Annotated in this window: 109 protein-coding genes and 1 pseudogene (1 of these 110 only partly in view); 68 read left to right on the top strand and 42 right to left on the bottom strand. The window is 71.6% G+C overall.

Going from position 1 to position 111,387, the window contains the following annotated elements; all coding sequences use genetic code 11:
- The 4 genes from ACYVIP_RS00005 to ACYVIP_RS00020 all read left to right on the top strand — a co-directional run.
- The coding region (locus ACYVIP_RS00005) for an acetate--CoA ligase family protein (protein WP_460390533.1) at window positions 1-779 on the top strand (779 nt) is incomplete at its 5' end.
- Window positions 776-2,002, top strand: coding sequence for an FAD-dependent oxidoreductase (locus ACYVIP_RS00010; RefSeq protein ID WP_460390535.1), 1,227 nt, complete (start codon window positions 776-778; stop codon window positions 2,000-2,002). The genes ACYVIP_RS00005 and ACYVIP_RS00010, both read left to right, overlap by 4 nt.
- 13 nt (window positions 2,003-2,015) lie before the next feature.
- A complete protein-coding gene (locus ACYVIP_RS00015) occupies window positions 2,016-3,638 on the top strand; it encodes a long-chain-fatty-acid--CoA ligase (protein ID WP_460390537.1) in 1,623 nt (540 codons plus the stop codon).
- Window positions 3,635-4,819, top strand: coding sequence for a thiolase family protein (locus ACYVIP_RS00020; RefSeq protein WP_460390539.1), 1,185 nt, complete (start codon window positions 3,635-3,637; stop codon window positions 4,817-4,819). Before ACYVIP_RS00015 ends, ACYVIP_RS00020 begins: the two co-directional genes overlap by 4 nt.
- A gap of 7 nt (window positions 4,820-4,826) precedes the next feature.
- Here the strand turns inward: ACYVIP_RS00020 and ACYVIP_RS00025 are convergent, their stop codons facing one another.
- From ACYVIP_RS00025 to ACYVIP_RS00040, 4 genes are all read right to left on the bottom strand, one after another.
- The gene (locus tag ACYVIP_RS00025; RefSeq protein WP_460390541.1) at window positions 4,827-6,002 is read right to left on the bottom strand and encodes an ABC transporter ATP-binding protein; all 1,176 of its coding nucleotides are present in this window, start codon (window positions 6,000-6,002) and stop codon (window positions 4,827-4,829) included.
- Entirely contained in the window at window positions 5,999-7,750 is a 1,752-nt protein-coding gene (locus ACYVIP_RS00030) for an ABC transporter permease (RefSeq protein ID WP_460390543.1), read from the bottom strand. Before ACYVIP_RS00030 ends, ACYVIP_RS00025 begins: the two co-directional genes overlap by 4 nt.
- Complete coding sequence (locus ACYVIP_RS00035; protein ID WP_460390545.1) at window positions 7,731-8,780, bottom strand: ABC transporter substrate-binding protein; 1,050 nt, start codon at window positions 8,778-8,780, stop codon at window positions 7,731-7,733. The genes ACYVIP_RS00030 and ACYVIP_RS00035 overlap by 20 nt, the downstream gene beginning before the upstream one ends.
- Window positions 8,781-8,891: 111 nt before the next feature.
- Window positions 8,892-10,079, bottom strand: a complete 1,188-nt coding sequence (locus ACYVIP_RS00040) for a cytochrome P450 (RefSeq protein WP_460390547.1) — start codon at window positions 10,077-10,079, stop codon at window positions 8,892-8,894.
- Between the two features lie 80 nt (window positions 10,080-10,159).
- Between ACYVIP_RS00040 and ACYVIP_RS00045 the strand changes: the two genes are divergently transcribed.
- The 3 genes from ACYVIP_RS00045 to ACYVIP_RS00055 are packed head-to-tail and all read left to right on the top strand — an operon-like array spanning window position 10,160 to window position 12,802.
- Window positions 10,160-11,350, top strand: coding sequence for a cytochrome P450 (locus tag ACYVIP_RS00045; RefSeq protein ID WP_460390549.1), 1,191 nt, complete (start codon window positions 10,160-10,162; stop codon window positions 11,348-11,350).
- A gap of 20 nt (window positions 11,351-11,370) precedes the next feature.
- The gene (locus tag ACYVIP_RS00050; protein ID WP_460390551.1) at window positions 11,371-12,294 is read left to right on the top strand and encodes an SDR family oxidoreductase; all 924 of its coding nucleotides are present in this window, start codon (window positions 11,371-11,373) and stop codon (window positions 12,292-12,294) included.
- A 25-nt stretch (window positions 12,295-12,319) separates the two neighbouring features.
- Window positions 12,320-12,802, top strand: a complete 483-nt coding sequence (locus ACYVIP_RS00055) for a MaoC family dehydratase (RefSeq protein WP_460390553.1) — start codon at window positions 12,320-12,322, stop codon at window positions 12,800-12,802.
- A gap of 2 nt (window positions 12,803-12,804) precedes the next feature.
- On the opposite strand, the gene ACYVIP_RS00060 is transcribed toward ACYVIP_RS00055, so the two are convergent.
- A complete protein-coding gene (locus tag ACYVIP_RS00060) occupies window positions 12,805-13,725 on the bottom strand; it encodes a PaaX family transcriptional regulator (RefSeq protein ID WP_460390555.1) in 921 nt (306 codons plus the stop codon).
- Between the two features lie 69 nt (window positions 13,726-13,794).
- Between ACYVIP_RS00060 and ACYVIP_RS00065 the strand changes: the two genes are divergently transcribed.
- The 7 genes from ACYVIP_RS00065 (at window position 13,795) to ACYVIP_RS00095 (ending at window position 20,691) form a co-directional block, all read left to right on the top strand.
- The gene (locus tag ACYVIP_RS00065; RefSeq protein ID WP_460390557.1) at window positions 13,795-15,024 is read left to right on the top strand and encodes a CaiB/BaiF CoA transferase family protein; all 1,230 of its coding nucleotides are present in this window, start codon (window positions 13,795-13,797) and stop codon (window positions 15,022-15,024) included.
- 2 nt (window positions 15,025-15,026) lie between these two features.
- On the top strand, window positions 15,027-16,115 hold the full coding sequence (locus tag ACYVIP_RS00070; protein ID WP_460390559.1) for a 2-hydroxyacyl-CoA dehydratase: 1,089 nt from the start codon (window positions 15,027-15,029) through the stop codon (window positions 16,113-16,115).
- Window positions 16,105-17,352 carry a 2-hydroxyacyl-CoA dehydratase gene (locus ACYVIP_RS00075; RefSeq protein WP_460390561.1) on the top strand — a complete coding sequence of 416 codons (1,248 nt, stop codon included), beginning with the start codon at window positions 16,105-16,107 and terminating at the stop codon, window positions 17,350-17,352. The genes ACYVIP_RS00070 and ACYVIP_RS00075 overlap by 11 nt, the downstream gene beginning before the upstream one ends.
- 71 nt (window positions 17,353-17,423) lie before the next feature.
- Window positions 17,424-18,467 carry a cupin domain-containing protein gene (locus ACYVIP_RS00080; RefSeq protein WP_460390563.1) on the top strand — a complete coding sequence of 348 codons (1,044 nt, stop codon included), beginning with the start codon at window positions 17,424-17,426 and terminating at the stop codon, window positions 18,465-18,467.
- Window positions 18,467-19,279 carry a fumarylacetoacetate hydrolase family protein gene (locus ACYVIP_RS00085; RefSeq protein ID WP_460390565.1) on the top strand — a complete coding sequence of 271 codons (813 nt, stop codon included), beginning with the start codon at window positions 18,467-18,469 and terminating at the stop codon, window positions 19,277-19,279. Before ACYVIP_RS00080 ends, ACYVIP_RS00085 begins: the two co-directional genes overlap by 1 nt.
- The gene (locus ACYVIP_RS00090) at window positions 19,261-19,938 is read left to right on the top strand and encodes a maleylpyruvate isomerase family mycothiol-dependent enzyme (RefSeq protein WP_460390567.1); all 678 of its coding nucleotides are present in this window, start codon (window positions 19,261-19,263) and stop codon (window positions 19,936-19,938) included. The genes ACYVIP_RS00085 and ACYVIP_RS00090 overlap by 19 nt, the downstream gene beginning before the upstream one ends.
- Before the next feature lie 36 nt (window positions 19,939-19,974).
- Entirely contained in the window at window positions 19,975-20,691 is a 717-nt protein-coding gene (locus tag ACYVIP_RS00095) for an IclR family transcriptional regulator (protein WP_460390569.1), read from the top strand.
- A 41-nt stretch (window positions 20,692-20,732) separates the two neighbouring features.
- Here ACYVIP_RS00095 and ACYVIP_RS00100 read toward each other — a convergent pair whose 3' ends face one another.
- The 10 genes from ACYVIP_RS00100 to ACYVIP_RS00145 all read right to left on the bottom strand — a co-directional run bounded on the left by ACYVIP_RS00100 (window position 20,733) and on the right by ACYVIP_RS00145 (window position 32,627).
- Window positions 20,733-21,959: a cellulose binding domain-containing protein gene (locus ACYVIP_RS00100; protein ID WP_460390571.1), complete on the bottom strand. Its 1,227-nt coding sequence runs from the start codon at window positions 21,957-21,959 to the stop codon at window positions 20,733-20,735.
- A gap of 285 nt (window positions 21,960-22,244) precedes the next feature.
- Entirely contained in the window at window positions 22,245-23,408 is a 1,164-nt protein-coding gene (locus ACYVIP_RS00105; protein ID WP_460390573.1) for a mandelate racemase/muconate lactonizing enzyme family protein, read from the bottom strand.
- Between the two features lie 2 nt (window positions 23,409-23,410).
- A complete protein-coding gene (locus tag ACYVIP_RS00110; RefSeq protein WP_460390575.1) occupies window positions 23,411-24,232 on the bottom strand; it encodes a carbohydrate ABC transporter permease in 822 nt (273 codons plus the stop codon).
- The gene (locus ACYVIP_RS00115) at window positions 24,232-25,122 is read right to left on the bottom strand and encodes a carbohydrate ABC transporter permease (RefSeq protein WP_460390577.1); all 891 of its coding nucleotides are present in this window, start codon (window positions 25,120-25,122) and stop codon (window positions 24,232-24,234) included. The genes ACYVIP_RS00110 and ACYVIP_RS00115 overlap by 1 nt, the downstream gene beginning before the upstream one ends.
- Entirely contained in the window at window positions 25,119-26,390 is a 1,272-nt protein-coding gene (locus ACYVIP_RS00120) for an ABC transporter substrate-binding protein (protein WP_460390579.1), read from the bottom strand. Before ACYVIP_RS00120 ends, ACYVIP_RS00115 begins: the two co-directional genes overlap by 4 nt.
- A 22-nt stretch (window positions 26,391-26,412) precedes the next feature.
- A complete protein-coding gene (locus tag ACYVIP_RS00125; protein ID WP_460390581.1) occupies window positions 26,413-28,809 on the bottom strand; it encodes a ricin-type beta-trefoil lectin domain protein in 2,397 nt (798 codons plus the stop codon).
- 122 nt (window positions 28,810-28,931) lie between these two features.
- Window positions 28,932-29,693 (bottom strand): FadR/GntR family transcriptional regulator, encoded by a 762-nt coding sequence (locus tag ACYVIP_RS00130; RefSeq protein WP_460390583.1) that lies wholly within the window; start codon window positions 29,691-29,693, stop codon window positions 28,932-28,934.
- 92 nt (window positions 29,694-29,785) lie between these two features.
- Window positions 29,786-31,066: an extracellular catalytic domain type 1 short-chain-length polyhydroxyalkanoate depolymerase gene (locus ACYVIP_RS00135; RefSeq protein ID WP_460390585.1), complete on the bottom strand. Its 1,281-nt coding sequence runs from the start codon at window positions 31,064-31,066 to the stop codon at window positions 29,786-29,788.
- A 146-nt stretch (window positions 31,067-31,212) separates the two neighbouring features.
- Window positions 31,213-32,253: a hypothetical protein gene (locus ACYVIP_RS00140; RefSeq protein ID WP_460390587.1), complete on the bottom strand. Its 1,041-nt coding sequence runs from the start codon at window positions 32,251-32,253 to the stop codon at window positions 31,213-31,215.
- Entirely contained in the window at window positions 32,250-32,627 is a 378-nt protein-coding gene (locus ACYVIP_RS00145) for a hypothetical protein (protein WP_460390589.1), read from the bottom strand. Before ACYVIP_RS00145 ends, ACYVIP_RS00140 begins: the two co-directional genes overlap by 4 nt.
- Before the next feature lie 137 nt (window positions 32,628-32,764).
- Here ACYVIP_RS00145 and ACYVIP_RS00150 point away from each other — a divergent pair, with 137 nt between their 5' ends.
- On the top strand, window positions 32,765-35,587 hold the full coding sequence (locus ACYVIP_RS00150; RefSeq protein WP_460390592.1) for an AfsR/SARP family transcriptional regulator: 2,823 nt from the start codon (window positions 32,765-32,767) through the stop codon (window positions 35,585-35,587).
- Here ACYVIP_RS00150 and ACYVIP_RS00155 read toward each other — a convergent pair.
- The 3 genes from ACYVIP_RS00155 to ACYVIP_RS00165 form a co-directional block, all read right to left on the bottom strand.
- Window positions 35,584-36,159, bottom strand: coding sequence for a dihydrofolate reductase family protein (locus ACYVIP_RS00155; RefSeq protein ID WP_460390594.1), 576 nt, complete (start codon window positions 36,157-36,159; stop codon window positions 35,584-35,586). The two genes, ACYVIP_RS00150 and ACYVIP_RS00155, sit on opposite strands and share 4 nt — an antisense overlap.
- 68 nt (window positions 36,160-36,227) lie before the next feature.
- On the bottom strand, window positions 36,228-36,629 hold the full coding sequence (locus ACYVIP_RS00160) for a TIGR03618 family F420-dependent PPOX class oxidoreductase (RefSeq protein WP_460390596.1): 402 nt from the start codon (window positions 36,627-36,629) through the stop codon (window positions 36,228-36,230).
- 76 nt (window positions 36,630-36,705) lie between these two features.
- The gene (locus ACYVIP_RS00165; RefSeq protein ID WP_460390598.1) at window positions 36,706-37,428 is read right to left on the bottom strand and encodes a LysR substrate-binding domain-containing protein; all 723 of its coding nucleotides are present in this window, start codon (window positions 37,426-37,428) and stop codon (window positions 36,706-36,708) included.
- 44 nt (window positions 37,429-37,472) lie between these two features.
- On the opposite strand from ACYVIP_RS00165, the gene ACYVIP_RS00170 reads away from it, so the two are divergent.
- Window positions 37,473-37,856, top strand: a complete 384-nt coding sequence (locus ACYVIP_RS00170; RefSeq protein WP_460390600.1) for a DUF5997 family protein — start codon at window positions 37,473-37,475, stop codon at window positions 37,854-37,856.
- A 265-nt stretch (window positions 37,857-38,121) separates the two neighbouring features.
- Window positions 38,122-38,601 (top strand): hypothetical protein, encoded by a 480-nt coding sequence (locus tag ACYVIP_RS00175; protein ID WP_460390602.1) that lies wholly within the window; start codon window positions 38,122-38,124, stop codon window positions 38,599-38,601.
- 47 nt (window positions 38,602-38,648) lie between these two features.
- On the opposite strand, the gene ACYVIP_RS00180 is transcribed toward ACYVIP_RS00175, so the two are convergent.
- Window positions 38,649-39,482, bottom strand: a complete 834-nt coding sequence (locus ACYVIP_RS00180; RefSeq protein ID WP_460390604.1) for a helix-turn-helix domain-containing GNAT family N-acetyltransferase — start codon at window positions 39,480-39,482, stop codon at window positions 38,649-38,651.
- A 101-nt stretch (window positions 39,483-39,583) separates the two neighbouring features.
- Here ACYVIP_RS00180 and ACYVIP_RS00185 point away from each other — a divergent pair, with 101 nt between their 5' ends.
- The 5 genes from ACYVIP_RS00185 (at window position 39,584) to ACYVIP_RS00205 (ending at window position 44,785) form a co-directional block, all read left to right on the top strand.
- On the top strand, window positions 39,584-40,912 hold the full coding sequence (locus ACYVIP_RS00185) for an FAD-dependent oxidoreductase (protein WP_460390606.1): 1,329 nt from the start codon (window positions 39,584-39,586) through the stop codon (window positions 40,910-40,912).
- 89 nt (window positions 40,913-41,001) lie between these two features.
- Window positions 41,002-42,159 (top strand): acyl-CoA dehydrogenase family protein, encoded by a 1,158-nt coding sequence (locus tag ACYVIP_RS00190; RefSeq protein WP_460390608.1) that lies wholly within the window; start codon window positions 41,002-41,004, stop codon window positions 42,157-42,159.
- On the top strand, window positions 42,156-42,959 hold the full coding sequence (locus ACYVIP_RS00195) for an HTD2 family dehydratase (protein ID WP_460390610.1): 804 nt from the start codon (window positions 42,156-42,158) through the stop codon (window positions 42,957-42,959). Before ACYVIP_RS00190 ends, ACYVIP_RS00195 begins: the two co-directional genes overlap by 4 nt.
- Before the next feature lie 110 nt (window positions 42,960-43,069).
- The gene (locus ACYVIP_RS00200) at window positions 43,070-43,354 is read left to right on the top strand and encodes a hypothetical protein (RefSeq protein ID WP_460390612.1); all 285 of its coding nucleotides are present in this window, start codon (window positions 43,070-43,072) and stop codon (window positions 43,352-43,354) included.
- A 141-nt stretch (window positions 43,355-43,495) separates the two neighbouring features.
- On the top strand, window positions 43,496-44,785 hold the full coding sequence (locus tag ACYVIP_RS00205) for a glycosyltransferase (protein WP_460390614.1): 1,290 nt from the start codon (window positions 43,496-43,498) through the stop codon (window positions 44,783-44,785).
- A gap of 6 nt (window positions 44,786-44,791) precedes the next feature.
- Here the strand turns inward: ACYVIP_RS00205 and ACYVIP_RS00210 are convergent, their stop codons facing one another.
- Window positions 44,792-45,727: an alpha/beta hydrolase family protein gene (locus tag ACYVIP_RS00210; protein ID WP_460390616.1), complete on the bottom strand. Its 936-nt coding sequence runs from the start codon at window positions 45,725-45,727 to the stop codon at window positions 44,792-44,794.
- A gap of 59 nt (window positions 45,728-45,786) precedes the next feature.
- Between ACYVIP_RS00210 and ACYVIP_RS00215 the strand changes: the two genes are divergently transcribed.
- A complete protein-coding gene (locus ACYVIP_RS00215; protein WP_460390618.1) occupies window positions 45,787-46,314 on the top strand; it encodes a helix-turn-helix domain-containing protein in 528 nt (175 codons plus the stop codon).
- A gap of 26 nt (window positions 46,315-46,340) precedes the next feature.
- Window positions 46,341-47,138: an SDR family oxidoreductase gene (locus tag ACYVIP_RS00220; protein WP_460390620.1), complete on the top strand. Its 798-nt coding sequence runs from the start codon at window positions 46,341-46,343 to the stop codon at window positions 47,136-47,138.
- Window positions 47,139-47,153: 15 nt separating this feature from the next.
- Here ACYVIP_RS00220 and ACYVIP_RS00225 read toward each other — a convergent pair whose 3' ends face one another.
- Entirely contained in the window at window positions 47,154-47,525 is a 372-nt protein-coding gene (locus tag ACYVIP_RS00225; protein ID WP_460390622.1) for a MerR family transcriptional regulator, read from the bottom strand.
- A 122-nt stretch (window positions 47,526-47,647) separates the two neighbouring features.
- On the opposite strand from ACYVIP_RS00225, the gene ACYVIP_RS00230 reads away from it, so the two are divergent.
- Window positions 47,648-48,733, top strand: coding sequence for an alkene reductase (locus tag ACYVIP_RS00230; RefSeq protein ID WP_460390624.1), 1,086 nt, complete (start codon window positions 47,648-47,650; stop codon window positions 48,731-48,733).
- A gap of 101 nt (window positions 48,734-48,834) precedes the next feature.
- Complete coding sequence (locus ACYVIP_RS00235; protein ID WP_460390626.1) at window positions 48,835-49,722, top strand: class I SAM-dependent methyltransferase; 888 nt, start codon at window positions 48,835-48,837, stop codon at window positions 49,720-49,722.
- A 157-nt stretch (window positions 49,723-49,879) separates the two neighbouring features.
- Here the strand turns inward: ACYVIP_RS00235 and ACYVIP_RS00240 are convergent, their stop codons facing one another.
- Together ACYVIP_RS00240 and ACYVIP_RS00245 are read right to left on the bottom strand one after the other, a co-directional pair.
- A complete protein-coding gene (locus tag ACYVIP_RS00240) occupies window positions 49,880-50,365 on the bottom strand; it encodes an anthrone oxygenase family protein (protein ID WP_460390628.1) in 486 nt (161 codons plus the stop codon).
- Between the two features lie 92 nt (window positions 50,366-50,457).
- Complete coding sequence (locus ACYVIP_RS00245) at window positions 50,458-51,270, bottom strand: AfsR/SARP family transcriptional regulator (protein WP_460390630.1); 813 nt, start codon at window positions 51,268-51,270, stop codon at window positions 50,458-50,460.
- A 233-nt stretch (window positions 51,271-51,503) separates the two neighbouring features.
- Between ACYVIP_RS00245 and ACYVIP_RS00250 the strand changes: the two genes are divergently transcribed.
- Window positions 51,504-51,986 carry an anthrone oxygenase family protein gene (locus ACYVIP_RS00250; RefSeq protein WP_460390632.1) on the top strand — a complete coding sequence of 161 codons (483 nt, stop codon included), beginning with the start codon at window positions 51,504-51,506 and terminating at the stop codon, window positions 51,984-51,986.
- A gap of 61 nt (window positions 51,987-52,047) precedes the next feature.
- On the opposite strand, the gene ACYVIP_RS00255 is transcribed toward ACYVIP_RS00250, so the two are convergent.
- Complete coding sequence (locus ACYVIP_RS00255; protein WP_460390634.1) at window positions 52,048-52,713, bottom strand: TVP38/TMEM64 family protein; 666 nt, start codon at window positions 52,711-52,713, stop codon at window positions 52,048-52,050.
- 209 nt (window positions 52,714-52,922) lie between these two features.
- Here ACYVIP_RS00255 and valS point away from each other — a divergent pair, with 209 nt between their 5' ends.
- From valS to ACYVIP_RS00270, 3 genes are all read left to right on the top strand, one after another.
- Window positions 52,923-55,466, top strand: coding sequence for a valine--tRNA ligase (gene valS, locus ACYVIP_RS00260; RefSeq protein WP_460390636.1), 2,544 nt, complete (start codon window positions 52,923-52,925; stop codon window positions 55,464-55,466).
- A 93-nt stretch (window positions 55,467-55,559) separates the two neighbouring features.
- Window positions 55,560-56,411 carry an SDR family NAD(P)-dependent oxidoreductase gene (locus tag ACYVIP_RS00265; RefSeq protein ID WP_460390638.1) on the top strand — a complete coding sequence of 284 codons (852 nt, stop codon included), beginning with the start codon at window positions 55,560-55,562 and terminating at the stop codon, window positions 56,409-56,411.
- A 150-nt stretch (window positions 56,412-56,561) separates the two neighbouring features.
- Window positions 56,562-57,812 carry a S1 family peptidase gene (locus ACYVIP_RS00270; RefSeq protein ID WP_460390640.1) on the top strand — a complete coding sequence of 417 codons (1,251 nt, stop codon included), beginning with the start codon at window positions 56,562-56,564 and terminating at the stop codon, window positions 57,810-57,812.
- A gap of 9 nt (window positions 57,813-57,821) precedes the next feature.
- Here ACYVIP_RS00270 and ACYVIP_RS00275 read toward each other — a convergent pair whose 3' ends face one another.
- Complete coding sequence (locus ACYVIP_RS00275; protein ID WP_460390642.1) at window positions 57,822-58,799, bottom strand: aldo/keto reductase; 978 nt, start codon at window positions 58,797-58,799, stop codon at window positions 57,822-57,824.
- A gap of 39 nt (window positions 58,800-58,838) precedes the next feature.
- Here ACYVIP_RS00275 and ACYVIP_RS00280 point away from each other — a divergent pair, with 39 nt between their 5' ends.
- Window positions 58,839-59,582, top strand: a complete 744-nt coding sequence (locus ACYVIP_RS00280) for an SCO6745 family protein (RefSeq protein WP_460390644.1) — start codon at window positions 58,839-58,841, stop codon at window positions 59,580-59,582.
- Here the strand turns inward: ACYVIP_RS00280 and ACYVIP_RS00285 are convergent.
- Window positions 59,554-59,787 (bottom strand): hypothetical protein, encoded by a 234-nt coding sequence (locus ACYVIP_RS00285; RefSeq protein ID WP_460390646.1) that lies wholly within the window; start codon window positions 59,785-59,787, stop codon window positions 59,554-59,556. The genes ACYVIP_RS00280 and ACYVIP_RS00285 overlap by 29 nt on opposite strands.
- Before the next feature lie 473 nt (window positions 59,788-60,260).
- Between ACYVIP_RS00285 and ACYVIP_RS00290 the strand changes: the two genes are divergently transcribed.
- The 8 genes from ACYVIP_RS00290 to ACYVIP_RS00325 all read left to right on the top strand — a co-directional run bounded on the left by ACYVIP_RS00290 (window position 60,261) and on the right by ACYVIP_RS00325 (window position 67,396).
- Complete coding sequence (locus ACYVIP_RS00290) at window positions 60,261-62,462, top strand: helix-turn-helix domain-containing protein (RefSeq protein WP_460390648.1); 2,202 nt, start codon at window positions 60,261-60,263, stop codon at window positions 62,460-62,462.
- Window positions 62,463-62,542: 80 nt separating this feature from the next.
- Window positions 62,543-63,658 (top strand): WXG100 family type VII secretion target, encoded by a 1,116-nt coding sequence (locus ACYVIP_RS00295; protein ID WP_460390650.1) that lies wholly within the window; start codon window positions 62,543-62,545, stop codon window positions 63,656-63,658.
- Window positions 63,648-63,992: a hypothetical protein gene (locus tag ACYVIP_RS00300; protein WP_460390652.1), complete on the top strand. Its 345-nt coding sequence runs from the start codon at window positions 63,648-63,650 to the stop codon at window positions 63,990-63,992. The genes ACYVIP_RS00295 and ACYVIP_RS00300 overlap by 11 nt, the downstream gene beginning before the upstream one ends.
- Window positions 63,989-64,720: an ESX secretion-associated protein EspG gene (locus tag ACYVIP_RS00305; protein ID WP_460390654.1), complete on the top strand. Its 732-nt coding sequence runs from the start codon at window positions 63,989-63,991 to the stop codon at window positions 64,718-64,720. The genes ACYVIP_RS00300 and ACYVIP_RS00305 overlap by 4 nt, the downstream gene beginning before the upstream one ends.
- Complete coding sequence (locus tag ACYVIP_RS00310; protein WP_460390656.1) at window positions 64,707-65,111, top strand: YbaB/EbfC family nucleoid-associated protein; 405 nt, start codon at window positions 64,707-64,709, stop codon at window positions 65,109-65,111. The genes ACYVIP_RS00305 and ACYVIP_RS00310 overlap by 14 nt, the downstream gene beginning before the upstream one ends.
- Window positions 65,108-65,428 (top strand): type VII secretion target, encoded by a 321-nt coding sequence (locus ACYVIP_RS00315; protein ID WP_460390658.1) that lies wholly within the window; start codon window positions 65,108-65,110, stop codon window positions 65,426-65,428. The genes ACYVIP_RS00310 and ACYVIP_RS00315 overlap by 4 nt, the downstream gene beginning before the upstream one ends.
- Window positions 65,425-66,741 (top strand): hypothetical protein, encoded by a 1,317-nt coding sequence (locus ACYVIP_RS00320; RefSeq protein WP_460390660.1) that lies wholly within the window; start codon window positions 65,425-65,427, stop codon window positions 66,739-66,741. The genes ACYVIP_RS00315 and ACYVIP_RS00320 overlap by 4 nt, the downstream gene beginning before the upstream one ends.
- A gap of 106 nt (window positions 66,742-66,847) precedes the next feature.
- Window positions 66,848-67,396 carry a hypothetical protein gene (locus ACYVIP_RS00325; RefSeq protein ID WP_460390662.1) on the top strand — a complete coding sequence of 183 codons (549 nt, stop codon included), beginning with the start codon at window positions 66,848-66,850 and terminating at the stop codon, window positions 67,394-67,396.
- 51 nt (window positions 67,397-67,447) lie between these two features.
- Here the strand turns inward: ACYVIP_RS00325 and ACYVIP_RS00330 are convergent, their stop codons facing one another.
- Window positions 67,448-68,128 carry a TetR/AcrR family transcriptional regulator gene (locus tag ACYVIP_RS00330; protein WP_460390664.1) on the bottom strand — a complete coding sequence of 227 codons (681 nt, stop codon included), beginning with the start codon at window positions 68,126-68,128 and terminating at the stop codon, window positions 67,448-67,450.
- 72 nt (window positions 68,129-68,200) lie between these two features.
- Between ACYVIP_RS00330 and ACYVIP_RS00335 the strand changes: the two genes are divergently transcribed.
- Window positions 68,201-69,310 (top strand): FAD-dependent oxidoreductase, encoded by a 1,110-nt coding sequence (locus tag ACYVIP_RS00335; protein ID WP_460390666.1) that lies wholly within the window; start codon window positions 68,201-68,203, stop codon window positions 69,308-69,310.
- 95 nt (window positions 69,311-69,405) lie between these two features.
- Window positions 69,406-70,413: an RNA polymerase subunit sigma-70 gene (locus ACYVIP_RS00340; RefSeq protein WP_460390668.1), complete on the top strand. Its 1,008-nt coding sequence runs from the start codon at window positions 69,406-69,408 to the stop codon at window positions 70,411-70,413.
- Here the strand turns inward: ACYVIP_RS00340 and ACYVIP_RS00345 are convergent, their stop codons facing one another.
- Both ACYVIP_RS00345 and ACYVIP_RS00350 read right to left on the bottom strand, forming a co-directional pair.
- Window positions 70,414-71,001: a dihydrofolate reductase family protein gene (locus ACYVIP_RS00345; RefSeq protein WP_460390670.1), complete on the bottom strand. Its 588-nt coding sequence runs from the start codon at window positions 70,999-71,001 to the stop codon at window positions 70,414-70,416. It lies immediately after the preceding gene.
- A 29-nt stretch (window positions 71,002-71,030) separates the two neighbouring features.
- A complete protein-coding gene (locus tag ACYVIP_RS00350; RefSeq protein WP_460390672.1) occupies window positions 71,031-71,990 on the bottom strand; it encodes an AraC family transcriptional regulator in 960 nt (319 codons plus the stop codon).
- Window positions 71,991-72,147: 157 nt separating this feature from the next.
- Between ACYVIP_RS00350 and ACYVIP_RS00355 the strand changes: the two genes are divergently transcribed.
- The 3 genes from ACYVIP_RS00355 to ACYVIP_RS00365 are packed head-to-tail and all read left to right on the top strand — an operon-like array spanning window position 72,148 to window position 75,943.
- A complete protein-coding gene (locus tag ACYVIP_RS00355) occupies window positions 72,148-72,651 on the top strand; it encodes a 2Fe-2S iron-sulfur cluster-binding protein (RefSeq protein ID WP_460390674.1) in 504 nt (167 codons plus the stop codon).
- Window positions 72,648-73,634 (top strand): FAD binding domain-containing protein, encoded by a 987-nt coding sequence (locus tag ACYVIP_RS00360; RefSeq protein WP_460390676.1) that lies wholly within the window; start codon window positions 72,648-72,650, stop codon window positions 73,632-73,634. The genes ACYVIP_RS00355 and ACYVIP_RS00360 overlap by 4 nt, the downstream gene beginning before the upstream one ends.
- On the top strand, window positions 73,631-75,943 hold the full coding sequence (locus tag ACYVIP_RS00365) for a xanthine dehydrogenase family protein molybdopterin-binding subunit (RefSeq protein ID WP_460390678.1): 2,313 nt from the start codon (window positions 73,631-73,633) through the stop codon (window positions 75,941-75,943). The genes ACYVIP_RS00360 and ACYVIP_RS00365 overlap by 4 nt, the downstream gene beginning before the upstream one ends.
- Window positions 75,944-76,107: 164 nt before the next feature.
- Here ACYVIP_RS00365 and ACYVIP_RS00370 read toward each other — a convergent pair whose 3' ends face one another.
- From ACYVIP_RS00370 to ACYVIP_RS00380, 3 genes are read right to left on the bottom strand one after another with little or no spacing between them, the layout of a single operon-like run.
- Window positions 76,108-76,932, bottom strand: coding sequence for a helix-turn-helix domain-containing protein (locus ACYVIP_RS00370; RefSeq protein WP_460390680.1), 825 nt, complete (start codon window positions 76,930-76,932; stop codon window positions 76,108-76,110).
- Between the two features lie 54 nt (window positions 76,933-76,986).
- Window positions 76,987-77,217 carry a hypothetical protein gene (locus ACYVIP_RS00375; RefSeq protein WP_460390682.1) on the bottom strand — a complete coding sequence of 77 codons (231 nt, stop codon included), beginning with the start codon at window positions 77,215-77,217 and terminating at the stop codon, window positions 76,987-76,989.
- A 28-nt stretch (window positions 77,218-77,245) separates the two neighbouring features.
- On the bottom strand, window positions 77,246-77,461 hold the full coding sequence (locus tag ACYVIP_RS00380; RefSeq protein ID WP_460390684.1) for a hypothetical protein: 216 nt from the start codon (window positions 77,459-77,461) through the stop codon (window positions 77,246-77,248).
- A 574-nt stretch (window positions 77,462-78,035) separates the two neighbouring features.
- Between ACYVIP_RS00380 and ACYVIP_RS00385 the strand changes: the two genes are divergently transcribed.
- The 5 genes from ACYVIP_RS00385 to ACYVIP_RS00405 all read left to right on the top strand — a co-directional run bounded on the left by ACYVIP_RS00385 (window position 78,036) and on the right by ACYVIP_RS00405 (window position 80,408).
- Window positions 78,036-78,911: a helix-turn-helix domain-containing protein gene (locus tag ACYVIP_RS00385; RefSeq protein WP_460390686.1), complete on the top strand. Its 876-nt coding sequence runs from the start codon at window positions 78,036-78,038 to the stop codon at window positions 78,909-78,911.
- A 41-nt stretch (window positions 78,912-78,952) separates the two neighbouring features.
- Window positions 78,953-79,246, top strand: a complete 294-nt coding sequence (locus ACYVIP_RS00390) for a DUF397 domain-containing protein (RefSeq protein WP_460390688.1) — start codon at window positions 78,953-78,955, stop codon at window positions 79,244-79,246.
- Window positions 79,247-79,317: 71 nt separating this feature from the next.
- Window positions 79,318-79,491, top strand: coding sequence for a hypothetical protein (locus ACYVIP_RS00395; RefSeq protein WP_460390690.1), 174 nt, complete (start codon window positions 79,318-79,320; stop codon window positions 79,489-79,491).
- Window positions 79,488-79,715 carry a DUF397 domain-containing protein gene (locus ACYVIP_RS00400; protein WP_460390692.1) on the top strand — a complete coding sequence of 76 codons (228 nt, stop codon included), beginning with the start codon at window positions 79,488-79,490 and terminating at the stop codon, window positions 79,713-79,715. The genes ACYVIP_RS00395 and ACYVIP_RS00400 overlap by 4 nt, the downstream gene beginning before the upstream one ends.
- Before the next feature lie 225 nt (window positions 79,716-79,940).
- Entirely contained in the window at window positions 79,941-80,408 is a 468-nt protein-coding gene (locus ACYVIP_RS00405; protein WP_460390694.1) for an NUDIX hydrolase, read from the top strand.
- Here ACYVIP_RS00405 and ACYVIP_RS00410 read toward each other — a convergent pair.
- Window positions 80,398-80,895, bottom strand: a complete 498-nt coding sequence (locus ACYVIP_RS00410; RefSeq protein ID WP_460390696.1) for an NUDIX hydrolase — start codon at window positions 80,893-80,895, stop codon at window positions 80,398-80,400. The genes ACYVIP_RS00405 and ACYVIP_RS00410 overlap by 11 nt on opposite strands.
- A gap of 300 nt (window positions 80,896-81,195) precedes the next feature.
- Window positions 81,196-82,101, bottom strand: a complete 906-nt coding sequence (locus tag ACYVIP_RS00415; RefSeq protein ID WP_460390698.1) for a LysR family transcriptional regulator — start codon at window positions 82,099-82,101, stop codon at window positions 81,196-81,198.
- 112 nt (window positions 82,102-82,213) lie between these two features.
- Here ACYVIP_RS00415 and ACYVIP_RS00420 point away from each other — a divergent pair, with 112 nt between their 5' ends.
- Window positions 82,214-82,654: a VOC family protein gene (locus tag ACYVIP_RS00420; protein ID WP_460390700.1), complete on the top strand. Its 441-nt coding sequence runs from the start codon at window positions 82,214-82,216 to the stop codon at window positions 82,652-82,654.
- Window positions 82,655-82,666: 12 nt separating this feature from the next.
- Window positions 82,667-84,952, top strand: a complete 2,286-nt coding sequence (locus ACYVIP_RS00425) for a xanthine dehydrogenase family protein molybdopterin-binding subunit (protein ID WP_460390702.1) — start codon at window positions 82,667-82,669, stop codon at window positions 84,950-84,952.
- Here ACYVIP_RS00425 and ACYVIP_RS00430 read toward each other — a convergent pair.
- Entirely contained in the window at window positions 84,912-85,823 is a 912-nt protein-coding gene (locus ACYVIP_RS00430) for a helix-turn-helix transcriptional regulator (RefSeq protein ID WP_460390704.1), read from the bottom strand. The two genes, ACYVIP_RS00425 and ACYVIP_RS00430, sit on opposite strands and share 41 nt — an antisense overlap.
- Before the next feature lie 190 nt (window positions 85,824-86,013).
- Between ACYVIP_RS00430 and ACYVIP_RS00435 the strand changes: the two genes are divergently transcribed.
- From ACYVIP_RS00435 to ACYVIP_RS00485, 11 genes and pseudogenes are all read left to right on the top strand, one after another.
- Window positions 86,014-87,039 (top strand): zinc-dependent alcohol dehydrogenase family protein, encoded by a 1,026-nt coding sequence (locus tag ACYVIP_RS00435; protein ID WP_460390706.1) that lies wholly within the window; start codon window positions 86,014-86,016, stop codon window positions 87,037-87,039.
- A 45-nt stretch (window positions 87,040-87,084) separates the two neighbouring features.
- Window positions 87,085-87,240, top strand: a pseudogene (locus ACYVIP_RS00440) (class I tRNA ligase family protein); the annotation flags it as partial.
- A gap of 12 nt (window positions 87,241-87,252) precedes the next feature.
- Window positions 87,253-87,687, top strand: a complete 435-nt coding sequence (locus ACYVIP_RS00445; RefSeq protein ID WP_460390805.1) for a hypothetical protein — start codon at window positions 87,253-87,255, stop codon at window positions 87,685-87,687.
- A gap of 256 nt (window positions 87,688-87,943) precedes the next feature.
- Complete coding sequence (locus tag ACYVIP_RS00450; RefSeq protein WP_460390708.1) at window positions 87,944-88,885, top strand: ABC transporter permease; 942 nt, start codon at window positions 87,944-87,946, stop codon at window positions 88,883-88,885.
- Entirely contained in the window at window positions 88,882-90,816 is a 1,935-nt protein-coding gene (locus ACYVIP_RS00455) for a dipeptide/oligopeptide/nickel ABC transporter permease/ATP-binding protein (protein ID WP_460390710.1), read from the top strand. The genes ACYVIP_RS00450 and ACYVIP_RS00455 overlap by 4 nt, the downstream gene beginning before the upstream one ends.
- On the top strand, window positions 90,813-91,865 hold the full coding sequence (locus tag ACYVIP_RS00460) for an oligopeptide/dipeptide ABC transporter ATP-binding protein (protein ID WP_460390712.1): 1,053 nt from the start codon (window positions 90,813-90,815) through the stop codon (window positions 91,863-91,865). Before ACYVIP_RS00455 ends, ACYVIP_RS00460 begins: the two co-directional genes overlap by 4 nt.
- Before the next feature lie 36 nt (window positions 91,866-91,901).
- A complete protein-coding gene (locus tag ACYVIP_RS00465) occupies window positions 91,902-93,515 on the top strand; it encodes an ABC transporter substrate-binding protein (protein ID WP_460390714.1) in 1,614 nt (537 codons plus the stop codon).
- A 36-nt stretch (window positions 93,516-93,551) separates the two neighbouring features.
- Window positions 93,552-95,630 carry an acetate--CoA ligase family protein gene (locus tag ACYVIP_RS00470; protein ID WP_460390716.1) on the top strand — a complete coding sequence of 693 codons (2,079 nt, stop codon included), beginning with the start codon at window positions 93,552-93,554 and terminating at the stop codon, window positions 95,628-95,630.
- On the top strand, window positions 95,627-97,126 hold the full coding sequence (locus tag ACYVIP_RS00475) for a class I adenylate-forming enzyme family protein (protein ID WP_460390718.1): 1,500 nt from the start codon (window positions 95,627-95,629) through the stop codon (window positions 97,124-97,126). Before ACYVIP_RS00470 ends, ACYVIP_RS00475 begins: the two co-directional genes overlap by 4 nt.
- A 3-nt stretch (window positions 97,127-97,129) precedes the next feature.
- On the top strand, window positions 97,130-98,302 hold the full coding sequence (locus tag ACYVIP_RS00480; protein ID WP_460390720.1) for an acyl-CoA dehydrogenase family protein: 1,173 nt from the start codon (window positions 97,130-97,132) through the stop codon (window positions 98,300-98,302).
- An 11-nt stretch (window positions 98,303-98,313) separates the two neighbouring features.
- Complete coding sequence (locus ACYVIP_RS00485) at window positions 98,314-99,249, top strand: acyl-CoA dehydrogenase family protein (RefSeq protein ID WP_460390722.1); 936 nt, start codon at window positions 98,314-98,316, stop codon at window positions 99,247-99,249.
- A 12-nt stretch (window positions 99,250-99,261) separates the two neighbouring features.
- Here the strand turns inward: ACYVIP_RS00485 and ACYVIP_RS00490 are convergent, their stop codons facing one another.
- From ACYVIP_RS00490 to ACYVIP_RS00500, 3 genes are read right to left on the bottom strand one after another with little or no spacing between them, the layout of a single operon-like run.
- On the bottom strand, window positions 99,262-100,038 hold the full coding sequence (locus tag ACYVIP_RS00490) for a crotonase/enoyl-CoA hydratase family protein (RefSeq protein WP_460390724.1): 777 nt from the start codon (window positions 100,036-100,038) through the stop codon (window positions 99,262-99,264).
- Complete coding sequence (locus ACYVIP_RS00495) at window positions 100,035-100,802, bottom strand: SDR family NAD(P)-dependent oxidoreductase (protein WP_460390726.1); 768 nt, start codon at window positions 100,800-100,802, stop codon at window positions 100,035-100,037. The genes ACYVIP_RS00490 and ACYVIP_RS00495 overlap by 4 nt, the downstream gene beginning before the upstream one ends.
- A gap of 30 nt (window positions 100,803-100,832) precedes the next feature.
- Entirely contained in the window at window positions 100,833-101,993 is a 1,161-nt protein-coding gene (locus tag ACYVIP_RS00500) for an acyl-CoA dehydrogenase family protein (protein ID WP_460390728.1), read from the bottom strand.
- Window positions 101,994-102,106: 113 nt separating this feature from the next.
- On the opposite strand from ACYVIP_RS00500, the gene ACYVIP_RS00505 reads away from it, so the two are divergent.
- Window positions 102,107-103,186: a CaiB/BaiF CoA transferase family protein gene (locus ACYVIP_RS00505; RefSeq protein ID WP_460390730.1), complete on the top strand. Its 1,080-nt coding sequence runs from the start codon at window positions 102,107-102,109 to the stop codon at window positions 103,184-103,186.
- A 61-nt stretch (window positions 103,187-103,247) separates the two neighbouring features.
- Here ACYVIP_RS00505 and ACYVIP_RS00510 read toward each other — a convergent pair whose 3' ends face one another.
- Window positions 103,248-103,829, bottom strand: coding sequence for a TetR family transcriptional regulator (locus tag ACYVIP_RS00510; protein WP_460390732.1), 582 nt, complete (start codon window positions 103,827-103,829; stop codon window positions 103,248-103,250).
- A gap of 29 nt (window positions 103,830-103,858) precedes the next feature.
- Window positions 103,859-105,010, bottom strand: a complete 1,152-nt coding sequence (locus ACYVIP_RS00515; RefSeq protein ID WP_460390734.1) for a thiolase family protein — start codon at window positions 105,008-105,010, stop codon at window positions 103,859-103,861.
- A 99-nt stretch (window positions 105,011-105,109) separates the two neighbouring features.
- Between ACYVIP_RS00515 and ACYVIP_RS00520 the strand changes: the two genes are divergently transcribed.
- A complete protein-coding gene (locus ACYVIP_RS00520) occupies window positions 105,110-106,162 on the top strand; it encodes an LLM class F420-dependent oxidoreductase (RefSeq protein ID WP_460390736.1) in 1,053 nt (350 codons plus the stop codon).
- On the opposite strand, the gene ACYVIP_RS00525 is transcribed toward ACYVIP_RS00520, so the two are convergent.
- Window positions 106,143-106,613, bottom strand: coding sequence for a PaaI family thioesterase (locus ACYVIP_RS00525; protein ID WP_460390738.1), 471 nt, complete (start codon window positions 106,611-106,613; stop codon window positions 106,143-106,145). The two genes, ACYVIP_RS00520 and ACYVIP_RS00525, sit on opposite strands and share 20 nt — an antisense overlap.
- Complete coding sequence (locus tag ACYVIP_RS00530) at window positions 106,613-107,422, bottom strand: enoyl-CoA hydratase/isomerase family protein (protein WP_460390740.1); 810 nt, start codon at window positions 107,420-107,422, stop codon at window positions 106,613-106,615. The genes ACYVIP_RS00525 and ACYVIP_RS00530 overlap by 1 nt, the downstream gene beginning before the upstream one ends.
- A 112-nt stretch (window positions 107,423-107,534) precedes the next feature.
- On the opposite strand from ACYVIP_RS00530, the gene ACYVIP_RS00535 reads away from it, so the two are divergent.
- The 4 genes from ACYVIP_RS00535 to ACYVIP_RS00550 all read left to right on the top strand — a co-directional run.
- Window positions 107,535-108,296, top strand: a complete 762-nt coding sequence (locus tag ACYVIP_RS00535; RefSeq protein WP_460390742.1) for an enoyl-CoA hydratase-related protein — start codon at window positions 107,535-107,537, stop codon at window positions 108,294-108,296.
- A gap of 26 nt (window positions 108,297-108,322) precedes the next feature.
- Window positions 108,323-109,270, top strand: a complete 948-nt coding sequence (locus ACYVIP_RS00540; RefSeq protein ID WP_460390744.1) for an NAD(P)H-dependent flavin oxidoreductase — start codon at window positions 108,323-108,325, stop codon at window positions 109,268-109,270.
- Complete coding sequence (locus ACYVIP_RS00545) at window positions 109,267-110,568, top strand: FAS1-like dehydratase domain-containing protein (RefSeq protein WP_460390746.1); 1,302 nt, start codon at window positions 109,267-109,269, stop codon at window positions 110,566-110,568. Before ACYVIP_RS00540 ends, ACYVIP_RS00545 begins: the two co-directional genes overlap by 4 nt.
- A gap of 83 nt (window positions 110,569-110,651) precedes the next feature.
- Window positions 110,652-111,387: the 5' portion of an ATP-grasp domain-containing protein gene (locus ACYVIP_RS00550; RefSeq protein ID WP_460390748.1), read on the top strand. 548 nt of this gene lie beyond the right edge of the window; 736 of the gene's 1,284 nt are visible here — the first part of the coding sequence; its start codon is at window positions 110,652-110,654; its stop codon lies beyond the right edge, outside the window.

A 111,387-nucleotide genomic window follows, 5' to 3' on the forward strand; every position in this document is an offset into this window, starting at 1 on the left:
CACCCGACCGGCTCGCCCGCGCCACGGCCGCGCACCGCGCCGACGCGGCCGCCGCGTTCCGCCTGGCCATGCGCGTCCCCGGCGGCGGCGCCACCGGCCGCCTGCTCGGTCCGGCACCGATCGACGAGCACGGCGCCAAGGCGCTGTTCGCGCGGCGCGGTCTCGCGGTTCCGGATGGCCGCGCGTGCGACACCCGCGCCGGGGCCCACCAGGCCCTCGCCGCCCTCGGCGGGCCGGTCGTGGTCAAGCTCCGCGCCGCGGCACTGACCCACAAGTCCGATGTGGACGGTGTGCGGACCGGAGTGCGTACCGCCGATGGCCTCGACGAGGCGCTCGACGCGATCGACGCGGCCGCCGCGACGCTGGCGCTGCGCCCGCGCTACCTCGTCGAGCGGCAGGCGCCGCCCGGCCCCGAGCTGATCGTCGGCGCCACCCGGGACCCCGCCTTCGGCCCCTCGGTGCTGCTCGGTCTCGGCGGCACCGGCGTCGAACTGGCCGCCGACCCGGACCTGCGGCTGGCGCCACTGTCCGAACTGGACGCACGGGACATGGTGGCGGGATTGCCCGCGCCGCTGCTGGCCGGCTACCGCGGCGCGCCGCCGGTGGACCGCGAGGCCGTGGCGACGGCGATCCGGGCGGTGGCCGGGCTGTTGCTGGACCACGACGACGTGGTGACGGTCGAGGCCAACCCGGTGCGGCTCACCAGACAGGGCGCGATCGCCCTGGACGCGGTGGTCGTGCTCGAGGAACAGGTGCAGGCGAAAGAGGTGCGGGGATGACCGGGGCGGACCAGAACAGGCACGAGGCACTCGTGGTGGGCGCGGGCCCGGTCGGGTTGACCGCCGCGCTGGCACTGCGGGCGCTGGGACGCCCGGTGACCGTGCTCGAGGCGGGCGCGGCCGGCCGGCCGCGGCCGGGCAGCCGGGCGATCTTCGTCCACGGCGTCACCCTCGCCGTGCTCGACCGGTCGTTCCCCGGGCTCGCGACGTCCCTCGCCGCGCACGGCGTGCTCTGGCACACCAAACGCACCTTCTACGAGGGCCGTGAGGTCTTCGCCCGCGGCTACCCGCCGCCGGCGCCGGACAGGCTGCCGCACTTCACCAGCCTGCCCCAGGTGGACACCGAGCGGTACCTGCTGCAGGCCTGCAAGGAGGCCGGCGTCGAGTTCGCCTGGAACCACGCGGTGTCCGGCGTCGAGTCCACAGTGGACGGTGTGCTGGTCACCACGGCCGACGGCACGCGGTGGGCGGCCGACTACGTGATCGCCGCCGACGGCGCGAGCTCGGCGGTGCGCAAGGCGATCGGCACCACAATGGACGGTGACCGGTCCGACGGCTGGTACATCGTCGTGGACACCGAGGAGGACCCGGCCGACCCACTGCCGGTGGAGCGGATCTTCCACTACGGCCACCCGGCCGTCGACGGCCGCAACGTGTTGCTCGTGCCGTTCGCCGGCGGCTGGCGGGTCGACCTGCAACTGTACGACGACGACGACCCGGAGGAGCTGCGCACGGGCGATGGCCTGCGCTCGTGGCTGCGCGCGGTCCTGCCCGCCGCCTACGCCGAGCGCGTCACCTGGGCGTCGGCCTACCAGTTCCTCCAGGTGGTCGCGGACGACTTCGCCGACCGCCACCGGCGGGTGCTGCTCGTCGGCGAGGCGGCGCACCTGTTCGCGCCGTTCGGCGCGCGCGGCATGAACTCGGGCGTGCCCGACGCGGACGCGGCCGCCACCGCCGTGCACCTCGCGCTGTCCACCCCGGTCCGCGCCCGCGCGGTCGCGGCCGTCGAGGACTTCGCCATCTCCCGGCGGCGGGCGGCGCTGTTCAACCGGGACGCCGCCGGGGTGTCCCTCGAACACCTGCGCCCGGACGAGGAGACCCGCGCCCGGCAACGCGCGGCCGCGGCGGGCGCGGCCGACGACGAGACGCTCGGGCACTGGCTGGACATCGCGCCCTACGGACCGCGCGAGGCGCCGCCGGGCAACACGATCTACCGGTACTGAGAGAGGAGCCGCGGTGCTCGGCACGATGGGACGGATGCCGCTGTCGCTGGCGATGGTGCTGCGGCGCGGGGCCTCGTTCGGCACCCACGCGCACGTCGTCGGCGTTGACCAGGGCGTCCGGGTCCGGCGGACCTGGCCGGAGGTGGCGGCCAGGGCCCGCAGGCTCGCCGCCGCACTGCCCGCGCTCGGGGTGGCGCCGGGGGACCGGGTCGGCACGTTCTCCTGGAACCGGCTCGCGCACCTGGAGCTGATGTACGGCGTGCCGCTGTCCGGCGCGGTCCTGCAACCGCTCAACGTCCGGCTGTTCGGCGACCAGCTCGCGTGGATCGCCCGCCACGCCGAGGATCGCGTCATCTTCGTCGACGCCGCGCTCACCCACCGGTTCGCGCGGATCGCCCCCGCACTGTCCGGTGTGGACTACGTGGTCCTGCCGGACGGCACGCCGCCGCACCCCGACTTCGCGGGCGCCACCGACTACGAGGACCTGCTCGCCGCCGCGTCGGACGACGAGCCGGCCGAACCGGACGAGTGGTCCGCGGCCTGTCTCTGCTACACCAGCGGCACCACCGGCAACCCCAAGGGCGTCGTCTACACCCACCGCTCGCTCACCCTGCACGCGATGAGCGCGCTGTTCGCCGACTCGTTCGCGGTCCGGGAGCGCGACGTGCTCCTCCCGCTCACCCCGCTGTTCCACGCCACCGCCTGGGGCCTGCCCTACGCGGCCGCGCTCGCCGGGGCCTCGCTCGTGCTCGCCGGGGCGGACACCAGCCCTGAGGCGATCGTGGACCTGATCGCCACCGAGGGCGTGACGATGGCCGCCGGCGTGCCGACGTTCTGGCTCGCCGTCGACGCGCTCGCCGGCGCCGATCTCGGTGGCCTGGAACGGATCCTGTGCGGTGGCTCGGCCATCCCGCCCGACCTGCTCGAGCGCTACCACCGGCGGGGCGTGCGGATGCAGCAGGGCTGGGGCATGACCGAGATGTCGCCGTCGGGCAACCTCACCAACGTCCGGCGCCGCCACGAGGACCGGCCGGCCACCGAACGGCTGGCCCTGCACGCCACCCAGGGCCTCACCACCGCGGGCGTCGAGCTGCGGGTGGTCGCCGAGGACGGCACCCCACAGCCCAGCGACGGGGCCTCGGCCGGCGAGATCGAGGTGCGCGGCCCGTGGGTGACCGAGTCCTACTACCGGCCCGATGACGGCGATGTCGACACCGATGACAGCAACCACACCCGTTTCCGGGACGGCTGGCTGCGCACCGGCGACATCGGCACCGTCGACGCGGACGGCTACCTGCGCGTCCTGGACCGCACCAAGGACCTGATCAAGTCCGGCGGCGAGTGGATCAGCTCGATCGAGCTGGAGAACCACCTCATGGACCACCCGGCCGTCGACCGGGCCGCGGTCATCGCGGTGCCGCACCCGGAGTGGGTCGAGCGGCCGGCCGCGCTGGTCGTGGCCGCCGGGCCGGTCACCGAGGGGGAGCTGCGCGAGCACCTGCGGTCGCGGGTGGCCAGCTGGTGGGTGCCGGAGCTGGTCGAGTTCGTCCAGGACCTGCCCCTGACCGCCACCGGCAAGTTCGACAAGCGCCGGATCCGGGAGACCTGGCAGCCGACGCGGAGGAGTGACTCATGAAACTGGACAACGTGGCCGTCCCACTCGGACTGTGCTGGTCCTCGCCGTTCACCCGCTGGCAGGGGCCGCTCGCGGAGCTGTCGAGCATCGACCTGGCCGTGGACGTCACCGGGCGGGCGCTGTCGGCACGGGAGTTCGACCCGGGGGAGGTCACGCACGCCGTGCTCGGCACGACCGTGCCCCAGGAGTCCGGTTTCTACGGCGTCACCTCGGTCGCGCCGCGCCTCGGCATGCCGGCGGTGACCGGTCCCGTGATCGCGCAGGCCTGCGCCACCTCCGCCGCGGTGCTCCAGGCGGCGGCGGTCCAGGTGCAGCTCGGCGCGCACCGCACCGTGCTGGCCGTGGCCACCGACCGCACCAGCAACGGCCCGCTCATGGTGTACCCGGCGCCCGCCCGCTCCGGCGGCGCCCCGCGCACCGAGCACTGGGTGCTCGACCCGATGGGCCAGGACCCGACCACCCGCGACTCCATGCTCGCGACAGCGGAGAACGTCGCCGCCGACGAGGGGTTCACCCGACCGGAGCTGGACGAGGTGACGCTGCTGCGCCACGAGCAGTACCAGTCGGCGCTGGCCGACGACCGGGCCGTGCAGCGGCGGTACTTCGTCGAGGCGCACGTCCCCGGCCGCAAGGGACACACGGTCGTCGCGGAGGACGCCGGCGTGCACCCGGCCACCCCGGCTGGCCTCGCGAAGCTCGCGCCCGTCACCCCCGGCGGGGTCGTCACCTACGGCACGCAGACCCATCCCGGCGACGGCACCGCCGGCGTTGTCCTGTCCACAGTGGACGCGGCGAAGGCGCGCGGCGGCGGGCTCGCGTGGCTCCGGGCGATCGCGTTCGCCAGGGTCGAGCCGGCGCGGATGCCCAAGGCGCCGGTGCCCGCCGCGCTCGCCGCGCTCGCCGACGCCGGGCTCACCATCGCCGACATCGACGTAGTCACCACCCACAACCCGTTCGCCGTCAACGACCTGTACTTCCACCGGCAGACCGGGTTCCCGCTGGAGCGGATGAACCCCTACGGCTCCAGCCTGGTCTACGGGCACCCGCAGGCCCCGACCGGACTGCGGGCGATCGTCGAGCTGATCGAGGCACTGTGGGCCCGCGGCGGCGGCCGGGGGCTGTTCACCGGCTGCGCGGCTGGCGACACGGCGGGCGCGGTCGTGATCGAGGTCGACGACTGAGGACCGCTCAGCTCTCGGCGGGCAGGATCAGCACGTCGGCGGCGCGGACGGTCACGGTCGCGGCCGCGCCCTCTGGCAGGTCGTGCTCGCCGAGCAGCCGGAAGGCGTGCTCGCCCGCGGTCGCGACCGTCTCGGTGTGCGCGCCGAGGAACAGCACCGCGGTGACCGTCGCGGCCCAGGAGTTGTCCCCGGTGGTGCCCGCGGGCGCCACCCTGGTCCGCTCCGGCCGGAACAGCGCCACCGCCTCGGCGCCGACCGCGATGTCGGCCAGTGGGCCGGTCACCTCGCCCAGGTCCGTGCCCAGCGTCGTGGTCCGCTCGTCGTGGCGCAGGACCGTGCCGGTCAGCTCGTTGCTGGTGCCGACGAAGTTCGCCACGTAGCGCGACGCCGGGGCGCGGTAGACCGTGGCCGGGTCGGCGAGCTGGCAGACCCGCCCGTGGCCGAGCACCGCGATCCGGTGCGCCAGCTCCATCGCCTCGTTCTGGTCGTGGGTCACGTACACCGCGGCGAAACCCAGCTCGCGCTGCATGGCCAACAGCTCCAGCCGCAGCTGCTCGCGCACCTTCGCGTCCACGTTGGACAGTGGCTCGTCGAACAGCACCAGGTCGTCCCCGCCGACGATCGCGCGGGCGAGCGCGATCCGCTGCTGCTGGCCACCGCTGAGCTGGTTGGGGTACTGCCGCGCCAGCTCCGGGGTGCCGACCTTCGCCAGCGCCGCGCGCACCCGCCGCTCGATCGTCGCCCGGTCAAGGCGGGGGCGGGCGTTGCGCAGCGGGTAGGCGACGTTGTCGAAGGCCGTCAGGTGCGGCCACAGCGCGTACGACTGGAAGATCATCGACAGCCGCCGGCGCTCCGGCGGCAGGTCGATCCCGCGCGCCGAGGAGAACACGTCCTCGCCGCGCAACGTGACCGTGCCCGCGTCCGCCCGTTCGAGGCCGGCGATGATCCGCAGCAGCGTGGTCTTGCCGCACCCGCTCGGCCCGAGCAGCACCAGGAACTCTCCTGGCGCCACCTCGAGCGACACGTCGTCGACCGCGTTCACCGTCGCGCCGTCGGCCCGGCGGAACGCCTTGACCAGCCCGCTGACCCGCACCACGGGCGGCTCGCCGCCGGGGCCGCGCCGGGTGGTCTCCTCCGCTGCCGCGAGGGTCATGTCGCTCCCGTCATCGGTCTGCTCGGTCATCGGCCCACCGGCGCGCTCCACCGCGCGCTGCGCCTGCTCAGCACCATCACCACGAGCACGACCACACAGCTGATCGCCGTCAGCACGGTGGACAGCGCGGCCAGCGTCGCGTACGAGCCGTTCTGGTAGATCTCGAGGATCCGGAAGCCCACCACCGGGTTGCCGGTGCCGGCCAGGATCGAGGACGCGGTGAGGTCGCCGATCATCCGGACGAACAGCAGCGCCCAGCCGGTGATCAGGCCGGGCAGCATCAGCGGCAGGTAGACCCGCCGGAACGTGCGGGCCTCGCCGGCACCCGCGACCCGCGAGGCCTCCGGCAGCTCACCGCCGACCTGGGCCACCGCGGCGTCGGCCGCGACCGCCGCCTGCGGCAGGTACAGCGCGAGGTAGGCGAGCAGCAGGATCGTCAACGTGCCGCCGAGCTCGAACGGCGGCCCGGCCAGCGCGAGCACGAACCCGACCGCGAGCACGATGTGCGACAGCGTGGACGGGAGCTTGATCGCCCCGTCGAGGAACCGGCCGAGCCGGCCGGCCCGGCTGACATACAGCGCGACGACGGCCGCGACCGCGATGCCGATGGTCGCGCCGAGCAGGCCGAGCCCGAGGCTGTTCAGCAACGCCTCCTGGGTGGTCGAGTCGTCGACGATCGCGCGCCGCAGCGCGTCGAACCCGAGCGCCCCCCAGTTGATCTTCGCGGTCCAGAACCCGGTGAGCGACACGATGAGCAGTGCCACGAGCGGCAGCACGGTCGTCACGAGCAGGTAGAGCACCATCAGCGCACGCACCGGCCCGCGCCAGCGGCCGAGCCGGATCCGGCTCACCCGCTGGCCCTTGCCGCCGACCGTCGCGTGCCGGCCGCGGCCGACGACCAGCCGCTGGGCCCACCAGGCGAGCGCCACGAACACGACCACGATGAGGCTCAGCCCGACCGCCACCCCGGTGCGGGGCGGGTACTCGGCGAGCGACTCGACGATCCGCACCGACAGCACGTCGATGTCCGCGCCGGTGCCGATCACCGCCGGGATGGAGAACAGCCCGAAGCCGCTCCACAGCATCAACAGCACCGCGCCCGCGAGGCTGGGCTTGACGCCGGGCACGGTCACCCGCCACAGCGTCCGGAACGGACCGGCGCCGCTGACCCGGCTCTGCTCCTCCAGGCTGGGGTCGAGGTTGCGCAGGCCGGCCGAGGCGAGCAGGAACGCGTAGGGCACCTGGTAGATCGTGTAGACCAGGATCAGGCCGTACCAGGAGTAGATGTCGAACGGGCCGTCGGACAGGTCGATCCCGACCACGCCGAGCAGGTCGCGCAGCCAGGTGTTGAGGTAGCCGGCCTTCGGCGAGAGCAGCAGCACCCAGCCGATCGCGCCGGCCACCGGGGGCAGCAGGAACGGCACCATCGGCAGCGCGTCGGTGAGCACGCCCATCCTGGCGTCGGTGCGTTCGTTGACCCAGGCGAGCGCGGTGCCGATCACCAGCGCGACCGCGGTGGCCGCGACCACGACCACGAGGGTGTTCAGCAGGAGCCCGGCCAGGTCCGGTTCGGCGAGCGTGTCGCGGACCGGACCGAGGTCCAGGCTCCCGTCGGCGAACAGCAGCCGGTACACGACCGCGCCGAGCGGGTACAGCGCGAGTGCGGCGAACAGCACGGCGATCCCGATGCTGACCCGGCCGAACACCGTGGGCCGGCGGCGGGCGGGCCGGGCGCGCGGCGGTGGTTCTGTTCTGGCCTCAGTCCGCGCCGAGGGCACCCAGGATCTCCTTCTCCTTCTTCGCCGCCTCGGCGTGGTCCACCCGCGTGAACTCGGCTGGCATCGTCGCCGTGTCGTAGGGCGAGACCGAGCCTGGCTGGCTGTTGAGGATCTTGTTGCCCTCCTCGGAGAGCACGAAGTGGGTGAACAGCCGCGCCGCGTTCGGGTGCTGGGCCTGTGTCGCGATCCCGGCGACGATCTCCGGGCCGGTGGTGAGCGGCGGGACGTTGATGGCGACCGGCGCGCCCTTGTCCTTGGCCGGCTGCACGGCCGAGGTCACGTTCGGCACGGTGATCGCGCCCTCGCCAGCGGCCATCGCCTCGGTGAGCGGGACCGTGCCGTCGTAGAAGCGCGCCACCTGTGCGCGCAGGTCCTCGAGGTAGTCGATGCCGTACTCCTGCTCGATGAGGTACCAGAAGTCCACATAGGCCGGTGAGGATTTCGGGTTCGCCATCAGGATCTTGCCCCGCCACCGGGGGTCGAGCAGGTCGGGCCAGTCCTTCGGGGCGTCCTGTTCGGACACTTCGTCGGTGTTGTAGCCGAAGCCGGAGGGTTGCACCTGGACCACCGCGGTGCCCCGGTCGGCGAGCACGAACTCGGCCGGCAGACCGGCCGGGTAGTCGGGGATGTTCGCCTCCGGCAGGGGAGTCAGCCACTTCTTGGCGATGCCGTCGGCGTAGAAGGGGGAGTTCGACACCATGATCATGTCCGCCCCCGGCTGGCCGGACTCCGCCTCGGCGGCGAACCGCTGGGCCAGCGGCGCTGCGGTCAGCCGGACGAAGCTCGCGTCGATCCCGTACTTCTCGGTGAACGCGTCCGCGAGCGCCTGCGCCACGTCCTCTGGCGGCACCGAGTAGAAGGTGACGCCGCCTTCCTCGCGCGCGCTCGTGATCAGCTCGGCCAGCGGCTCGTTGCCCGACTTCGCGGCCTCGTCGGCCGCCGTCTCACCACCGTCGCCGCCCCCGCAGGCGGTGAGGCCGAGCAGCGCGGTGGTCGCCAGCACGGCGCCGAATCTGGTGCGAAGAGCCATCGTTGCTCCCTGCGGACGGTCTGGCACGACGTGTCAGGTCACATACACTGACGCTGATGCAAAGAAGTGTCAAGAGCGGTGCACTGCTGGTCGCGGCCGGTGGAGCGGCGATCACGCTCGGCGTGCGGTGATCCGCAGGGGCACCCGCTGGGCGCCCAGTTCGGGCATGCGCGTCGGCTCGACCGGCCCGTCCAGAGTGAAGTCGCTGGTCCGCGTCAGCAACTCGGTCAGCGCGACGCGCAGGGACATCCGGGCCAGTGCCATGCCCGCGCACCGGTGCGGTCCGCGCCCGAAGGCCAGGTGCTGACCGATCTCGGGCCGGTCGAGGCGGAAGGTGTCAGGTTCGGGGAACACCCGCTCGTCGCGGTTGGCGGCGGCGTACACCAGCGTGACCGGCTCGCCGGGCCGGATCCGCCTGCCGTGCAGCTCCACCTCGTTGGCGACGGTCCGCGCGAAACCCCGGTAGGGCGTGTACAGCCGCAGGAACTCCTCGAGCGCGGCGGGCACCAGCGCCGGCTCGGCGCGCAGGCGCGCCTGCAGGGCCCGGTCGCGGGACAGGTGCACGCAGATCCCGCCGAGCAGCAGCGGCGGCGCGACCAACCCGACCACCAGCGACTGCCGCAGCGCGCCAACGACCATGGCGTCGGACAGCGGTTGGCCGTCGTAGGTCTCCGCGAGCAGCGAGCTGGCCGGGTCCCGCTCGGGGTCGCGGGGCGCCCGCCTGCGGTCGGCGACCAGCTCGCGGGCCAGCTCGTACATCCGCTCGCTGGTCGCGGTGACCACGTCGCCCTCCCTGGCCCGCCACGCGGCGACCCAGGTCGCGGCGGTGGTGGCGAGGTGGCGGACCTGTCCGGCGGGCAGGTTGAGCCACTCCGCCGCCACGAACGCCGGGTAGGTGGTGCCGAACTGGGCGGCGATGTCGCCGCCACCCGCGTCGAGCAGCGGCGCCAGCTCCCGCGCCGCGTGCCCGGCGAGCACCGGTTCCAGCTCGGCGAGGCGGCGCCGGTGCAGCGTGCGGTCCAGCGCGCGCCGGAACGGGGTGTGCGCCGGGGCGTCGAAGTTGAGCGGCGGCCGCCGGATCCCCCTCGGGTCGCTCGGCACGACGGCCCGGACCGAGGACAGGTACCGGTGGGGGTCGCTCGCGGCCGCCCGCACGTCCGCGTGCCGGGTCAGCGCCCAGAAGCCGCCGTAGGCCGAGGTGTGTGCGACGGGGCAGTGGTCCCGCAGGTCGCGGTAGACCTCGTAGGGGCTGTCGAACGTCTCGGGCGCCAGCGGGTCGAAGTCGTCACCGGGGGACATGACAGCGACAATACTTGACACTTGTTGTTTCTAGTGGTGATCTATCCGTCGAATAAACGAACTGATCCAGGGGCGGCCGGATGCACGACCACAGGCTCGACCACGACTTCGACCCGCGCGCGCCGGAGACGTTCACCAGCGCGCACGCGCTCTACCGGCGCATGCGCACCGAGTGCCCGGTCGCGCACAGCACCACCTACGACGGCTTCTGGGCGCTTTTCCGCCACGAGGACGTGGTCCGCGTGCTGACCGACACCGACACGTTCACCACCTCGGTGCAGAACGTCGTGCCGAAGTTCGCGTTCACCGGCCGCCGCCCGCCGCTGCACTTCGACCCGCCGGAGCACACCCGCTACCGCCGCGTGATCAACCGGTCGCTCGCCCCGCGCACGGTGGCCGCGCTGGCGCCGAAGGTGCGCGCGCACTGCGTCGCGGTGCTCCAGCCGCTGATCGACGCCGGCCACGGCGACGTCGCCGTTGACTACGCGCAGGTCTTCCCCGCGCACGTGTTCGCCGAGTTCTTCCACGTGCCGCTGCACCTGTCCGCCAGGATCAAGCGGATCAGCGCCGAGTACGTCGCCGCCATCCAGGTCGTCGACGACGAGAACGTCAAGCGGCTGTCGCGCCTGCTCTACGACATCGCGGGCGAGGTCATCGAGGCCCGCCGGTCCGACGACTGGGACGCCGCCGACGACCTCACCACCGCCCTGCTCGCCGACCGCCTCGACGGCGAGCCGCTGCCGCCCGACCTCGTGCACGGCTGCGTGCGGCAGCTGCTGGTGACCGGCATGGTCGCGCCGAGCGTGTTCATCGGCACCATGCTCGCCCACCTCGCCGAGCACAAGGACCTCCAGCGCCTGCTGCGGGCAGAGCCCGACCGGATCGACGCGGCGGTCGAGGAGTACCTGCGGCTGTTCACCCCCTACCGCGGCATGTCCCGCACGGCGCGCCACGACGTCGAGATCGGCGGGCGGCGCATCCGCGCGGGTGAGCCGATCGCGCTGGTCTACACCTCGGCCAACCGGGACGAGACGGTGTTCCCCGACGGGGAGGACTTCGTGCTTGACCGTCCAGAGCTCAGCCGCTCGATCGCCTTCGGCGCGGGCGTGCACGCCTGCCCCGGCGCGCCGCTTGCCCGCCTGATGCTCCGCACGACGGTCGCCGAGCTGCTGGCCAGGACCCGCGACTTCGACGTCACCGGCGAGATCGAGATGGCGCGCTGGGCCGAGTGGGGCACCCACCGCGTGCCGATGACCTTCCATCCCGCGTGAACCGACCGGAGGACAAGCAGATGGACCTGACAGGCAAGGTCGCGGTGGTGACCGGAGCCGGCCGAGGCCTCGGGCGCGCCTACGCCGCGGCGCTGGCCGCGCGGGGCGCGGCCGCTGTGGCGAACGACGCGGACGCGGCGGCGGCACACGCCGCGGCCGAGGAGATCACCTCGGCAGGGGGACGCGCGGTCGGCGAGCCGGGCGCGGTCGGCACGGCCGACGTCGCGGACGCGCTCGTCGACCGCGCGGTCAAGGAGTTCGGGCGGCTCGACGTCCTGGTCACCAACGCCGGCGTGCTGCGCGACCGGGTGCTGTGGAAGATGTCCGACGAGGACTTCGACCTGGTCGTCGGCGTCCACCTGCGGGGCACGTTCACCTGTGTGCGCGCCGCCGTGCGGCGGTTCCGGGACCAGGGCGACGGCGGCCGGGTGGTCGTGGTCGGCTCCCCGGCCGGGCAGCGGGGCAACTTCGGCCAGACCAACTACTCCGCCGCCAAGGCCGGCATCGTCGGCATGGTCCGCACCTGGGCGCTCGAGTGCGCGAAGGCCGGGATCACGGTCAACGCGGTCCTCCCGGTCGCCGCCACCGGCATGACCAGGACGATCCCCGCGTTCGCCGAGCACGTCGCGGCCTGGGAGGACCGCGGCGAGCCGCTGCCCGCCTGGCTGCGGCAGGCGGAGGGCTTCGGCACGCCGGCCGACGCCGCGGGCCTCGTCGCCTTCCTCGCCACCGACGCCGCCGCCGGGGTCACCGGCCAGGCCATCGGCATCGGCGGCGACAAGCTCTCCCTGTGGTCCCACCCCGAGGAGGTGGCGCTCGCCTACCGCGACGGCGGCTGGGACCCCGACGCCATCGCGTCGGTCTGGCCAACCTCGATCGGCCGCACCCCCCAGACCTACGGCATCCCGGCACCCCAGGAGGGACCGCATGACAACCCCTCGTGACGACCTCGAGACAGGAGGGACCCGCATGACACCCGCTCGTGACGAAGTCCGGGGAGGCACCACAGCCAGGGGGTTGGCGGGGTTGCTGGCGTTGTCCGGTACCGATCTCGGGGTCACGGAATGGCGTGTGATCACCCAGGACCAGGTGGACTCGTTCGCCGACGCCACCGGTGACCACCAGTGGATCCACACCGACCCGGAGCGGGCCGCGACCGGGCCGTTCGGCGGCACCATCGCGCACGGCTACCTCACGCTGTCGCTGCTCATCCCGCTGTTCGGCGAGCTGCTGGTGATCGAGGACGTCGCGGTGCGGGTGAACTACGGCCTGGAGAAGGTGCGCTTCCCCGCGCCGGTGCCCGTCGGCGGCCGGGTCCGGATGGCCGGCACGGTGGCCGCGGCCGAGGAGGTGCGTGGCGGCGTGCAGCTGCTGCTGGACTTCACCGTCGAGCTGGCCGACAGCGACAAGCCGGTGTGCGTCGCCCGCGCGGTCTACCGGTACTACGCGTGAGGTCAGGGCGCGCCGCGGGTGGTGTGGTGGCGGACCAGCTCGACGTCGTCGGGGTCCAGCTCGCGCACGATCTGCCGGACCCGGTGCTCGGCGAGCGGCCCGAGGCCGTCGTACACCTCGGCGAACAGCTCGCGGGCGAGGTCGCGCGGCCAGTCGCCGGGCAGCAGCGCGCCGGGCAGGGCCGGGTCCTTCCACCGGAACGTGCGCCACTGGTCCATGACCTCCGTGCGGGCCACGAGCGCCTCGGCCGCGGTGACCGCGCCCTGGCGCACCCGGTCGGCCAGCGGCGACACGGTGGCGACGAACTCGTCGTAGTGGGCGCGCACCTCGTCGAGGTCCCACGCGTCGGTCAGCGGCCGGCCGCCGACGGGCCCGGCGGTGCGCAGCACGACCGCGCTGGTCACGCCAAGCTCGGCCAGCTCGGCCACGGTGTCCTCACCGGCCGCGGTCGGCGAGATCCAGAAGCCGTCGAAGATCGGCGCGAAGCCGAGCCAGCGCAGGCGGGTACGCAGCTGGTGGCGGACCTCGCGCTGCTCCTCGGGGATCGAGAAGGCCACCGTCGTCCACACCCCGTCCCACGGGGTGTGGTCCGCGCCGAAGGCCAGCACCTTGCGCACGGCGTCGCCGAGCGCGGTCGCGGTGGTGCCATCGACGCCGTAGAACGTGCGCCGGCCCGCGCGGTGCAGGGTGATCATCCCCCGCCGGGAGAGCCTGCTCAGCGCCGCCCGGCCGCTGGCCTCGGTGATGCCGAACTCCGCGAGCAGGCGGATCAGCGCGGCCGAGGAGGCCCAGCCCTTCGTGGACTGCCAGTAGTCCGCGTACAGCGTCATCAGCAGGTGCTGGGGCGCGCCGCCGTGCTGTTGGCGGGGCAACAGGTCGGAGCGCCGGGCGCGGGGAGCGGCTGAGCGCGGCGTGGCCGTCACGCCCGGAAGTGTATCGGTGCCCTATCGACCGTCATGCTTTGTGACAGTCGTGGACGAAGGAGGTGTCGCGTGGCCGAGCAGCCACTCGCCGGCAGGACGGTCGTCGACCTCACGACCGCGCTCGCCGGCCCGTACGCCACCCTGCTGCTCGCGGGGCTCGGCGCGCGGGTGATCAAGGTGGAGAACCCGCACACCGGGGGCGACTCGTCCCGGGGCAACGCCCCCTATCTCGGCCGCGACGGCCTGGGGCTCGGTCGCGCCCACGACGACGACATGTCCGTGTCGATGCTGCTGCGCGGCCGGGGCAAGCTCAGCGTGACCCTCGACCTCAAGCACCCCGACGGCGTCGCCGTGCTGGCCGACCTGGTCGGGCGGGCCGACGTGCTGGTGGAGAACTACAGCGCGGGGGTGACCGCCCGCCTTGGCATCGACTACGCCGCGATGCGGGCGGTCAACCCGCGGCTGGTGTACACCTCGGTCAGCGGGTTCGGCGCGCAGGGCGGCCAGGCCAAGGCGATGGACACGATCGTCCAGGCGCTGTCCGGGATCATGGGCACGGCCGGCAACGACGGTGACGACCCGGTCCGCAGCGGCCTGCCGGTCGGCGACCTCGTCGCGCCGCTGTTCGCGGTGATCGGCACGCTGTCGGCGGTCCTCCAGGCCGACCGCACCGGCGCCGGCCAGCACGTGGACGTCTCCATGCTCGGCGCGCTGACCTCGCTGGTCGCGTGTGAGCCGTTCGACGCGTACGCGGCCGTCGGGCTGGCGGCGCGCACCGGCTCGCTGGTGCCCCGGCTGGCGCCCTTCGGGCTGTTCGAGGCCACCGACGGGTGGTTCGCCCTGTGCGGGCCGACCGACCGGTTCGCTGCCGGGGTCTTCCAGGCCATGGGCGAGCCGGCGCTGGCGGCCGACCCGAGGTTCGCCACCCGCGACGGCCGGGTCGCCAACGCGACCGAGCTGCACCGGCTGATCGCGGCGTGGGCCACCGGGCGGCGCCGGGCGGACGCGGTGGCGCTGCTCGCCGACAACGGGGTGCCGGCGGCGGTGGTGCGCGAGCCGGAGGAGGCGGTGCGCGACCCGCTCGTGCGCGCCCGCGGCGAGGTGGTCCCGCTGGCACACCCCCGCTACGGCGCCACCGCGGACATCTCGGCGACCGGGGTGCCGATCGTGTTCTCCGGCGCGCGGGCCGGCTTCGACCTGCCGGCGCCCGGGCTCGGTGAGCACACCGAGCAGGTGCTCGGCGAGCTCGGCTACGACGCCGACCGGGTCGCCGGGCTGCGCGCGGCGGGGGTCGTCTGAGCGTGGGCACCCCCCTCGAACTGCTGGTCGACCACTACGAGCGGCGCTATCCGGTGCCCGCGCACGACGGCGCGGTCGTCGGGTACGTCGGCCAGGACGTGCCGGTGGAGCTGGTGCACGCCGCGGGCGCGCTGCCGGTGCGCCTTGCCGGCCAACCGGGCACGGACGTGGCGGTGGGGGAGGGCTACCTCGGCGCCGGCGTTGACCGGTGGGCCCGGTCGGTGCTGACCCGCCTGCTCGCGGGGGAGTACGGCGGCCTCGACCGGCTGCTGGTCTCGCGTGACTGCGAGGCGTCGCTGCGGTTGTTCTACGCCATCCGCGAGCTGCGCCGGGTGGCGCCGGAGCTGGGGCTGCCGGAGACCTACCTGGTGGATCTGCTGCACCTGCCGCACTGGACCACCACGCGCTACAACAAGGTCCGGGTCACCGAGCTGGTCGCGGTGCTGGAGCGGTGGACCGGCACCCGGCTCACCCCCGGCGCGATCGCCGAGGCGATCGCGCTGCACGACGAGCACCGCCGGGCGCTGCGCACGGTGTCGGCCATGCGCCGCACCGACCCGCCGCGGCTGACCGGCACGCAGGCGCTGGCCGTCTTCGGCGCCGTCGTCCCGGTGGCCGAGCACACCCGGCTGCTGCTGGCGCTGCCGGACTCCGTTGTGGACACTCACCCCGGCCGGCGGGTCTTCCTCACCGGCAGCGCGCACGACACCGCCGAGGTGTACCGCGCCATCGAGGCGGCTGGCTGCGTCGTGGTCGGCGAGGACCACGACTGGGGCGACCTGCTGGCCACCCGGCTGGTCGGGGAGCCGACGCTGGACGCGCTCGTCGAGCGCTACCAGCACAACGGCCCCACCGCCGCCCGTGCGTCCATTCAGGACAGAGCGGCACACACCGCGGCGGCCGCGGCCGAGTGCGGCGCGGACCTCGTGGTCTCCTACGTCCGGGCCAACGACGACGCCCCGCCGTGGGACTTCCCCGCGCAGGCGGAGGCGTTGCGCGCCAACGGGATCCCGGCCGTGCTGGTCGACCGGCAGGAGTACGGCGAGATCGACCTCGCGCCGGTGCTGGCGGCGGTGAACCGTGTCCGCTGAGAAGCTGCTCGCCTCGGCGAAGGAGGCGTCCCGGTACCAGCGCGCGTGGTTCGACCGGCTGCGCGCCGACGCGGCCGGGGGCGGTCCGCTGGCGCTGGTGAACGCCGACGCGCCGCAGGAGATCTTCCGCGCCATGGACATCCCGTACGTGGTGAACCAGTGGTGGGCCTCGGTGGTCGCGGCCAAGCAGCGCGCGCCGTACTACCTGGAGCTGTTGCGGGAACGCGGTTATCCGGACTACACCGAGCAGTACAGCTCGATCTCGCTCGGCTCGCTGTTCGACCCCGACCAGGAGCACGCGCCGTGGGGCGGGCTGCCCCGGCCGTCGATCGTGCTGGCCGAGACGGTCGGCGACGGCGGCCGCAAGCTGTTCGACGTCTGGGGCCAGCAGCCCGGCATCGCCTACTACGCGCTGGAGAGCGCCGCGGAGAACACGGTCCCGGTGAACTGGTGGGATCTGCTGCCCCACGACTGGGAGAAGGCGATCGGCACCGCCCGGCTCGACCTGATGGTCTCCGAGCTCGAGGGGCTCGTGCGGTTCCTGGAGACCACCACGGGCCGGGTGCTGAGCGAGCGCAGACTGCGCCGAGTGCTGGACCTGGTCAACGAGCAGGCGGAGTGGAACCGCAGGAGCCGCGACCTGATCGCGGCCACGACCCCGAGCCCGCTGGCGGTCACCGACAGCATCCCGAGCGTGATGATCCCGCAGTGGCACCGCGGCACCGAGTGGGCAAGGGACGCGGCGCGGCGGTTCTACGAGGAGGTGGCGCAGCGGGTCGATGCGGGCGCCGCGGTGTGCGCGGACGAGCGCGTCCGTCTCATGTGGATCGGCCGGGGCCTGTGGTACGACATGGACTTCTACCGCCGCTTCGAGCGGCGCTACGGCGCGGTGTTCGTGTGGTCGATGTACCTGGCGGTCGCCGCCGACGGCTATCCGAGGTACGGCCCCGATCCGCTGCGCGCGCTCGCCGCCCGCTTCGCCGCGTTCAACGACCTGCTCTACACCCCGCCGTGGTCGTGCGAGTGGTATGTCAAGGAGGCGCGGCTGCACCGCGTCGACGGCGTCGTGCACCTCGTCTCGGACGACGCGCGCGGCAGCTACTTCACCACCAGGGCGTTGCGCGCGGCGGGCATCCCGGTCTACGAGCTGCACGCCGACAACGTGGACACCCGCTCGTTCCGGGAGTCCACTGAGGACGATCTGGGGGCCTGGATCGAGCGGGAGATCCTCGGCTGAGGTGTTCGAACATAGCGAATCCCGTGCGTGAATGTTCCGCCGGGCGGGAATCGCTCCGTAGCGTCTCCGGTATGACGAGTACCGCCGTCGACCAGGAGCTGGCGCGCCTGTACGCTGACTTCGAGGCCGCGCACATGACCCCGCTGTGGACCCAGCGGGAGGACCTGATGACCGAGGCGCCCCGGCCAACCGCGGTGCCCGCGCTGTGGCGTTGGTCGACGCTCTACCCGCTCGCCGAGCGCGCGGGCGAGCTGGTGCCGGTGGGGCGTGGCGGCGAGCGGCGCGCGATCGCGCTGCGCAACCCGGCCATCGCCGGCGACCCGTACGCCACTCCGACGCTGTGGGCGGCCATCCAGTACCTCGGGCCCAAGGAGGTCGCGCCCGCCCACCGGCACACCCAGACCGCGTTCCGGTTCGTGGTCGAGGGCGACGGCGTGTGGACCAACGTGGAGGGTGACGCGGTCGCGATGCGCCGCGGCGACCTGCTGCTGACCCCGAGCTGGCACTTCCACGAGCACCACAACACCACCGACCACCCCATGGCCTGGATCGACGGCCTGGACATCCCGCTGGTGAGCCAGCTCGACGCCGGGTTCTTCGAGTTCGGGCCGGACCAGCTGACCACCACCGAGACCCCCGACCGGTCCCAGGGCGAACGCCTGTGGGGCCACCCTGGGCTGCGGCCGCTCGGGGTCGAGCCGAGGTCGGCCAGCTCGCCGCTGGCGGCCTACCGCTGGGAGCACACCGACGCCGTGCTCACCGCCCAGCTGGAGCTGGCCGCGACCGTCTCACCCGGACACGCGGCGGTCCGCTTCACCAACCCCACCACCGGGAAGGACGCGCTCACCACCATCCGCACCGAGATGCACCGGCTGGCCGCGGGGCAGGCCACCGCGACCACCCGGGTCGTCGGGTCGGCGGTCTGGCAGGTGTTCGCCGGCACCGGGCGGGTGCACGTCGGCGAGGAGAGCTGGGAGGTGGCCAAGGGCGACCTGTTCGCCGTGCCGTCGTGGGCGCCGGTGCGCCTCGAGGCCGACGACCAGCTCGACGCCTTCCGCTTCGCCGACGACCCGGTCTACGAGGCGCTCGGCCTGGCCAGGCGGGAGACCGTCTGATGCGGCTGGCCACCATCCGCACGGCGGCGGGCCTCCGCGCGGTCCGCGTCGACGAGACCGAGGCCGTGGAGCTGGGCCACGCCGACCTGGGCGCGCTGGTCACCCGGCCGGACTGGCGCGCCGAGGCGGCCGCCGCCGACGGGCGCCGCCACCCGGTCGCCGGCCTGGACTACGCCGTGCCCGTCAGCAGGCCCGACAAGATCATCTGCGTGGGGTTGAACTACCGCAACCACATTCTGGAGATGGGCCGGGAGCTGCCGGCGCACCCGACGCTGTTCGCCAAGTACACCGGCGCGCTCGTCGGCGCCCACGACGACATCACGCTGCCGGCCGTGTCCGCTGCGGTCGACTGGGAGGCCGAACTGGGCGTGGTGGTCGGGGCGCCGCTGCGGCACGCCACCGCCGCGCAGGCCGCGGCGGCGATCGCCGGGTACACGGTGGTCAACGACGTGACGGCGCGGGACTACCAGTACCGCGGCCCACAGTGGTTGCAGGGCAAGACCTTCGAGGCGACCACCCCGGTCGGCCCCTGGGTCGAGACCGAACCCGGCGACTTCGCGCTGAGCTGCGCGGTCGACGGCGAGGTCGTGCAGTCGGCGAACACCGCCGACCTCGTGTTCCCGCCCGCTGAGCTGCTCGCCTACATCTCGGACATCATCACGCTGCTGCCCGGCGACCTCGTCGCCACCGGCACCCCGGGCGGCGTGGGACACGCCCGCACCCCGGCCAGGTACCTGACCGACGGGATGGTGCTGACCACCACCATCGCCGGGGTGGGGGAGTGCCGGAACGTGTGCCGGGCCGAGAAGTGAGCCGGCTCGCCCTGGCGCTGGCCGGCGAACGCGTGCTGCTCGCTGCGGTCGACCGGTCCGTCGACCTGCGCGCCCCGTCCGGCCTGCCCGGCTGGACCAGGGCACACCTCGTCGCGCACCTCATCGGCAACGCCGCGGCGCTTGGCAACCTGCTGACCTGGGCGCGGACCGGCGTCGAGACCCCGATGTACGCCGACCGGGACGCGCGGGCGGCGCAGATCGAGCGGGACGCGCAGCGGGACGACGAGTGGCTGACCATGGCGTTGCGGGCGTCGTCCGCCGCGCTGGCCGACGCCATGACCTCGCTGCCGGAACCCGCGTGGGACCACCCCGTGCGCAGCGCGCTCGGCCGCTCGATCACCGCCGCCGAGGTGCCGTGGCTGCGTGCGCGGGAGTCGTTCGTGCACACCGTGGACCTCGCGGTCGGCACCGGCTTCGCCGACCTGCCGGCGGATTTCCTGGTGGCACTGCTGGACGACGCCACCCGCACGGTGGGCGCGAAGGACGGCTGCCCCGGCCTGGTGCTGACCTCGGAACCACGGTCGTGGCCGCTTGCCGGTGGTGGCCAGGAGATCGAGGGCTCCCTGGCGGAGCTGGCCGCCCTGGTCACCGGCCGTGCCCGCGCCGAGGACGGCCCTCGGCTGCCGCCGTGGCTGTGACTGGCATGCCGAACACCGCGGACCTACTGTTCGACCATGTCGAATGACCCGGCCGTCGCGACGTCGGTGGACAAGGCGCTCGCGCTGCTCGTGCTGCTCAACGAGCGCGAGCAGCTGCGGGTGAGCGACGCCGCGGCGGCACTGGGCGTCGCGCGGTCGACGGCACACCGACTGCTCAACCAGCTGCGCGCGCGGGAGTTCGCGGTGCAGGACGACCAGCGTGGGTACCGCCCCGGCCCGGCGCTGCGCGCGTTGCGGTCGGGACAGCACCCGCTGCCGGACCTGCGCCGGCTGCACCGCCACCTGGGCGACCTGAGCACCCGGGTGGCGGAGACCGTGCACCTGGTGGTGCTCGAGGACACCGAGGTCCGGTTCGTCGACGGCGTGGAGGGGCCGCAGGTGCTGCGGGTCGGCCTGCGTACCGGCGCGGCGATGCCCGCGCACCGCACCTCCGGCGGCAAGGCGTTGCTGGCCGCGCTGCCTCCGGCCAGCCTCCACGCCCGGTACCCGGCGGGCGTGCCGGCCGAGCTGGCGGGCCAGCTGGCCCAGATCCGCCGGCGCGGCTACGCGGTGAACGACAACGAGACGGAGAAGGGCATCACCGCGATCGGCGCCGCGGTGGTGGATCCGGCGGGCCGCACGGTGGCCGCGATCGCCGTCGCGGCCCCGTCGGCCCGTTGTTCCCGTGCCCGCCTTGCCGAACTGGCCCCGGCTCTGCTCGACACCGCCTACACCGCCGGCCGTGAGTTGTGAGCACGTTCGCCGGGTAATTGACAATTCGGCACGACAATCATTCAGAAATTCTTCCTGGCCACCGTCCACGGGTATTTCGCGGCCAGTCCCGCCGGGTCGAGGATGTAGAACCTGGCGGTCTCGTTGCCGTTGAGCACCATGTCGAGGAAGTGGACGACCGTCGTCATGCCGTCGGTCATCTGGTTGCCGGTGATGAAGCCGACGTGCCCCGCCTCCGGCTGCATCGCCTGCACGGCCGGCACGGTCACCAGGTCGTAGTTGGCCCGGGTGTTGTCGTAGGCGATGTCCGACGGACCACCGGCCATGAACAGCGCCGGGCTGTGCAGCCGGGCGAGCTCGTCGCGCGAGTATCCGAAGGAGCCGTCGGCGAACAGCCCGCTGTCCAACGAGATCACCGCGGACACGCGACTGTCCTTGCCGGCGATGATCGCCTCGATGCCGCCGCAGGAGTGGCCGGCGGTGGCCACCCTGGTCAGGTCGAGCCGTTGCGCCAGCGGCGATCCGGAGCGGTTCTGCTCCCGCTCGGCCCAGGTGATCGCGTCGGTCAGCAGGGACGGGATGGGGGAGCCGCTCGGCACGCCGTTGTTCGAGCCGTCGGCCGACCCGGTGTTCACCACGACGAAACCCTTGGAGGCGATGAACGTCAGCGCGCGGGTGACCTCACTGTTGTTGGTGTGCGCGCAGGCGCCGTTGCCGAAGGTCAGCACCGGCATGGTGCGCCCGACGGCCTGCGGGTCCGACGGCCGGAACACGGTGTAGCGGTTGTCGCCGTAGGCGCCTTCCCTGGTGACCGGGAAGTTGTTGTCCACCGCCGGCCCGTCGTCCGCCGGCGGCGGGGTCGTCGAGCCGTCGCAGGCCACGCCGTTGAGCGTGAACGCGGCCGGGGTGGCCGGGCCGGCTCCGGCGGTCGCGTTGAAGCCGAACGAGACGGACCCGCCGGTGGTGATGGCGCCGTTCCACGCCGCGTTGGTCACGGTCACCCGGGTGCCCGACTGCGTGTGCGAACCGTTCCACAGCTGGCTGATCCGCTCGTCGCCGGCGAACGTCCACGCCGTGCTCCACTGGGTCACCGCGCTGCCGAGGTTGGTCACCGTCACGGTGGCGCCGAACCCGCCGGACCACTGTGACCCGATCGTGTAGTCGACCCGGCAACCGGTGTCCGCGGCCACGTTGCCGTCGGCCAACGCCGCTCCCGGTACGAGCACCGCCACCGCCGCCATCATTGTCACCGCGGTCGCGAGCAGCCGCCGGGCAGGGGAATTCGTCATGCGCACAGTGATCACGTCTCCTCGTCAGCGCATCGTCCTTGGTTGCTCGCGACCTCGCCGGGGCCGGCCGGTGCCGGTACTCCCGGCCACCGCTGTCGATCTCCTCAGAGAATTCCGACCCGTCGCGCATTCCAGTATCAAACCTAGCGATTCGATCGACCAGAAGTCAACGGGATCTCCTCTTTTTCGGCGCTGTCGTGAATACTTTTGGCCTGAATTTGGGAGCGCGCTCATGACGAGGCGACAGCGGGCGATCCACAGTTTCGCCACGCTCGCCGAAATCGGTCACGGGTAGGCGGGAACCGTGCCGTCGTGCGGTGCGGCGAGCAGTCGCCTGCCCGCGGCGGCCGGCCGAACGTGTGGGCCGTCGCCGTTCTGGGGCGGGTGGGCCGGCTCGATGGCGTGCTCGTCGATGTCGACGCCGAGTCCCGGCGCGTCACCGAGGATGAACGCGCCGTCGTCGACGTGGTGGGCGATGCGCACGCCGACCGGTGGCGCGAGGTCCTGCAGCTCGCCGGAGAGGTGGTTGGGCACCGACGTGGCGGCGTGCAGCAGGCCGACCGGGGTGCTGCCGACCGGGCTGACCGGCAGGTCGTGCGCGTGGGCCAACGCCGCGACCCGCAGGAAGTGGGTGACTCCCCAGACCGCGGCGGTCTGCACGACGTCGACCGCGCCCGCGGCGAGCAGCGGGCGGAACTGTTCGAGCCCGGTGAGGTTCTCCCCGGTCGCCACCGAGGCGCGGATTCCCCTGCCCACCACGGCCATTCCCTCCGCGTCCCACCGCCGGACCGGCTCCTCGACCCAGGTGAGGTCGACCGAGCGTTCCAGCTCGTACACATGGCGCACGGCCTGCTTGCGCGTCCACGCCTCGTTCGCGTCGAGCATCATCGCCGGCCGCGAGCCCCGGCCGGCGTCGGTCAGCACGTCCCGGACCAGGGTCAACCGGCGCCGGTCCCGGTCGACGTCGAGCCCACCCTTGAGCTTGGCCGCGCGCAGGCCGTGGTCGGCATAGACCCGGTACGCCGCGACGAGCTCGTCGTCGGTCAGCGCGATGTCCAGGCCGGAGGCGTACGCGGGCACCCGCCGGTCGCGGCCACCGAGCAACCGCCACAGCGGCTCGCCCGCCGCCTTCGCCTTGATGTCCCACAGCGCCGTGTCGAACGCGCCGATCGTGCCGAACACCGCGCCGGCGTGACCGGCCTTGAACGTCCGCCGCAGCATCCGGTCGTAGAGCGCCGTCACGCCGCGCGGGTCCTCGCCCTCGATCGCGCTGAACACCGGCCCGGCGTCGAGGTGCGGGCCGAGGCCGACGCCGGTGATCCCCTCGTCGGTGTCGACCAGGATGATCGGCACCGGGGCACGGCCGTCGGCGAGCACGCCGTTGGCGTCGCCGGTAGGACGTCCCCAGTCCAGAACCGTGGTCAGTGTGCGGTATCCGGTGATGCGCATGGTCAACCCTTCGTCGCGCCGGCCGTGACGCCCTGTGCGATCTGGCGCTGGAAGAACAGGTAGACCACCAGCAGGGGCACGGCCGCGATCAGGACCCCTGCGGCGAACGTCGGGATGTCGGCGGAGTACTGGCCGCGCAGCGCCGTGACGCCGACCATGAGGGTGCGGTGCTCGGCCGACGGCATCACCAGCAACGCGATGAGCACGTCGTTCCAGCAGAACAACGTGTTCAGGATGCCGACCGAGACCAGCGCCGGGGTGCCGATCGGCAGCATCACCCTGCGGTACACGCCGAACAGCGTGTTGCCGTCGATCATGGCCGCGTCCACGATCTCGGCGGGCACGTGCGCGTAGAAGCTGGCCATCAGGAAGATCGTGAACGGCAGGAACTGCGCGACATAGGCGAGCACGAGTCCCGGGTAGGTGTCGATCAGGCCGAACGTGGCCAACGTCCGCGCGAACGGCACCATGACCACCTGGAACGGGACGAACAACGCGGCGAGACAACCGAGGAACAGCGCCCGCGAGCCACGGAACCGCAGGCGCCCCAACGCGAACCCCGCCATCGACCCGATCAGCAGCAGCACCGCGACCGCGCACAGCACGACGACGACCGAGTTGGCGAAGTAGCGGGCCATCCCGACGCTGTGCCAGGCCGTCGTGAGGTTGTCGGCCCGCACGGAGTCCGCGGGGGAGAAGCGGTCGAGGACGTACTCGCGCCGGGTCTGCAGCGCCACGTTGGTGGTGAACACCAACGGGTAGACGGTGGCCAGCGCGAGCGCGGCCATCGGGACGGCGACCAGCCACCTGCCGACGCGCGCCATCAGTCCGCCCTGCCGGCGCGGCGCAGCAGGCTGATCTGTGCCAGTCCCACCACGATCATGACGAGGAACAGGACGGTGGCCGCGGCCGAGGCCAGCGCAGGCCGGTTCAGCTGTCCCTGCTGGATCCAGATGTAGTACTCCGGCAGGTAGGTGGCGCCGCCGGGGCCGCCGCTGGTCATCACGTAGAGCAGGCCGAACATCGACGTGAGCAGCCCGATCATCGTGGTCACGAACACGAACTGGATGGTGCGCGACAGGCCGGGGATGATGACGTGCCAGATGATCCGGGGCAGCGCCGCGCCGTCGATCCGCGCGGCGTCGATCAGGGAGGGGTCCAGGGCCGCGAACCCGGCGAGGAACACGACCAGCCCCATGCCGAACGTCGCCCAGACGTGCACGCCGACAACCGTGAAGAGCGCGATGTCCGGGTCGCCGAGCCAGTCGACCGGGCCGAGCCCGACGCCGCCGAGCAGTGCGTTGAGCGGGCCGTCGAAGGCCAGCAGCAGGTTGAAGATCGCGCCGACGATCACCGGGGACAGCACGGCGGGGAAGAAGTAGACACTCCGGAAGAACCGGTGCCCCGGCACGCGCAGGTGGATGAACGTGGCGAGCAGCCCGGGGATGGCGACCGCGACCGGCAGCAGCAGCACCAGCCAGCCGACGTTGCGCAGCGCACCGAGAAAGAGCGGGTCGCGCAGCAGGGTGGCGTAGTTGTCCAGTCCCACGGCGGTTCCGTCGCGGTCGCCGTCCCCGGTGAAGGAGAAGTTGACGCCGAGGACCAGGGGGTAGAGCCGCAGCACGACCAGGATCAGCACGGCGGGGGCCACGAGCGCGTACGGCGCGAGCCTGGCCCGGCGCCGACCAGCGTGCGCCCGGTCGGTAGTGGTCAACGCCCCTGGTCCGCGGCGTCCAGTTGGGACAGTGCGTCGTCGACGGTGACCGCGCCGCTCAGCAACTGCTGGGACAGTCTCCCCAGCAGGTCCAGCGTCGTCGCGGACAGTGCCACGTGCAGCGCGGGCTTCCCGTCGCCGATGCCCTCGACGATCGACGTGACCGCTGGCCCGCCGGCCGGTAGGTCGATGCCGGTGTCCGCGGCGATCGCGCCGGCGTCGGACTGGAACGCCGCCAACGCGTCCCGCGCGGTCAGCGAGCGGACGAGGTCGGCGGCGAGCGCGGGATCGGGCGTCCACTTCGCCACGGCGTACCCGATGCCGCCGTCGTAGGGCAGGCTCGGCGTCGCCCCCTGTGTGCTGACCGGCGCGGGCATGACCCCGATGTCGTCGGGATCGAGGAACTCGCCGAAGTCCTGCCAGTGCCCGACATCGGACATCAGCCCGATCACGTTGGCCGCCTTCCCCGACTGGAACAGCGCGAACGCGTCGTTGAACATCGCGGTCGAGTTGGCGCCATCGGTGTTGAGGCCGGACTCCTCGGCTTCCTGCCACAGCTGGAAGATCCGCTTGACGTGTGGCGCGGTCCAGTCCCGCTCGCCGGCGAGCCAGTCGTCGTACTCCTGGTCGGTGAGCGCGCCGGAACCCAGTCCGGACAGGAAGAACTGGATGCCGATGCCCTCCTTGTTGCCCAGGGCGAGGCAGCGCGCGCCGGTCCGCTCCTCGATCGTGCCGCAGGCCGCGACGAAGTCGTCCCATGTGGACGGTGGACGGTCCGGGTCGAGACCGGCGCGCGCGTAGAGCTCCCTGTTGTAGTAGATCGGGTGTCCCTGCAGGGTGACCGGGGCCGCGTAGACCTTCCCCTCGGCGGTGAAGGCCTCCCAACCGGTCAGCCGGTCCCGGTCCTCGGCGAGGTGGGTGTCCAGCGGGAGGAGCGCGTCCACCCGGTCGCGGAGTTGGCCGCCGCCGTTGAGCAGCATGACGTCCGGCCCCTTGCCCGACTGGATGGCCGCGCCGAGCAACGTGTAGTACTGGTCGAACGGCTGCGCGACGAACTCGACGGCCACCTCCGGGTGTTTTTCGGCGAAGTCGGCCTTCGCGGCGTCGAGGTAGGCGGCCGCGGCGGCGTCACCCGACTTCCAGTCCCAGACGACCAGCCGGTCCGCGCCGCCGCCGGCCGACGGGCCGGGGCCCGCGGCGCTGCCGCAGCCGGCCAACGCCAGTCCGGCCGTCAGCAGGACCGCCGACCACAGTGCTCGCTGCCTCATCGCCGCTCGCCCTCTCCTTCGGTCAGTCGCGCAGGGTCCACCGCTGGTTCGCACCGCCGGTGCACGACCACAGCCGCAGGAGCGTCCCGTTCGCGGTCGCGCTGGCGGCGGCCTCCAGGCACAGCCCGGACTGCACGCCGGTGATGGTGCCGTCGGCGTTGCGGTTCCACTGCTGGTTCGTGCCGCCGTGGCAGTCCCAGATGATCGCCGCGGTGCCGTTGGCGGTGCCCTGCCCGGACGCGTCGAGACACTTGGTGCCGTACACCATGAGCTGCTTGCCGGAGGTGTGGGTCCACTGCTGGTTCGCGCCGCCGTGGCAGTCCCACAGGTGCACCCGCGCGTCGTTCGCCGTGCTCGCGCCGTCGACGTCCACGCAGCGTCCAGACTGGACACCCAGGATGTCGCCCGTCGGCGGGGCGGTGCCGTCCCGGGGACCGGCGTTGGCCATCACGGCCGTCGCGCCGGCGGGCCAGTTGCCGTTGGAGACGGTGACGTTGCCCCGCACCACGTTGCCACGGTCCCCATCAAACACGTTGGTGCTGCCGTTGCTCGACCAGTTGTCGGTGACCGTCCAGTTGCCCATGTTCTCGCCACCCCAGTAGTTGGCGGTGGCCCACGTTCCGGTCGCGGAGAACACGTTGCCGGTCGCGGTGTAGTACTTGGAACCCTCGTCGAAGTACAGTCCGAAGTGGCCGTTGGTCCGCAGGCAGTGGTTGGCGCTGATCACCGCGTTCGGGTTCCACCCCAGCGTGTAGATGCAGGCGCCGTCGTTCATCTGCTGCATCACGTCGTGCACGAAGTTCCCGACGAGCCGGTTGCCCGACGCGGTCGTCGGCGTCGGGTACCTCGGCTGGAAGGCGTACAGGCCGCGGTTCGCGTAGTGGTCGCTGCCGCCAGCGTCGTTGCTGCCCCAGCCGTAACCGATGGACATGCCGGTGTAGGGCATGTTGTAGACCTCGTTGTGTGACACGTCGGTGGTCGTCACGTAGGTGGTCAGCACCGACACGTTGCCCCGGTACTCCACGCCGAGATCGTGCAGGCGGTTGTCGGTCACGGTGATGTCCCGGTTGACCATCCGCTGGTCGCTCGGGTGGTGGGCGTCGGCGCGGACGCCGCCGACCACGATGCCGCCGGCGGAGTTGTTGGCGATCTCCGACCCGGTGACGGTGATGTCGCTCGCGCCGAGCCCGACGCCGCTCGCGTGTGCGTTGGCGTCGTTGCCGATGCCGATGGCCGTCTGCCCGAGGTTGACGAACTCGGCGTCGCTGAAGGTGATCCCGGTGGCGGCGGAGACCTGGACGGCGGCGGGCATCTGGTGCCAGTGCGGGCGGGCCGCCTCGAACTGGCGGCAGCCGTTCTGACAGGAGGTCAGCCGGTCGGCCGGCCAGTCCCAGGTGCCCGCGAGGTAGGCGCCGGTCTGCTGGTCGGCGAACCCCTGGTCGCCGCTCGGGCCGAGCCAGGTCGTGCCGGTGAACCTGATGCCGCTGAACGTGAGGTCGCGCGCGGGCGCGTCGTAGCTGCCGCCGACGTTCACCAGCGACTGCAGCACGGGCAGTTCCACGGTGGTGGTGCTCATGTTCTGCCCGGACCGCGGGATGTAGTAGAGCGTGCCGGTGCCGGGGTTGACGTACCACTCGCCCGGCGCGTCCAGGAACTCGTAGGCGTTGGCGAGATAGAGCGGCCCGGCGCGGTGCGGGGCCGCGAGGGTGTCGTAGCCGAAGGTGTTGTTGTTCCACGCTGGCTGGCGCATGGTCATGAAGTTCCCGCTGATGCTCCGCACCGGTGAGTACCGGTCGGTGAACGAGTTGACGCTCTCCACCTCGACCCGGTCCTGGTTGGCGAGGTTGTTCAGGTAGCCAAGCGCGGAGTCGGAGAAACTCAGGCCAGTGCTGGTGAAGGTGAACGCCGACCGGTTCACCTGCGTGCGTGCGCGGGTCGCGATCACGCCGTCGACGTACAGCTGTCGGGTCTCGGTGCCGGTGCCAACGTCCGCGCGCCAGATGTTCCTGCCGCTGTCGGCCACCGACCAGCCGGTGACCGCGCGGGCCCCGCTCAGTACCGGCCGGGCCGCCGCGGCCGCCCGCCACACCACCTGGTGCCCGCCGCTCCCGGAGTCCGCCGAGGTGAACCGCAGCGGTGCGGCGAGCCGGTACACCCCGTCGGCCAGCTCCACCACGATGTCGTCGGACATGGTGTCGTTGAGCGACCGCACCGCGGTCTGCGCGGCGGGCAGCGAGCACGGAACCGCGGCGGTGCAGTCGGTTCCGCTGCCGGTGGGGGAGACGTACAGGGTGGTCGCCTCGGCGGCGGCGACGGTGGGGGCGACGGTCGGGGCCACGACGGCGAACGCGATGAGCGACATGACCAGAGCGACGACACGGGCGACGACACGAGCGGCGGTGAGCGTGGTCGCGGACACGGGATCTCCTCACCCGGAACAGGTCCGGAACGTCCCCCGCCGAGACGCAACAAACATCAGTTCATCATACGAATGATGTCTTCGCAATGATGTTCCGCCAGCGCCGCCGAACCCGCGTGCGGCTACCGCGCCAGCCGGCCAAGGTCCCCGGCGCCGCCGCGGCGGACCAGCCACGCCTCGGTGATGTGGGCGAACATGGCCGACGCCGCACCGGCCGGGTCGTGCGCGGCGATCCGTTCGCCGACGGCGCGGTGTCCTCGGTTGGACGCCACGCACAGCGCGGGCTCGCTGCGGCCGAGATAGCTCGCGGTGTTGATGACCTGGCTCTCCAGCGCGCGCACGACCGCGCGCGCGATCCGGTTGCCGGACACCCGCATGACGGTGTCGTGGAAGACGCGGTCCTGCTCCCGGTAGGCGACGGGATCGTCGACGAGCTGGTCCATCCGGTCGACGAGGGCCCGGAGCCGGTCGACGGCCTCCTGGTCGGCCACCGTGGCGGCGACGTGCGCCATGTCCGACTCGAGCAGCCTGCGGGTGACCACGATGTCGTCGAGGACGGCCAGCGAGTCGTCCTCGGCGACAGTGGCCGCGAGGACGACCTCGTCGAGCATGTTCCACGTCGCCTGCGGGGTGACCATCGTGCCGGCGCCCTGGCGGACCTGGACCAGGCCCTTCTCCTGCAGGACCTTCACCGCCTCGCGGACGACGGTCCGGCTCACCGAGAACGTCTGGCACAGCACCGGTTCCGGCGGAAGGGCGGTGCCGACGGGATGCACGCCGCGCACGATGCGCTCGACCAGTTCGGTCGTGAGGGCCGTGGCCAGGCTGGTCGGCCTGCGCGCCCAGTCCGGGCTCCCGGAGGACAGGTGACTCGTCGTCGTCATCGCTCCTCCGGGTGCCCGTGGCCAGGTGCCGGCCACCGGTCAGCATAGGCGGCCGATGCGACCAGCCAGGCCAACGCCGATGAGCCCGGCCGTCAGGAGGTGGCGCAGCTCGCCCCGTTGAGGGTGAAACCGGTTGGTGCGGCCGGGTTACCGGAGTGGGTGGCCTGGAAGCCGATGTCGACCGACCTGTTCGGCGCGATCGCCGCGTTGTGGGTGACGTTGCTGGCCGTCACCTGACCGGACAACGGGGTGTAGGTGGCGTTCCAGCCGGACGTGATGGTCTGTCCACTGGGGAGGGTGAAGGCCAGCGACCAGCCGTTGGTCGCGGCGGTGCCGGTGTTGGTGATGGTGATGTTCGCGGTCAGGCCGGAGTTCCAGGAGTTGGTCGTGGCCGTGACGCGGCACGGGCCGGGGTTGGGCTCAGGGTCGGGGTCGCTGCCGCCGGTCAGGCCGAAGAAGGCGATGGCGGACGCGGCCATGCCGCTCGACGGCAGGCTGTGTCCCGCGCCCTGGACGCTGTAGGCCTCGACCTGGACGGTGCCGGCGCTGTCGGCGTAGCCGCGGCGGTTCCAGTTGGGCTGGGGGGTGTCGGTGAACGTCGGTGTCTGGCTGAGCCCGAACACGTTGGTCCACTGCTCGATCTCCTCCTGCAGCAGGGAGTACGGCACGAGGTTGTCGGCGGTGCCGTGCCACAGCTGCATTCGCGGCCGGGGTCCGGAGTAGCCGGGGTAGGCCTGGCGGACCGCGTCGCCCCACTCCTGCGGGGACCGGTTCATGCTTCCGCCGGTGCACCGGCTGGCGCCCGGCGGGTAGTCGGCGGCGTTGGCGAAGCAGTTGAAGGGCACGCCCATGAACGCGGCGCCTGCCTTGAACACGTCGGGGTAGAGGGCGAGCATGTGGTTGGTCATCATGCCGCCGGAGGAGGAGCCGGTGGCGAACACCCGGTTCGGGTCACCGCCGTAGCGTTGCTGGACGTAGGTCACCATCGACTCGATCGAGACCGGGTCGCTGCCGCCGCCGCGGCGCTTGGACGCGTCCGACCAGGTGTCGAAGCAGTTCCCGAAGCCGGCCTGCTGTTGGGCACTGGGGTAGATGACGACGAACCCGTGCCGGTCGGCCAGTGAGGCGAACTCGCTGCCGGAGTAGAAGCCGGGACCGGAGCCGCCGCAGCCGTGCATCGCCACCACGATGGCGGGTGCCGTCGGCCGGGAGTCCGGTACGTAGACGTGCATCCGCATCCCACCCGGGTTGGCGCCGAAGCCGGTCACCTCCACCAACGAGGCGGCCGCCGCGACCGGCGGGAAGGCGATCCCGGCGATGGCGATCACGAGGGTGCTGACGAGGGTTGCGAGCGCCGTTCTGGTTCGAGTCATCGTTGACCTCCAGTCGGATATATCTGATGCTCGACGTTAGGCATTCTGGTGACGGCAGTCAATAAAGTGCCTAACATTTGGGAGCGCTCCAGAATGATCGTGACCCGGGAGCGGGACCCCTCGTGACCCGCTCCCGGGCCGCGGCGTCAAGGCATCGTCGCCGCCTTGAGCTGCCAGGTGGTCAGGGTGATGAAGTAGTCGATCTCGTCGACGAGGAGCTGGCCCATCTCCTTGTACTGCTCGATGCAGATCACGATGGCGTCGATGGTGGTCTTGATGAACTCGAGATAGTCGCCGCCGATCGAGAACAGCTCCTCGCCGAGGTCCCACCACGTCCTGGGGTCGAGCGTGAGGTCCTTGGCCGCTTTCCTGATCCGGTTGACCACCGACTTGAACCGCACCGCGTAGTAGTCGAGCAGCCAGAACGCGTTGGTGATGATCGCCTCGTAGCTCTTCGACCAGCACTCGTGCGCCGCGCGCATCATGTCGGCCGCCTCGGCGAGGGTCTCGATGCCGCCGAGGACCCGGTTGCGCATGTGCTGGTCGAAATAGGCGGCCGCGCTCTTTTCCGCGCCGCCGAGCCAGTGCGGGGTCAGGGTGTCGAGCCCCGCGGTGACGTCCTCGTGGATCGCGCGGGCGCTGTGGGTGACCTCGCCCCACGCCTCGGCCAGGCGGTTCAGCGCGCCCCAGTCGCCGAGCAGGACCGGGGTCCACTCGGCGATGATGTCGTAGCCGGTGAAGAACTTGACCACCCCGGCGACCTCGCCGAGGAGGTCGGCCAGCTTCTCCTCGACCCAGCCGGTCAGCACCTCGTCGGTTGGCGGCTTGGGGGCCACCGACGCGCCGCCGGTGAAGCCGGGGGCGGGCTGGGTGGTGTCCGTGCCGCCCTGCTGCCCGTCGAACCGCTGCGCGGCGGCGTGGTCGGCGGTGGTGTAGGCGGTCGCGGTCTTCGTGAGCTGGTCGGAGGTCGTTCGCAGCACGCGCTCGGTCGTGGGTAGCCAGGGGACGAACGTGTCCGCCGCGAAGCTCGAGATCCACTCGGCCGGCTCGAGCAGGCCGCTGATGCGGTCGAAGTTGTGGCAGTGGACTTTCGCGTACTCGGAGACGGTGGTCACGGCGTCCGCGTTCGCCCGCAGCTGCGCGGCATAGCCGTGCAGGAAGGGCCGCTCCACCTGGAACCCGGTCATCGGCGGGCCTGCCGTTCCGCGCGGATCGTGGCGACCAGATCCCCCAGGAAGGTGCGCAGCGCCACCGAGTCCCGGTCGGTGGCCCGTCCGGAGAGGACCTCGTCCCAGGTCATCTCACCGCGTTCGATCCGGTCCACCGCGGCGCTGGCCGGGTCCTGGGCACCCGTCCGCGCGGCCCCGTCCCTCGGATCCGCCAGCCACGACTCGACGACATCGTTGTCCAGCTCGGCATCCTGGTCGGCGACCGGTGTGGTTCGGTCCGGTATGGACAGTCGGGCGGCGATGGCGCGGGTCCGCGCCTGGTACTCGGCGACTGTCTGGTCCGCCTTGTCCTGCAAGGCCCGCAGGCAGTCGCGGCCCCGTCGTTCGCGCATGTGGCAATCCCCCTCGGTCGGTCGGGAGGAAAGCTAGCGACGGCGACTTCCAGCCGGCTGTCATCTCCCTGCCGGTGGTCGTTCACCACGGTTCGCCACGGTTCACCGTCGGGACCGGCTGTCCTGATCGTGTCGCCATGGGCGGATACGATCGCGGGCATGTGTCAGCCGCCGCCGTCGACGTGATGGCCCCCGTGACGGTCGCCCTGCTTGGCGCACTGGAGGTGCGCGTCGGGGGCCGGCCCGTCGAGGTCACCCGGCCTCGGCTGCGCGCGCTGCTGTGCGCACTGGCGTTGCGTGCGGGACAGGCCGTGCCCATGGGCACCCTGGCCGAGCAGGTGTGGGGTGCGCGGTTGCCCGACCAGCCGCATCCGGCGCTGCACTCGCTCGTCAGCCAGCTGCGCCGGCTGCTCGGCGCGGACGTCGTGCGCACCGCGCACAGCGGATACCTGCTGGACCTGCCGCCGGACGCGGTCGACGCGCTGCGGTTCCAGCGGTTGGTCGACACCGCCCGCGGCGACGATCCGGCCCGCGCGCGGCAGCTGCTGGTCGAGGCGCTGGACCTGTGGCGGTGCGCCGCGGTGGGCGGCGACCTGCCGGCGCAGGTCGAGGCGACCGTGGCCGCGCACCTGGTCGAGCGGTACCTGTCCGCGACCGAACAGCGGATCGACCTCGACCTGGAACTGGGCCGGCACGCCGAGCTGGTCGGGGAGCTACGCGAGCTGACGGCCCGCTATGAGCTGCGGGAGCCGTTGTGGGCGCGGCTGATCACGGCGCTGCACCGGTCCGGGCGGCAGGCGGAGGCCCTGGACACCTACGAGACCGTGCGCGCCCTGCTGGCCGACGCGCTGGGCGTGAGCCCGTCGGTTGAGCTGCGCGGCCTGCACTCCCGGCTGCTCGCGGCCGACGACGACCTGCCCGTCGACCTGCCCGTGGTCACCGGCCCGGTCGTGCCGAGGCAGCTGCCGCCCGACCTCACCGGGTTCACCGGCCGGGCTGCCGACCTCGCGACCCTCGACCGGCTCCTGCTCGCTCATCGCGGGAGCGGGCCGCCGCTGGTCATCGCGGTGCACGGACCGGGCGGCGCCGGGAAGACCACCCTGGCGCTGCACTGGGCGCACCGCGTGCTCGACCACTTCCCCGACGGGCACCTCTATCTCGGCATGCGCGGCCACGGCCCCGGCGAGCCGGTCGAACCCGCGGCCGCGCTGGACGTCGTGCTGCGCGCGGTCGGGGTGCCGGCGGCCCAGGTGCCGCCGACGGCCGAGGAACGCGCCGCGCTGTGGCGGACCACGGTGCTCGGGCGGCGGCTGCTGCTGCTCGTCGACAACGTGCGGGACGCGAGCCAGGTCCGGCCGCTGCTGCCGGCCACCGCGACCGTCACCGTCCTGGTGACCAGCCGCAACGAGCTGCGCGGGCTCGCGGTGCGCGACGGCGCCCGCCGGCTCGCGGTCGGCGAGCTGCCGGCCGACGAGGCGATCGAGCTGGTCCGGGAGGTACTCGGCGAGCAGCGCTGCGCCAACGAGCCAGCGGCGGTCGATGAGCTCGCCGACCTGTGCGGCCGGCTGCCGCTGGCGCTGGTCATCGCGGCACAGCAGGCCGCGCGCTACCCGGACGTGCCGATCGCCGAGCTGGTCGCCGACCTGCGGAGCCGGACCGGCAGGCTGGACCTGCTGGCCGAGCCGGGGGACCCGGCGGCCGATCCCCGCACGGTGTTCTCGTGGTCCTACCACGAGAACACCGACGCCGCGGCGCGGGCGTTCCGGCTGCTCAGCCTGCACCCGACGACCGAGATCACGGTGCCGGCGGCCGCCGTGCTGCTGGGCACGGCCGACCGCGAGGCGCGCCGGCTGCTCGACACGCTCACCTCGGTGCACCTGCTCGAACAGGACCAGCGCGGCCGATACCGGTTCCACGACCTCCTGCAGGCCTACGCGCTGGAGCGGGCGCTGGCCGAGGAGTCGGCCCAGGACGTGGCCGCGGCGCGCGAGCGGATCCTCGACTGGTACCTGCGGACCGTGGCGCAGGCCAGGGCGACCGCGTTCGGCACGCTCCCCTTCGCCGTGCCGGACGCGGCCGATGCCCGCCCGCCGCAGTCCTTTCCCGACTTCCCGACGGCGCTGGCCTGGTACAACCACAACCGGTTCGTCCTGCTGGCGGCGGTGGAGTACGCCGAGGAGCACGGGTTCGACCGGCACGGCTGGCAGCTCGCGTTCGCGCTGCGGTACTTCCACGAGGTCCTCCGGCAGGACGACGACGCGATGACCGCGGCGCAGGTCGCGGTCCGCTGCGCCGACCGCCTCGTCGACGACACCGCGATCCTGCACGCGACCTACACCATGGGCACCGCGTACGGGAACGGCCAGTACGAGACCGCCCGACGGTGGCTGCGCCGGGCCGCCGAGCTCGGCGAACGGCTCGGCGACGACGCGTCGACGGCCTCGGCCCACGTCGCCTACGCGCTCACCGAGGCCGACATCGGCCGGCTCGAGCCGGCGGAGCCCTGGCTGGAGAAGGCCGTCGCCGTCGCCACCCGGTCCGGGGCCACCGGGCCGCTGGCCCACGCGCTGCTCAACCTCGGCGCGATCCAGGGCATGCTTGGCAGGCCGGAGGAGGCGTTGGCGAACCTGACCCGGTCCTACCACCTCTACCGCGAGCTGGGCTCGGACTACTTCGCGGCGTTCGCCAGGGGCAACATGGCCGAGGCCGCGCTGGACACCGACCGGCTCGACGACGCCCTGGTGTACGCGGAGGACGCCCTCGCGCTGCACGGCGCCGTCGAGGACCAGCGGTCCAAGCCGGGGACGCTGATCGTCAAGGGCCGCATCCTGTCCCGGCTCGGCCGGGAGCGGGAGGCGCGGGAGACCCTGCGCCGGGCGCTGCGGATCTTCGCGAGCACCGGCAACCCGAGGGCCGCCGAGGTCGAGAAGCTGTTGGCGCAGCCGCGGCTGTCGACCTAACCGGCCTGGGGCGCGGTGGCCGCCCGGTAGGTGAGGATGACGATCCCGCAGCCGAGCGTCCGCGTGTGGGCGAGCTCGACGGGGATGTTCGTGCCGTCCCGGTACAGCAGTCCCTTCGGGTCGCCGTGGCCGGAGAAGACCGGGTGCAGCCAGACCCTGATCTCGTCGAGCAGGCCCGCCTTGGACAGCGTGTGCGCGAGCCTGCCGTAGCCGTAGATCAGGATGTCCTTGCCGGGTTGGGCCTTGAGCGCCGCGATGGTGTCGACGACGTCGTCCCGGATGATCGTCGTTGGCTGCCAGGTGGCCTGCTGCTCGGTGAGCGTGGTGGAGACGACGTAGTGCGGCAGGGCGTTCATCCGTTCGCCGAACTCGCCTGCCTGCTCGGCCATCCCCGGCCAGACCTCGGCGAACGCCACGTAGGTCTCGCGGCCGAGGAGCAGCGCGTCACTCGCGAACAGCTGCTCCTGGGCGATCTTCTGCGCTTCCTCCTGGAAGTACTGGAAGTGCCATTCCTCCATGTGGTCGGTGTCGCCGTCGAGCGACATGTTGACCGAAACGATGATCTTTCTCATGGCGGGGGACGCTAACCGCGGCGGCTGCCAGCTGGCTGCCATCTCCCTGCCAGGGCGTTCGTCGTCGGTCAGGCGTTGCCGAGCACCCTGGTCACGGTGATCTCGATGACCACGCGCTGCGGGTTCGGCCTTGGCTGCCGGTAGCGCGCGGCGTAGCGGCGCTCCGCGTCGCGCACGGAGTCCGGGTCGTCGCGCAGCACCGCGCGTCCCTCCAGCGTGGACCAGCGTGGGCCGTCGAGCTGGCAGACGGCGACCGGGACGCCCCGCGCGCCCGCTTCCCTGACCAGCCGGGCTTTCTTCGACGAGCCGAAGGTGATCACCCTGGCGACTCCCGCGTCGAAGTCCACCGTGACCCCGACGGCGACGACGTGCGGAGTGCCGTCGGGACGGACGGTGGTCAGGGTCGCGAGATGCCGTTCGGTCCAGAACTCCCGGAAGGCGTCACCACGCGCGGTCAGGTCGATCGTCATGACCAACAACGCTAGCGGTGACGTCGGCGATGACGTCGGCGGTGGCGTCGGCGGAACTACCGGTATATCAAGGAGTTCACCGGTGGCGCGGCCGACCGCGCCGGCCGTCGCGCCCTCGGTGACCACCCGAGGACCGGCTCGTCGCGGCCTTGCGCGGGGCGGGCGCGGGAGGTTTCTGCTGGGTCGGCGGCCGGCCCCGCGTGCTGTTGACCGTCCGCCCCCGCACGATCCCGATGAACTGCTCCATGAGGTCGGTGGTCTCGTCGGCCAGCCAGGTGAGCGCGACCCGGGACTCGGGGGCGAAGTCGACCGGCCGGTAGGTGAGGTCCCGGCGGTGGTGCAGCCGGGCGATCGACTGCGGGACCACGAGCAGGCCCACCCCGGCCGCCACCAGCTCGACCGCGTCGGTGGTCGTGGCTGGCCGGTGGTGGGCGGCGACCCCGGGTGGTCCTTCCCAGTCGAGCGGGTCGTCCTGGGGGTGCAGCAGGACGGTGTCGGCGAGGTCGGCCTCGGCCACCTCCGCCGCCTCGGCCAGCTCGTGGTCCTTGGGCAGCACGAGCACGGTCGTCTCGGTGTAGAGGGGGATGGCCGACAGCCCGGTGCGGTCGATCGGCAGCCGCAGCAGGGCCGCGTCGGCGCCACGCTCGCGCACCACGCCGACGGCGTCGGCGGCGGCCACCTGGTCGAGCACGATCGGCACGTCGGGCAGCCGCGTGCGCCAGACCCCCGCCCACTTGCCCGGCGTCACCCCCGGCACGTACGCGAGCCGGAACGTCGGTGGTGGGTCCTGGCTCGTCACGAGGGCAGATTACCGGGTGTGAGCGGGGCGGCTACCCTCGCCGCATGACGTCGCGCAAGACCCCACAGACGATGAAGCCCGCGACCGCGGCGAAGAAGCTGGGGGTGTACCTCGAGGCCACCCCCGCGGAGTTCCGCAACGGCGTCGTGTCGCGCGACGAGCTGAACGCGCTGCAGGCCGACCCGCCGGAGTGGCTGCGCGACCTGCGCCGCAACGGGCCGCATCCGCGCTCGGTCGTCGCCGCCCGACTGCGGATCTCGCTCAGTGGCCTCGCCCGCGCGGGCATCACCGACGCGTTGACCACCGACGAGATCGAGGCGTTGAAGGCCGAGAACCCGGACTGGCTCCAGCGCGAACGCGATACCCAGATCGACGTCCGCAAGGAGGCCGCCCGGCTGAAGGCGGCCGAGGAGTCACGTAAGAGTTAGCACGGCGCCGCAGAATCGTGGCGATGGTCAGGCGTTCGCAGCAACGGGGGCATGAGCAGGCTCGCGGATCCTTTGCGGTACAGCGAAGCCGGCCGTCCGGTTGTCGGCATCCGCCGACCACGCCAAGGCCTACATTCGGCAACCCGACGCCGCACACAACGCGGCCGTCACCCTGCGACACCTGATCCCCTGTCTCCCGGCCCGGCTGCTCGACGGCAGCCACGTCGGTCCTCCCTCCTGACCAGCGCGTTCTAGGATCGGGCGGGTGGGAGACATCGAATCGACGACGATCAGGTACGACTGGCCGCCCGGCGGAACCGACCCGTTCGCCGCTGACGACGGGCCGACCCGCTGGGTGTTCCGCACGACCGAGCGGTCGCCGTGGGGGCGGGCCTGGCCGGCCGGCGACGCCCGCGGGTTCGGCGGGTTCGGCGACTTCGTCGAGCGGGTGCCCATGGGATACAAGGCGATCCAGCTCTACGAGCGGCTGGCGATCGTCCAGGATGGACAGGTGCTCGGTCGCTGGGCGGAGACCGCCGCGCCGTCCGCGACCTCGGAACTGAGCGAGCGGTCGGGCGGGGTGTACGCCGTCATGCCGCAACGGCAGGTCACGGTCGCGGCCGCCGACCTGCCGGCGGCGACCGACGCCGACGGGCTGATCCGGCGGGCGATCGCGAGGTCCCTGGTCACGCCGGGGATCGCGTTCCTGGCCGGCCGCTGCCTGCGTCATCAGACCTGGCACTGAGCACGGCGGCGCCGCCGACGGCGATCGCTGGGCATTCAGGGCATTGCCTACCGGACCGGTGAGCGGCGTTCGATGAGAACGGTGTCGTGCCATACGTCGTCGATGCGCGCGATGCGTTCGCGGATGCCGACGGTTCGGTAGCCGGCGGCGTGGTGCAGGGCGATGCTGGCGCGGTTCTCGGTGAGGATCGAGGTCTGCAGGGTCCAGATGCCGGCGTCGTCGGCGGCGGTGACCTGCTTGTGCAGCAGGGCTTTGCCCGCGCCCCGGCCGCGGTGACCGTCGGCGACGTAGACGGAGGTCTCGGCGACACCCGCGTAGCACGCACGGCCCGAGACCGGGCCGGCCGCCGCCCAACCGACGACGTCGCCGGCGATCTCGGCGATCCAGCGATGGCCGGGCAGCCAGTTCGCGTCGAGGGTGGCGCGGCTGGGAACGATGGTGTCGAAGGTGGCGATCCCGGTGGCGATTCCCTCGCCGTAGATCCGGCGCACCGCCGGCCAGTCACGGGATTCGAGGGCGCGCACGGTCACGTCGTCCGGCACGTCGTCGGGGCAGCAGGGGCGGGGGGCGAGCAGGCCCATGACGGCGTCGGCGGCGTGTGGCAGCCCGGCGCAGCAGGCCTCGTTGACCGTGACGATCGTGGCCGTGCCCTCCTTGCGGAGCCGGACGAAGCCGACGTCGGCGAGCTTGCGCACGTGATGGGAGGTGGTGGACTGGCTGGTGCCGAGGACCTCGGTCAGCGCCCCGACGGTGATGCCGGTCGGGCTGGTGGCCACGGCGTGCAGGAGGCGGACGCGGACGGGCTCGGCCAGGCAGGCGAACCACTCGGCGTAGGTGGCCGCCTCGCCGGTGGGCAGGACCTGGGGCAGCGCGATCGGCATGAACCCGAGTATATCGACTTGGATCGATGCTTGCTTCTATCGAGCGTGGTCGATACTCTTCGGCGAAGTCAATCGAGCTGGATCGATGAAAGGGCGTTGGGATGAGTGAGTTGCCGGTGGTGGTCCTCGGGGCCGGCCCGATCGGCCTGGCCGCGGCCGCCGAACTGGCCGAACGGGGGCTCCGGCCGTTGGTGCTCGAACGCGGGGACCGCGCCGGCGCGGCCGTGGCGCAGTGGCATCACGTCCGGCTGTTCTCCCGCTGGGCCGAGCTGGTCGCGCCGGCCGCCCGCCGCCTGCTGGAGCCGCGCGGTTGGCTGCCCCCGGACCCCGACGGGTACCCGACCGGCGCGGACTGGGCCGACTCGTACCTGACTCCGCTGGCCGACGCGCTGGGGGACCGGGTCCGGTTGCGGGCCGAGGCCGTCGGTGTCGCCCGTCGGGGCCGGGACCGGGTCGTGGACGCCGGGCGCGCGACCGAACCGTTGACCGTGCACGTGCGCACCGCCGACGGCACCGAGGAACGGATCACCGCGCGAGCGGTCATCGACGCCTCCGGCACCTGGACCGCCCCCAACCCCCTCGGCGGCGACGGGCTGCCCGCGATCGGGGAGGGCTCGGCCGCCGACCGCGTCGTCTACCGGGTCCCGGACCTCACCGACCCGACGGTCGCCGACCGGTACGCGGGCAGGCACGTCGTCGTCGCGGGCAGCGGGCACTCGGCGTTGACCGCGCTGGTGGCCATGGCCGGACTGGCCGAGCGGCGGCCGAGGACCCGGATCACCTGGCTGCTGCGCCGGGGCGCGGTCGGCGCGGTCTTCGGCGGCGGCGCGGCCGACCAGCTCCCGGCCCGCGGCGCGCTCGGACTGCGGGCACAGGCCGCGGTGGCGGCCGGTCACATCGAGGTGGCCACCGGGTTCCGCACCGAGGCGGTCGAGCGCGACAGCGCGGGCCGGCTGGCGCTGGTGTCCTCGGCGGGCCAGCGCCTGGAGTCGGTGGACGAGGTCGTGGTGCTGGCCGGGTTCCGGCCCGACCTGTCGTGGTTGTCGGAGGTCCGGCTCGCGGTGGACGCGACGTTGCAGGCGCCGGTGGCGTTGGCGCCGTTGATCGACCCGAACGCGCACTCCTGCGGCACCGTCTACCCGCACGGCGTCCGGGAACTGGCCCACCCCGAGCCGAACGTCTTCCTGGTCGGGATGAAGAGCTACGGCCGGGCACCGACCTTCCTGGCGATGACCGGCTACGAGCAGGTCCGCTCCATCGCCGCCGCGCTGGCCGGGGACCGCGAGTCGGCCGAACGGGTGGAGTTGGTGCTGCCCGAGACCGGCGTGTGCGGCGGGTCCGGCGTGTTCGACGCGCCCGCCGAGGCGCAGGGCGGTGGCTGCTGCACGGCTCCCGAGGTGCTGTCGCTGTCCGCCCCGCCGACGCGCTGACGTCGACGGAGAGACCCGGTACCCGACGCGCACAATGAGGCGGTCAGGGCCGGGTCCGGCGCTGTCGAGCAGCAGCGGAGGGACGCGTGATGACCGAGCTCAGCGAGGACGAGGCCGCGATCGTCGCCCTGGTGGCGGACTGGGTCGATCGTGAGGTGCGGCCGGTCGCGCGGGAGCTGGAGCACGCCGACACTTATCCCGACACGCTCATCGAGCAGATGAAGCGGATGGGGATCTTCGGGCTCGCCGTGCCGGCGCCGTGGGGTGAGGCGCACGTGTCGGCGCAGTGCTACGCGGCCGTCACCGAGGAGCTGGCGCGCGGCTGGATGAGCCTGGCCGGGGCGATGGGCGGCCACACCGTGGTGGCGACGTTGTTGGTGGCGTTCGGGACCAGGGCCCAGCAGGACCGGTACCTGCCGCGGATGGCCTCCGGCGAGCTCCGCGCGACGATGGCGCTGACCGAGCCGGGCGGTGGGTCGGATCTGCAGGCCATCCGGACCACCGCGCGGCGCGATGGCGAACGGTACGTGGTCAACGGGTCCAAGACCTGGATCACCAACGCCCGCCGGTCGGAGCTGGTCGCGCTGTTGTGCAAGACCGATCCCCAGGCGAGTCCGGCACACCGGGGCATCAGTGTGCTGCTGGTGGAGAAGGGACCGGGTTTCCACGTCTCCCGCGACCTGCCGAAGCTGGGGTACAAGGGAGTCGAGAGCTGCGAGCTGTCCTTTGTGGACTTCCGGGTGCCCGCCGATGCGCTGCTCGGTGGGGTCGAGGGGGCCGGGTTCGCGCAGATGATGCGTGGCCTGGAGATCGGGCGCATCCAGGTGGCCTGCCGGGCACTCGGCGTCGGCCGGGCGGCGTTCGAGGACGCGCTGCGGTATGCCCAGGAGCGGGAGACGTTCGGGCAGCCGATCTGGCAGCACCAGTCGATCGGCAACTACCTGGCGGACATGGGGACCAAGCTGGAGGCCGCGCGGCAGCTGGTGTTGTACGCGGCGCGACGCTACGACTCGGGGCAGCGGGCGGACACCGAGGCCGGGATGGCGAAGCTGTTCGCGTCGGAGACCGCGATGGAGGTGGCGTTGAACGCGGTGCGCGTCCACGGCGGCTACGGCTATTCCACCGAGTTCGATGTGGAGCGTTACTTCCGCGACGCGCCGCTGATGATCGTCGGCGAGGGCACCAACGAGATCCAGCGCAACGTCATCGCGCGCCAGCTCGTCAAGCGCCACCGGATCGGGTCGTGACCGACGTCGTCGAGCGGACCGAGATCCTGCGGCCGGAACCGGCACTGGCGTTGGGCGCGTTGCTGGACGTGCCGGTCCCGGATCTCGAACGCGCTGGACTGCCGCTGCTGTGGCACTGGCTGTACCTGTTGGACCGGCCGGCGCAGGGCGACCTCGGCGAGGACGGGCATCCGGTTCGCGCGACCGTGCCCGCTCCGCCGGGTCCGGGGCGCCGTCGGATGTGGGCGGGCGGCCGTGTCCGGACGACCGGCGTGCTGCGGTGTGGCGAGCCGGCGACCCGGCGCACCGAAGTCCTTTCCGTGCGGGAGAAAACCGGTCGATCCGGCGCGCTGACCTTCGTCGTGGTCGGACACCGGATCCACCAGCACGGGCAGCTCGTCGTCGACGAGCGGCAGGACCTCGTCTACCGCGCGGCGAACGGAAACCCGCCGGTCCCCGACAGCGGCGAGCCGTTGCCCGTCACCGAGGACGAGTGGCGGATCGCGGTGTCGCCGACGTTGTTGTTCCGGTTCTCCGCGCTGACCTACAACGCGCACCGGATCCACTACGACCGCGACTACGCCCGCGATGTCGAGGGCTATCCGGGTCTGCTCACCCACGGCCCACTCCAGGCACTCGCGATGGCCGAAGCCGTGCGCTGCCGAGGGAATGCCGGCGGCGACTTCGACTACCGGCTGGTGGCGCCGCTGTTCGACCACCAGGGCATGGTGATCAGCGTGACCGCCGGCCAGGGGGAGTTCGTGACCACCGTCCGCGACGTGCATGGCCGCCGGACGGCCACCGGGACGCTCCGACGCTGAGCCGGCGTAGGAGAAACAAGGGTGAAACCGCCGTAAGCCTTCGTTAAGGCCTTGTTCGCTCATCCGGTGCCATGATCGGACACAGCCGATCCACTGGGGAGCAGCGGGCGATGAAGGACAACATGGGGCGCACAGCGAATGCGGTACGCGGCCGCGGAATCGTGATCGCGGTGGTCACCGCGATCGTGGTCGTGGTCGGCGCGCGGTTGGCGGTGCTGGTCAGCCAGCACATGATGAATTCGGTCGCACTCGTCGGATCGTGGCTGATGCTCGCGCTGCTTGCGGGTTATCTCGTCACGAGATTTCGTCCGTCGGTGGGGATCCCGGTGCTTTTCGGCGTGGGGATCGGTGTGGTCGTGGTCGTGATTTTCGCCGGCATGGGCATGATGGCGTGAATCACCAGGACCGGGGAGCAGGTTCTCGGCCAGCGGGGGTCCTCGGGGCACGGCGGGACGTGCACGACATGATTCCGGTGTCCCTGCTCGACTCCTGAGCTGGCTTCATACTCGACATCCTGGAAAGGAATCCTTCCTGGCATGGCATCCATCATCGTTGCGGCAACGCCCGCCACCGGCCACTTCGCACCCATGCTGGCGATCGCGGGCCACCTGGTCCGTCGTGGTCACAACGTCACCGTCACCACTGGTTCGCGGTTCCGGGAGGCGGTCGAGGCGATCGGCGCCAGGTTCGTCCCACTGCAGGGCGACGCCGACTTCATCGCGGACGACGAGGAGAAGAACTTCCCCGAGATCGCGGACCTCCAGCCGGGGCCGGAACGACTGGGCTTCGGGCTACGGAACACGTTCATCCGGCTGATCCCCGATCAGCACCGCACCCTGCAGGCCTTGCTGTCGGAGATGGCCGACGAGCCGGTGGTGGTGTTGCACGAGGTCGCGTTCATGGGCGTGTGGCCGTTACACCTTGGCGCTCCTGGTGTCCGCCCGGCCGCGGTCATCGGCGTCGGTGTCGTTCCGATGGTGCTGACCAGTGAGGACACCGCTCCGTTCGGCATGGGTCTGCCACCGGACAGCTCCCCGGAGGGCAAGGCCCGCAACCGGGCGGCGAACGAGGCCATGCGCGGAGTCTTCGCCGCCACCCAGGAGTACCTGGCGGAGATGCTCGTCTTAGCCGGCGCCACGAAGGAACCGCCGTTCCTCATGGACGCCATGGCGGTCATGTCCGACGAGTTCCTCCAGCTGTCCATCGCGAGCATGGACTACCCGCGCTCCGATCTGCCGGAGTCGGTCCGTTTCATCGGCGCCCTGCCCGTCAGCGCGGACAGCGGGCGGGAGCTTCCCGAGTGGTGGTCGGACGTGCTCGACGCGCGGCAGGTGGTCGTCGTCTCCCAGGGCACGGTGGCCAACAACGACTTCACCGAACTCGTGCAGCCCACGCTCGACGCGCTCGCCGACGAGGACGTCCTCGTGGTGGCCGCGCTTGGCCGCGAGGCCACGCTGGACCGCGTGCCGGCCAACGCCCGCGTCGCCGAGTTCGTCCCGTTCGGTGCGCTCCTGCCGCACGCCGACGTCCTGGTCAGCAACGGTGGTTTCGGTGGTGTCCAGCAGGCACTGAGTAGCGGTGTCCCGCTGGTGCTGGCCGGACTCACCGAGGACAAGATGGAGGTGACCGCGCGCGCGGCGTGGACCGGCGCCGCGATCAACCTCGCTACCCAGCGGCCGGATCCCGCCGACCTGGCCACCGCCGTGCGGACCGTGCTCACCGACCAGTCCTACCGCCGACGCGCCACCGAACTGGCCGACGAGTACGCCCGACACGACCCGTTCGCCGCGGTCGAACAGGCCATTGTGGACCAGCTCCGGGCGTGACACCGGTCAGCGGAGCCGGTCGGCCAGCCAGGTCGCGACGCCGGTGAGGATGTCGGGTGCCACCGGCTCGCGTAGTTGCCGGCGGTAGGACACCACCGACGGCCGGCCGGGGTCGCGGCGCAGGATGTGGGTGAGGTCGGGGACGCGGTGGGTTTGCGCCCCGCCGGGGACCAGCCGGGAGATGACCTCCAGGTCGGCCGGGTCGACCTGGAGGTCCTTCTCGCCGGTGATGGCCAGCACGGGGGCCTGGAGGTTGGCCAGGTCGGCCCTCGGGTCGTGGGCGAGCTGTTCGCGCCACCACCGGGCGTTGACCCGCATGCCGCCGACCCTGGCCACGTCGCCGGTGGTGTCGGCCAGGCGGGCGAGGTGGCGGGTGGCGAGCCGGCGCAGCACCGGGCGCAGGACCCGTGCCGGACCGCGCAGGCTCGCGGCCAGCTGGCTGAACTGCCACTCCACGGCCTCGACCCCTGGCCGGGCGTAGCCGGCGAGCAGCACCACCGCGGCGAGGGACTCGTGGGCGCCCAGCCACATCGCGTGCACCGCGCCCTCGCTGTGCCCGACCACCCCGACGGTCTCGGCCCGGATCTCCCGGTGGGCGCGCAGCGCGCGGAACGCGGCGGCCGCGTCGGCGCGGTTGGTGTGGAAGCCGACCGCGCGCCAGTCGCCGGGGGTGGCGCCGACGCCGCGCCGGTCGTAGCGCAGGGACGCGACGCCGTGGGCGGCCAGGGTCTCGGCCAGCGGCCGGCCGAGGCACATGCGCACCCGGCCCGCGTTGGAGTCGCGGTCCAGCCGGCCCGATCCCGGCAGGAACACCACGGCCGGGTGCGGTCCTGGCCCGGCGGGCAGGGTCAGGGTGCCGGCGAGGGCGACGCCGTCGTCCGCGTTCGCGTTGAACTCCAGTTCCCGCGACTGGGTGGTTCCGAGAGTGGATCGGCCGGTCATCCCGCACCTCCATTGTTATCAGTTTTGAGAAAAGTATCAGATGTAGGAATCATGTGTCCATGGCGACCCTGGACCTCCTCCTGCACCCCGTCCGGCTGCGCATCCTGCGCGCGTTGCTGGACGGCCGGCCCGGCACCACGGCCCAACTGCGCGAGCGGTTGCCCGACATCGCGCCGGCCACGATGTACCGGCACATCGCGACGCTGACCGCCGCCGGGATCCTGGAAGTCGTGGACGAGAAGCGGGTGCGCGGCACCATGGAGCGGACCTACCAGGTGCGCTTCGACCGCGCCGAGCTCGCGCCGGCCGACCGCGCCGCCATGACCGCAGACGACCACCGGCGGGCGTTCACCGCGTTCGTCGGCGGGCTGCTGGCCGACTTCGACCACTACCTGGCCGGCCAGCCGGCCGACCCGACCGCCGACGGCGTGACCTACCGCCAGGCGGCCATCTGGCTGACCGACGACGAACTGGCCGAGCTGCTCACCGAACTGCGCACCGCGGTCACCGCGCGCGGCGGCAACGACCCCGCCCCCGGTCGCGTTCGGCGGGTGATCAGCCTGATCGCGGTGCCCACGGACGACTGAGCGGTGTGACTAGGGTGCACGGTGTGGTGAGTGCTGAGCGTGGGTCGTTGGCGGGCCGGGTCGCGGTGGTGACCGGGGTCGGCCGCCGGGCCGGGATCGGGTTCGCGGTGGCCAGGGAGCTGTTGGCGGCCGGTGCCTCGGTCCTTGTGCAGTCGTGGTCCCCGCACGATGCCGAACAACCGTGGGGCGCCGATCCGGTCGGCGACGCCGGGATCGTGGAGCTGCTTGGCGGTGCGGGTCCCCGGCTGCGGCACGTCGCCGCCGACTTCGCCGACCCGCTGGCACCCGGGCAGGTGGTGGCCGCCGCGGTGGCGGCCTTCGGCGCGGTCGACGTGGTGGTCGCCAACCACGCCAGGACCTCGAACCAGACCCTCGCCGAGGTCACCGCCGCCGAGCTGGATCTGGCCTGGGCGGTGAACGCCCGCGCGAGCGTGCTGCTGGCGCAGGCGTTCGCCGCCGCGCATGACGACCAGCGCCCCGCCGGCCGAATCATCCTGTTCACCTCCGGGCAGCACCTGGCGCCGATGAGCCAGGAGGTGCCGTACGCGGTCAGCAAGGGCGCCATCCACCAGATGACGCTCACCCTGTCCGACGCGCTGGTCGACCGGGGGATCACGGTCAACACGCTCAACCCCGGACCGGTCGACACCGGCTGGGCCGACCAGGACCTCACCGAACGGGTGGGGCGCGCGCTGCCCGCCGGACGGTGGGGGAGTCCCGCCGAGGTGGCCCAGCTGGTCCGCTGGCTGGCGTCGGCCGAGAGCCAGTGGATCACCGGTCAGATCATCAACGCCGAAGGCGGGTTCCGTCGCTGGGTCATGTGACCCGATGACCGCCGGTCAGGCGGCGTGCTCGCGGGCGTCGCGGTGGGCCTTGGCGGTGGCGATCAACCGGTCGAGCGCGTCGCGGGTGCGCAACAGGTCCTCGATGTGGTTGGCGAGCCCGTCGCGTTCGGCGACCATGCGGGTCATCGCGGCGTCGGAGTTCTCGTCGCTCGGCGAGTCGACGCAGGGCAACAGCTCGACGATGGTGCGGCTGGACAGCCCGGCGGTGAACAGGCGCTGGAGGAAGGCGACCCGCTCGACGTCGTCCTCGGTGTAGTGCCGCTGCCCGCCGGCGCTGCGGGTGCTGGTGAGCAGTCGCTGCTCCTCGTAGTAGCGCAACGAACGGACACTGACTCCGGTCCTCGCGGCGAGTTCGCCGATGCGCATCGCGGCCTCCTGACTGTGACCCCGGTCCCCAGGACTTGCCTCTCACATTGATGTCAGGTTTTAGCGTAGCTGGCGGGCCCACCGATGCGGGGCATGGACCACCAGTACGAAGGAGCTACGGCATGACCACGCTGTTCGACCGCTACCACCTCGGCGGTCTGGAACTGCCCAACCGGGTCGTGATGGCCCCGATGACCCGGGTCCGCGCCGCGGCCGGGAGCCTCGCGACCCCGTCGATGGCGGCCTACTACGCCCAGCGGGCCACCGCCGGGCTGATCGTCAGCGAAGGCGTGCAGCCCAGCCTGGTCGGGCAGTCCAACCCGGGCACCCCGGGTCTGCACACCGACGAGCAGCAGGCGGCCTGGCGTCCGGTCACCGACGCCGTGCACGCCAACGGCGGGCGCATTTTCGCCCAGCTCATGCACGGCGGCCGGGTGTCGCACCAGGACACCACCGGCCACCAGCCGACAGGCCCGTCCGCGGTGGCCGCCGTTGGCGAGGTGTTCACCCCGACCGGGCCGAAGCCCGCGCCGGTTCCCCGCGCCCTGGCCATGTCCGAGGTGCCAGAGCAGGCGCGCTCGTACGCCGGGGCCGCGCGGCGCGCCGTCGACGCCGGGTTCGACGGCGTCGAGTTGCACGGCGCGAACGGCTACCTGATCTCGCAGTTCCTGTCTTCCAACGCCAACCTGCGCACCGACTCCTACGGCGGCCCGATCGCCAACCGCATCCGCTTCGCCGTCGAGGCGGTCGCCGCCACCGTGGACGCGGTCGGCGCGGCCCGCACCGCGATCAGGCTCTCGCCCGGCGGCACCTTCTGGGGTGTCGCGGAGACCGAGGTGCCGGCGCTGTACGCGGCACTGCTCACCGAGCTGGCCCGCTTCGACCTCGCCTACGTGCATCTGGAGGCCACCACCGAGGAGGAGACCCTGGTGGGGCTGCGCCGCGCGTGGCCGGGCAGCCTGATCATGAACCCGGTGTTGCCGATGGGTCCACAGCAGACCGACCGGACCACCGCCGACCACTGGCTCGGGCTGGGCGCGGACCTGATCAGCTTCGGCCGCGCGTTCATCGCCAACCCCGACCTGGTGGAGCGGCTGCGCACCGGCCTGCCGGTCGCCCCGGCCGACCCGGCCACGTTCTATCAGGGTGGCGACCACGGATATCTCACTTATCCGGCATACCAGTACGCCGCCGCGGTCGCCGGCTAGTTTCTTCATACCCAGGACATGAATTTTTCCCTTATGGCTAACGCCCGCCGCCGGTAGCGTCCGTAATCACATTTAGGGAACGCACAAGGGAGAGGTAAGCAGTGACGGCAACAAGTGATCCGGGCGTCGATGGCTTCACCCCGCCGACCCCCGAGGGAATCGGAACCAACTATGACCAGTTCGCTGCTCTCCATGGCCTGATCGCCAGCGATGTCAGCCTACATATCGGCATGTGGACCCTGCCAGGTGAACGCGAGGCCGCGTCCACTCTCCTCGATCTGTCCAACCGGTCCCAGGAGCGGGCGGACGACTACCACTTCGAAACCCTCGGGCTGACGGCCAGCGATCACCTGCTGGACATCGGCTGCCGCAGCGGTGGGACGGCGATCCGGCTGGCCCAGCACAGTGGCGGGCGGTCCACCGGGATCGATGTCAGTCGCAGCCAGCTCGCCGAGGCGGTCGCCAGCGCGGAGTCGGCCGGGGTGTCGGACCGGGTTTCCTTCCAGTACGGCAATGCCATGGCCCTCGACTTCGCGGACGAGACGTTCGACGCCGCGGTGGCCCTCGAGGTGTTCCCGCACCTGTCGGACCGGCAGCTGGGATACAACGAGGCCTTCCGGGTGTTGCGGCCGGGCTCCTTCTTCCTGGTGAGCGAGTTCATCCTGCGCAACGGGAAGCCGTCGGACGAGGAGCTGGACGCGTTCCTGCAGACCTGGCAGATCATGCCCCCGACCACGCCGGCGAAGACGATGGAGCGGGCCGCGGCCGCGGGCTTCGAGTTGTTCAGGGTCGAGAACATGAGCCAGAACGTCGCCTTCAGTGGCGAGGGAATGGCTTTCCTCTACGCCGACCGGCGCGATGAGATCGTCAAGCGCTACGGGCCGGAGGCGGCCGAGCACATGGATCACATCATGCCGCTGATCCGTTCCTTCTTCAGCAACCACCTCGGTTCCTACCTGTTCCTGCTGCGCAAGCCAGGAAAGGTCTGAAAATGCCCTGAATGGGCCATTCGGGACGTACACCGTCCTGAATGGCCCATTCGAGGCATTTCGACACGGCCCGGCGTGTTGCTCGCGCCGGGCCGTGAAACGTGAAAGCCCCCGCCGCACCAACAGGTGGCGGCGGGGGCGGCGGTCGGCTCAGCGGTCACCCACGGCGAACCCACAGCGACCGGCACAGGCACGCCGTGGCCAGCGTCACGGCGATGGTCCTGGCGGTATGGGCGGTCACCCACGACTGCTCGGTCTCCTCGCGGAGGGCGGCCAGGTCGGCGATCTTGTCCGGGTCGCCGGCCTTGTCCAGGGTGTCGTTCAGCGGGAAGTGCACCCCGAAGGTGATCAGCATGGCCGCCAGGTAGAGCAGCAGCCCCGCGAGGATCCACCGCACGGCCGCCCGTGCGCCGATCCGGCGCTGGAGCAGCGCGGCCGCACCGGTGAACACGAACGCGCCGATGAACGTGCCGACGAACAACGGCCCCTTGTTCATCGCCCTGATGGTTTCCTGCATGACGGTGACATAGGTCCGGTCATCCGACTCGGCCAGTGCCGGCATGATCGAGACCGACCAGTCGAAGAACGTGCCCGCTATGAGGCCAACGGTCACGGTCGCGGTGCCGTGCACGATCCCGGTCAACCGACCTGATTTCGAGCGAACGGTGGTGACATCCTGGAAATCGTGAGCGGGATTGGGTTTGCTCATATCGCACCCTATCTGGTGTCGCGTGGCTATGAGGCAGTAGTCAGTAACTGCCCACTGGTGTGCTGCTGGTGCAGCGCCGGATCGGAGTTGAGTACCGCCCGCTGAATGCGCTGAATCCACACCGACGGCTCCAACCCCAGTTCGTCGACCATCGTGCGGCGAAGCCGCCGGAAGATCTCCAACGACCGCCACTGCCGGCCGGAGCGGTACTGCGCGATCATGTACTGCGCGCACAGCCGCTCGTTCATGGGGAACCTCGCGGTGAGCTCGGCCAGTTCGCTGAGCAGCAGATGGTGCCGACCGAGGCAGAGATCAGCGTCCACACAGTCCTCCATGATGCCAAGGCGGCTCTCCTCCAGCCGGTTGACGTGGACCCCGAGCGGGTTCCCGGCCTGCACGTCGACCAACGCCGGCCCACGCCACATGGCCAGCGCGCGGCGCAACGAGCCAGACGCCGCCAGGTAGTCCTCGCGCGCCATCTCCTGGATGCCCTGCCGCGCGAGGATGTCGTACTCACCGGCGTCGAGGTCCCGCTGGTTGATCCGCAGCGAGTAGCCGGTGTGCCGAGTGACCAACAGGGTCTTGCCCACCTCGGACTTGCTCAGGCAGAGCGCGTCGGCGATCCGCTGGCGCAGATGCAGAATGTAGGTCTGCAACGTCTGTTGTGCGGTCTCCGGGGGCTCGTTTCCCCACAGTTCCTCGAGCAACAGCCGGACCGACACGATCTCACCGGCATGCAGCGCGAGCAGCGCCAGCATTTGGCGGTGTTTGGCCGCACTCGGGGTGATCGCACTGCCGTCCACATAGGTCTCGAACGGTCCCAGCACGTTGATCCGCATGGCCATGACCTCCCAAGCTCGGCCGGGTTTGGGTAACGCTCTCAGAATGCTTGAGTCGTCGGCAGTGATCAGGGCACGAAGGCTGATGTGAGAAATTGTTGGGCCCGGTATGAGGAACTCATATATGGCTGATGATCGACACCCTGGCCGGGTCGTGGCTGTTCGTGGCAGGCTGTCAGGGCACGAGTGAGACGCGAGACCCGGCGACTGGACCTACGGCACTAGGAGTGGTAATGGACGCAGTTCGGCTCGTCGCACTCGTTCTGGCGACGATCAGCTCCGGACTCATCGCTGGGCTGTTCTACGGCTATCACGTCGCGGTGACCACCGCGCTACGCGGAGTGGACGCCCGGGCGTTCGTGACGTTCAACCAGCAGGTCAACAAGCACATCCTGAACGGCGGATTCTTCCTGCCCTACCTCGGTTCGGCGGTGTTCAGCGCGCTGGCCGCGGTGTTCCTGTTCGGTGGTGACCGCGGCTCGGTGCTGTTGCCCACCGTGCTCGCGTTCGGGTTCAACGTGGTGGCGATCCTGGTCACCGGCGGCGGCAACATCCCGATCAACAACGCGATCGACCGGTCCAACCTCAACGACGCCACCGCGACCCGGGAGCGGTACGAGCAGCGGTGGAACCGGTTCAACGCCATCCGCAGTCTGCTGCACAGCCTCGGCTTCCTGAGCCTGTGCTGGGCCCTGATCGCCTACGGCGCCCTGTAACCCCGCCCCGGTAGCCCCCCGGTGACCGCAGCGAAGGGTCCCTTCGCTGCGGTGGGCGCAGTCAAGGGACCCTTCGCTGCGGTGGAGCGGGAGCCGGGGCCGGGGTGTGGCGGCGGATCGCGAACCACAGGCCCGCGGCGCCGGCGATGGCGCAGGCGGTGGACACCGCGAGCAGGGCGGGCGGGGTGCTGCCGGTGAGCGCGTCTCCCAGGGCCACCGCCGCGATCGTGCCGGGCACGCTGCCGGCCATGGTGCCCACCAGGTAGGGCCGCAGGGGAACCGAGGACAGGCCGCAGGCGTAGTTGGTCGGCAGGAACGGCACGATCGGGATCAGCCGCAGGGAGGTGACCGCGAGCCACCCGCCGCCGGTGAGTCGCTCGTCCACCGTGCGCACGACCGTCCTGGCCAACTGCCTGGCCAGCACTCGCCGGCCAACCGACCGCGCGATCCCGAAGCTGAGCAGCGCGCTGAGCGCGGTGGCGACCAGCGCCACCGGGACGCCGACCACCGGACCGAGCAGCAGTCCGGTGGCGAGCGAGAAGACCGTGCGCGGGATCGGCAGGAGCGTGGCCGCGACGTAGAGCAGGAACATCAGCGCCGGTGCCGCGGCACCGCTGCCCGACGCCCACGTTCGAAGCACCGCCGGCTCCGGCACGGGCAACACCGCCGCCGCGACGACGACCGCCGCCACCAGGATGACGGCCAACAGACTGCTTCCTCGTGGCACCCGCAGAGTGTAGGAGCACGGCCACCGCCCGGGTGCGTGACCGGAGTGTCCACTGTGGCCGGATCAGGGCCGGCTCCGGCATCGCGCCGCCGGTCTGCGCCGACCGCCGTGACCAGTCCGCGCTACGCTGAGTGTTCGCGCGCCGCGCAGCCCGATGCGCCGCGGCTCTGCGCGAACCCGGGTCAGTACGCAGGTGAGGTGGGGTAGACGTGTCCGAGGCCATGCCGAACGTGCCGGAGCGGCCCACGCTGGACGGGGTGGAGGCCAAGTGGGCCGACCGGTGGGAGCAGGACCGCACCTACCGGTTCCAGGCTCCCGGCGAGCGCTCGGCGGTGTTCTCCATCGACACCCCGCCGCCGACGGTGAGCGGCTCGCTGCACGTCGGACACGTGTTCTCCTACACCCACACCGACATCGTCGCGCGGTTCCAGCGCATGCGGGGGATGCGGGTGTTCTACCCGATGGGGTGGGACGACAACGGCCTGCCGACCGAGCGGCGCGTGCAGAACCACTTCGGCGTCCGCTGTGATCCGACGCTGCCCTACGACCCGGACCTCGAGTACCCCGAGCCGCTGAAGAAGAAGGACGAGCGGCCGGTGATCAGCATGTCCCGGCGCAACTTCGTCGAGCTGTGCGGGCGGCTGACCGTCGAGGACGAGCGCGTGTTCGAGGGCCTGTGGCGCCGGCTCGGGCTGTCGGTCGACTGGTCGATGACCTACATGACGATCAGCCGGCCGGTGCAGCGGCTCTCGCAGCTGGCCTTCCTGCGCCTGGCGCGCGCGGGGGAGGCCTACCAGGCCGAGGCGCCGACGCTGTGGGACGTCGGGTTCCGCACCGCCGTGGCCCAGGCCGAGCTGGAGGACCGGGAACATCCCGGCGCCTGGCACCGGATCGCCTTCCACACCGCCGGTGGCGACCCGGTGCACATCGAGACCACCCGGCCCGAGCTGCTGCCCGCGTGCGTCGCGCTGCTCGCCCATCCCGACGACGAGCGCTACCAGAAGCTGTTCGGCACCACGGTGACCTCGCCGCTGTTCGGCGTGGACGTGCCGGTGCTCGCCCACCCCGGCGCGGACCGGGACCGGGGCGCGGGTATCGCGATGTGCTGCACGTTCGGCGACATGACCGACGTGCAGTGGTGGCGCGAGCTCAAGCTGCCCACCCGCACGATCATCGGACGTGACGGGCGGGTGCTGCCGGAACCGCCCGCCGGCCTGGACTCGCCCGCCGGCCGCGCGGCCTACGCGGAGCTGGCCGGCGCCACGGTGCACACCGCGCGGCAGCGCGTGGTCGCCATGCTGGCGGAGTCCGGCGACCTGGACGGCGAGCCGCGCAAGGTCGTGCGCCCGGTCAAGTTCTACGAGAAGGGCGACAAGCCGCTGGAGATCGTGTCCAGCCGGCAGTGGTTCATCCGCTCGCTCACCCACCAGGACGTGTTGTTGCGCCGGGGCACCGAGCTGACCTGGCACCCGAGCTACATGAGGGCCAGGTACGAGGACTGGGTGCGCGGTCTGAACACCGACTGGCTGATCAGCCGGCAGCGGTTCTTCGGCGTGCCGTTCCCGGTGTGGTACCCACTGGGCGCGGACGGCGAGCCGGACTACACCTCACCCATTCTGCCGGCCGAGGACGCGCTCCCGATCGACCCGTCGGCCGACACGCCGCCGGGATACTCGGCCGCCCAGCGCGGCGAGCCGGGTGGTTTCGCCGGCGACCCGGACGTGATGGACACCTGGGCCACCTCGTCGCTGACCCCGCTGGTCGTCTGTGGCTGGGAGTCGGATCCGGAGCTGTTCGCTCAGACGTTCCCGATGGACCTGCGGCCCCAGGGCCACGACATCATCCGCACCTGGTTGTTCGCCACCGTGCTGCGCTCGGAGCTCGCCCTGCACACCCCGCCGTGGCGGCACGCCGCGCTGTCGGGCTGGATCCTGGATCCGGACCGCAAGAAGATGGGCAAGTCCAAGGGCAACGCGCTCACGCCGATGGACCTGCTGGAGCGGTTCGGCTCGGACGCGGTGCGGTACTGGGCGGCCAGCGGCCGGCCGGGCACCGACACGGCGTTCGACGAGAGCCAGATGAAGATCGGCCGCCGGCTGGCCACGAAACTGCTCAACGCCAGCAAGTTCGTGCTCGGCATCCCCGAGCCGGCGGCGACCGCGGAGATCACCGAGCCGCTCGACCGGGCGATGCTGGCGACGCTGGCCGGCGTGGTCGAGCAGGCCACCGAGGCGCTGGCGGACTTCGAGTACACCTCCGCGCTGGAGAGCACCGAGCGGTTCTTCTGGTCCTTCTGCGACAACTACCTGGAGCTGGTGAAGGACCGCGCCTACGACGGCGCCGAGCCCGGCAGGCAGTCCGCCCGGCTGGCGCTGCGCACCGCGCTGTCCACGCTGCTGCGGCTGTTCGCGCCGTTCCTGCCCTTCGCCGCCGAGGAGGCGTGGGCGTGGTGGCACGAGGACTCGGTGCACCTGGCGGCCTGGCCGGGCCTCGACCACGTCGCGGATCCGGCATCCGCGGAGCTGATGCAGCTCGCCGGCCAGGCGATCGGCGCGGTCCGCAAGGCCAAGAGCGACCTGAAGCGGTCCATGCGCGCGCCCGTGCGGGAGGTGCGCGTGCACGGTCCGGCCGACCAGCTCACCACCCTCGAACTGATCGCCGGGGACCTCGGCGCCGCCGGCAACATCGACAAACTGGAGTTCGTCCCGAACGGCGGGACGCTCACCTTCGAGACCACACTGGCCGACGCTTAGCGGGGCTGATGCGCGTGGTCCGCTCGGCGCGGACGGATGACCTTTGGCCGCACTGTGTCGGACCGTCGTTCGCGCGGATCACACACTGTGATCATGAGCATTCTCGCGGGCAAGGCCGTGGTGATCACTGGCGCCGGTCGGGGTCTGGGTAGGGCGTACGCCCTGCACGCGGCCGCGTGCGGCGCCGCGGTGGTGGTGAACGACATCGACGGGCAACCCGCCGACGAGGTCGTCTCGCTGATCACGGAGTCCGGCGGGCGGGCCGTGGCCAGCGTCGGCTCGGTGGCCGATCCCGACCAGGCGCACGCGGCCGTCCAGCTGTGCCTGGACGTCTTCGGCGGGATCGACGGCCTGGTGAACAACGCCGGCCTGCGCTACCAGGCCCTGGTGTGGGAGGACAACCCGGCGCGGATGCGCGAGCTGATCGAGGTCAACGTCCTGGGATCGCTGTACTGCGGTTGGGCCGCGGCCAGAGCCATGCGGGCGCAGGGCACGGGGTCGATCGTGAACATGGCGTCGCTGGCGATGGTCGGCCAGTCCACCGCGGCCACCTACTCCACGTCCAAGGGCGCGGTGTCCTCGGCGACCGTGGCGTGGGCCGCGGATCTGGCGCCGCACGGGGTGCGGGTGAACGGGCTGTTCCCGTTGGCGCACACCAGGATGGCGCTGGCCGACACGCGCACCCCCGCGCCCCCCGAGGAAACCCCGGAGCGGATCGCGCCGATCGTGACGTACCTGCTCAGCGACCTCTCCTCGGCGGTGACCGGCCAGCTGATCCGCTTCACCGCGAACAAGATCTACATCGTGCGCCAGCCAGCGGCCAAGCAACCCGTCCTGCGCAACGACGGCTGGGAGGTGCCCGACATCGCCGAGGCGTTCGACAGCCAGCTGCACGCCGTCCTGGAAACCCGCTCCCGCGCCACCGTGGACCCGAACCCGGTGTAGCGCCCCGGGATACCGCCGACGGGTCGTCCGCGCGTGCTCCTTCTGGTTCGCCCCGCTGCGCCGATTCGGGTCTGTTCGGGAATATTGCTAACAATGTGGGCCGCCGGCCGCGATTTCCCATGCGTTCCACCAACGTGCGGGAGGAATGCGATGCGACGACCTGCCCGGATCCTGATGACCGCCTTCGCCGCGGTGACCCTCGTGGCGACCGCGGCGGTGAGCACCGCGACGGCCGCGCCGCGCGGCGCCGGAGTGGCCGATGACGAGGTTCTCGTTGCCATCCAACGGGATCTTGGGCTGTCCTCGGCCCAGGTCGATGAGCTGCCCACCCGGCAGGCGGCGGCGGTGCGGCTCGACGTCCGGCTGCGTTCCGCACTGGGCGGCGTGTTCGGCGGTTCGTGGTTCGATGCCGCGGCCGGCGCGTTGGTCGTCGGCGTCACCGACCGGGCGCGGGTCGGCGAGGTGCGCGCGGCCGGTGCGCGCGCGGTCGTGGTCGAGCACGGCGCGGCCGACCTCGACGCCATCCTCGACGAGCTGAACGCGTTGTCCGGCAAGACCGCCGGCGATGATCGTGCGGCGAACGGGAAGTCCTCGCTGACCGGCCTTGCCGGGTGGCGCGTGGACCCCACGCGCAACCGCGTGGTCGTCACCACGCTCACCGGCCAGCGGCGACCCGGTGCGCTGGACGCGCTCGCCAGGCACGGCGACGCCGTGACCTACGAGGAGACCGACCACCCACCCCGGACCGCGGCGGGCTTCCTGGACGGCGGCGACGGGATCAATCTGGACAGCTGCTCCGCGGGCTTCAACCTGCGCAACCCCGCCACCGGTCAGGGCTACCTGCTGACCGCGGGCCACTGCACCGCCGACGGCCAGGCCAATACCGGCAATGACGGCACCTTCTTCGGCAACACGGTGGACAGCCACTTCCCCGGTCAGGACGACGCGTTGATCAGCCGCGACAACGCGTACTGGTACCAGGGCCCATGGGTCGACCAGAACCCGTCGTGGGGCGTGCCCGTCACCGTCGGCGGTCACAGCGACGTGCTGGTCGGCAGCGTCGTCTGCAAGTCCGGCATCACCACGAAGTGGACCTGCGGCGCCGTCGCGGCCAAGGACGAGGCCGTGGTGTACGACGGCGACCCGGCCATGACCGTGTACGGCCTGACCCGGCACTCGGCGTGCGTCGAGCCGGGTGACTCCGGCGGCGCGAACGTGACCCGGATGTCCGGGGTGGTGCCGTGGGTGGCCGAAGGTGTGACCAGCGGTGCGCAGCTGTACTGGGATGGCGGTCGTTATCGCTGCGGTCAGGTGTTCGGCGACAGCAACGTCTCCTGGTACTTCCCGATCGCCGACAGCCTGAGCTTCTACGGTCCCTGGTACGGCGTGACCACGTGGTGATCGCTTCGGTCAGAAGCCTTCCGGGACGTGGGGCACGTAGTCGGCCGCCAGCCGGGTCAGTTCGTCGGCCGACAGGGTCAGGTCGACGGCCGCGACCGCGTCGGTGAGGTGGTCGAGCTTCGTGACGCCGACGATCGGCGCGGTGACGGCGGGCTGGTGCAGCAGCCACGCCAGCGCGACCCGCGCTCTGGGCACACCCCGCTCGGCCGCCACCGCGGCCACGGCCTCGGTCACCCGCCGGTCGGCGTCGGCGGCCTGGTGGTACAGCGCACTGCCGAAGTCGTCGTTGGTGGAACGTGCGGTCGTCGCGTCCCAGTCGCGGGTCAGCCGGCCGCGCGCCAGCGGGCTCCACGGCAGCACCCCGACGCCCTGGTCGAGGCAGTAGGGGAGCATCTCGCGCTCCTCCTCGCGCATCACCAGGTTGTACTGGTTCTGCATGGCCACGAACCGGGTCCAGCCGTTCAGGTCCGCCGTGTGCTGCAGTTGGGCGAACTGCCAGGCCCACATCGACGACGCGCCGAGGTAGCGGACCTTGCCGGCCCGCACGAGGTCGTGGAGGGCCTCCATGATCTCCTCGATCGGCACGTCCTGGTCGAGCCGGTGGATCTGGTAAAGGTCGAGGTAGTCGGTGTTCAGCCGGCGCAGGCTCTCCTCGACCTGCGTCATGATCGCGCCGCGGGACAGGCCGCCGCCGTTGGGGCCGGGACCCATCCGGCCGTTCACCTTGGTGGCGATGACGACCTCGTCGCGTTTCGCGAGTTCACCGAGGACCGTGCCGGTGATCTCCTCGCTGCTGCCGGCGGAGTACACGTTGGCGGTGTCGAACGTCGTGATGCCGGCCTCGAGCGCGGCCCGGATGATCGGCCGCGACGCGTCGAGGTCGAGCGTCCAGTTGTGACTGCCGCGGTGCGCGTCCCCGAAACTCATGCAGCCGAGGACGACAGTGGACACTTCGAGCCCGGACCGGCCGAGTCGCCTGTACTCCATGGGCACGACGCTAGCCTGAACACCGGTAGCCTCGCTCGCATGGCCGAACTGACCGCAGCCCAGACCGTGCAAGCCGCCGACCACGTCATCCACGACGTCGGCTCGACCTGGATGCTGCATTCCGAGACCGTCGCCCGCGGGGTGGCACACGGGTACGACAAGCCGTTGCCGTTCTACTTCGCCGGCCGGGGCGGTGTGCTCGGCGATGTCGACGCCGACGTGGTCGTCGCCGCGATGGGGTGGTGGCATCCCGGCATGGTCCGCAAGATGTGGGACCGTGGCGTCGCGGTCGCCGGTGCCCGCGAGGCCGCCCGCCGCTACTTCGCCGCCTGTGCCGCGTGGGGCGAGGACCACCTGGCCGACTTCGCGCCCGCCGCGCGGGCGGCGGAACTGACCGGACGGGTGGTGGCCGCCGCGGAAGGCGCGGGGCTGCCGCTGTTCGCCGGGTGGCGCGCGGAGCCGCTCGCGCAGAGCGCCCCCGCCCGGTTGTTGCAACTACTGCACGTCATGCGCGAGTGGCGCGGGTCGGTGCACCTCGTCGCGACCACGGCCGCCGGCCTCGGCCCCCTGGAGGCCATTCTCACCAACGAGGGCGAGCAGCAGGCCCGGTTCTTCGGCTGGCGCGACGACCTGCCGGACTGCACGCATCTCAAGGACCGGCACGTCGTCGCCGAGGAGAACACCGACCGGCTGGTCGCCGGCGTCTACGAGCGGGCGCTGGACCCGGCGGAGCGCGCCGAGCTCGTCGAGCTGGTCAGCCAGGTCGAGGCCGCCGTCCGCTGAGGTCAGGAAATGCCGCTTCGGCCAGTTGGTTGCTGTCGACTACTTGGCGGATTATCCTGTCGAGCGGAAACGAGGTCTCGAGCCAGCCGGCGCGGCATCGCGGGCCTGTTCGGTCGGCGCTGCCTTCGAGCATGAATTCGCGGAGCAGGTTTCCGTTTTTTGCTTCAAATACTCGGTAGACATAAAGCCCGGTCACATAGGTCAAGAGGGAGGATCGGGTGTCGCCGATCGCGATCCCACTGTTCCGAGGGTTGCAGAAATATCGTTGGGTGAATCCCGTGGCCGGAGTACGCGCGGCTGTCCGGATTAAACGGAACCACTGCGTCCGGGTTGAAAGGGATTCCTCCACATGCCTCTGTCTCGCTCGGTATCGGCTGTTTTGAGGCGGTGGAAGTCGCCGGGGGCGCGGATGTGCGCGTGGCGGTCGCGGCTTGTTCATGTGCGGTACACCCCGTCGCCGCGACCAAGCAGCTGGTGACGATGGCGAGCACGATTCGAGGTGCGAGGTAGATCGCTTCTCGCACGATCCCTCCCGGGTGGTGTTGAACAACTCTCGACGTTGAACGTGCGCCTCGTGAGGTTTGCTGGCGGGCGTCGTCAGAACCTCGCTGAAACATCGTCGAGGCGATTTGCCCAACCGCTGAACAGTGGCCGACCGCGTTGGCTAAGGTGCTCCGCGTGACGGGCCAGTTCACCTCGCTGCTTCGGCAGCTGAGGCGCGATGCGGGGTTGACCCAGGAAATTCTGGCCGAACGCACCGGTCTCGCGGTGCGGACCATTCGCCGCCTGGAGTCCGGGGAGAGCGCCAATCCGCAGCTGGACACGGTGCGCGTGCTGGCCGACGGGCTGGGGCTCAAGCCAGGGGAGCGGGCCACGCTGCTGGCCGTCGCGGACGGACAGCCACCGCCACCGCCACCGCCGCCGGCCGAGGTCACCGAGCGTCGCCAGGAGTCCGCGCGCGAACGCCTGCTCGCCGATGCCGCCGACGACCTCGCGCACGCGGTCCAGGCCGGTCTGCGGCGCGAGGAGGAACTGCGGCGGATCCAGGACCCGTTCCCGCTGCCGGTTCGCTGGCAGTCCGCGCCCGAGGACGTGATGGACCAGTGGGCCAACATCTGCCGGGTCGCGCCAGGTGAGTCGGCGAGCCGGCTGGACCTGGCCGGCCGGCTGCCCGAGATCGTCGAGATCTACCGGCGGATCCCGTCCGGGAGACTGGTGGTGCTCGGCCGGGCGGGCTCCGGCAAGTCGGTGCTGGCCGCGCGGTTCGTGCTCGACCGGCTCAGGACTCGCGGCCGTGGGGACGCCGTGCCGATCGTGCTCGGCATCGGTTCCTGGAACCCGACCACCACGACCTTCCGGGACTGGCTGGTCTGGCAGCTGATCCGGGACCATCCCGGGCTGGCCGCGACCGGCCCCGACAAGGCGAACCTGGCGACCGCGCTGGTCGACGCCGATCGCATCCTGCCGGTGCTGGACGGGTTCGACGAACTCGCCGTCGGCCTGCACCGGACCGCGCTGGACGCGCTCAACACCACCGACCTGCCGCTGCTGGTGACCAGCCGGCCTGGCGAGTACGCGGCCGTCGCCGGCGCGGACGCGCTGACCGCGGCCGCGGCGGTCCGGCTCACCGACCTCACCGTGGCCGACCTGATCGACTACCTGCCAAGGACCACCCGCAGCGACGCGGGCGGGACCGTGTGGGACCCGGTCCTGGCCCAGTTGCGCGACCACCCGGAGCGGCCGGCCAGCGTCAACCTCCGCGCCGTGCTGACCACGCCGCTGATGGTGGGCCTCGCCCGCACCGTCTACAGCGACGCCGCCGGCCGCGACCCGGCGGAGTTGTTGGACACCAACCGGTTCGGCAGCCAGCACGAGATCGAGGACCACCTGCTGAGCCGGTTCATCCCCACGGTCTACCGGGACCAGCGCGCGCGGTGGGACGCCGAGCGGGCGCGGGGCTGGCTCGCCTACCTCGCCTGGCACCTCGACCGGCTCGGCACCCACGACCTGGCGTGGTGGCAGCTGGGCACCACGATGCGCAGGCGCGCGCGGATGCCGGTCGTCGGCATGGTGTGCGGGCTGGTCGTCGGCGTGCTGTCCGGGGCGTTGACCCTGATCGCGGAGCTGGCCGATGGCGGTAGCGGACAGGCGGCGTTGCTGACCACCGTGGGGTACTGGATCGGGTTCGGCGTGGCCTTCGGCCTCGCCCACGGCGCGGGGATCATGCTCGGCGGCGGGGCGTTCGAACCGTCCCGGGTCCAGCTGCGCGCCAACGGCGGGACCAGGCAGCTGCGGGCGCGGTTCGGTCGCCGGAGCCTGGTCGGGGTGGCCGGCGGGATCGGCCTCGGGCTGGTGCTGGGGCTCGTCGGCGCGGCCGGGATCGACCCGTTGGGCCTTCCCGGGGCCGGGTTCCTCGGCGGCCTCGCGGTCGGGGTCGGCCTGGGGACGATGGCCGGTCTCGGCTGGGGGCTGCTGGCCGGCCTGGAGACCTCGGTCGATCTCAAGTCCGCCGTCGGCCCGCTCGACCTGTTGCGCACCAACCGGTCGGTCGTGGTCGTCGAGTTCCTCGGCCTTGGTCTGGTGCTCGGGCTGGTCCATCTGCTGCTGACCACGATCGCGCTGGGCTACCTGTTCCCGGTCGGGCTGGTCCTGGACCTGGTGCTCGGGCCGGTGATCGGGCTCGCGATCGGGATCAGCCTGACCGCGTGGGGCCAGTGGTTGATCTTCGCGCGGATCTGGCTGCCGCTGACCGGGCGGCTGCCGTGGGCGATGGTCGCCTTCCTCGACGACGCGGCCCGGCGCGGTGTGCTGCGGCAGGTCGGCGCGGTCTACCAGTTCCGACACGCCCGCCTCCAGTCACACCTGGTCGACCCGACCTGACCTGCGGTTTCCGCGACCGGACATAGAAGTCCGGTGCGAAGTCCTGGTTGACGGCGGCCGTCGGCGCGATGGTCTGTTCCGTGTTCGAGACTGTTGAGGATCTCGTGGGCGCGGTCACCGGCGTGGTGAGTCCGGACGGGCCGCTCGGGAGGTTGACAGGGACGCTGGCCCTGACGTTGACCGACGCGCTGGACAGCGTGTGGGCCGGCTTCTTCGGCGCGTCGACCGTGTCGGGCGGCACGAACTGGAACGCCTACAGCCACCAACAGCTGTACGACATGATCTGGCGGGACGCGGACGTCCAGGAGGTGAGCGCGGTCGCCGCCGAGTGGGGGCGGCACAGCGTCGCGCTGGCCGACTTCGCCGACGGGCTGCGCCGGGAGGGCGCCGCGCTCCGGTCGAACTGGCAGGGCCGGGCGGCGGGCCTGGCCGCGGACCGGCTCGACGAGCTGTCCGATCGGATCTGGAACGCCGGCGCCCGGGCGGGCACGGTCCAGCAGGCGACCAGCGAGGCGGGGGACGCGCTGGTCCTCGCGCGCAACACCATGCCGCCACCGCCGCCGGATCCGATGACGATCGCGACCAGCGCGGTCGGCGCCGGGCCGCTGTCGCCGGTGCAGGCGGTGCTGGTGGGCGGCATGCGGGTGTTCACCGCCGACGCCGTGGCCGGTGCGTCCAAGGCCGACGCGGTGCGCGCGATGCGGCGCTACGAGTCGAGCCTGGCCAGCAGCGCCAACCAGGTCGTGCCGGCGGGCGCGGACGCCACGACGGCCAGGACCTATGAGACGGGCGGGGGGCCGGGGTCGTCGACCAGCCCGGCGGCGGTCACCGGTGGCGGCCCGGCGGGGGGCCCGGGCGGTGGCGGTGGGGTGCCGTGGTCGCGGTTGGTCGGCGGCTCGCCCGGTGGCGGTGGTGGCGGCGCACCCGGTCCCGGGGGGCTGTTCGGCAGCGCCCCGGGACCGGTGGGGCGCGTGCTCGCCGCGGAGAGCGCCGTGCGGTCCGACGCGGTCCGGCGCGGGCTGGGCGGCGGGTTCATGGGGCCGGCGATGGCCCCGATGCGCGGGGAAGAGGACAAGGACAAACCCCATCAGACCCGGCTGCCCACCGTGGACAGCGGGATCTTCGCGGTGGGGGAGCGCGGCAGCGCCGCGGTGATCGGGGCCGCGACGGACAGGGAGAACGGCGTTGGTCTCTAGGAAGCCCTCCGGGCACGACTTCGAGGTGCTGACCGAGGAGCTGATCGGCCAGCTCAAAGCCCTGGTCGACATCGGTGACCAGACCAACGGCCTGGTGTCCACGGCGCGGCGGCTCGCCGAGCGCCAGCCGTTGCTCGGCAGCGCGCCGCCCGCGCGGCACCTCGCGCTGCGGCTGCTCGAGGCGGCGGGCCCGTCCGGGCTCACCGGCGAGGTCAGCGCGGCCGACACCGAACTGGCCAGCTACCACCGGGCGCTGGACGCCACCGTGCGGCAGTACCAGCGTGGCGAGACCGAGGCGTCCCTGCGGTTCACCGACGAGGAGAACTCGTTGTGACCACCGCGCCCGTGACCGCGAACCCCGGTGTGCTGTTCGGGCTCGTGGAGCTGGACCTGCTCGCCGAGCACGCCGGCGCGCGGTTCCCGTTCCCGTTGCGAGTGCCGGAGTTCGGCCGGATCGCGGGCGAGCGGGAGGTGCTGCTGGCCGCGGCCGGGGTGACGCTGCGGGCCCGCGGGCTCGCCGGCGAGCGCGGGCCGCTGGGCATCGCGGCGGAGGTGGTCACGGCGTTGCGCGAGTGCCGGGGGAGCGTCGACCTCGTGTTGACCAGTCCGGGCACGACCGTCGGCGTCGCGGCCGTGGTCTACCGGTCCTGGGCGCTGATCTGTCGCCAGCCGTTGACCGGCGATCCGGCGACCACCGGGGTGCGGATCCGGCGGATCGCCATGAACACGTTGGCAGAGGAGTTGAACGGGATGGTTCCCGAGATTGAGGCGACGGTCACGATGCCGATCACGCTGCCGCCGGACGGCGGCGATCCGCAGGCACTGGAGGAGGTCGGTGGCGTGCTGCCCGAACTGCTCGGCGCCGGACAGCTCGGCGCCACCCACCGCGGCACCGGTAGGGCCGAGCTCGAACTGTCCTGGTTGGACGGTCCGCGCGGCCGGGTGCGGGTGGACCGGGGGGAGGACGGCTGGATCAGCGTGAACTCGTTGACCCAGAAAGAAATGCGCCACGCGCTCAACATCGTGGCCATGATCGCCGGAAGGGAACATGATGGATCCTGAACAGTGGCTCGCGCAGTACGACCAGCGGCTCGCCGAGGTCGCGACGCGCGCCAAGGACGTCGGCGCGCGCCTGCGACAGGTCGGCGGCACGGCGGTCTCGCCACGCGGCGAGGTCGAGGTGCGCGTCAGCGCCAGCGGCACGCTGGAGGATCTCACCCTCACCCCTGCCGCCCGGAGCCTCGAGTCCGACGAGTTGGCGCGACTGATCCTGGACACCACGGGCAGGGCGCGACGCGCGGTCAGCGCCCAGGTCGTCGGCATCTCCACGAAGTACCTGGGGGAGGGCCCCGCGCTCGAGGTGATCAGGCAGCAGCTGCCGGCCGGTGTGCCGGTGAGCAAGAACCAGGACGACGACGAGTACTTCACCAACCCGCCGGAGATCACGCGATGACCGACGCCCAGTTCGATGTCGACACCGACCAGCTCGCCGGCCACGCCGGCGCCCTCGGTGACGTCGCCGACCAGCTGTCCGCCATCGGCGGCCGGCTGCCGAGCGGCCTCGCCGACCTCGCGCTCGGCCCGTTCACCCAGTTCCTCACCGCCGGCCTGCAGGGCGCCATGACCCAGGTGGCGAACACGGTCACGGGCGCGGCGACGTCGGTGGCCGAGATGAGCGCCGGCATGACCGCCACCGCGGCCGGCTACCAGCACACCGACCGGACCAACGACGCCACGCTGGCCCACCTGACCCGGGAGCTGTGCCGATGACCGACCTGAACACCGCCAAGATGGTCACCGATCTGCGGGAGACCAACGCCGCGGTGCGCGCCAACGGCTGGGTGGCGCCGGGACTCGGCGTGCCTGGCGCGCCGCTTGGCCTGCTGAGCGGCATGGGCACCCCGTTGTCCGGGCTCGCGGCGGCCGGCCTGTCCTGGTTCACGCCCCTGGTGTCGTTCCTGGACGAACCGCTCACCCAGCTGCGGGGCGGCAACCCGTCCTCGGTCATGTCCGGGGCGCAGGACTTCGGCGCCGCGGGCGGGGACATCGCCGAGGTCGCCGGCGGCTACCGGGCGTCGACCAGCGCCCAGACCGCCGACTGGTCCGGTGAGGCCGCCACGGAGTACCGGAGTTCCGGCGCGGTGCACGCCGATGGCGTCGCGGGTCTCGGCGAGGCGAGCAACACCGTGGCCAGCGCGATCATCGGCGCGGCCCAGGTGGTGGCCCAGGCCATCGCCGAGATCACCGAGCTGATCGCTCAGGCGGTGGCCCAGATCGTGCCGATCCTGACCCAGGCCGTGGCGCGGGCGGCGGAGACCTTCGGCCAGAGCGTGGTGGAGGCCATCCCGCCGTGCGTGGGGATCGCCGTGGAGTACGCGCTGCGGATCGCCGCGAAGCTGGCGGCGTTGGTGGCCAGCGGGGACAACCTGCTCAAGCTGGTGAAGGGCGGCATGGCCGTCGTGGAGCTGCTCCAGACGGCGATGGACAGCATCAGCCAGCAGAGCGTCGGCGCCGAGGCCCGGGCCGCCGGCGGCGCGGGCCCGGCGAGTGCGGCGGCCGTGCCGGAAACGCCGACGGTCGGCGGGAACACCGCGTCCGCGGGGGCGTCGGGGAGCGGCGGCGGCTCGTCGATGTCCGCACCCGGCGGGTCCGGTGGCGGTGGGTCCACGTTGGGTGGCCTGCCGACCTCGATGGACAGCACCACCAACACGTCTGGCGCGATGCCCCTTACCAGCACGTCCCTTGCCGGCACGTCCCTTTCCAGCACCGTGCCGGACGCGTCGCGGTCCGGTGGTGGGATGCCCGCGGCGCGCGGCGGTGGTGTTCCGGTCGGCTCGGCCGCCGCACCCCGCTCCGCTGGTGGTGCGCGGGCCGGCGGTGCCCGTGGCACCGCCTCGCGGGAAGACACGCAGGCGGTCCGCACCCCAGGGGGTGGTGGCGGCACGTCGAGCGGTGTCCCCGTTGGCGGTGCCATGGGTGGTGGCCGACCGGCAGGCGACCAGGACAGGGAACACCAGCGCAAGTACCCCGTGGTGGCGGGACACGAGGTGGAGTTGGTCGCCGTGCCGAAGGTCATCGGGTGAGTGGGTGAGGTCACCGGCCAGCGATGGCCGGTGGCTGGCCTGGTCACGGTCGGTGCTGGCTGCGAGGTTTGCCGGGCACACCGGCTTGCCGAGAGGGGCATCCACGATGACGCAGCCGCCAGGCTACGCACAGACCGCTCAGCCCACCCGCCGCCGCGCGCGGTGGGAGCGCTACCGCGTCACCCATCCGTTCTCCGCCAAGGCCCAGGCCGGGCTGTGGGGATCGATCGCCGGCGTGGTCGCGCTGGCCGCGCTGCTGGGTGCGGCGATGGACGTGAAGGGCGGGGTGGTCATCGTGGCGGCGGTGCCGTTCATCATCGCCTGGTTCGAGGGCCAGCGCACGGCGTTCCAGTTCGATGCGGCCGGGGTGCGGATCGGCGCCGTGGTGCTGCCGTGGACAGATGTCACGCAGTTCGTCGTGGCGCCGCCGAACGGCCAGCACGCACTGATCGGTGTGCGGCTGCGGCAGGGTGCCGGGTTGCCGGCCGGCGTCCCCTTCCCGCCGCCGCATCCCGCGATGCCCGCGCCGCTCCACGTCACCGTGCTCGCCGAGAAGTTCGATCTGGCCAAGATGATCCAGAAGGCGCACAAGTACGCCCCGCGACACGTCCGAATCGTGCTCGCCGACGCGCACAGCGAGCAGGTCGTGGCCTGACCCACGCCCTGAATGACTCATTCGGGACGCTCAACGTCCTCAATGAGGCATTCAGGGCTTTCCGCGGGCGGCGATGCCGTCGAGCAGGAAGTCGAGGCCGGTGTGGAAGGTCTGGTCGGCGTCCAGGTGGGCGGCATCGCGCACGACCGTGGCCACCGCCGGGAACCGGCCGGTGGCGAAGGTCCGTTGCAGATAGGGCCCGAGGGTGCGCTGCCAACGCTGCTCGTCCATCCCGGTGGCCCGCTCGGCCCGCCGCTCGGCGATCTCCCGGCGCACCGCGCCGATCGCGTACGCGTTGACGGCGGCGACCACCGGCATGACGAGGTCCACGTGCACGCCGTCCAGCGCGGCCATCACGGCCTCCCCGGTGGCCAGCGCGTGCGGCCCGAGCTGGGGCCGGCCACCCAGTAGGTCGGCGAGCCATTCGTGCTCGTGCGCGGCGTGCCGGGTGGCTTCGGCAAGCGACCGCAGCACGTCCCGCCAGCCCTCGCCCGCCGGCCGGATCTCGGCGTGGACGGCGTCGACCATCAGGTCGAGCAGCTCCTCCTTGCTGGCGATGTAGCCGTACAGCCGCATCGGGCCGACGCCGAGCGCGGTGGCGACCTTGCGCAGCGACACCGCGTCCAGGCCGTCCGCGTCGGCCAGTTCGATCGCCGTGCGCACGATCTGTTCCCGGCTCAGCGGGGCCGGCGTCGGTCGATTCGGTGGCTCCGGCCGCTCCCACACCAACATGCCGGAACAGTACATCGCATCGCTGCGATACAGTGTATCGAGAAATACGGTGTATCGACGGAAGGGACAGTCATGACCATCGCTATCGCCGGCGCCGGCCTCGGCGGCCTGATGCTCGCCCGGGTGCTGCACGTGCACGGCATCGACGCCGTCGTGTACGAGCGTGAGTCGTCGCGGGACGCGCGCGGGCAGGGCGGCATGCTCGACATCCACTCCGGCCAGCGGGCGCTGCGCGAGGCGGGTCTGCTCGACCAGTTCCACGCGATCTCCCGTGGTGAAGGCCAGGACATGCGGCTGCTCGAGCCGGACGGCACCCTGCTGCTGCAGGAGGACACGCCGGCGGACGCCCCGCTCGCGCGACCCGAGGTGGACCGCGCCGACCTGCGCGACCTGCTGCTGGACTCCCTCCCCGACGGCGCGGTCCGCTGGGGGCGCGCGGTCGAGTCCGCCGCCGACGGCGTGCTGCGCTTCGCCGACGGCGGTAGCGCGCGGGCTGATTTGCTGGTCGGCGCGGACGGCGCGCAGTCCAGGGTGCGCGCGCTGCTCACCGACGCCCGGCCGGTGCACCTTGGCCAGAACGTCGTCGAGGTCGGCATTCCCGACATCGACCGCACCCACCCCGACCTCGCGGCGATGGTCGGGCGCGGCACCTACTGGGTGCTCGGTGACGGACTGTCCCTGGCGGCGCAGCGCAACGGCGACGGCCGCGTGCGCATCGGCCTCAGCTTCTACCGCACCGCCGAGGACTGGTTCGCCACCAGCGGGATCCCGGTCGACGACCCGGCCGCCGCCCGGGCGCGGCTGATCGACCTGCTCCCCGGTTGGCACCCACGGTTCACCGCGCTGATCGCGGCCTGTGATGACACGGTGGTGCCGCGGTCGATCAGCACGCTTCCGGTCGGCCTGACCTGGCCGTCGAGGCCAGGCGTCACGCTGGTCGGCGATGCCGCGCACCTGATGCCGCCGACGGGGGAGGGGGCCAACATGGCGCTGCTCGACGGCGCGGTGCTCGGTCTCGCGCTGGCCGCGCAGCCGGACGACTTTCCCGCCGCGGTCAGGGAATACGAACGCGAGATGTTCGAACGCACCGGCGCCGCCGCCCGGATGTCCGCGGTCCTACAGGAACAACTGATGGCACCGGACGCCGCCAAGAAGATGCTCGCGTTCTTCCAACCAGACTGACGGTCAGGCACGGGGGACGACCGTCACCGATCAGAAATCCTTCGCCACATCGTCAGTTCTGGTAGCCCCTCGTACCGGTGGAAGGATGGCTGACCATGACCGACGCCAGACCGCTGGGCGCCGACGAGGCCACGTTCCTCGCGGCGGTCCGCTCAGGTGATGCGGCGCGGTTCGCGCTCATCACGGAGCGCCACCGGCGTGAGCTGCGGGTGCACTGCTACCGGATGCTCGCGAACTACGAGGACGCCCAGGACATGACGCAGGAGACGTTCCTGCGGGCGTGGCACAAGCGGGCGTCGTTCAAGGGCCACGCCGCGCTGCGGACCTGGCTGTACCGGATCGCGACGAACGTCTGTCTCGACTTCCTGGAGAAGCGCAACGACCGCACACCCGTACCGTCCGGGCTGCCGGACGCCGGCTCCGAGGTGCCGTACCTGCAGCCCTACCCCGACCGGATGCTCCCCGAGGACCCGCAGGAATCGGTGGTCGCCCGGGAGACGATCGAGCTGGCGTTCATCGTCGCCGTCCAGCACCTGCCGCCGCGGCAGCGGGCGGTGTTCATCCTGCGCGACGTCCTCGGCTGGCCGGCGTCGACGGCCGCCGACGCCCTCGAGCTGACCGTCGCCTCGGTGACCAGCGCACTGCAGCGGGCGCGCGTGACGATGCGCGAGCGGCTGCCCGGCCGCCGCCTCGACTGGTGCGGCCCCGCCACCCACGAGCTGTCGAATGACGAGCGCGGCGTGGTGAAGTCCTACATCGACGCCCACGAGCGCAACGACCTCGACGGGCTGACGTCCCTGCTGCGCGACGACCTGCGCTTCGCGATGCTGCCCGACCCGGGCACCGTTGTCATGACGGCCAAGGACGCGGTGGACGGCTGGGTCTCCGGTGGGCTCTTCCGACGCGGCCACGACGACTGGCGCGGTGTCGCCACGACGGTCAACCTGATGCCGGCCGCCGTGCTGTACCTGCGCACCCCCGACGACCCGGAATACCGGCTGTTCGCCGTCGCGCTCCTGCACATCGTCGACGGGAAGATCGCCGAGCTCACCGGATTCGACGTCACCGACACACCATGGCTGGACCTGCCGCCGACACGGTGATCATCGCCTTGTCTCGTAGCGGGTCAGCACCACGCCGCCGGGAAACGTCCGCGTCTCCACCAGGGTCAGGTTCACCCAGCTGTCCAGCGCGGTGAAGAACGGCGTGCCGCCGCCCACCAGGACCGGCACGGTGACCAGCACGTACTCGTCGATCAGCCCGGCTCGCATGGCGGCCCCGGCGAGCGTCGCGCCGCCGATGTCCATCGGGCCGCCGTCCTCGGCCCTGAGCCGGGTGATCTCGGTGACCGCGTCGCCGGTGACCAGGCGGGTGTTCCAGTCGACCTTGTCGATCGTCGAGGAGAACACCACCTTCGGCATGTCCCGCCAGCGGCGGGCGTACTCCATCGCCGCCGGGGTGGCGCCGGGCTGCTGGTCGGCGGTCGGCCAGTGGGAGCTCATCGCCTCCCACAGCTTGCGCCCGTACAGCGCCAGGCCCGTCGCCGCCACCCGGTCGGACCACCACCCGAACAGCTCGTCGCTCGGCGACGAGTCCGGTCCCTCACTCCCACTCCAGCCGAGGTCGCCACCGGGCGCGGCGATGTAGCCGTCCAGGGTCAGGTTCATGCCGAAGATCAGTTTTCGCGTCATGCCAGTACAGACGGGCGGGGCGGGAAAACCTAATCGGTGGCGGCCCCGTTGCGTACCCGATCGCGGTAGTGGGCCGGGGCCACGCCGACGACGCGCTTGAACGCCGTGCTGAACGCGCTCTCGGAGGCGTAGCCGAGGTCGGTGGCCAGCGACCTGATGCCGCTCTGGTCGGCACGCAGTGCCCGCTGGGCGAGCAGCATCCGCCAGTGGCCGAGGTAGGCCAACGGCGGCATCCCGGCGACGGCCCGGAACCGTTCCGCGAACGAGGTCCGCGACATGCCCGCCGCCCGGGACAGCTCCGCCAGCCCCCACGGCCTGCCCGGCGCGTCGTGCATGATGGCCAGCGCCGGTCGCAGCCGGTCGTCGGCCAGCAGGCGCAGCCAGCCCGGCGGCAGGTCGGCCCGGTTCGCGTAGGCGCGCAGCACCTCCAGCGCGAGCAACTGGGCACGTTGCCGGATCGCGAACGCCGAGCCCATCCGGCCATCGGTCAGTTCGTCGACCACGCGGTCGAGTTCGTGGCGCAGGTGCGACGCGGTCGGATCCGACGACCGGACAACGCCCACCGGCGGCAGCGCCTGCATGAGCAGCGCCCGGCCGGTCTCGTTGAGGTCGATCCGCCCACCGACGCCGACATTGTCGGCGACCGCGCGGTCGACGTCATTCAGCGGCGCGAACGACTCGGCCATCGCCAGTTCCTCCGGCGGACCATCGCCCTTGCCGCCACGCAGTGCCAGCCACACCCGGCCGTTGAGCACAGCCACGTCCCCCGGTCCCAGCCACAGCGGCTCGGCGACGCCATCGGTACGGAGCTCGGCATCTCCGGCCACCGACGCGATCAGCTTCAACGCCCCGTCGACGGGGCCCTCGGCCACCCACGGTCCGCGCATCGCGAACCCGCCGGAGAGCACTCCGCGCACCTCGACGAGGTCGAAGATCTCGGACAGCTGGTCGATGACGGGCGTACTCCCGCTCATGTAAACCGGACTCATAATGATTCCTACCACGGTCTGCCGGCTCCAGACTGGGGTGCATGAGCCACCAGCAATCCGTGGGGTCCTGGTTAGCCGCACCCTCGACCATCCGTGACATCGCGGGCATCGACCTGACCGGCCAGCACGTGGCCGCCCGGTTCGGGGCGACGCGGCGATGACGATCCGGGTCAACGGCTCCGAGGTCACCGTGCCCGAGGACGCGCGGGTCTCCCTGCTCGACCTGTTGCGTGAGCACCTGAACCTGACCGGTACCAAGGTCGGCTGCCGACAGGGCGCCTGCGGCGCCTGCACGGTCCTGGTCGACGGCAGGCGGGTGCTGTCCTGCCTGACCATCGCCGCGCAGGCCGACAGGAAATCGGTCACCACGATCGAGGGGCTGGGCAGCACCGAGGCGCCGCACCCGATGCAGACCGCCTTCGTCGAACACGAGGGCATGCAGTGCGGCTACTGCACCCCCGGCCAGATCTGTGCCGCGGTCGGGATGCTCGCGGAGGCGGCGGCCGGCGCGCCGAGCTACCTGACCGCCGATCTCGACGCGGAGGTCACGCTGTCCCGGGAGGAGATCAGGGAACGGATGAGCGGGAACCTGTGCCGATGCGGCGCACACAACGGGATCGTGGACGCGATCGTGCGGGTCTCCGGGGACGGTGCGGCATGATGCCGGTGGAGTACCACAGCGCCACGTCGGTCGAGGAGGCCGTGCGGCTGAAGGGGTCGGCGGGCTGGCGTCTGCTCGGGGGCGGTACGAACCTCGTCGACCTGATGTACAAAGGCGTCGAGCGGCCCGTCCGGCTGTTGGACGTGACCGGGTTGTCGGACTCGATCGAGGCGACTCCCGATGGCGGGCTGTCCATCGGCGCCGCCGCCCGCAACAGCGACGTGGCCGCCCACCCGATCGTCCGGCGGCGGTACCCGATGCTCAGCCGCGCGGTCCTGGCCGGTGCGTCGGGGCAGATCCGCAACATGGCCACGGTCGGCGGGAACCTGATGCAGCGAACCCGGTGCGCGTACTTCGCCGACGCCGCCGGCTCGCGCTGCAACAAGCGCCGACCGGGCAGCGGATGCGACGCGGTCGGCGGATTCCAGCGCTACCACGCGATCTTCGGTGCCTCGGCGGACTGCCTGGCAACCCATCCCTCGGACATGTGCGTCGCGCTCGCGGCGCTGGACGCCCGAGTCCACCTGGCCGGCGCCGACGGCTCGCGCGTCGTCCCGCTCGTCGAGTTCCACCGGCTGCCCGGATCCCGGCCCGAGTTGGAGACGGTGCTCGGCGACGACGAGGTGATCACCGCCGTCGAGCTCCCCGCTTCCCCGTTCACCGGTGCGTCGGACTACCGCAAGGTGCGCGATCGGGCGAGCTACGCCTTCGCGCTGGTCTCCGTGGCCGCCGGAGTGTCCACAACGGACGGACGGGTCGACCAGGTGCGGATCGCGCTCGGCGGTGTCGCGGCCAAACCGTGGCGGGCGTCGCTGGCCGAGGCCGCGCTCGTCGGCGCTCCGGCCACGACCGGCGCGTTCGAGGACGCCGTCGCCGACGAGCTGGCGCAGGCGAAGCCGTTGCCCGGCAACAGGTTCAAGGTCGAACTGGTGCGCCGGACCGTGGTCTCGGTCCTCACCGGACTGGTCGGAGGTGACCGGTGAGCAAGGTCCAGAACGCCGCCATCGCCACGATCCGGGCGGTACTGGGGCGGGTCCCGGCGCGCTGGCTGCCGGGTGGCAGCCCGGATCCACTGATCGAGCAGCGGGTGCTGACCGGGCGGCCCACCAGGCGCGTCGACGGTCTGCTCAAGGCGGCCGGAGAGGCGGTGTTCGCGACCGATGTCGCGCTGGACCGGCTGTCCTACGCGACCCTGGTGCACAGCACGGTCACCCGGGGGCGCATCAGCCGGATCGACACCGCTGCCGCGGAGGCCGCACCGGGGGTGCTGCTGGCGCTGACCTACCGGAACATGCCACGGCTCGGCATTCCCGCCATGCTGGGCGGGGTCAACATGAGCGCCGCGGGCAACAGCGGCCTGCCGATCATGCAGGACCCCGAGGTCCGCTACAACGGCCAGGTCGTCGCCGTGGTCGTGGCCCAGACCCAGGAGCAGGCCGACCACGCCGCGTCGCTGGTCGAGGTCGACTACACCGAGCAGACCGCGCGGGTACGGTTCGAGGACGCCAAGACCGACGCGCGAAGCCTGGACTCGTTGCTGTTGGACAGGAACCCGCAGTCGGTCGGCGACGCCGAGCGGGAGCTGGGCCGGTCGGCGCACCGGGTCGACAACCTCTACCGGACCCCGCCGCTCAACCACAACGCCATCGAGCTGCACGGGGTGACCGTGGCCTGGGAGCAGGGCACCCTGGTCGTGCACGACGCGAACCAGGCGGTCGCGACCACCGCACGGGCGCTGGCCGGCCTGTTCGACCTCAAGCCGGAGCAGGTCCGGGTGCGCTCGCCGTTCGTCGGCGGCGCGTTCGGCGCGAAGGCGATGTGGGACCACCACATCATCGCCGCGGCGGCGGCCAGGATCGTGGACCGGCCGGTGCGGCTGATGCTGAGCCGGGAAGGGGTCTACCGCATCATCGGCGGCCGCAGCCCGGCCGAGCAGCGGGTCGCCATCGGTGCCGACGCCGAGGGCAACCTCACCGCGTTGGTCCACACCGGATACTCGGTCATGCCGCCCTACGCGGCCTGTCCCGAGCAGTTCGCCTCGGGCAGCAGACTGGCCTACCGGGCCGGGAGCTACCGGTTCCACCAGCGCCACCTCGATCTGGACATCGTGCCCAACACCTTCATGCGCGCACCGGGGGAGGCCATCGGCAGCTTCGCGCTGGAGAGCGCGGTCGACGAACTGGCCGGCGAGCTGGGAGTCGACCCGATCGAGCTGCGGCTGCGCAACACGCCGCATCGGCATCCGATCACCGGGCAGGAGTTCTCCCAGCACGCGGGGAGCCAGGCCTGGCGCGACGGTGCCGAGCGTTTCGGCTGGGCGGACCGGCCGCGCGCACCAGGCGAGCGCCGCGACGGCGAGTGGGCCGTCGGCATGGGCTGCGCCGGCGGTGGGTTCCCGTATGTGCGCCTGCCAGCCAAGGTCGGCCTCACCCTGCGCGGCGACGGGTCGGCGACGGTCTTCTCGTCGGCCCAGGACATGGGTATGGGCGTGGCGACGGTTCAGGCGCAGCAGGCCGCGGACCGGCTCGGCCTGCCACTGCACCAGGTCTCGGTCGAATTCGGCGACTCCGCACTGCCGAAGGGACCGATGGCCGGGGGATCGGCCCAGACCACGTCGAACGCCGCCGCGATCACCGCGGCGGCGCGCAAGCTCACCGGCGAGTTGCTGCGGCTGGTCGGCAAGGACAGCCCGGTGTCCGGACTGCGTGCCAGCGAGGTCCGGCTGACCGAGGAGGGCGTCGCGAGCGTCGCGGACCCCGGCAGGCACGAGAAGTTCAGCTCGATCCTGGCCGGGGCCGGCCGGGACGAGGTGTCGGTCACCGCGTCGAGCGCTCCTCCGCTGGAGTTCCTGCGGTTCACGATGCACAGTAGCTCCGCGATCTTCTGCGAGGTCCGGGTCAGCACGGTCACCGGCGAGGTGCGGGTCAGCCGCCTGCTCGGCTCGTTCGACACCGGGACGATCGTCAATCCGGCGACGGCGACCAGCCAGTTCAAGGGCGGGATGATCATGGGCCTCGGGCTGGCGCTGACCGAGGAGACGTTGTTCGACGACCGCAGCGGCCGGATCATGAACCCCTCGCTCGCCGACTACCACGTCCCCGCACATCTGGACGTGCCGGAGATCGAGGTGATGTGGACCGGCATCCCCGACCCGCGGGCCCCGCTCGGAGCGCGGGGGATCGGCGAGATCGGGGTCACCGGCGTCGCGGCGGCCGTCGCGAACGCGGTGTTCAACGCGACCGGTACCCGGGTTCGTGACCTGCCGATCACCCTGGACAAACTGCTCGGGTGAGTATCCGAGCCGGTGCCCAGTGCCGGGGTCCTGTCTCGGGACTGGGCCAAGGTGAACCGTGGGTAGTGACCATGGGGTGGGCGGCGACGCGTACCGGCGGGGGACAGGGCGTCGCCGCCCACCAGGGCGCCTGGTCGTGGCGTGGAACGACCGGGCGGTGTCGGTCAGCGCGGCGGTCCGCTGGTGAGGGTCCGGGCAAATGTGGTGACGAGTTGGCGTGACTGGTGTTCGTCGAGGGCGTTTGTGGTGAGGTGGCGGAACAGGGTGCGATAGGTGTTGATTTCGGTGGGTGTTTCGATGAAGTGGCTGGTTGTTTCCGCGTCGAGGTGGGCGATCTGTTTGTAGTCGCGGATGTGGAGCAGGGTGAATGGTCCGGTCACGCCGACCGTTCGGGGGACGATCCGGATGGTGATGGCGGGTCGAATGGACCAGCGGAGGAGGGCGTGTACTTGGTTGGACATGATTTCGGTGTTGCCGACGGGGGTGTGGAGGACGAATTCGTGAATGAGGAAAACGCAGTCTGGTGGCTGGTCGTTGTCGAGGATGTGTTGCCGTTCGCGGAGCGCGGTCACCCGGTCGGTGACGTGCCATCGCGGCACGGTGGGGTTGGTGTGGAGCAGGGCGGTGGCGTAGGCGGTGGTTTGGAGTAGGTCGGGGATCGTGTTGTTGTGGTAGGTGCTGATTTGGGTGGCGTGTTGTTCGTGGTCGGAAAGCGTGGGTGCGTGTTTGGGGAGTGCGGGGTCGTGGTGGAGGTGCCAGTTGGGGCGGTGGTCATGGCTCAACGCCATGAACTGTTCGCGTTCGTCGCCGCCGGCTCCGCAGACGGCCATGAAGGCGGCGACATCGTGGCTGGAGCCGCCTCGTTTTCCAGAGAGGACGCGGGACACGCGGCTGGGGCTCCAGTTCAGTTCTCTGGCGATTCCACTGGCGTGGAGTCCGCGGCGTTCCATGATCCGGCGGAGCCCTTCGCCCAGTTCGCGGCTGCGCACTGTCGGTTCCCGGTCCTGCACTGCTGTTCGCACCCTTTCGTTGGTTGTGGCGGTTCAGTTGTGATCGTCGGTCCAGACGAGTCGCATGGGGGTGATGCGTTCGAACTGCGCCAACGCCCGTTCCGGGGTGGTGGTGTTGGCGATGGTGGACAGTCCGGAAGTGGGGTCGCGGCGGAAGGTGACGACTTCCTGATCGCCGTACGGGTGGGTTATCGACATGCCGACGGCGTAGACGCTGTCGTCGCGGCCGTCGAGGGTTTCCAGGGTGAAGGTCCGGATGTTCACGGTGTTTCTCCAGCGGGTGTGGGTTTTGTCAGGGTGGGGGCCAGATGTGGTCGACGGTGCTCAGGCAGCACTCCGGGCACAGCACTCGCCGGTCGGCCGCCGGGCGGTGGGTGGTGACGATGGCGACCCAGAGTCCGCAGGCTGTCCATGCGCCGTGCCGTGCCGGGGCGTCGAGCACGATGTGCAGTCGTCCCGCGTAACGCGTGCCTGATGGGTTGACGCCCCAGCGCCACCACTCGGTCATGACGACTCACCACCTTGTGCGCTCGGTCCGACCGGGACCGCCCTGCCGGCTGCCATGGGGTGGGTGACGGCGTGACGCGGTGGGGAGTGCCGCCACCCACCAGTCCGCCCGGTCGCGGCGCGTTCGACCGGGCGCGGGCGTGTCGACGTCCGGCAGCGAGCGAGCCGACCAGTTGCTGGTCACTTGCTCGGCGGGCCTGCTGGACGCGACCGGGTCCCGCTCGCCCGGCATGGAGCGAGCGGGACCCGGCGTGGGCCGTGTCAGGCATGGCCAGGCCTGGCGGCGGCGCTTCGATCGCCTTGGCCCGACGCCAACGGTGCGGAGCTTCCCGGGCCACTCGCTCGCTGGCGGCGCCTGCACGCGCTGCTGGCCTGCTGGACCCAGCCCGGCGCCGTTGCTGATGACACGGCACAACCCGTGGATGGCCGAACGCGGAGCGGTGATAAATTTTGTACGCATCCGAGCCTCGATCCTTCCAGGTGGTTCGTCTGCAAGTATGCTAACTCTTGTACATAAATTATGTACGCACCCTAACGGGTGAACTGTGACCCACTATGTGTGATCGGGTCGAGAGGTGGCGGACTTCGTGACAGGGCAAGGGGCTTCACAGCAGTTGCCGCCGGCGGTGATGAAGATCCTGCTGGGGCGACGGCTCGAGGAGCAGCGGAAGCAGACCGGCCTCACTCAGGACGAGGCGGCCAAGGTGCTCCGCTGCACGCAGCAGAAGATCGCGTACATCGAGAACGGCGGCGGGGTCAAGTACCTCGAACTGAGGGGCCTGCTCGACGCGTACCACTCCAACGACGCCGACCGCGCCTACGCGGAGGATCTTCACCAGGAGAGCAACCGCCGCGCCAAACGAGGTGGGTTCCGGTCACGCTTCCGCCAGCACCTGCGGCTCCTGGTCGACCTGGAGCCGACATCTCAGCGCTACTTCTCCCATCAGGCGAAACTCGTGCCGGGTCTGTTGCAGACCGAGGACTACATGCGTGCGCTGTTCCGCGCCTGGCGCCCATCGCTGAGCCGGGACCAGATCGATCAGGACACCGAGGATCGCTTGGGGCGTCAGCGAATCCTGGACAACGTTGATCAGCGGTTCTGGTTCATCTTCGACGAGGCGGCTCTCCGCCGCACAACCGGCAGCCAGGAGATCATGCGTGCCCAGATCCACTGTCTGGTGGACATCATCGATCGGCCCAACGTCGACATCCAGGTCGTGCCGTTTGATATCGGCTACTACATGGGCCAGGCGCACAGCTACTACCTGTTCGGGTACGACACGACCCCACCGGTGGACATCGTCTACCTTGAGCAGCACGACGGCGGCGAGTACGTGGACGAGAACAAACGCACGGCCAAGTACCAGACCTTGTGGGAGCAGCAACGGGCCGCTGCCATGGGTCCCGAGCAGACACGGCGCTACCTGCTCGATCTCGTCCGGTCGTTGTGATCACCGTTGGCACTGCACACCATCGGAAGGCACGACCGCAAATGAACAGCAGCATCACCGGCCAGACTGGCTTCGGCCACTGGCGCAAGTCCTCGTTCAGTGAACCGAACGGCAACGAGTGCGTTGAGGTGGCCTGGCGCAAGTCGTCGTTCAGTGAACCGAACGGCAACGAGTGCGTTGAGGTGGCCTGGCNTGGCAACGCGTGCGTCGAGATCGCGTTCGGCCAGGAGGTGGTGGGTCTTCGTGACAGCAAGGCGTCCGACGGCCCCATCCTGTCGTTCGAACGCGGCCGATGGTTGACCTTCCTCGGTCACGTGGCCGCTCGTCACCCGTAGTCAGGAAAGACCCACGAGTCGGTGCTCGAACTGACCCAGCGGCCCGGGGCGGGATCGATCCGTACAAACCCGTGCTCGAGGTGGTGGCCGGCGCCACCGGTCTGTTCCTCGACGACCCGGACAAGGTCGCGCTCTATAGGCTGACCTCGGAGAAGCTGACAGATCTCGCGCTGGACGAGGAGCGCTCGGTGCGCCTGCTGCGGACCATCGCGAGAGATCTGGACGGAGAGCGAGGCAACGCATGACCGAGACCGTGTTCGGCCCCTGGCGCAAGAGCAGTCGCAGCGGCAACGAAGGTGCCTGTGTCGAGTTGGCCTGGCGCAAGAGCAGCCGCAGCGCCAACGAGAGTGCCTGTGTCGAGTTGGCGCACACCGCCACGTCCGGTGCGATCCGGGACAGCAAGAACCCGGGCGGTGGCCGCCTCGACGTGCCACTGACCGACCTGATCGCCGCGGTCAAGACCTGGTGAACACCCAGCGGTTGGTCGGGCGACCCGCTCGGCCAACCGCTGGTGGCCATGCTTATCCCAACAGCGTGTGTCGGTGACGCCACGAGAGATGCAGGGCTGCCGCCGCGTCTGGGGACAACCGACGGGATTCCCGTAGCCAGCGGAGCGTGTTCTCCTCGAACGGGAGCGCTAACGCCGCGCGTCTGGTGTGGATCCACGACCGTGTTCGCGAGGGGGCACCTACCGATGGCCGACCGCCACCTGATCGACGTTCACCTGCTACTTGTGCGCGACGGTCAGGTCCTGCTCACCCGGCGACGCGACACCAACCCGGTCTTCGACCGACGCTGGCATCTGCCCTCGGGCAAACTCGATGCCGGCGAATCGGTCCTGGACGCCGTGGCCCGGGAAGCTGACGAAGAGGTCGGTGTCCTCGTCGCACAGGACGACCTGCGACATGTGCACACCCTGCACGTCAACGGCTCGGGCCCCGAACCCCGTCTCGGGTTGTTCTTCGAAACCCGGCGCTGGGTCGGCGAACCCACCAACCGCGAGCCCGACAAGTGCTCGGCCGTGTCCTGGTTCTCCCTGGACGCGCTACCTGAGGAAATCATCGACTACCCGGCCGTCGGCGTTCACAGCTACCGTACTGGCGTTCCGTTCAGCATTCGTGGCTGGACCGCCGGATCGAACAACGCCGTGGTCAGTCGCTGAGGGTCAGTGGTGTGTGGCCCAACCGGTCGGCGAGCAGGTCGTCGAGCAGGTCGGGCAGGGTGGCGGGCAGAAGCTTGTCCTGGCACTGCCGCAGTTCGTCGGCTGACCACCAGCGGCGTTCGATCAGGCCGGCTTTCTCGTTGTCGGTGGGCCTGGGTGCGATCTGGGGCGCGGTGGTCGTTGTACGGCCGAGGAACACGTGCTCGACGCGATGGTGATCGTGGCCCTTGTAGCGGAACCGGGATTCCCGCACCCACAGTTCGCGGCCCAGGGTGGCGAGCAAGATCCCGGTCTCCTCGGCGACCTCGCGGAGGGCCGCGGCGTGCAGGTCCTCGCCGTCGTCCAGGCCGCCGCCGGGGAGTTCCCACCAGTGGTGGCCGGGGTTGGTGGGGTCGAGTGCGTGGATGAGCAGCACCTGGTCGGCAGGGTCGAGCAGCAGAACGCGGGCGCCGATGCGAGGCGTGGCGTTACTGGCCGGGGTAGGCATGCTGCGACGGTCCCCTCGCGGTCAGCTGACGGTCCAGGTGGCCTGGCAGCCGGCGACGAGCGGCGGAGACCCGCGAGTTAGAGCAGCGGTGTGGTCGCGGTCAGCGCAAGGCGCACGGTAAGTCCTGAATGGTCGGTGAGTCGGTAGCCGTCTGGGCCGGCTTCCCTGGTTTCGTGGACGTATTCGCACCCGGTGAGCACCTCGGTCTGTTGTGGAATGCCTTCGCCGAAGCGAGCCCGGCCCGCCCGGTCCCGACAGTCCTGCCAGGCTGAGGCTGGAACTGGTCGCCGCCACACTCGGCTAGGAGATCGTCGGCGCTGCCGGCGGGGTCGGGTCGCCTGGTCGGGTCTGCGCGACGGCGTGGTGCAGCGCGCTGACGAAGGCCGTGGTCGCGGGTGGATCCGGCGGGTCGCCATAGCTGGCCAGATAGACATGCCGCCGGAAATCGCGCAGGACGCTGGCCTCGATGCCGGGTGCGCGGTGGGTGCGCAGTGCCAGTCCGGGCATCGTTGTCACGCCCATGCCCGCGGCGACCAGTGCCTGCTGGACGATGATGTCGTCGCTGGTGTACGCGATGGGCGGGACGAAGCCCGCCTTGCCGCAGGCGTCGAGGAACTCGCGGCGGCAGTTCTCGCACCCCGCGATCCAGGCGGCGTCGCGGTTGCCTGCCAGTGTCTGGTCGGGTTCGAGGCTGAGCAGGTACATCGGGTCGTCGAACAGGTGCGTTGCGCGGATGTCGTCCGGGGCCGGGTCGTCGTAGCGGAAGACGACCGCGACGTCGACCTGCCCGGCCCGCAGCAGGTCGAGGGCCACGCGCGGGTGGGACTCGGTCAGGTGCAGTTCGACGCCGGGGTGCTCGCGGCGCAGGGTGCCCGCGGCGTGCGGCACCAGCGCGGCGAGCGCCGACTGGAAGCCGGCGACCCGGACCCGGCCGGTGCGCAGGCCCACCATCGCGGACAGTTCCGCGGCGGCGATGTCGACCCGGCCGACGATCTCGGTGGCGCGGCGGGCCAGGTGCTCGCCCTCCGGGGTGAGCCGGATGCCCCGGCCGACCCGCTGGACGAGCCGAGCGCCGGTCTCGGCCTCCAACCTGGCCAGATGACGACTGACGGCGGGCTGGGAGTAGTTCAGGTGCTTGGCGGCCTTGGTGACCGAGCCCTGCGCGGCGACCGCCGCGAGGACCCGTAACCGCAGGATATCCAGCATACATAAAGAGTACGCATGGGTTAGCCATCATATTGTCATTGGACGAATGAGTCGGTGCACGGGAGGCTGATCGCGGCGCGCCCGAAGATCCAACCCCGACAAGGAGATCATCATGATCAAGCGGATGGACAACATCGCCATCGTCGTCGACGACCTCGCGGCCGCCATGGCGTTCTTCGCCGCGCTCGGGCTGGAGCTGGAAGGCGAGGCGACGGTCGAGGGCAGCGAGGTGGATCGGCTCGTCGGGCTCGAGGGAGTCCGCTCGGACATCGCGATGATGCGCATGCCGGACGGCCACGGACGGCTCGAGCTGACCAAGTACCACTCGCCGGCGGTCCGGGACGCTGACCCGCGCGCTCCGGCGAACACGCTGGGCGCCCACCGCGTCATGTTCGCCGTCGAGGACATCGACGGCATCCTCGACCGGTTGCGGCCACACGGCGCCGAACTTCTCGGTGAGATTGTGCGGTACGAGAACAGCTACCGGCTCTGCTATCTCCGCGGCCCCGCGGGCATCCTCGTCGCGCTGGCCGAGCAGCTGCGCGACGCATAAGGTGAAGAACTGATGTCGACAGCGAAGCGCAGGCACGTCGGAACACCGGCTCCCCGGCGGGAGGACGCCCGGCTGATCACCGGCCGGGGGCGGTTCGTCGGCGGCGCCAGGCAGTCGGACTCGGCACACGCGGTGGTGGTGCGCAGCCAACTGCCCCACGGTCGCGTACGCGGCTGCGCCGCCGAACAGGCGCGGGCCGTGGCCGGCGTCCTGGACGTGCTCACGGTTGAGGACGCGCGTGGACTGGCACTGCCGTGCGCCGGCCTGGGGCCGGACCGGCCGACCCGGTACCCCGTGCTGGACGACATCGTGCGCTACGTCGGCCAGCCGGTCGCGGTGGTGATCGCCGAGACCGCGGCGGCCGCGCACGACGCCGCCGTCCTGGTCGACGTCGACATCGAGCCGTTGCCCGCGGTGGTGGGGCTGGAGCGGGCGCTGGAACCGGACTCCCCGCTGCTCTACCCCGAGTGGGGAACCAACCTGGGCATCGACTTCCCGCTGGGGGACGCGGAAGCGGCCACGGCGGTCGCCGAGCACGTCGTGGAGCTGACCTTCCGGCTCGCGCGGGTCGCGCCGCGGCCGATCGAGCCGCGTGGCGTGGTGGCCGACTACGACGGCGAGACGCTGACCGTGCGGACGGGAACCCAGGCCCCACACGTCATGCGCGACCAGGTGGCCGCCGCGTTGGGGCTCGCGGCCAACGCGGTGCGGGTCCTCGGGTGCGACGTCGGTGGCGGGTTCGGGGCCAAGGAACACGTTTACCCGGACGAGGCGCTGGTCTGCCTGGCCGCGCTCCGGCTGCGCAGGCCCGTCCGCTGGAGCGAGGCTCCCGGCGACCACCTGGCCGCCACCCTGCACGCCCGCGACGCGGCCCACCGCGGCCGGCTCGCACTCGACGCGGACGGCCGGTTCGTCGGGCTCTACTGCGACATCGTCGGTGATCTCGGCGCGCACGCGTCGAACGTCGGCCCCGGCCCGCTCGCGGTGTCCGCGATGATGTCCGCCGGCCCGTACCGGTTCGACACGGTGGGCGCGCGCGTGCGTGGCGTGGTCACCACCACCGCCCCGACCGGGTCGTACCGGGGTTACGGTCAGCCGGAGATCACCTGGACCAGGGAGCGGCTCATCGACGAGGCCGCCCGCAGGCTCGGGGTGGACCCGGTCGAGTTGCGGCTGCGCAACATGCTCGACGCACACGACCGTCCACAAAGGACGAGCATGGGCCAGGAGTATGACTCCGGTGACTATGCCGCCGTTCTGCGGACGCTGCGCGACCAGGTGCGCCACGAGCATGTCGAGGACGGGCGCCGGCGCGGCGTCGGCTTCTCCTGCCACGTCGAGATGACCGGCATGGGGCCGTCGATGACGATGAAGGCCGAAGGCCTGCAGGCGGGTGGCTTCGAGAACGCGGTCGTGCGCATGGAACCGGACACCTCCGTCATCGTCCACACCGGACTGGCCGGCATGGGGCAGGGCCTGGAGACCACGCTCGCGCAGGTGGCCGCCGACGAGTTGGGCGTCCCGCTGGAACGGGTGCGGGTCGTCATGGGCGACACCGCGGTGACCCCGTACTCGCCCATCGGCTCGATCGCCAGCCGATCACTCGCGGTCGGCGGCGGCGCGCTCGTGCACGCGGCGACCGCCTTGCGCGACAAGCTGTTCACGATCGCCGCGCACCGCCTCGAGGTCGCGACCGGCGACCTGGAGCTCGCGGACGACACGATCCGGGTCCAGGGCGTGCCGGGTGCGGAGGTCAGTCTCGCCGACCTCGCGACGTCCGCGTGGCGCGGCTGGGACCTGCCAGACGGGGTGTCGCCCGGCCTCGAGGAGCAGGCCACCTACGACCCGCCCGCCTACCTGTACGCCGCTGGCGCGCACGCCGTGGCCGTGGCGGTGGACCCGGGGACCGGTGCGGTGGAGATCGAGGGCTACTGGGTCGTCAACGACGCCGGCGTCCTGGTCAACCCGGCGATCGTCGACGGGCAGATCCGCGGGGGAGTGGTGCAGGGCATCGGCATGGCGCTCTACGAGAACGTCGGCTACTCACCGGACGGGCAACCCACCGCCACCTACGACCTGCCCACCGCCCTGGACGTGCCGAACATCGACATCGTCCACCGGCACACCCCGTCCCCGGTGACCCCGGGCGGGACGAAGGGCGTCGGCGAGTCCGGGACCATCAGCGCACCCGCCGCCGTTGGCAACGCGATCGCCGCCGCCCTGCCCGAGATCGCCGATCAGATCACCGCGGTACCCCTTACCCCCCAAGCCCTCCACCGGATGTTGGCGACGGGTTAGCTGCTGGTTCCCGGGTGGCGGCCCAGCTCGCGAGCAGGCTGAGGGCGTCGGCGGTGGGGGTGTTGGCGGCGGCGGTGTAGACGTTGAGGGTCAGTCCGGGTTCGGCGGGCAGTTCCATGGACTCGAAGTCCAACTCCAGCACGCCCGCGACCGGGTGGCGGAGCCGTTTGCGGCCGCTGCGGTGGAACTGCACGTCGTGGGAGGCCCAGTGGGTGCGGAAGACCTCGCTTTGCGTGGACAGCTCGCCGATGAGGGCGATCAGCGCCTGGTCGTGGGGATGGCGGCCCGCTTCCAGGCGCAGCATCGCGGCGGCGTCGGTGGCGATCCGGTCCCAGTCGACGAAGAAGTCGTGGGCGGCGGGGTCCAGGTAGATGAACCGGGTGGTGTTCGCTGGTCTGCGGGGGTCGGCGAGGACGGGGGCGTAGAGGGCGCGGCCGAGCGGGTTGAGGGCGAGGATGTCGTGCCGGGCGTTGCGCACCCACGCGGGTGCGTCGGTGATGGCGTCGAGGACCTGCCGCACTCCCGGCCGCACGCTGTTCGGCGGGGTGCGCCGGCGGCGCGGGCCGCCGACGGCCGTCCTGGCGAGGGCGAAGAGGTGATCCCGCTCGGCCTCGTCCAGTTGCAGCGCGCGGGCGAGCGCGTCCAGCACGCTCTCCGAGGCGCCGGCCAGGTTGCCCCGCTCCATGCGCACGTAGTAGTCGATCGACACCCCGGCCAGCATCGCGGCCTCCTCGCGGCGCAGGCCCGTCACCCTGCGGTTGCCGCCGTAGGCGGGTAGTCCCGCCTGCGCCGGGGTGATGCGGGCCCGCCGCGAGGTGAGGAACTCACGCACCTCCGCCCGGTGGTCACCGTGGTGGTCGTTCTGGCCCATGACTCGAGCGTAGGTGGTCTGGCGAAGGCCATGGAGGTAACGCCGGTACCCCGAACGCGGGGTCCTCCCTCGATCGCCCGGATGGTCGTTGACTTGGTGTTGTTACGCCTCGTTGACCTGCGGTAACGGCCCTCGACGGAGTTTCCTGGCGGCTGGCCGGGGTATGACAGCTCAAACCCGAAAGGACATCATGCGAGCGACATTCATGTACGGGCCCGGTGACGTGCGGGTGGAGCACGCCCCCGACCCGGTGCTGCGCGAGCCCACCGACGCGGTCGTGCGGATCGTGCGCTCCTGTGTGTGCGGCAGCGACCTGCACCCCTACCACTCGATGCCCGCCACCGAGCACGGCACGCCGATGGGCCACGAGTTCCTCGGGGTGGTGACCGACCTTGGCGCGGAGGTCTCCGGGCTCACGCGGGGTGACCTGGTGGTGGCGCCGTTCGCCTACGCGGACAACACCTGCGAGTTCTGCCGCGAGGGCCTGCACACCTCCTGCGTCAACGGCGGGTTCTTCGACGGCGCGCAGGCCGAGGCCATCCGCGTGCCGCAGGCACAGGGCACGCTGGTCGCGCTGCCCGGCGTCGAGGAGGACTCGGCGCTGCTGCCGTCGCTGCTGACCCTGGCCGACGTCTACGGCACCGGTTACCACGCCGCCAAGCAGGCCCGAGTGCGGCCCGGTACGACGGTGACGGTCATCGGCGACGGCGCGGTCGGCCTGCTCGCGGTGCTCTCGGCCAGGCAGTTGGGGGCCGAACGGATCATCCTGATGGGCCGGCACAAGGACCGCACCGACCTCGGCCGGGAGTTCGGGGCCACCGACGTGGTCGCCGCGCGCGGCGAGGAGGGCATCGCCGCGGTGCGCGAGCTGACCGGCGGGCACGGCACGCACGCGGTGCTGGAGGCGGTCGGGCACCTGTCCGCCTATGAGCAGGCCGTCGGCGTCGTCCGTCCCGGTGGCGTGCTCAGCCGGGTCGGCGTGCCGCAGTACGAGCAGGCGCCGATCGGGTTCGGCAGCCTGTTCGGCCCGAACGTCACCCTGACCGGCGGTCCCGCCCCCGCGCGCGCCTACCTCGAGGACCTGCTGCCCGGCGTGTTGGCCGGCACGGTCGAGCCGGGCAAGGTCTTCGACCTCACCGTCGACCTGGACCAGACACCAGACGGCTACCGCGCGATGGACCAGCGCGAGTCCCTCAAAACCCTCATCCGGCTCTGAGCACGCGAGGCACGATCGGACTCCGGTTTCTAGAGCCTCGGTAACGCCATCGATCCCGTGGCGATCGTCAACGACTACGGGACCGATGCCCTGCGTTGGTGGCTGGTACGTGACGTGCCGCGCGTCGGTGATGCCGACTACACCACGGATCGGCTTATCGCCCGCTACCACGAGGACTTGGCAAACGGGCTGGGTAACCTGGTCAACCGGACGGTGAGCATGATTCACAAGTACCGGAGCGGCACTGTTCCCGCGCTCCCCGAACCTCTCCCCGAGCTGCCGTTGACCAAGGTCATCGCCGCGGCTTCGGCCGCCGTGGACGCCGCGATGGAGCGTTTCGACTTCCGCCAGGCCACAGCGGCCGTCTGGAAGATCGTGGAAGAGGCCAACCGCTACGTCGTGGAGGTCGCGCCGTGGAATCTGGCGAAGGCGGAGAAGAACGGAGACGCCGGCGCGGGTGACCGGCTCAGCGACGCGCTTGCACTCCTGATCCACGCCGCACGGGTCGTCGCCGAGGAGTTGACGCCGTTCCTGCCCGAAGCCGCCAGCCGAGTGGCCGAGCAACTCGGCTCTGGTGGTAACCAACTCGACAGGCCCCGACCGCTGTTTCCGCGGATCGAGCTACCGGTCGAGACCGCGACCGGGTGAGCACCGAGGGTTACACGCACCTGTGTGGCCGGCCGAACACACCTGTGGATAACTGACTGTCCGGTACAGGAACGCTGTCGCTGAATGGCGGGAACAAGGGTTCACCTGCAGGTACATCCTGTTGTGCCTGCCCGCGTCAGCGAGGTATTGACTGACTGAACGGTACAACACATACTGGGGCGGTCGTGGACCTCGGTCCACATGACACACCCCGCACCGCCGAGGGGGTGGCTATTCGGTCCGGCAAGGGAGCTCGATGCGAACCGTACTGACGAGGTTGCTCACCGCGATCCCGCTGGTGTTCGTCGTCGTGAGCGCCACCTACTTCCTCTCCCTCGCGTCCGATGTGGATCCAGCGGAAATCATTCTCGGCGGAAACGCCACCCAGGAACAGATCGACGCGTTACGTGACCAACTTGGACTGAACCGGCCGGCGTTCGAGCAGTACTGGACCTGGTTGACCGGCCTGTTCCACAGCGACTTCGGCACCTCGCTCTACACCGGAGCGCCGGTGGGTGAGCTGTTCGCCGCCGCGCTGCCGGTGACGCTGTCGCTGGCGGTCGGCGGGCTGGTCATCGGGGTCGCCCTTGGCGTCGGCGCCGGGGTGCTCGCGTCGGTGGTCGCCGGCGGCAGGACCGACCGCGGGATCGTGGCGGTCTCCACCGTCGGGCAGGCCGCGCCGAGCTTCTTCGTCGGCATGCTGGTCATCTACGTCTTCGCGTTGGTGCTCGGCTGGTTCCCGGCCACCGGGTTCGTTCCGCTGACCGAGAGCTTCGGTGGGTGGTTGGGGTCGATCGCCCTGCCCTCGTTCGCGCTCGGGCTCGGGGTCGCCGCCGCGCTGGCGCGGCAGGCGCGGTCGAGCATGATCCGCGCGCTGCAACAGGACTACACCCGCACGGCGTTGAGCAAGGGGCTGTCCCGGCGTCGGGTCGTGCTCAAGCACGCCGCCCGCAACGCGGCCTCGCCGGTGGTGACGTCGGTGTCCTTTCAGGTCGCCCACCTGCTCGGGGGCGCGATCGTGATCGAGCGGCTGTTCGCGCTGCCCGGTCTCGGCTCGCTGACCATCGACGCGGTGTTGCGCTACGACCCGAACATCATCCAGGCGGTGGTGCTGTTCGCGGTGGTCGTGGTGGTACTGGTCAACCTCGTCGTCGACCTCTCCTATGTGTGGCTGAACCCCAAAGTGAGGGCGACATGAGCGAGCGCAGTCGTCTTGTGGCCCGCGTGCGCAAGCAGCGGGGCCTGCTGATCTGGGGTGTGCTCGTTCTGCTCATCGTGCTCGCCTCCGTGCTGGCGCCGGTGCTGGCGCCGGCGGACCCGAACACCGGCGTGCTCGCCAAGAGCCTGGCCCAGCCGTCGGCCGAGCACTGGTTGGGCACCGACCGCTTCGGCCGGGACGTGCTCACCCGGGTGCTGTTCGGTGGCCAGGTCGCGCTGCTCGCCGCGGTCGAGGCGGTGGGGATCGCCCTGCTGGTCGGTGTCCCGTGTGGACTCGTCGTCGGCTACGTCGGCGGCTGGCTGGAACGGATCGTCATGCGGGTCGTCGACGGCGTGATGTCCGTGCCGTTCCTGGTGCTCGCGATCGCGGTCATCGCGGCGGTGGGTCCCGGCCTGGGCAAGGCGATGGCCGTGGTCGGGATCGTGTACGCCATGTCGGTGCTGCGCCTGGTGCGCGGCGAGGTGTTGTCGGAGAAGGAAGAGCTCTACGTCGACGGGCTCCGGGTCTCGGGCGTGGGGGCCGGGCGCATCCTCTTCCGGCACATCCTGCGCAACATCGCGCCGCCGATCATCGTGCAGGCGACGCTGATGTTCGCCACCGCGATCATCGCCGAGGCGACCCTGTCCTACCTCGGGCTCGGCGTGTCGCAGCCGACCGCGAGCTGGGGCTCGATGCTCGCCGACGCCCAGACGACGATCCGGCAGAACTTCTTCCTCGCGGTGCCGCCGGGCGTGGCGATCCTGGTGACCGTACTGGGAATCAACCAGATCGGTGACGGCCTGCGCGACCTGTTCAGCCGGGAGATCACCACCGGCCGCTTCGGACTCAACGTGGTCCGCCGGACGCCGCGCGTGCGGGACGAGGTGACCGTCGAGCCGGTGGCGCCCGAGCGTCCGGTGGCGTTGGCGGTGTCGAACCTGAGTGTGTCCTTCCCGCACCACGGCGACGGCCAGGTGGCGGTCGTGCGCGACGTCAGTTTCCAGCTGCGCCGCGGCGAGTTGCTCTGCCTGGTCGGGGAGTCGGGCAGTGGCAAGAGCGTGACCGCGATGTCCACGCTCGGACTGGTGCCCTATCCGGGAGTCGTGACGGCGTCGGGCATCCGCCTCGGCGACGACGACATCGACGGCCTCGACTTCGCCGGGATGCGTGCCATCCGCGGAAACCGGGTCGGGGTGGTGTTCCAGGACCCGCTCGGCGCGCTCAACCCGACCTTCACCGTGGGCAACCAGCTGCGCGAGGCGATCATGGCCCACCGCAGGGTGTCGCGGGCCGAGGCCGACCGGATCACCGTCGAACTCTTCGAGCGGGTCGGGATTCCGCGCGCGGCCGAACGGTTGGCCGACTATCCCTTCCAGTTCTCCGGTGGGATGGCCCAGCGGGTGATGATCGCGATGGCGCTGTGCTGCGACCCCGAGGTGCTGGTCGCCGACGAGCCGACCACCGCGCTCGATGTGACCGTGCAGAAGCAGGTCCTGGACCTGCTCGTGGACCTGCGTGACGAACGCGGCCTGGCCATCCTGCTGATCACCCACGACCTCGGCGTGGTCGCCGAGGTCGCCGACTCGGTGGCCGTCATGTACGCGGGCGAGTTGGTCGAGTACGGGCCGGTCGCGGCCGTGTTCTCCCGGCCGGAACACCCCTACACCCAAGGACTTCTCGACTCGGTGCCGCGCAACGAGCCGTCGGCGGGGCCGCTGCGGTCCATCCGCGGCGTCGTGCCCCAACCCGCCGACTGGCCGGTCGGCTGCCACTTCGCCGACCGCTGCGACTTCGCCGTGGACGCCTGTCGCGGCGAACCGGTGCCGCTCACCGTGGCCGCGGACCGGACCCGGAGTGTCCGATGTGTACGGTCCAGTGAGCTGCGGCTCACGGGCATCCACCGCGACCACGTGGAGGTGGGCACGGCATGACGAACGCGCAGCCGCGCACCACCGGCACCGAGCAGGCCGAGGACACCGTGCTCGACATCGACGGCCTGTCGGTCCAGTTCCGGGGCGGGCGCAGGCGTCCGTGGGCGGCCCGGTCGGTCGTGCCCGCGGTCACCGACGTGCGCCTGCGGGTGCCCCGGGGGCGCACGGTCGGCCTGGTCGGCGAGTCGGGTTCGGGCAAGACCACGATCGGCCGGGCGATCCTGCGCCTGGTGGAGCCGAGCCGTGGGACCATCACGGCGGCCGGGTTCCGGGTCGACCAGTTCCGGGGGAACCCGCCCTCGGCGTACCGCAGGGCCGTGCAGGCCGTCTTCCAGGACCCGCTGGGGTCGCTCGACCCGCTGCTGGACGTGCGGCGGATCCTCGCCGAACCACTGAAAGTCCACTTCGGACTCGCCGCGCCGGCGCGGGACACCCGGGTGCGCGGGCTGCTCGACATGGTGGGGCTGAGCGCCGCGCACCTGAGCCGGTATCCCCACGAGCTGTCCGGCGGGCAGCGGCAGCGGGTCGCGATCGCCAAGGCGCTCGCCGTCGATCCCGAGCTGATCATCCTCGACGAACCGGTCAGCGCCCTCGATGTCTCGGTACAGGGCCAGATCGTCAACCTGCTCGCCGACATCCAGCGCGACCGCGGCATCTCCTACCTGTTCATCGCCCACGACCTCGCCGTCGTGCGGCACGCCAGTCACGAGGTCGCGGTGATGTACCGCGGCCGGATCATGGAGGTCGGCCCCGCCGACCGCGTGTGCGGCGCCCCCGAGCATCCCTACACCCGGCTGCTGTTCGACGCCGTGCCCGACCCCACCCCCCGAGCCCTGCGTACCACGGTTGCCGCCCAACGGTTCCAGCGAACACCGGAGCCAGGTGGCGCGGTGATCACCGAGGGATGTCCGTTCGTCGCGCGGTGTGCCTTCTCCAGAGTCGAGTGCACCGAGTCCTTTCCCGAGCCGACGCCGGTGCGCGGCGGGGGAGCGGTCGCCTGTCACGCGGCCGGTGAACTCCCGCCGGCAGGCCCCGGACAGCCCAACTGACCAGACATCGTCGTCCCCAGTATGAGAGGCCCCATCATGCACTCACGGGTCACCCGGCGCGCCACCGTCGGCGCATTGGTCACCGCCATGGCCATGGCGGCCAGCGCCTGCGGCGGCGGCGCCACGCCGGCCGGCGGCGGCAACCCGCTGGAGGACACGAGCGCCGAGCCGCTCCAGGCCATGGTGAAGGCCGACGGCGCGCCGGCCACGCCGACCGGGACGCTACGGGTCGGCTCGTGGATCTCCAACGCCTCCTTCGATCCCGTGGCGGACACGCTCATCCAGGGGCAGAACCACCAGCCCGCCTACGACACGCTGTTCCAGATCGACCAGGAACACCAGCCGGTGCCGTGGCTGGTGACCGAGTGGGACGCGCCGAGCGACACCAGCGCCCGCCTCACCCTCCGCGAGGACGTGGTGTTCCACGACGGCACGCCGTTCAACGCCCAGGCGGTCAAGGTCAACCTCGAGCGGGCGGCCAAGGCGCTCACGAGCCCGAACGCCAACATGTACGCGCTGATCGAGTCGGTGACGGTGGAGAGCGAGTTCGTCGCCGTCGTGAACTTCACCCGGCCCTACCCCAACTTCTACTACAACATGGCCACACCGGCGGGAATGATGGTCAGTCCCACGGCGATCCAGGAGGGCCGGGACCTCTCGCGTGAGCCGGCCGGATCGGGCGGGTGGCGCTTCGACGCCAGCAAGTTCGTCGATGGCAGCAAACAGGTCTACACGGCCAATCCGGACTACTGGAACAAGGACGCGGTCAAGGTCCAGACCGTCGAGGTCACCATCTACACCGACCCCGCCGCACGGCTCAACGCCTTCACCAGCGGGCAGATCGACATCATGACCTACGTGCCCGACGCCAACAAGGCCTCCGTCGAGACGGGCGTCAACCGGGTGTTCTCCGACCTCACCATCTCGACCACGCTGGTCATCCTGGACCGTGCGGGCAAGATCGTGCCCGCGCTCGGGGACGAGCGGGTACGCACGGCGATGGGGCTGCTGCTCGACCGCGACGGCTTCAACACGTCGGTCCTCGGCGGCAGCGGGCTGCCCGCGGGCGGGTTCTCGTCACCGACAACGCCCTGGCACGACGAGTCGCTCGACAGCCGCAAGCCGGACATCGACCAGGCCAAGAAGCTGCTCACCGAGGCGGGCTATCCCGACGGGTTCTCCTTCGACATGCCGAGCACGACCTCCATCGCCTCGGCCGTCGTGGCGATCCAGCAGATGCTGGCCGCCGGCGGCATCACCGCGAACATCAAGGACCTGCCGCCATCGGAGTTCACCGCCGCCCAGCGGGGCGGGGAGACTCCGGTGACCTACCTCATTCCCACGGCGGTGGACATCGACCAGTGGTGGACCAGGACGGTGTCGAACAACGGCCCGTACAACCCGTTCAAGCTGACCGACCTGGCCGACCTGGAGCAGAAGTACCTGGACTCGTTGACGTTGCCGGAAAAGGAGCGGGCGCCGGTGGTCAGGGAGTTGCAGGCCGAGGTGATCGACCGGGGCGCGATCTTCCCGCTGAGCCTGCGTTCGCGGATCGCGGCGGCCTCGGACAAGGTCGTGGCGACCCAGGAGCCGTTCTTCGCCCCGGAGGACTGGAGCCCCCGGCCCTACTACCTGTGGCTGGACCAGTAGGACCACCGGACACCAGAGAAAGAGCGGACTTCGCACGTGACACTGGCAGCGTTCCTGAACCCCAGGTCGGTAGCGGTCATCGGCGCCTCGCGGAAGGAGGACTCGGTTGGCGGCCGGCTCATCGGACAGCTCGTGGCGAGCTTCGACGGGGACATCTACCCGATCAACCCCAAGTACGACAGTGTCCTTGGCCTGCCTGCCTTTTCGACGGTCTCGGCGGTGGGCAAGCAGGTCGACCTCGTGCTCGCGGCCGCCGGGAGCGCGCTGATCCCGGCCGCGCTGCGCGAGGCCGCCGGGGCGGGCGTGCGGGGCGCGGTGGTGTACTCGTCTGGCTTCGCCGAGGTGGGCGGCGACGGCCACGCGCTCCAACAGGAACTGTCCACAGTGGTCGCGGAGACCGGGATCCGGCTGCTCGGTCCCAACTGCCTGGGATTCGCCAACTTCCGCCGCGGGCTGAAGGCGACGTTCACCCGCATCCCGTTCGAGATGGCGCCTGGGGGCAACATCGCCCTGCTCGGGCAGAGCGGCTCGGTGGGCATCGGCGCGGTGAGCCTGCTGCGCGACGACGGGGCCAACGTCGGGTTCTGGGCGGCGACGGGCAACGAGCTGGACGTCACCACCGGTGAGTTCGCCCAGGAGTTGTTGCGCAGTCCCGAGGACTCCCCGGCGGTCATCGCGCTGGTGGTGGAGGGCGTTCGCAAGTCCGAGGAGATCATGCGGGCCGGGCGGATGGCGGCCGAGGCCGGCAAACAGGTCGTGCTGCTGAAGGTCGGCCGGACCGAGCGCGGCCGCACGGCCGCGGTGAGCCACACCGCGGCGCTGGCCGGCTCCTACGCCACGTTCCGGGCCGGGTGCGCGCAGAACGGGATCGTCATGGTCGAGACGATCCGCGAACTCGTCGACGTGACCAGAGGGTTCGCCGCCGGCAGGCGGGCGCGGGGCAACCGCGTGGTGCTCGTCAGCAGCAGCGGCGGCGCCGGCGCGCTCATGGCCGACGTCACCGAGGACGCGGCACTGGCGCTGCCCGCGCCAAGCGACGGGTTGCGGGCCCGGCTCGCCGCGCACCTGCCATCGTTCGGCTCGGCGGCCAATCCCGTTGACATCACCGGAAACCTGGTCAACGACCTGCGGCCGACCGCCGCCGTGCTCGACGAGATCGCCGGGTCCGACGAGTTCGACCTCATCGCCTACAGCACGGTGGCCAGGACGCTGCCCGAGGCGCACCGGGAGATGTTGCTGCACACCAAGGACGCCACCGACAAACCGTTCTTCGCGCTGGCACACCAGCCCGACGTACTGGCGAGGATGGCGGCCCGCGGGCTCACCTGTTTCGCCGACGCCGCGGCGATGGTCCGGGTCCTCGGCAAGCTCGTCGAGGCCGAGGACCTCACCCGCTTCCTGGACCTGTCCGACGTCGCGGCCGCCGGCACGCCCTCCGTGCGCGCCGCCGCCGGTGCGCTGCCGGAGTTCGACGCCAAGCGACTGCTCGCCCGCTACGACATCGCCGTGCCCACCGAGGACCTCGTCGTCGACGAGGCCGCCGCGGTGGCCGCGGTGGGCCGCCTGGCCGGGCCGGCGGTGCTGAAGATCGACGCCGAGTGGTTGCCACACAAGTCCGACGTCGGCGGTGTCGTGCTCGGGGTGCGCGGTGACGCCGCCGCGGCCGCCTTCCAGCGGCTGGTGACGATCGCCGAGGCGCACCGCCCCGCGCCGGACGCGGCGTACCGGATCCTGGTCGCCGAACAGGTCCCGGCCGGGATCGAGCTGATGCTCGGGCTGGTGCGCGATCCGGTGCACGGACCGGTCGTCACGCTGGCGGCGGGCGGGGTGACGACCGAGATCATGGCCGAGGCGCACCTGTCGGTCGTGCCGTTCAACCGCGCCCGTGCCGACGCGATGGTCGCCCGGTTGTGGGGCGGTCGCCTCGTGACCCACCCTCGTGGCCTCACCGCCGCCGCGCGCACCGGTCTCGTCGACGCCGTGCTGGCGGTCCAACGGCTCGCGCTGAGCGAACCCGCGGTGTCCGAAGTGGACGTCAACCCGCTGATCGCGACCGAGGACCGGGTGATCGCGGTCGACGCGCTCGTGGTCCTGAGTGGAGCTGAGGCAACATGACCGCGCGGACCGGCTTCTCGGTGTCCGGGCGGGTCACCGACATCATGCGCATCGACCCGGCCGCCGACGCGCTCCAGTTCCGGACCCGGTGGTACAGCTGGGGTTGGCTGCACGACCGAGGCGACGCGGTCCAGGAGATCCTGACCGCGCACGGCGTGACCGGCCGCGCGCCGGTCGCCATGGTCATGCGCAACCGCCCGGCCACCGTCGCGGTCGTCCTCTCGCTGCTCACCCACGGCCAGACGCTCGTCACCGTCTCGGGCATGCAACCCGACGACCAGCTCGCCGCCGAGCTCGGCCGGCTGCCCGCCGCGATCGTGCTCGCCGACCGCGAGGACTGGGCCCGGCCGGGAGTCCTGGCCGCCGCGGCCGCCGCCGGCACGCTCGCGATCGCGGTCGACGAGCAGGGCGTCGAGGTGCTCGAACCGCTGCGCCGCGACGACGCCGAGGACTTCGCCTCGCCGGGCACCGCGATCCTCATGCTCACCAGCGGCACGACCGGGCCGCCGAAGCGGGTTCCGTTGTCCTACGCGGGTTTCGACGCCGGCTACGCGGGCACCGCGCACTACGAGAAGGGCTCGACCGAGCCGAGGCTGCGCACCAGCGTCGCCATCGTGATGGCGCCGCTGCTGCACGTGAGCGGCATCTTCACCCTGCTGCTCAATGTCCAGGCAGGACGCAGAATCGCGTTGCTGGAACGGTTCGCGGTGGACGACTGGCTCGCGCTGGTGACCGAGCACCGGCCGCGCGCGATCACCCTGCCGCCCGCGGCGCTGCGCATGGTGATGGCCGCGGGCGTGGCGCCGGAGCGGCTGTCGTTCGCGCGCAGCGTGCTGGTCGGCACCGCGCCCATCACCGTCGAGGAACAGCTCGCGTGGGAGGACCGGTACGGCATCCCCATCCTCGTGGTCTACGGCGCGACCGAGTTCGCCGGCGGCATCACCGGGTGGACGCTGGCCGACCACCACGACTTCGCCGGCACGAAACGAGGTTCGGTCGGCCGCGCGCATCCTGGCGTGGCGCTGCGGATCGTGGACGAGGAGACCGGCGAGCCGCGCGAGGCGGACGAGCTCGGCCTGCTCGAGGTCAGGGCACCCCAGCTGGGGCACGCGGACTGGGTGCGCACGGCCGACCGCGCCCGGCTGGACGCCGACGGGTTCCTGTGGATCGTCGGCCGGGCCGACGACGTGATCATCCGCGGCGGGTTCAAGGTGTCGACCGGGACGGTGGCCGAGGCACTGCGCCAGCACCCCGCGGTGCGCGACGCCGGCGTCATCGGCGTCGAGGACGCCCGGCTCGGCCAGGTGCCGGTCGCGGCCGTGGAACTCCACGCCCGCGCCGAGGCCGACGAGCAGACCCTCACGGCCTTCGCCAGGGAGCGGCTGGCGCCCTACCAGGTCCCGGTGCGCGTCCACGTCGTCGCCGAACTGCCCCGCACGCCCTCGCTCAAGGTCAGCGCGCCGCTGCTGCGGCGGCTGCTCGACCGGGAGGCGTGAGCCATGCGGTTGCGGCGCACGCCGGCGGAGGACCGGTTCGCCGAACGCGCGGCCGACTGGCTCACCGACAACCTGCCGGCGCAGGCCCGGCCGCCGGCGGGCCAGGCCATGGCCGAGTTCGACCGGGCGTGGCAACGACGCCAGTACGACGGCGGGTGGGCCGGGGTCACCTGGCCCAAGGACCTCGGCGGCGCCGGGCTCAGCCTCGTCGAGCAGATCCTGTGGTTCGAGCAGTGCGCGCGGTTCGACGCCCCGGATGCGGGTGTGTTCTCCATCGCGCTCGGCCACGCCGGCCCGGTGCTGATCGTCGAGGGCACCGACGAGCAGCGCCGCGCGCACCTCGACCCGATCCTGCGTGGCGACGAGGTCTGGGCGCAGGGGTTCTCCGAGCCGGAGGCGGGTTCGGACCTGGCCGCGCTGCGCACCAGGGCGGTGGTCGACGGCGACGAACTGGTCGTGGACGGCACGAAGATCTGGACGACCCACGCGGCGCACAGCGACTGGCAGGAACTGTTGGTGCGCACCGACTTCGACGCGCCAAGGCACCGGGGACTCTCGTTCGCGATCGTCGACCTCCGGTCCCCGGGCATCGAGATCCGGCCGATCCGGGCCATGGACGGCGGCACCCATTTCGCGCAGGTCTTCTACGACAACGTGCGGCTACCGCTGCGCGATGTGGTCGGCGGGCTCGGGGACGGCTGGCGGGTGGCGATGACCACCCTCGGGTTCGAGCGCGGCACGATGACCCTGGGCATGGTGATCCGCCTGCGCACGCTGGTCGACCGGGTGACGGACCTGGCCAGGACGCGGGTCGACGGGCGCGGGCGCCCCCTGCTGGCCGGCGACGAGGTCGCCGCGCGGATCGCCGACCTCGAGTCCGAGTCGGTCGCGCTGCACGCGCTGGCCATCGCGTTCGTCTCGGAGATCAGGCGCACCGGCACGGCGGGCGGGGCCGGCTCGATGATCCGCCCGTTCTACGCGGAGCTGTCCCAGCGGGTCAAGGAGACCGCCGCCGACCTGCTCGGCCGCGACGGCCTGACGCTGGACGGGACGGCGGCCGCCGAGCAGTTCGTGGCGCCCTACCTGTACTCGTTCGCCCACACGATCGGCACCGGCACCGCGGAGGTGCAGCGCAACGTGATCGCCCAGCGCGTGCTCGGCCTCCCCAAGGGCTAAGGAGACAGCCAATGGACCTGTTCCCCTCCGACGAGCAGCGGGAACTCGCCGAGGCGGCCCGCGCGGTGCTCGGCTCGGTGCACGTGTGGCGCGACGGCGTGGCCCAGGGTTGGCTGACGCTGGGACTGGCCGAGTCCGCCGGCGGGCTCGGTGGCTGCCTGGCCGACGAAACTCAGTTGTATGCCGAGATCGGCACCGCCACCGGACCGTTCCTGGCCACCAGCATCGGCATCCGGGTGGCGGCGGCCGCAGGCCGGACCGAGCTGGCCGCCGCGCTCGCCGGGGGCGACGCGTGGGCGGGCATCGGGTTCGTCCGCGACGGCGACACCGATCCGATCGTCGCGTTCGACGTCCAGGGCGCTGCGGTCCTGCTGCTCGTGGACGAACACGCCGGCGTACTGCGGCTGGTGGACAACGCCGCGACGGCCGAGGCCGTGACGCCCCTCGACCCGGCCGTCACGGCCGCGCGGGTACGGGTGGCCGACCTCCCCGTCCTCGCCGAGACCGGCGGCGAGCACGCCGGCCGCGAGCTGTCCCGCGCGGCGGTGCTGGTCGCCGCCATGCTCGCCGGGATCGCCACCGCCGCGACGGACAGGTCGGTGGCCTACGCGCGTATCCGAGAGCAGTTCGGCAAACCCATCGGCGCGTTCCAGGGGATCTCCCACCGCTGCGCCGAGATGGCCATCCGGTCCCACGCCGCGACGGCGGTGACCAACCTCGCCGCGGTCAGCGTCGACGAGGACACCCTTGATGCCGGGCACCGGGTCGCCGCCGCCCGCCGCTACACCGAGTCGGCCGCGCTGGCCAACGCCAGGGCGAACATCCAGAACCACGGCGCCATCGGGTTCACCTGGGAACACGACGCGCACCGCCTGCTCAAACGCGCCCGGTTCCTCAGCTGGAGCTTCCTGCCCCGCCCCGACCAGGCCGCGCTCCTTGCCAGGTAGGGGCGGGGCAGGTCAGCGGCCCTGCCAGCGGGGCGGACGTTTCTCCGCGAAGGCGCGGGCGCCCTCCTTCGCGTCCGCCGACCCGAACACCGGGTCCGCGTACGTCCGCTGCCGCTCGAACGACTCGGCGGCGGGCCAGTCGGCCGACGCGAGCGCGATCGCCTTGGACGCCTCCACCGACAGGGGAGCGTTGCCCACGATCCGGCGCGCGAGCCCGAACGCGGCCTCGACGGCCTGCCCGTCGGGCACGACCGCGTTGAGCAGGCCGAGCGCGTCGGCCCGTGCGGCGTCGATCGGGTCGCCGGTCAGCAGGATCTCCAGCGCGATCGCCCGCGGGACCCGGCGGGGCAGCCGGAACATGCCGCCGCCCCTGGCCAGCAGGCCGCGCTTGACCTCCGGCAGGCCGAACCGGGCACCGGCGCCGGCCACGACCAGGTCGCACGCGAGCACGATCTCGAACCCACCGCCAAGCGCCCAGCCCTCCACCGCCGCGATGACCGGTTTCCTCGGCGGCACCTCGACGATGCCGCCGAACCCGCGCGCGGCGGTGCCCGCGCGTTCGCCGGCCGCGTGGCGCTTGAGGTCCATGCCGGCGCAGAACGCGCCGCCGCGGCCGGCGAGCACGGCGACCCGCAACTCCGGGTCGCCGTCCAGTCGGGTGAACGCGTCGTCGATCGCCTCGGCCACGTCGCGGGTCATGGCGTTGCGCTGGGCCGGGCGGTTGATCTCCAGCAGCAGGATCTCGTCGTGCCGGCTGACGATCAGCTCGGCCTCCCCGGTGGCGGTCATCGCGGGGCCATCCGGATCGCGCCGTCCAGCCGGACGGTCTCGCCGTTCAGATAACCGTTGCGCAGCAACGCGATCGCCAGCTCCGCGTAGTCCTCCGGCGCGCCGAGCCGCTTCGGGTGCGGCACGGTGGCCGCGAGGCCATCGCGGATGTCCGCGCGCAGCCGGGCCAGCATCGGGGTGTCGAACACCCCGGGGGCGATCGTGTTGACCCGGATCGCCCAGCTGGCCAGGTCCCGCGCCGCGACGATGGTCAGCGCGTGAACCGCGCCCTTCGACGCGGCGTAGGAGGTCTGGCCGATCTGGCCCTCGAAGGCCGCGGCCGACGCAGTCAGCACGATCGCGCCGCGGTCGCCGTGCTCGACCTCGTTGCCGCTCATCCGCGCGGCGGCCAGGCGCAGCACGTTGTAGGTGCCGATCAGGTTCACCCCCAGCACGTCGGTGAAGCTCTGCAGCGGTGCCGGCCGGCGCTCCTTGTCGATGATGCGCAGCCGGTCCCCGCCGCGGCCTGCGCAGTGCACGACCGCGCGCAGCACCCCGAACTCCTCGGCCGCGTCCAACGGCGCGGCCAGGCTGTCCTCGTCGGTGATGTCGGCGGGCACGAACCGCGCGTTCGAGCCGAGCCGCTCCGCGGTGGCGATGCCGTCGGAGGTCGGCAGGTCGGTGATGACCACCCGGGCGCCCTGGCGCACCATGGCGGCCGCGGTGGCCGCGCCAAGACCGGACGCGCCGCCGGTGACCAGCGCGGCCGCGTGCTGAAGTTCCATGAGATCGTCCTTGTTCTCGTAGGTGACTGGCTACCGCGAGCGGTCCGTCGCGAGGTCGCGGCCGATGATCTCCTTCATGATCTCCGTGGTGCCGCCGACGATGGTCTGCACCCGGGCGTCGGCGAAGGCGCGGGAGATCGGGTACTCGTCCATGTACCCGTATCCGCCGTGCAGTTGCAGGCACGCGGTCACGACCCGTTGCTGCAGCTCGGTGGCCCACCACTTCGCCTTCGCCGCCGTGGTCGCGTCGAGGTGTCCCTCGTTGAGCGCCAGGACCTGCTTCTCGAGGTAGGCGCGGGTCACGTCCACCTCGGTGACCAGCTCGGCGAGCCGGAACCTGGTGTGCTGGAAGTCGATGATCCGCTGGCCGAACGCGGTGCGGGCGCGCACGTGGGCCAGCGTCCAGGACAACGCCGCCTCCGCCCCGGCCAGCCCACGCCAGGCGATCGACAGCCGTTCCAGCGGGAGTTGATGGGTGAGGTGGTGGAACCCGCGGCCCTCCTCGCCGACGAGGCTGTCGAGGGGCACGACCACGTCGTCGAAGAACAACTCGGCGGTGTCCTGGGCGTGCAGCCCGAGCTTGCGCAGTTTGGGGCCGCGCGAGAAGCCAGGGGTCGTGGTGGGCACGAGCAGCAGGGAGAACCGGGGACGGCCCTCGCGTTCTCCCGTCCGCGCCGCGACCAGCACGACGTCGGAGCTGCCGCCGTTGGTGATGAACGTCTTCGTGCCGTTGAGCACCCAGCCCGCCGCCGTCCTGGTCGCGGTGGTGGTCATGCCGCGCAGGTCGCTGCCCGCTCCGGGCTCCGACATCGCGATGGACGTGACGATCTCACCCGTGGCCATCCCGGGCAACCACCGGCGCCGCTGGTCGGCCGAGCCGAGGTTGATCAGGTAGCCGGCCACGATGTCCTCGTTGATGGCCAGGCCAGAGGCGAAGGCCGCCGCGCCGACGCGGGACAGCTCCTCGGTGAGCACACAGCGGTACCGGTAGTCCAGCACGCCCGCGCCGCCGTACTCCTCGGGCGTGCGCAGGCCGAGCAGCCCGCGCGCCGCCGCCGCGTGCCACCCGTCCCGACCGATCAGTCGGTCGCTCTCCCATTTTTCGATGTTCGGCTCGACCTCGCGGACGACGAAGGCGCGGGCCAGCTCCCGGAAGTCTTCATGGCTGACGTCATAAAAACTCTCGCTCACGTGCGGTCCCCTCGAATCGGTCGTGCCGGTAACTGGAGATTACGCGTTCGCGCACATTTGTTGTACCGTTCTGTCGGTACAACCACAGTTGGTCTGATGGATGCGGGGTGGGCATGACGGGACCGCTCGCTGGAGTCCGGGTCGTCGAGTTCCTGGGGTTGGGGCCGGCGCCCTTCGGCTGCCTGCTGCTGGCCGACCTCGGCGCCGAGGTGCTGACGGTGACCAGGCCGGGGCAGTCCACCGCCGCCATGGTGCGCAACCGCTCGCTGCTGGAGTTGGACCTCAAGGACCCCGATGGCGTCGAACTGGCGCTGGCGGCGATCGAGAAGGCGGACGTGGTCGTGGAGAGCTTCCGGCCCGGCGTGCTCGAACGCCTGGGGCTCGCGCCGGCACGGCTGCGGGAGCGCAACCCGGGCCTCATCGTCGCCAGGATGACCGGCTGGGGGCAGACCGGGCCGCTCGCGCCGCGCGCCGGACACGACATCAACTACATCGCGATCACCGGCGCGCTCCACCTGGCGCGCCGGGCGGGGGACAAGCCGATGCCGCCGGCCAACCTGCTCGGCGACTTCGCCGGGGGCGGGATGTACCTGGTGGTCTCCGTGCTGGCCGCGCTCGTCGAGCGGGCGCGCACGGGGGTGGGCGCGCTGGCCGACGTGGCCATCGTGGACGGCACCACCTACCTGACGACCATGCTGCAGGAGTACCGCAACCTCGGGATGTGGTCGGACGAACCGGGCACCAACCGGCTGGACACGGGCGCGCCCTACTACGACACCTACGAGACCGCGGACGGCGAGTACGTCGCGGTCGGCGCGCTCGAGGACAAGTTCTTCGCCGAGTTCGCCGACCTGGTCGGACTGTCCGAACAGGACCGGGTCGGCCGCGAGGAGCCGGCCAACTGGCCCCGGCTGCGCGCCCGGATCGCCGCGGCGATCCGCTTACGCAGCCGCGCGGACTGGGCCGAGGCGGCGCTGGCGGTCGACGCGTGCCTCGCCCCCGTGCTCACCCTGGCCGAGGCAGGCCACGACCCCCAACTGGCCGCCCGCGGCGTCCTCGCCCCGACCCCCGACGGTCGGGGCTGGACCGCCAAACTCCCCCTCGGCTTCACCGACAGCGCACCCGAACCGGCCGACCTCCTGACACGCTGGGGCATCGGCGCGCCCGCCACCGACACGCGCGAGGCGAGTTAGGCCAAATGCCCTGAATGCCTCATTCGGGACGCTCAATGCCCTGAATGAGGCATTCAGGGCACTAGGCGCGGAGGCCGTCGAGGAACAGGGAGACGTACAGGTCGGCGATCTCGGCGGGCTTGAGGGAGCCGGTCGGTTCGATCCACCGGTAGCTGCTGGTGAACATCGCGACGATCGCCCGGCGCTGCATTGGATGGACCGGTCGGAACACTCCGGCCTCGGTGCCCTCGTCGAACAGGGTCTGCCAGTACAGCTCGTACTCGTCGCGCAGGTGGCCGACCCGGGTGCGGTGCGGCTCGTCGAGCGCCTTCCAGTCCCGCATCGAGGTGATCCACGCGTTGCGGTTGGTGGACAGGTCGGTCAGCAGATGGGTGGCCATCCGGCGCAGCCGGTCCTCGGCCGAGCCGCCGCCGGCCAGGATGCGGCGCGCCTCGCGGTTGGCGTCCTCCAGCAGGCGCAACGCGATCTTCAGCAACAGCGCCTGCTTGTTCTTGATGTGGTAATACAAGGCCCCGCGGCCCAGTCCGGTCGACTCGGACAGTTCCTGCACACCGGTCGCGTCGTAGCCGTTCTCGGCGAAGAGCTGGGCGGCGATGCGCACGACGCGTTCGCCGGTGGTTTCCTTGGTCGGATTCGTGGCCATGGCCTGATTATCGCCAGCGTCGGGGCTGCTCATGAGACCAGCTCGAAGACGGTGGCGTTGGCGGTGCCGCCGCCCTCGCACATCGACTGGAGCCCGTAGCGGATGTCGTTGGCCCGCATGTGGTGGACCAGGCGCGTGGCGAGGATCGCGCCGGAGGCGCCAAGCGGATGCCCGACCGCGATCGCGCCGCCGACCGGGTTGACCCGCGCGGGGTCCGCGCCGGTCTCGGCCAGCCAGGCGAGCGGAACCGGCGCGAAGGCCTCGTTGATCTCGAACGCGCCGATGTCCTCGATCGTCAGTCCCGCCGAGCGCAGAACCCGTGCGGTGGCGGGGATCGGGGCGGTCAGCATCTTCACCGGGTCGTCACCGACCACCGCGCCGGCGTGGAAGCGGGCCAGCGGGGTGCGGCCGAGCTTGGCCGCGCGTTCCGGGGTCGTCACCAGCAGCGCGGCCGCGCCGTCGGCGATCTGCGACGAGTTGCCGGCGTGGATCCTGCCGCCCTCCTGGAACGAGGGCCGGAGGCCGGCCAGGGTCGCCACCGACGTGCCGCGCCGGAGTCCCTCGTCGGCCTCGAGCTTCGCGTCGGCCAGCGCGACCGGCACGAGCTGGGTGGCGAACGCGCCGGTGTCGATCGCGGCGGCCGCGCGCTCGTGGGACACCGACGCGAACTCGTCGAGCTGTTCGCGAGTCAGGCCCCACTGCTCGGCGATCAGCTCGGCGCCGACGCCCTGGCTGAAGTCCTCGACGCCGTAGCGGTCCAGCGTCGTCGTGCCGTACGGCTGGCCGAACTGGCGGGTGGAGCCGATCGGCACCCGGTTCATGGTCTCCACGCCGCCCGCGACGATGACCTCGGCCCGCCCGGACATCACGGCGTGCGCGGCGAACTCCAGCGCCTGCTGGCTCGAGCCGCACGCGCGGTTGATCGTGACCGGCGGGACGCTCTCCGGCCAGCCGGCCGCCAGCACCGCGAACCGCCCCACGTTGCTCGACTGGTCGCCGAGCTGGGTGACACAGCCCCAGTACACGTCCTCGACGAGATCAGCGGTGATCCCGTTGCGGCCCAACAGTTCGTTGAGCACGAGCGCGGAGAGGTCGACCGCGTGCACCGTGGCCAGCGAGCCCTTCTTGCGGCCGATCGGGGTGCGCACCGCATCGACGATGACGGCCTCACGAGGTGGCATGGATCGTTCTCCTTGGCTCGGGCACGGCATCGAGCGGCACGGCCATGCTAGGTTCACTATACCGACCGGTACACAAGTAGTCCATTGGTGGGAGGGTTCATGCGGATCGGTATGCCGCTGTCCTACAGCGGTGCCGTCCGGGAGTTCGCGGACCTGGCGCGGGACTACGAGGCCGCGGGGGTCGACGTGCTGTTCGCGCCGGAGGCCTACTCCTTCGACGCGGTGAGCCTGCTGGGCTACCTGGCGGCCTCGACCGAACGGATCGGCCTGACGTCCTCGATCCTGAACACCTACTCGCGCACCCCCGCGCTGCTCGCGATGACCGCGGCCGGCCTGGACCACGTGTCGGCCGGCCGGTTCACGCTGGGCATCGGCGCGTCGGGGCCCCAGGTCGTCGAGGGCTTCCACGGAGTCGCCTACCGCGCGCCACTCGGCCGCGCCCGGGAGGTGGCCGACATCTGCCGGGCGGTGTGGCGCCGGGAGACCCTCACCCACGACGGCACCCACTTCCACATCCCGCTCGGCGCCGACCGGGGCGGCACCGGTCTCGGCAAGCCGTTGAAGCTGATCAACACGCCGGTCCGGGCCCGGGTGCCGATGATGCTGGCCGCCATGGGGGACAAGGCGGTGGCGCTCGCGGCCGAGGCGTTCGAGGCCTGGCAGCCCATGTTCTTCCTGCCCGAGGCCGCCGCGACGGCGTTCGGTGCCGGCCTGCTGGCCGGCGCCGAACGGCGTGATCCGTCGCTGGGGCCGCTGGACGTCGTCGCGCCGACCTACCTGGCGGTGGTCGCCACCCGCGCCGACGAGCAGGCCGCGCTGCGCCAGGTGCGGGCGCACCTCGCGCTCTACGTCGGTGGCATGGGCGCGCGCGGGCAGAACTTCTACACCTCCCTGGTCGGTCGTTTCGGCTTCCCGGACGAGGCGGCGCGGGTGCAGGAGCTGTACCTCGCCGGCCGGCACGCCGAGGCGGCCGCCGCGATCCCCGACGCCCTGGTCCGGGGCACTGCCATGGTCGGCCCGCCCGAGGTCGTGGCCGAACGGCTCGCCGCCTTCGCCGCCGCCGGCGCGACCACGCTCAACCTCCGCCCGCTGGCCGCCGAGCACGCCCAGCGGCTGCGGGACTTCCAGACGGTCAGGGAGTTGATCGGTTAGCCCGGATCGTCCGGACCTTGTGCACCGTCTCGCCCGCGGCCAGCACCCGGCCGCGTCCGTCGCGGACCTCGGCGGTGGCGTGCACGATCGACCGGCCGACGTGGGTCGGCCTGGCGGTCACCACCAGCGGCGAGCGGTGGTCCCCGGCGGCCAGGAACCGGTAGGACGCGTGGATGTGCGGGGTGCCGACGCCGGCGGCCTGCTGGGAGTGCGCGGCCGCGGCGGTGGCGCAGTCCATCAGCGCGGTCAGGTAGCCCCCGTGCAGGAAGCCGCCCGCGCTGGTGAACTCCGGCCCCGGGGTCACGTCGCACACGGTCGTGCCGTCCTCGGCCACCGAGCGGATCCGCAGGCCGAGCACGACCTGGAACGGCGGCCGCTGGATGGTGTCGTCGGCCACCGCGCGCTGGAAGGCGAGGCCGGAGACGGCGCCGAACGCGGGCAGGTCCGGCATCAGTTCCCCCGGAAGCGGGGGGCCCGCCGCTCGGCGAACGCGGCGATGCCCTCCCTGAAGTCCAGTGATCGGGTCGCGACGTCCTCGACGAGGCTCTCCATCCGCAGCGCGTCCCCGAGCGAGCCGGTCGCGTTGCGGTCCAGCAGCCACTTCACCAGCCCCAGCGACGTCGTGGCGCCCTCGGTCAGCTCCTCGACGAGGCTCTCGGCCGCCGCGTCCAACTCGTCGTCGGGTACCACCCGGCTCACCAGCCCCCAGTCGGCCGCCCGCTCGGCGTCGACCTGCCGGCCGAGCAGCAGCATCTCCCTGGCGCGCGCCGGACCGATCAGCCTGGGCAGCAGCCAGGTGCTGCCGGAGTCGGGCGTGAAGCCCCGGCGCGCGAACGGGGTCGAGAACACCGCGGTGGCGCTGGTCACGCAGAAGTCGGCGACCAGCGCGAGCGCGCAGCCCAGCCCCGAGGCGTGCCCCCGAACCGCGGCGACCACCGGGATCTCGAGCTGGGCCAGCGCGCCGATCAGCCGGTGCGGGCCGCTGTCGATGCCGCGGTGGGTCGCCGTCGGCCGTGGCCGCGTCGCGGGCGGCGTCCGGTCCCGGTTGAGGTTCATGCCGGCGCAGAAGTGCTCGCCCAGCGCCGTGATGGCGACCGCGCGCGCGGTGTCGTCCCGGCCGAGTGTGGTCAGCAGCTCAGCGACGGTGCGCGTGCTCTCCGAGCTCAGGGCGTTGCGCCGGTCGGGGCGGTTCAGCGTGATGCGCAGGACGCCACCGTCCGTTCGGACCGACATCCCGTCGAGGTCGAGGTCGTCCGCCATCCCAGCACTCCAGTCCATCGGCGACGATTAATGTACTGATCGGTATAGCTCATGTTTCGGTGTTTCCGCTGCATGCGTTGCGTCAGACTAACCGATCGGTACACTGCCGGTCATGGTCGACACGGAAACCGAGCCGACGGTTCGCCACGACGTGGCCGACGGCATCGCGACGATCACGCTCAACCGGCCGGCTCGGCTCAACGCGTTCGCCGGCGACATGCACTCGCGCTACCTGGCGGCCCTGCGCCACGCGGACACCGACCCTGAGGTGCGGGTCGTGGTCGTCACCGGCGCCGGCCGAGCCTTCTGCGCGGGCGCCGACTTCACCCGCCTGGAGACGCTGGAGATCGCCGAGGTTCGGCGCAACGCGGTCGCCGAGCCTCGGGATGTCGCGTTCCGCATGGGCAAACCCGTGATCGCCGCGGTCAACGGCGCGGTCGCCGGGATGGGGCTCGGGCACGCGTTGATGGCCGACGTGCGGTTCACCGTGCCCACGGCCAAGTGGGCGACCGCGTTCGCCAAGGTCGGCCTGGTGGCCGAGCTGGGCACCGCGTGGCTGCTGACCAACCTGGTCGGCACCGGGCGGGCGCTGGACCTGTTGCTGAGCGCGCGCCCGATCTCCGGGGTCGAGGCGCACGAGTACGGGCTCGCCCAGTTCCTGTCCACTCCGGACCGGCTGATGGCCGACGTGCGCGCGTACGCCACCACGTTGGCCGACAACGATCCCGACTCACTGCGGGAGATCCGCCAGCAGGTGCGCCTGGACGCGACCCGCCCGTTCGCCGAGGCCATGGCCGACGGCTACGAACGCGTCTACGCCTCCCTGGAACGCGGCCGCTTCCGCGACGCACGGGCCAGGACCGGTGGCGCGTGAACATGCCGGTGGAATGGCGTGACTCCTTGGCACTTCCGGTGATCTGTGCGCCGATGTTCCTGGTGTCCGGGCCGGAGCTGGTCGCCGCCGCGTGCCGCAACGGGCTGGTGGGCGCGCTGCCGATGCAGAACGCCCGCGGCATCGAGGAGCTGGACGACTGGCTGGCCACGATCACCACCAGCCTCGATGACCATCGCGAGCGGCACCCCGACGCCCGGATCGGGCCGATCGCGGTCGGCGTGACCCGCGCGTTGCTGCCCCAGCTGGACGACTACCTCGCGGTGTGCCGCCGGCACGGCGTCCAGGTCGTCATCTCCGCCCAGGGCGACCCGACCGCGCTCACCCAGCGGGTGCACGACTGGGGCGGGCGGGTGTTCCACGACGTGACCTCGATCCGCTTCGCCGAGAAGGCCGTCGCCGCCGGGGTCGACGGGATGATCTGCATCGGCGCCGGCGGCGGCGGCCATGCCGGCACGCTGTCCCACCTGGCCCTGATCCCCAAGGTGCGCGCCATGTTCGACGGCACCATCGTGCTGGCCGGCGCGGTGGCCACCGGGGCCGCGGTCCGCGCGGCCGAGGTGCTCGGCGCCGACCTGGTCTACGTCGGCACCCGCTTCATCGCCACGCACGAGTCGCTGGCCCCGGCCGAGTACAAGCAGATGCTGGTCGACAGCGCCGCCGCCGATCTGGACTACACCGGCGCGGTCGCGACCGTGCCGGCCAGCTGGCTGCGCCCGTCGTTGCGGCGGCTGGACATCGACCCCGCCGGCCTCACTCCCCGGGGCCGGGGTGACTACTCGCACCTGCCGGCCGAGGTCCGGCCGTGGCGCGACATCTGGTCGGCCGGCCAGGGCATCGAGCTGGTCGACGAGGTCCTGCCCGTCGACGAGGTCGTCGCGCGGCTGACCGACGAGTACGTCGCCGCGAGTTCCATCCCGGCGTGGCCGGTCGATCACGAGAGGCAGCGAGCATGAGCAGCGATCCGGCGGCCACGACCCAGCAGGCGTTCGAGGACGCGACCGACTTCGACATCGACGACGCCGACATCGAGCGTGACCGGGAGGCCGTCGGCGCCGTCGCGGCCGTGCGCGACCTCGCCCACCTCGGCACCGCCACCCCCGAGGCCATCCGGAACTTCGCCTTCGGCTACGGCGACGACAACCCGCTGTACACCGATCCCGACCACGGCGCCGCCACCCGCTGGGGCGGCCAGGTCGCGCCCCAGATCATGGCCGCGATCCTGAACACGCCCCTGCTGGGCGACCGGCTGCCCAAGGACCTGCGCGGCGGCAGCTACCGGGGCATCCACGCGTTCGTTTCGGGCGGGACCTGGGAGTGGTACCGGCCGATCCACGCGGGCGACCGGCTCTACTCCTACAAGGGGCTCGACTCGGTGGAGGTCAAGAAGTCCGAGTTCGCCGGCCGGTCGGTGATCCGGGTCAACCGCGAGGTCAAGTTCAACCAGCGCGGCGAGGTCGTCGGCAGCTACCGCACGCTGATCATCCTCACGGCGCGCAAGAAGGCCCGCGAGACCGGCAAGTACAAGGACGTGCCGGTGCCCGCCTACACCGAGGACGACATCGCCGAGCTGGACAGGGTCTACGCCGCCGAGGCCGAGCAGGTGCGCGGCGGCGCGCCGCGCCTGTTCGAGGACGTCGCGCCGGGCGAGTCCCTCGGCACCCTCGCCAAGGGCCCGCTGACCACCACCGACATGATCGTGTTCCACGCCGGCGGCTACGGCTTCGTGCCCTACGGCCTGAAGACCGGCCGGCTCAACTGGCGCAACCGCCAGCGCATCCCCGCCTTCTATGTGGACAACGAGTACGGCGTCCCCGACGTGGCGCAGCGGGTCCACTGGGACTCGGAGTGGGCGAAGGCGATCGGCAACCCGCGCGCGTACGACTACGGCGTGCTGCGGGAGTGCTGGCTGCACCACCGGCTCACCGACTGGATGGGCGACGAGGGCTTCGTGGTGCGCCAGCACGACGAGATCCGCAAGTTCAACTACGCGGGCGACCTCCAGTACGTCACCGGCACGGTGACCGGCAAGCGCCGCGAGCACGACATGAACCTGGTCGACATCGAACTGCGGGCGGTCAACCAACGCGACGAGGAGACCGCGCGCGGCGAGGCGACCGTCGCGCTGCGCAGCCGGGCGCACGGCAGGTCGCTGCTGCCCCAGCCGCCGGCGGAGGCCCAGCGGAAGGTGTGGCAGATCATGGAACGCCACGCCGAACTGACCGCCGAGCGCCGCCGAGGTAGGTCCGCGTGACCTGTTAGGCCAAATGGCTTAGGTGAACCGGCGCGGATCGGGAACACGACTCCTCTGCACGAACCGATCGAGGAGGAGTGTCGATGGCGCGGCTGAACATCGTGGTGTTAGGACTGGACGAGGCGAACCTGGAGCTGATGAGACGCGTACCGGACGCGGAGCGGTACGAGTTCCACGGGTTGATGACGATCGACGAACTACAGCTCGACGACGACATCCCGGTCGAGGACCTGCTGGCCGGGGCGCGGGCGCGGATCGCGGCGTTCGACGGGAAGATCGACGCCATCGTCGGTTTCTGGGACTTCCCGGTGAGCACGCTCGTGCCGATCCTGAGCCAGGAGTTCGGGGTGCGGGGCGCGAGCCTGGACTCGGTGCTGCGCTGCGAGCACAAGTACTGGAGCAGGCTCATCCAGCGCGAGGTCATCACCGAGTACCCGCCGTTCGCGCTGGTCGACCTGGACGCGCCCGAGCTGCCGCCCGAGGTGGGGTACCCGTGCTGGCTCAAGCCGGTGAAGTCGTTCTCGTCCAAGCTCGCGTTCGAGGTCACCGACCGACAGGAGTTCGACGAGGCCGTCGCGGCGCTGCGGGAGGGCATCGGCCGGGTGGGGGAGCCGTTCGACCACCTGTTGCACCAGGCCGCCGACCTGCCGCCGGAGATCGCGGCGGCGGGTGGTCAGGCCGCGCTGGCCGAGCGGGCGCTGTCGGGCGACCGGGCGGCGGTGGAGGGCTACGTCCAGCACGGGAAGGTCGTGGTCTACGGCGTGCTGGACTCGTTGATCTACCCCGAGGTGTCCAGTTTCCTGCGCCACCAGTATCCGT

This window comes from Actinophytocola sediminis, assembly GCF_054779715.1.

What these genes read in the sequence shown, in the direction of transcription:
- ACYVIP_RS00025 (WP_460390541.1), bottom strand. Translation starts at nt 6,002, where the DNA reads ATGACCGAGCAGACCGATGACGGGAGCGACATGACCCTCGCGGCAGCG.
- ACYVIP_RS00480 (WP_460390720.1), top strand. Translation starts at nt 97,130, where the DNA reads ATGCGGTTGCGGCGCACGCCGGCGGAGGACCGGTTCGCCGAACGCGCG.
- ACYVIP_RS00505 (WP_460390730.1), top strand. Translation starts at nt 102,107, where the DNA reads ATGACGGGACCGCTCGCTGGAGTCCGGGTCGTCGAGTTCCTGGGGTTG.
- ACYVIP_RS00535 (WP_460390742.1), top strand. Translation starts at nt 107,535, where the DNA reads ATGGTCGACACGGAAACCGAGCCGACGGTTCGCCACGACGTGGCCGAC.
- ACYVIP_RS00055 (WP_460390553.1), top strand. Translation starts at nt 12,320, where the DNA reads ATGACACCCGCTCGTGACGAAGTCCGGGGAGGCACCACAGCCAGGGGG.
- ACYVIP_RS00345 (WP_460390670.1), bottom strand. Translation starts at nt 71,001, where the DNA reads ATGACGCGAAAACTGATCTTCGGCATGAACCTGACCCTGGACGGCTAC.
- ACYVIP_RS00435 (WP_460390706.1), top strand. Translation starts at nt 86,014, where the DNA reads ATGCGAGCGACATTCATGTACGGGCCCGGTGACGTGCGGGTGGAGCAC.
- ACYVIP_RS00145 (WP_460390589.1), bottom strand. Translation starts at nt 32,627, where the DNA reads ATGCGCGAACGACGGGGCCGCGACTGCCTGCGGGCCTTGCAGGACAAG.
- ACYVIP_RS00225 (WP_460390622.1), bottom strand. Translation starts at nt 47,525, where the DNA reads ATGCGCATCGGCGAACTCGCCGCGAGGACCGGAGTCAGTGTCCGTTCG.
- ACYVIP_RS00150 (WP_460390592.1), top strand. Translation starts at nt 32,765, where the DNA reads ATGGGCGGATACGATCGCGGGCATGTGTCAGCCGCCGCCGTCGACGTG.
- ACYVIP_RS00455 (WP_460390710.1), top strand. Translation starts at nt 88,882, where the DNA reads ATGAGCGAGCGCAGTCGTCTTGTGGCCCGCGTGCGCAAGCAGCGGGGC.
- ACYVIP_RS00120 (WP_460390579.1), bottom strand. Translation starts at nt 26,390, where the DNA reads ATGAGGCAGCGAGCACTGTGGTCGGCGGTCCTGCTGACGGCCGGACTG.
- ACYVIP_RS00135 (WP_460390585.1), bottom strand. Translation starts at nt 31,066, where the DNA reads ATGACTCGAACCAGAACGGCGCTCGCAACCCTCGTCAGCACCCTCGTG.
- ACYVIP_RS00475 (WP_460390718.1), top strand. Translation starts at nt 95,627, where the DNA reads ATGACCGCGCGGACCGGCTTCTCGGTGTCCGGGCGGGTCACCGACATC.
- ACYVIP_RS00325 (WP_460390662.1), top strand. Translation starts at nt 66,848, where the DNA reads ATGACGCAGCCGCCAGGCTACGCACAGACCGCTCAGCCCACCCGCCGC.
- ACYVIP_RS00035 (WP_460390545.1), bottom strand. Translation starts at nt 8,780, where the DNA reads ATGGCTCTTCGCACCAGATTCGGCGCCGTGCTGGCGACCACCGCGCTG.
- ACYVIP_RS00190 (WP_460390608.1), top strand. Translation starts at nt 41,002, where the DNA reads ATGACCGAGCTCAGCGAGGACGAGGCCGCGATCGTCGCCCTGGTGGCG.
- ACYVIP_RS00215 (WP_460390618.1), top strand. Translation starts at nt 45,787, where the DNA reads ATGGCGACCCTGGACCTCCTCCTGCACCCCGTCCGGCTGCGCATCCTG.
- ACYVIP_RS00400 (WP_460390692.1), top strand. Translation starts at nt 79,488, where the DNA reads ATGACCGAGACCGTGTTCGGCCCCTGGCGCAAGAGCAGTCGCAGCGGC.
- ACYVIP_RS00160 (WP_460390596.1), bottom strand. Translation starts at nt 36,629, where the DNA reads ATGACGATCGACCTGACCGCGCGTGGTGACGCCTTCCGGGAGTTCTGG.
- ACYVIP_RS00315 (WP_460390658.1), top strand. Translation starts at nt 65,108, where the DNA reads ATGACCGACGCCCAGTTCGATGTCGACACCGACCAGCTCGCCGGCCAC.
- ACYVIP_RS00430 (WP_460390704.1), bottom strand. Translation starts at nt 85,823, where the DNA reads ATGGGCCAGAACGACCACCACGGTGACCACCGGGCGGAGGTGCGTGAG.
- ACYVIP_RS00495 (WP_460390726.1), bottom strand. Translation starts at nt 100,802, where the DNA reads ATGGAACTTCAGCACGCGGCCGCGCTGGTCACCGGCGGCGCGTCCGGT.
- ACYVIP_RS00010 (WP_460390535.1), top strand. Translation starts at nt 776, where the DNA reads ATGACCGGGGCGGACCAGAACAGGCACGAGGCACTCGTGGTGGGCGCG.
- ACYVIP_RS00100 (WP_460390571.1), bottom strand. Translation starts at nt 21,959, where the DNA reads ATGACGAATTCCCCTGCCCGGCGGCTGCTCGCGACCGCGGTGACAATG.
- ACYVIP_RS00520 (WP_460390736.1), top strand. Translation starts at nt 105,110, where the DNA reads ATGCGGATCGGTATGCCGCTGTCCTACAGCGGTGCCGTCCGGGAGTTC.
- ACYVIP_RS00450 (WP_460390708.1), top strand. Translation starts at nt 87,944, where the DNA reads ATGCGAACCGTACTGACGAGGTTGCTCACCGCGATCCCGCTGGTGTTC.
- ACYVIP_RS00415 (WP_460390698.1), bottom strand. Translation starts at nt 82,101, where the DNA reads ATGCTGGATATCCTGCGGTTACGGGTCCTCGCGGCGGTCGCCGCGCAG.
- ACYVIP_RS00410 (WP_460390696.1), bottom strand. Translation starts at nt 80,895, where the DNA reads ATGCCTACCCCGGCCAGTAACGCCACGCCTCGCATCGGCGCCCGCGTT.
- ACYVIP_RS00270 (WP_460390640.1), top strand. Translation starts at nt 56,562, where the DNA reads ATGCGACGACCTGCCCGGATCCTGATGACCGCCTTCGCCGCGGTGACC.
- ACYVIP_RS00250 (WP_460390632.1), top strand. Translation starts at nt 51,504, where the DNA reads ATGGACGCAGTTCGGCTCGTCGCACTCGTTCTGGCGACGATCAGCTCC.
- ACYVIP_RS00275 (WP_460390642.1), bottom strand. Translation starts at nt 58,799, where the DNA reads ATGGAGTACAGGCGACTCGGCCGGTCCGGGCTCGAAGTGTCCACTGTC.
- ACYVIP_RS00355 (WP_460390674.1), top strand. Translation starts at nt 72,148, where the DNA reads ATGACGATCCGGGTCAACGGCTCCGAGGTCACCGTGCCCGAGGACGCG.
- ACYVIP_RS00380 (WP_460390684.1), bottom strand. Translation starts at nt 77,461, where the DNA reads ATGACCGAGTGGTGGCGCTGGGGCGTCAACCCATCAGGCACGCGTTAC.
- ACYVIP_RS00105 (WP_460390573.1), bottom strand. Translation starts at nt 23,408, where the DNA reads ATGCGCATCACCGGATACCGCACACTGACCACGGTTCTGGACTGGGGA.
- ACYVIP_RS00335 (WP_460390666.1), top strand. Translation starts at nt 68,201, where the DNA reads ATGACCATCGCTATCGCCGGCGCCGGCCTCGGCGGCCTGATGCTCGCC.
- ACYVIP_RS00330 (WP_460390664.1), bottom strand. Translation starts at nt 68,128, where the DNA reads ATGTTGGTGTGGGAGCGGCCGGAGCCACCGAATCGACCGACGCCGGCC.
- ACYVIP_RS00245 (WP_460390630.1), bottom strand. Translation starts at nt 51,270, where the DNA reads ATGCGGATCAACGTGCTGGGACCGTTCGAGACCTATGTGGACGGCAGT.
- ACYVIP_RS00185 (WP_460390606.1), top strand. Translation starts at nt 39,584, where the DNA reads ATGAGTGAGTTGCCGGTGGTGGTCCTCGGGGCCGGCCCGATCGGCCTG.
- ACYVIP_RS00490 (WP_460390724.1), bottom strand. Translation starts at nt 100,038, where the DNA reads ATGACCGCCACCGGGGAGGCCGAGCTGATCGTCAGCCGGCACGACGAG.
- ACYVIP_RS00340 (WP_460390668.1), top strand. Translation starts at nt 69,406, where the DNA reads ATGACCGACGCCAGACCGCTGGGCGCCGACGAGGCCACGTTCCTCGCG.
- ACYVIP_RS00180 (WP_460390604.1), bottom strand. Translation starts at nt 39,482, where the DNA reads ATGCCGATCGCGCTGCCCCAGGTCCTGCCCACCGGCGAGGCGGCCACC.
- ACYVIP_RS00350 (WP_460390672.1), bottom strand. Translation starts at nt 71,990, where the DNA reads ATGAGTCCGGTTTACATGAGCGGGAGTACGCCCGTCATCGACCAGCTG.
- ACYVIP_RS00420 (WP_460390700.1), top strand. Translation starts at nt 82,214, where the DNA reads ATGATCAAGCGGATGGACAACATCGCCATCGTCGTCGACGACCTCGCG.
- ACYVIP_RS00460 (WP_460390712.1), top strand. Translation starts at nt 90,813, where the DNA reads ATGACGAACGCGCAGCCGCGCACCACCGGCACCGAGCAGGCCGAGGAC.
- ACYVIP_RS00510 (WP_460390732.1), bottom strand. Translation starts at nt 103,829, where the DNA reads ATGGCCACGAATCCGACCAAGGAAACCACCGGCGAACGCGTCGTGCGC.
- ACYVIP_RS00155 (WP_460390594.1), bottom strand. Translation starts at nt 36,159, where the DNA reads ATGAGAAAGATCATCGTTTCGGTCAACATGTCGCTCGACGGCGACACC.
- ACYVIP_RS00545 (WP_460390746.1), top strand. Translation starts at nt 109,267, where the DNA reads ATGAGCAGCGATCCGGCGGCCACGACCCAGCAGGCGTTCGAGGACGCG.
- ACYVIP_RS00095 (WP_460390569.1), top strand. Translation starts at nt 19,975, where the DNA reads ATGTCGAATGACCCGGCCGTCGCGACGTCGGTGGACAAGGCGCTCGCG.
- ACYVIP_RS00485 (WP_460390722.1), top strand. Translation starts at nt 98,314, where the DNA reads ATGGACCTGTTCCCCTCCGACGAGCAGCGGGAACTCGCCGAGGCGGCC.
- ACYVIP_RS00080 (WP_460390563.1), top strand. Translation starts at nt 17,424, where the DNA reads ATGACGAGTACCGCCGTCGACCAGGAGCTGGCGCGCCTGTACGCTGAC.
- ACYVIP_RS00265 (WP_460390638.1), top strand. Translation starts at nt 55,560, where the DNA reads ATGAGCATTCTCGCGGGCAAGGCCGTGGTGATCACTGGCGCCGGTCGG.
- ACYVIP_RS00130 (WP_460390583.1), bottom strand. Translation starts at nt 29,693, where the DNA reads ATGACGACGACGAGTCACCTGTCCTCCGGGAGCCCGGACTGGGCGCGC.
- ACYVIP_RS00360 (WP_460390676.1), top strand. Translation starts at nt 72,648, where the DNA reads ATGATGCCGGTGGAGTACCACAGCGCCACGTCGGTCGAGGAGGCCGTG.
- ACYVIP_RS00200 (WP_460390612.1), top strand. Translation starts at nt 43,070, where the DNA reads ATGAAGGACAACATGGGGCGCACAGCGAATGCGGTACGCGGCCGCGGA.
- ACYVIP_RS00310 (WP_460390656.1), top strand. Translation starts at nt 64,707, where the DNA reads ATGATGGATCCTGAACAGTGGCTCGCGCAGTACGACCAGCGGCTCGCC.
- ACYVIP_RS00085 (WP_460390565.1), top strand. Translation starts at nt 18,467, where the DNA reads ATGCGGCTGGCCACCATCCGCACGGCGGCGGGCCTCCGCGCGGTCCGC.
- ACYVIP_RS00515 (WP_460390734.1), bottom strand. Translation starts at nt 105,010, where the DNA reads ATGCCACCTCGTGAGGCCGTCATCGTCGATGCGGTGCGCACCCCGATC.
- ACYVIP_RS00530 (WP_460390740.1), bottom strand. Translation starts at nt 107,422, where the DNA reads ATGGCGGACGACCTCGACCTCGACGGGATGTCGGTCCGAACGGACGGT.
- ACYVIP_RS00320 (WP_460390660.1), top strand. Translation starts at nt 65,425, where the DNA reads ATGACCGACCTGAACACCGCCAAGATGGTCACCGATCTGCGGGAGACC.
- ACYVIP_RS00040 (WP_460390547.1), bottom strand. Translation starts at nt 10,079, where the DNA reads ATGTCCCCCGGTGACGACTTCGACCCGCTGGCGCCCGAGACGTTCGAC.
- ACYVIP_RS00525 (WP_460390738.1), bottom strand. Translation starts at nt 106,613, where the DNA reads ATGCCGGACCTGCCCGCGTTCGGCGCCGTCTCCGGCCTCGCCTTCCAG.
- ACYVIP_RS00280 (WP_460390644.1), top strand. Translation starts at nt 58,839, where the DNA reads ATGGCCGAACTGACCGCAGCCCAGACCGTGCAAGCCGCCGACCACGTC.
- ACYVIP_RS00110 (WP_460390575.1), bottom strand. Translation starts at nt 24,232, where the DNA reads ATGGCGCGCGTCGGCAGGTGGCTGGTCGCCGTCCCGATGGCCGCGCTC.
- ACYVIP_RS00140 (WP_460390587.1), bottom strand. Translation starts at nt 32,253, where the DNA reads ATGACCGGGTTCCAGGTGGAGCGGCCCTTCCTGCACGGCTATGCCGCG.
- ACYVIP_RS00205 (WP_460390614.1), top strand. Translation starts at nt 43,496, where the DNA reads ATGGCATCCATCATCGTTGCGGCAACGCCCGCCACCGGCCACTTCGCA.
- ACYVIP_RS00425 (WP_460390702.1), top strand. Translation starts at nt 82,667, where the DNA reads ATGTCGACAGCGAAGCGCAGGCACGTCGGAACACCGGCTCCCCGGCGG.
- ACYVIP_RS00020 (WP_460390539.1), top strand. Translation starts at nt 3,635, where the DNA reads ATGAAACTGGACAACGTGGCCGTCCCACTCGGACTGTGCTGGTCCTCG.
- ACYVIP_RS00230 (WP_460390624.1), top strand. Translation starts at nt 47,648, where the DNA reads ATGACCACGCTGTTCGACCGCTACCACCTCGGCGGTCTGGAACTGCCC.
- ACYVIP_RS00405 (WP_460390694.1), top strand. Translation starts at nt 79,941, where the DNA reads ATGGCCGACCGCCACCTGATCGACGTTCACCTGCTACTTGTGCGCGAC.
- ACYVIP_RS00045 (WP_460390549.1), top strand. Translation starts at nt 10,160, where the DNA reads ATGCACGACCACAGGCTCGACCACGACTTCGACCCGCGCGCGCCGGAG.
- ACYVIP_RS00210 (WP_460390616.1), bottom strand. Translation starts at nt 45,727, where the DNA reads ATGACCGGCCGATCCACTCTCGGAACCACCCAGTCGCGGGAACTGGAG.
- ACYVIP_RS00050 (WP_460390551.1), top strand. Translation starts at nt 11,371, where the DNA reads ATGGACCTGACAGGCAAGGTCGCGGTGGTGACCGGAGCCGGCCGAGGC.
- ACYVIP_RS00170 (WP_460390600.1), top strand. Translation starts at nt 37,473, where the DNA reads ATGACGTCGCGCAAGACCCCACAGACGATGAAGCCCGCGACCGCGGCG.
- ACYVIP_RS00465 (WP_460390714.1), top strand. Translation starts at nt 91,902, where the DNA reads ATGCACTCACGGGTCACCCGGCGCGCCACCGTCGGCGCATTGGTCACC.